This window comes from Neorhizobium petrolearium (assembly GCF_017873175.1).
Classification (GTDB): domain Bacteria; phylum Pseudomonadota; class Alphaproteobacteria; order Rhizobiales; family Rhizobiaceae; genus Neorhizobium; species Neorhizobium petrolearium.
This window is the reverse complement of the sequence record NZ_JAGGJW010000010.1, coordinates 56,204-170,606: the sequence shown is the minus strand read 5'-3', so window position 1 is coordinate 170,606 and position 114,403 is coordinate 56,204. Positions and strand designations below refer to the sequence as shown.

General features: G+C 60.6%; 104 protein-coding genes and 4 pseudogenes (2 of these 108 cut by a window edge). 55 read left to right on the top strand and 53 right to left on the bottom strand.

Features of this window, described 5'->3' with window-relative positions; genetic code table 11:
• Both J2046_RS19845 and J2046_RS19840 read left to right on the top strand, forming a co-directional pair.
• Positions 1 to 311: the final stretch of a TRAP transporter large permease gene (locus J2046_RS19845; protein ID WP_210054811.1), read on the top strand. The gene continues 1,003 nt to the left of window position 1, outside the view; the window shows 311 of its 1,314 coding nt (coding positions 1,004-1,314); its start codon lies off the left edge, out of view; it ends in the stop codon at positions 309 to 311.
• 7 nt (positions 312 to 318) lie between these two features.
• The gene (locus tag J2046_RS19840) at positions 319 to 873 is read left to right on the top strand and encodes an NADPH-dependent FMN reductase (protein ID WP_233470117.1); all 555 of its coding nucleotides are present in this window, start codon (positions 319 to 321) and stop codon (positions 871 to 873) included.
• 303 nt (positions 874 to 1,176) lie between these two features.
• Here J2046_RS19840 and J2046_RS19835 read toward each other — a convergent pair whose 3' ends face one another.
• The 5 genes from J2046_RS19835 to J2046_RS19815 all read right to left on the bottom strand — a co-directional run bounded on the left by J2046_RS19835 (position 1,177) and on the right by J2046_RS19815 (position 6,335).
• Positions 1,177 to 1,929 carry a TSUP family transporter gene (locus J2046_RS19835; protein WP_210055040.1) on the bottom strand — a complete coding sequence of 251 codons (753 nt, stop codon included), beginning with the start codon at positions 1,927 to 1,929 and terminating at the stop codon, positions 1,177 to 1,179.
• On the bottom strand, positions 1,929 to 3,083 hold the full coding sequence (locus J2046_RS19830) for a mandelate racemase/muconate lactonizing enzyme family protein (protein WP_210054809.1): 1,155 nt from the start codon (positions 3,081 to 3,083) through the stop codon (positions 1,929 to 1,931). Before J2046_RS19830 ends, J2046_RS19835 begins: the two co-directional genes overlap by 1 nt.
• Positions 3,084 to 3,101: 18 nt before the next feature.
• The gene (locus J2046_RS19825; RefSeq protein ID WP_210054806.1) at positions 3,102 to 3,836 is read right to left on the bottom strand and encodes an SDR family NAD(P)-dependent oxidoreductase; all 735 of its coding nucleotides are present in this window, start codon (positions 3,834 to 3,836) and stop codon (positions 3,102 to 3,104) included.
• 270 nt (positions 3,837 to 4,106) lie between these two features.
• Complete coding sequence (locus J2046_RS19820; RefSeq protein WP_210054805.1) at positions 4,107 to 5,330, bottom strand: hypothetical protein; 1,224 nt, start codon at positions 5,328 to 5,330, stop codon at positions 4,107 to 4,109.
• Between the two features lie 9 nt (positions 5,331 to 5,339).
• Positions 5,340 to 6,335 (bottom strand): ABC transporter substrate-binding protein, encoded by a 996-nt coding sequence (locus tag J2046_RS19815; RefSeq protein WP_210054803.1) that lies wholly within the window; start codon positions 6,333 to 6,335, stop codon positions 5,340 to 5,342.
• A gap of 439 nt (positions 6,336 to 6,774) precedes the next feature.
• Between J2046_RS19815 and J2046_RS19810 the strand changes: the two genes are divergently transcribed.
• A complete protein-coding gene (locus J2046_RS19810) occupies positions 6,775 to 7,677 on the top strand; it encodes a glycoside hydrolase family protein (RefSeq protein WP_210054801.1) in 903 nt (300 codons plus the stop codon).
• A 183-nt stretch (positions 7,678 to 7,860) separates the two neighbouring features.
• Here the strand turns inward: J2046_RS19810 and J2046_RS19805 are convergent, their stop codons facing one another.
• Positions 7,861 to 8,808 carry a LysR family transcriptional regulator gene (locus J2046_RS19805; protein ID WP_210054799.1) on the bottom strand — a complete coding sequence of 316 codons (948 nt, stop codon included), beginning with the start codon at positions 8,806 to 8,808 and terminating at the stop codon, positions 7,861 to 7,863.
• Positions 8,809 to 8,912: 104 nt separating this feature from the next.
• On the opposite strand from J2046_RS19805, the gene J2046_RS19800 reads away from it, so the two are divergent.
• From J2046_RS19800 to J2046_RS19770, 7 genes are all read left to right on the top strand, one after another.
• The gene (locus tag J2046_RS19800; RefSeq protein ID WP_210054797.1) at positions 8,913 to 9,353 is read left to right on the top strand and encodes a tripartite tricarboxylate transporter TctB family protein; all 441 of its coding nucleotides are present in this window, start codon (positions 8,913 to 8,915) and stop codon (positions 9,351 to 9,353) included.
• 7 nt (positions 9,354 to 9,360) lie between these two features.
• On the top strand, positions 9,361 to 10,872 hold the full coding sequence (locus J2046_RS19795; protein WP_210054795.1) for a tripartite tricarboxylate transporter permease: 1,512 nt from the start codon (positions 9,361 to 9,363) through the stop codon (positions 10,870 to 10,872).
• 25 nt (positions 10,873 to 10,897) lie between these two features.
• Positions 10,898 to 11,887 (top strand): Bug family tripartite tricarboxylate transporter substrate binding protein, encoded by a 990-nt coding sequence (locus tag J2046_RS19790; RefSeq protein WP_210054793.1) that lies wholly within the window; start codon positions 10,898 to 10,900, stop codon positions 11,885 to 11,887.
• Between the two features lie 87 nt (positions 11,888 to 11,974).
• Complete coding sequence (locus J2046_RS19785; protein WP_210054791.1) at positions 11,975 to 13,177, top strand: CaiB/BaiF CoA transferase family protein; 1,203 nt, start codon at positions 11,975 to 11,977, stop codon at positions 13,175 to 13,177.
• Between the two features lie 109 nt (positions 13,178 to 13,286).
• Entirely contained in the window at positions 13,287 to 13,742 is a 456-nt protein-coding gene (locus J2046_RS19780; RefSeq protein WP_210054789.1) for a MaoC family dehydratase, read from the top strand.
• Positions 13,743 to 14,678, top strand: a complete 936-nt coding sequence (locus J2046_RS19775; RefSeq protein ID WP_210054787.1) for an SDR family NAD(P)-dependent oxidoreductase — start codon at positions 13,743 to 13,745, stop codon at positions 14,676 to 14,678.
• A gap of 2 nt (positions 14,679 to 14,680) precedes the next feature.
• The gene (locus J2046_RS19770; RefSeq protein ID WP_210054785.1) at positions 14,681 to 15,877 is read left to right on the top strand and encodes an acetyl-CoA C-acyltransferase; all 1,197 of its coding nucleotides are present in this window, start codon (positions 14,681 to 14,683) and stop codon (positions 15,875 to 15,877) included.
• A 131-nt stretch (positions 15,878 to 16,008) separates the two neighbouring features.
• Here J2046_RS19770 and J2046_RS19765 read toward each other — a convergent pair whose 3' ends face one another.
• The 3 genes and pseudogenes from J2046_RS19765 to J2046_RS19755 form a co-directional block, all read right to left on the bottom strand.
• The gene (locus J2046_RS19765; RefSeq protein WP_210054783.1) at positions 16,009 to 18,126 is read right to left on the bottom strand and encodes a carboxy terminal-processing peptidase; all 2,118 of its coding nucleotides are present in this window, start codon (positions 18,124 to 18,126) and stop codon (positions 16,009 to 16,011) included.
• Between the two features lie 207 nt (positions 18,127 to 18,333).
• Positions 18,334 to 18,510 (bottom strand): annotated as a pseudogene (locus J2046_RS19760) (flavin-dependent oxidoreductase); the annotation flags it as partial.
• Positions 18,511 to 19,305: 795 nt separating this feature from the next.
• On the bottom strand, positions 19,306 to 19,995 hold the full coding sequence (locus tag J2046_RS19755; RefSeq protein ID WP_037146334.1) for a FadR/GntR family transcriptional regulator: 690 nt from the start codon (positions 19,993 to 19,995) through the stop codon (positions 19,306 to 19,308).
• A 241-nt stretch (positions 19,996 to 20,236) separates the two neighbouring features.
• On the opposite strand from J2046_RS19755, the gene J2046_RS19750 reads away from it, so the two are divergent.
• Genes J2046_RS19750 through J2046_RS19725 form a run of 6 tightly spaced genes read left to right on the top strand, consistent with a single transcriptional unit; the run spans position 20,237 to position 27,283 of the window.
• Entirely contained in the window at positions 20,237 to 21,301 is a 1,065-nt protein-coding gene (locus J2046_RS19750) for an ABC transporter substrate-binding protein (RefSeq protein WP_210054779.1), read from the top strand.
• Positions 21,302 to 21,357: 56 nt separating this feature from the next.
• Entirely contained in the window at positions 21,358 to 22,767 is a 1,410-nt protein-coding gene (locus J2046_RS19745) for a BPL-N domain-containing protein (protein WP_210054777.1), read from the top strand.
• Positions 22,754 to 23,839 (top strand): ABC transporter ATP-binding protein, encoded by a 1,086-nt coding sequence (locus tag J2046_RS19740; protein WP_233470116.1) that lies wholly within the window; start codon positions 22,754 to 22,756, stop codon positions 23,837 to 23,839. Before J2046_RS19745 ends, J2046_RS19740 begins: the two co-directional genes overlap by 14 nt.
• Positions 23,836 to 24,699, top strand: a complete 864-nt coding sequence (locus J2046_RS19735) for an ABC transporter permease (RefSeq protein ID WP_210054773.1) — start codon at positions 23,836 to 23,838, stop codon at positions 24,697 to 24,699. Before J2046_RS19740 ends, J2046_RS19735 begins: the two co-directional genes overlap by 4 nt.
• A 3-nt stretch (positions 24,700 to 24,702) precedes the next feature.
• Positions 24,703 to 25,485 carry an ABC transporter permease gene (locus J2046_RS19730; protein WP_210054771.1) on the top strand — a complete coding sequence of 261 codons (783 nt, stop codon included), beginning with the start codon at positions 24,703 to 24,705 and terminating at the stop codon, positions 25,483 to 25,485.
• A gap of 10 nt (positions 25,486 to 25,495) precedes the next feature.
• Entirely contained in the window at positions 25,496 to 27,283 is a 1,788-nt protein-coding gene (locus J2046_RS19725) for a gamma-glutamyltransferase family protein (RefSeq protein ID WP_210054769.1), read from the top strand.
• Between the two features lie 105 nt (positions 27,284 to 27,388).
• Here J2046_RS19725 and J2046_RS19720 read toward each other — a convergent pair whose 3' ends face one another.
• Genes J2046_RS19720 through J2046_RS19695 form a run of 6 tightly spaced genes read right to left on the bottom strand, consistent with a single transcriptional unit; the run spans position 27,389 to position 34,786 of the window.
• A complete protein-coding gene (locus tag J2046_RS19720) occupies positions 27,389 to 28,282 on the bottom strand; it encodes an ABC transporter permease (RefSeq protein ID WP_411828519.1) in 894 nt (297 codons plus the stop codon).
• Positions 28,283 to 28,284: 2 nt separating this feature from the next.
• Positions 28,285 to 29,226 (bottom strand): ABC transporter permease, encoded by a 942-nt coding sequence (locus J2046_RS19715; RefSeq protein WP_037146321.1) that lies wholly within the window; start codon positions 29,224 to 29,226, stop codon positions 28,285 to 28,287.
• A 3-nt stretch (positions 29,227 to 29,229) separates the two neighbouring features.
• Positions 29,230 to 30,336 carry an ABC transporter ATP-binding protein gene (locus J2046_RS19710; RefSeq protein ID WP_210054767.1) on the bottom strand — a complete coding sequence of 369 codons (1,107 nt, stop codon included), beginning with the start codon at positions 30,334 to 30,336 and terminating at the stop codon, positions 29,230 to 29,232.
• Complete coding sequence (locus J2046_RS19705) at positions 30,333 to 31,373, bottom strand: ABC transporter ATP-binding protein (RefSeq protein ID WP_081952687.1); 1,041 nt, start codon at positions 31,371 to 31,373, stop codon at positions 30,333 to 30,335. The genes J2046_RS19710 and J2046_RS19705 overlap by 4 nt, the downstream gene beginning before the upstream one ends.
• A gap of 25 nt (positions 31,374 to 31,398) precedes the next feature.
• Entirely contained in the window at positions 31,399 to 32,916 is a 1,518-nt protein-coding gene (locus J2046_RS19700; RefSeq protein WP_210054765.1) for an ABC transporter substrate-binding protein, read from the bottom strand.
• A 37-nt stretch (positions 32,917 to 32,953) separates the two neighbouring features.
• Positions 32,954 to 34,786: a gamma-glutamyltransferase family protein gene (locus J2046_RS19695; protein WP_210054763.1), complete on the bottom strand. Its 1,833-nt coding sequence runs from the start codon at positions 34,784 to 34,786 to the stop codon at positions 32,954 to 32,956.
• 252 nt (positions 34,787 to 35,038) lie between these two features.
• Between J2046_RS19695 and J2046_RS19690 the strand changes: the two genes are divergently transcribed.
• Together J2046_RS19690 and J2046_RS19685 are read left to right on the top strand one after the other, a co-directional pair.
• Positions 35,039 to 35,731 carry a GntR family transcriptional regulator gene (locus tag J2046_RS19690; RefSeq protein ID WP_210054761.1) on the top strand — a complete coding sequence of 231 codons (693 nt, stop codon included), beginning with the start codon at positions 35,039 to 35,041 and terminating at the stop codon, positions 35,729 to 35,731.
• A gap of 13 nt (positions 35,732 to 35,744) precedes the next feature.
• The gene (locus J2046_RS19685) at positions 35,745 to 36,131 is read left to right on the top strand and encodes a YybH family protein (RefSeq protein WP_210054759.1); all 387 of its coding nucleotides are present in this window, start codon (positions 35,745 to 35,747) and stop codon (positions 36,129 to 36,131) included.
• 257 nt (positions 36,132 to 36,388) lie between these two features.
• On the opposite strand, the gene J2046_RS33895 is transcribed toward J2046_RS19685, so the two are convergent.
• Positions 36,389 to 36,754 carry a tripartite tricarboxylate transporter permease gene (locus J2046_RS33895; protein ID WP_325169770.1) on the bottom strand — a complete coding sequence of 122 codons (366 nt, stop codon included), beginning with the start codon at positions 36,752 to 36,754 and terminating at the stop codon, positions 36,389 to 36,391.
• Positions 36,755 to 36,773: 19 nt separating this feature from the next.
• Positions 36,774 to 37,094 (bottom strand): annotated as a pseudogene (locus J2046_RS34355) (sulfatase-like hydrolase/transferase); the annotation flags it as partial.
• Between the two features lie 59 nt (positions 37,095 to 37,153).
• Between J2046_RS34355 and J2046_RS19675 the strand changes: the two are divergent.
• The gene (locus J2046_RS19675; RefSeq protein ID WP_210054755.1) at positions 37,154 to 38,152 is read left to right on the top strand and encodes a LysR family transcriptional regulator; all 999 of its coding nucleotides are present in this window, start codon (positions 37,154 to 37,156) and stop codon (positions 38,150 to 38,152) included.
• Here J2046_RS19675 and J2046_RS19670 read toward each other — a convergent pair.
• The 12 genes from J2046_RS19670 to J2046_RS19615 form a co-directional block, all read right to left on the bottom strand.
• Positions 38,068 to 39,210: a PLP-dependent cysteine synthase family protein gene (locus J2046_RS19670; protein WP_210054753.1), complete on the bottom strand. Its 1,143-nt coding sequence runs from the start codon at positions 39,208 to 39,210 to the stop codon at positions 38,068 to 38,070. The genes J2046_RS19675 and J2046_RS19670 overlap by 85 nt on opposite strands.
• Before the next feature lie 62 nt (positions 39,211 to 39,272).
• Positions 39,273 to 40,790 carry a class I adenylate-forming enzyme family protein gene (locus J2046_RS19665; protein ID WP_210054751.1) on the bottom strand — a complete coding sequence of 506 codons (1,518 nt, stop codon included), beginning with the start codon at positions 40,788 to 40,790 and terminating at the stop codon, positions 39,273 to 39,275.
• A complete protein-coding gene (locus J2046_RS19660) occupies positions 40,787 to 41,569 on the bottom strand; it encodes a VOC family protein (RefSeq protein WP_210054749.1) in 783 nt (260 codons plus the stop codon). Before J2046_RS19660 ends, J2046_RS19665 begins: the two co-directional genes overlap by 4 nt.
• A 10-nt stretch (positions 41,570 to 41,579) precedes the next feature.
• A complete protein-coding gene (locus J2046_RS19655; protein WP_210054747.1) occupies positions 41,580 to 41,987 on the bottom strand; it encodes a PaaI family thioesterase in 408 nt (135 codons plus the stop codon).
• Between the two features lie 13 nt (positions 41,988 to 42,000).
• On the bottom strand, positions 42,001 to 43,017 hold the full coding sequence (locus J2046_RS19650; protein WP_233470109.1) for a zinc-binding dehydrogenase: 1,017 nt from the start codon (positions 43,015 to 43,017) through the stop codon (positions 42,001 to 42,003).
• A 183-nt stretch (positions 43,018 to 43,200) separates the two neighbouring features.
• Positions 43,201 to 43,944, bottom strand: a complete 744-nt coding sequence (locus J2046_RS19645; RefSeq protein WP_325169769.1) for a GntR family transcriptional regulator — start codon at positions 43,942 to 43,944, stop codon at positions 43,201 to 43,203.
• Between the two features lie 54 nt (positions 43,945 to 43,998).
• The gene (locus J2046_RS19640; protein WP_325169772.1) at positions 43,999 to 44,277 is read right to left on the bottom strand and encodes a flavoprotein; all 279 of its coding nucleotides are present in this window, start codon (positions 44,275 to 44,277) and stop codon (positions 43,999 to 44,001) included.
• 118 nt (positions 44,278 to 44,395) lie between these two features.
• Positions 44,396 to 45,229 carry an ABC transporter ATP-binding protein gene (locus tag J2046_RS19635; protein ID WP_210054743.1) on the bottom strand — a complete coding sequence of 278 codons (834 nt, stop codon included), beginning with the start codon at positions 45,227 to 45,229 and terminating at the stop codon, positions 44,396 to 44,398.
• Positions 45,220 to 45,804: an ABC transporter permease gene (locus J2046_RS19630; RefSeq protein ID WP_210054741.1), complete on the bottom strand. Its 585-nt coding sequence runs from the start codon at positions 45,802 to 45,804 to the stop codon at positions 45,220 to 45,222. The genes J2046_RS19635 and J2046_RS19630 overlap by 10 nt, the downstream gene beginning before the upstream one ends.
• Before the next feature lie 227 nt (positions 45,805 to 46,031).
• Positions 46,032 to 46,994: an ABC transporter substrate-binding protein gene (locus J2046_RS19625; protein ID WP_210054739.1), complete on the bottom strand. Its 963-nt coding sequence runs from the start codon at positions 46,992 to 46,994 to the stop codon at positions 46,032 to 46,034.
• 142 nt (positions 46,995 to 47,136) lie between these two features.
• Positions 47,137 to 48,735, bottom strand: coding sequence for a UbiD family decarboxylase (locus J2046_RS19620; protein WP_210054737.1), 1,599 nt, complete (start codon positions 48,733 to 48,735; stop codon positions 47,137 to 47,139).
• 656 nt (positions 48,736 to 49,391) lie between these two features.
• Positions 49,392 to 50,384 (bottom strand): Bug family tripartite tricarboxylate transporter substrate binding protein, encoded by a 993-nt coding sequence (locus J2046_RS19615; protein WP_210054735.1) that lies wholly within the window; start codon positions 50,382 to 50,384, stop codon positions 49,392 to 49,394.
• A gap of 330 nt (positions 50,385 to 50,714) precedes the next feature.
• Between J2046_RS19615 and J2046_RS19610 the strand changes: the two genes are divergently transcribed.
• From J2046_RS19610 to J2046_RS19600, 3 genes are all read left to right on the top strand, one after another.
• On the top strand, positions 50,715 to 52,190 hold the full coding sequence (locus J2046_RS19610; protein WP_210054733.1) for a UbiD family decarboxylase: 1,476 nt from the start codon (positions 50,715 to 50,717) through the stop codon (positions 52,188 to 52,190).
• 44 nt (positions 52,191 to 52,234) lie between these two features.
• The gene (locus J2046_RS19605) at positions 52,235 to 53,254 is read left to right on the top strand and encodes a Bug family tripartite tricarboxylate transporter substrate binding protein (RefSeq protein ID WP_210054731.1); all 1,020 of its coding nucleotides are present in this window, start codon (positions 52,235 to 52,237) and stop codon (positions 53,252 to 53,254) included.
• A 91-nt stretch (positions 53,255 to 53,345) separates the two neighbouring features.
• A complete protein-coding gene (locus J2046_RS19600; RefSeq protein ID WP_210054729.1) occupies positions 53,346 to 55,370 on the top strand; it encodes a tripartite tricarboxylate transporter permease in 2,025 nt (674 codons plus the stop codon).
• Between the two features lie 104 nt (positions 55,371 to 55,474).
• Here the strand turns inward: J2046_RS19600 and J2046_RS19595 are convergent, their stop codons facing one another.
• The gene (locus J2046_RS19595) at positions 55,475 to 56,263 is read right to left on the bottom strand and encodes an IclR family transcriptional regulator (RefSeq protein ID WP_210054727.1); all 789 of its coding nucleotides are present in this window, start codon (positions 56,261 to 56,263) and stop codon (positions 55,475 to 55,477) included.
• A 95-nt stretch (positions 56,264 to 56,358) separates the two neighbouring features.
• Here J2046_RS19595 and J2046_RS19590 point away from each other — a divergent pair, with 95 nt between their 5' ends.
• The 6 genes and pseudogenes from J2046_RS19590 to J2046_RS19565 form a co-directional block, all read left to right on the top strand.
• A complete protein-coding gene (locus tag J2046_RS19590) occupies positions 56,359 to 57,903 on the top strand; it encodes a UbiD family decarboxylase (RefSeq protein WP_210054725.1) in 1,545 nt (514 codons plus the stop codon).
• Positions 57,904 to 57,918: 15 nt separating this feature from the next.
• Entirely contained in the window at positions 57,919 to 60,279 is a 2,361-nt protein-coding gene (locus tag J2046_RS19585) for a xanthine dehydrogenase family protein molybdopterin-binding subunit (protein WP_210054724.1), read from the top strand.
• The gene (locus tag J2046_RS19580; protein WP_210054722.1) at positions 60,276 to 61,034 is read left to right on the top strand and encodes an enoyl-CoA hydratase/isomerase family protein; all 759 of its coding nucleotides are present in this window, start codon (positions 60,276 to 60,278) and stop codon (positions 61,032 to 61,034) included. The genes J2046_RS19585 and J2046_RS19580 overlap by 4 nt, the downstream gene beginning before the upstream one ends.
• Before the next feature lie 42 nt (positions 61,035 to 61,076).
• The gene (locus J2046_RS19575) at positions 61,077 to 62,303 is read left to right on the top strand and encodes an FAD-dependent monooxygenase (RefSeq protein WP_210054720.1); all 1,227 of its coding nucleotides are present in this window, start codon (positions 61,077 to 61,079) and stop codon (positions 62,301 to 62,303) included.
• Positions 62,300 to 63,076 (top strand): IclR family transcriptional regulator, encoded by a 777-nt coding sequence (locus J2046_RS19570; RefSeq protein WP_210054718.1) that lies wholly within the window; start codon positions 62,300 to 62,302, stop codon positions 63,074 to 63,076. Before J2046_RS19575 ends, J2046_RS19570 begins: the two co-directional genes overlap by 4 nt.
• A gap of 526 nt (positions 63,077 to 63,602) precedes the next feature.
• Positions 63,603 to 64,055: pseudogene (locus J2046_RS19565) on the top strand (DDE-type integrase/transposase/recombinase); the annotation flags it as partial.
• A 367-nt stretch (positions 64,056 to 64,422) separates the two neighbouring features.
• On the opposite strand, the gene J2046_RS19560 reads toward J2046_RS19565, so the two are convergent.
• Positions 64,423 to 65,904, bottom strand: a complete 1,482-nt coding sequence (locus J2046_RS19560; protein ID WP_210054716.1) for an FAD-dependent oxidoreductase — start codon at positions 65,902 to 65,904, stop codon at positions 64,423 to 64,425.
• Positions 65,905 to 66,044: 140 nt separating this feature from the next.
• On the opposite strand from J2046_RS19560, the gene leuC reads away from it, so the two are divergent.
• From leuC to J2046_RS19470, 18 genes are all read left to right on the top strand, one after another.
• Complete coding sequence (leuC, locus tag J2046_RS19555; RefSeq protein ID WP_325169768.1) at positions 66,045 to 67,481, top strand: 3-isopropylmalate dehydratase large subunit; 1,437 nt, start codon at positions 66,045 to 66,047, stop codon at positions 67,479 to 67,481.
• 13 nt (positions 67,482 to 67,494) lie between these two features.
• On the top strand, positions 67,495 to 68,130 hold the full coding sequence (gene leuD / locus J2046_RS19550; RefSeq protein ID WP_210054714.1) for a 3-isopropylmalate dehydratase small subunit: 636 nt from the start codon (positions 67,495 to 67,497) through the stop codon (positions 68,128 to 68,130).
• Positions 68,131 to 68,132: 2 nt separating this feature from the next.
• Positions 68,133 to 69,104, top strand: coding sequence for an oxidoreductase (locus tag J2046_RS19545; RefSeq protein WP_210054712.1), 972 nt, complete (start codon positions 68,133 to 68,135; stop codon positions 69,102 to 69,104).
• Between the two features lie 84 nt (positions 69,105 to 69,188).
• Positions 69,189 to 70,034, top strand: coding sequence for a GntR family transcriptional regulator (locus J2046_RS19540; RefSeq protein WP_210054710.1), 846 nt, complete (start codon positions 69,189 to 69,191; stop codon positions 70,032 to 70,034).
• Complete coding sequence (locus tag J2046_RS19535) at positions 70,031 to 71,254, top strand: ABC transporter substrate-binding protein (protein WP_037144985.1); 1,224 nt, start codon at positions 70,031 to 70,033, stop codon at positions 71,252 to 71,254. Before J2046_RS19540 ends, J2046_RS19535 begins: the two co-directional genes overlap by 4 nt.
• Positions 71,255 to 71,330: 76 nt before the next feature.
• Positions 71,331 to 72,203 (top strand): branched-chain amino acid ABC transporter permease, encoded by an 873-nt coding sequence (locus J2046_RS19530; protein WP_210054708.1) that lies wholly within the window; start codon positions 71,331 to 71,333, stop codon positions 72,201 to 72,203.
• On the top strand, positions 72,200 to 73,168 hold the full coding sequence (locus J2046_RS19525; RefSeq protein WP_210054706.1) for a branched-chain amino acid ABC transporter permease: 969 nt from the start codon (positions 72,200 to 72,202) through the stop codon (positions 73,166 to 73,168). The genes J2046_RS19530 and J2046_RS19525 overlap by 4 nt, the downstream gene beginning before the upstream one ends.
• Positions 73,168 to 73,929 (top strand): ABC transporter ATP-binding protein, encoded by a 762-nt coding sequence (locus tag J2046_RS19520; protein WP_210054704.1) that lies wholly within the window; start codon positions 73,168 to 73,170, stop codon positions 73,927 to 73,929. Before J2046_RS19525 ends, J2046_RS19520 begins: the two co-directional genes overlap by 1 nt.
• Positions 73,922 to 74,620, top strand: coding sequence for an ABC transporter ATP-binding protein (locus J2046_RS19515; RefSeq protein WP_037144968.1), 699 nt, complete (start codon positions 73,922 to 73,924; stop codon positions 74,618 to 74,620). Before J2046_RS19520 ends, J2046_RS19515 begins: the two co-directional genes overlap by 8 nt.
• A gap of 28 nt (positions 74,621 to 74,648) precedes the next feature.
• Complete coding sequence (locus J2046_RS19510) at positions 74,649 to 76,079, top strand: MmgE/PrpD family protein (RefSeq protein ID WP_210054702.1); 1,431 nt, start codon at positions 74,649 to 74,651, stop codon at positions 76,077 to 76,079.
• Position 76,080: 1 nt separating this feature from the next.
• On the top strand, positions 76,081 to 76,980 hold the full coding sequence (locus J2046_RS19505) for an isocitrate lyase/PEP mutase family protein (protein ID WP_210054700.1): 900 nt from the start codon (positions 76,081 to 76,083) through the stop codon (positions 76,978 to 76,980).
• A complete protein-coding gene (locus J2046_RS19500; RefSeq protein WP_210054698.1) occupies positions 76,977 to 78,716 on the top strand; it encodes a hydantoinase B/oxoprolinase family protein in 1,740 nt (579 codons plus the stop codon). The genes J2046_RS19505 and J2046_RS19500 overlap by 4 nt, the downstream gene beginning before the upstream one ends.
• Entirely contained in the window at positions 78,713 to 80,788 is a 2,076-nt protein-coding gene (locus J2046_RS19495) for a hydantoinase/oxoprolinase family protein (RefSeq protein ID WP_210054696.1), read from the top strand. Before J2046_RS19500 ends, J2046_RS19495 begins: the two co-directional genes overlap by 4 nt.
• On the top strand, positions 80,785 to 81,393 hold the full coding sequence (locus J2046_RS19490; RefSeq protein ID WP_037144930.1) for a cysteine hydrolase family protein: 609 nt from the start codon (positions 80,785 to 80,787) through the stop codon (positions 81,391 to 81,393). Before J2046_RS19495 ends, J2046_RS19490 begins: the two co-directional genes overlap by 4 nt.
• Before the next feature lie 21 nt (positions 81,394 to 81,414).
• Positions 81,415 to 81,906: a tautomerase family protein gene (locus tag J2046_RS19485; RefSeq protein WP_210054694.1), complete on the top strand. Its 492-nt coding sequence runs from the start codon at positions 81,415 to 81,417 to the stop codon at positions 81,904 to 81,906.
• Positions 81,903 to 83,303 carry an FAD-dependent oxidoreductase gene (locus tag J2046_RS19480; protein ID WP_210054692.1) on the top strand — a complete coding sequence of 467 codons (1,401 nt, stop codon included), beginning with the start codon at positions 81,903 to 81,905 and terminating at the stop codon, positions 83,301 to 83,303. The genes J2046_RS19485 and J2046_RS19480 overlap by 4 nt, the downstream gene beginning before the upstream one ends.
• 2 nt (positions 83,304 to 83,305) lie before the next feature.
• Entirely contained in the window at positions 83,306 to 84,064 is a 759-nt protein-coding gene (locus tag J2046_RS19475) for an aspartate/glutamate racemase family protein (RefSeq protein ID WP_037145899.1), read from the top strand.
• An 11-nt stretch (positions 84,065 to 84,075) separates the two neighbouring features.
• A complete protein-coding gene (locus J2046_RS19470; protein ID WP_210054690.1) occupies positions 84,076 to 84,732 on the top strand; it encodes an aspartate/glutamate racemase family protein in 657 nt (218 codons plus the stop codon).
• Here the strand turns inward: J2046_RS19470 and J2046_RS19465 are convergent.
• The 3 genes from J2046_RS19465 to J2046_RS19455 all read right to left on the bottom strand — a co-directional run bounded on the left by J2046_RS19465 (position 84,729) and on the right by J2046_RS19455 (position 86,614).
• Positions 84,729 to 85,352 carry an IS6 family transposase gene (locus J2046_RS19465; protein ID WP_459213536.1) on the bottom strand — a complete coding sequence of 208 codons (624 nt, stop codon included), beginning with the start codon at positions 85,350 to 85,352 and terminating at the stop codon, positions 84,729 to 84,731. The genes J2046_RS19470 and J2046_RS19465 overlap by 4 nt on opposite strands.
• Positions 85,353 to 85,571: 219 nt before the next feature.
• Positions 85,572 to 85,700, bottom strand: a complete 129-nt coding sequence (locus J2046_RS19460; RefSeq protein WP_411828518.1) for a hypothetical protein — start codon at positions 85,698 to 85,700, stop codon at positions 85,572 to 85,574.
• Between the two features lie 44 nt (positions 85,701 to 85,744).
• On the bottom strand, positions 85,745 to 86,614 hold the full coding sequence (locus J2046_RS19455; RefSeq protein WP_210054688.1) for a helix-turn-helix domain-containing protein: 870 nt from the start codon (positions 86,612 to 86,614) through the stop codon (positions 85,745 to 85,747).
• A gap of 111 nt (positions 86,615 to 86,725) precedes the next feature.
• Between J2046_RS19455 and J2046_RS19450 the strand changes: the two genes are divergently transcribed.
• The 3 genes from J2046_RS19450 to J2046_RS19440 are packed head-to-tail and all read left to right on the top strand — an operon-like array spanning position 86,726 to position 89,374.
• Positions 86,726 to 87,748 (top strand): ABC transporter substrate-binding protein, encoded by a 1,023-nt coding sequence (locus tag J2046_RS19450; RefSeq protein ID WP_210054686.1) that lies wholly within the window; start codon positions 86,726 to 86,728, stop codon positions 87,746 to 87,748.
• Between the two features lie 40 nt (positions 87,749 to 87,788).
• Entirely contained in the window at positions 87,789 to 88,604 is an 816-nt protein-coding gene (locus J2046_RS19445) for an ABC transporter ATP-binding protein (protein WP_210054684.1), read from the top strand.
• A complete protein-coding gene (locus J2046_RS19440) occupies positions 88,601 to 89,374 on the top strand; it encodes an ABC transporter permease (protein ID WP_210054683.1) in 774 nt (257 codons plus the stop codon). The genes J2046_RS19445 and J2046_RS19440 overlap by 4 nt, the downstream gene beginning before the upstream one ends.
• 387 nt (positions 89,375 to 89,761) lie before the next feature.
• Here J2046_RS19440 and J2046_RS19435 read toward each other — a convergent pair whose 3' ends face one another.
• From J2046_RS19435 to J2046_RS19405, 7 genes are all read right to left on the bottom strand, one after another.
• A complete protein-coding gene (locus J2046_RS19435) occupies positions 89,762 to 90,940 on the bottom strand; it encodes a phosphopentomutase (protein WP_210054681.1) in 1,179 nt (392 codons plus the stop codon).
• Between the two features lie 10 nt (positions 90,941 to 90,950).
• Positions 90,951 to 91,694 carry an ABC transporter permease gene (locus J2046_RS19430; RefSeq protein WP_210054679.1) on the bottom strand — a complete coding sequence of 248 codons (744 nt, stop codon included), beginning with the start codon at positions 91,692 to 91,694 and terminating at the stop codon, positions 90,951 to 90,953.
• Between the two features lie 2 nt (positions 91,695 to 91,696).
• The gene (locus tag J2046_RS19425; RefSeq protein WP_210054677.1) at positions 91,697 to 92,701 is read right to left on the bottom strand and encodes an ABC transporter substrate-binding protein; all 1,005 of its coding nucleotides are present in this window, start codon (positions 92,699 to 92,701) and stop codon (positions 91,697 to 91,699) included.
• Positions 92,698 to 93,495: a nucleoside phosphorylase gene (locus J2046_RS19420; protein ID WP_210054675.1), complete on the bottom strand. Its 798-nt coding sequence runs from the start codon at positions 93,493 to 93,495 to the stop codon at positions 92,698 to 92,700. The genes J2046_RS19425 and J2046_RS19420 overlap by 4 nt, the downstream gene beginning before the upstream one ends.
• Positions 93,492 to 94,256, bottom strand: coding sequence for an ABC transporter permease (locus tag J2046_RS19415; protein WP_210054673.1), 765 nt, complete (start codon positions 94,254 to 94,256; stop codon positions 93,492 to 93,494). Before J2046_RS19415 ends, J2046_RS19420 begins: the two co-directional genes overlap by 4 nt.
• Positions 94,256 to 95,011: an ABC transporter ATP-binding protein gene (locus J2046_RS19410; RefSeq protein ID WP_233470107.1), complete on the bottom strand. Its 756-nt coding sequence runs from the start codon at positions 95,009 to 95,011 to the stop codon at positions 94,256 to 94,258. Before J2046_RS19410 ends, J2046_RS19415 begins: the two co-directional genes overlap by 1 nt.
• Positions 95,012 to 95,214: 203 nt before the next feature.
• The gene (locus tag J2046_RS19405; protein WP_325169767.1) at positions 95,215 to 96,102 is read right to left on the bottom strand and encodes a helix-turn-helix domain-containing protein; all 888 of its coding nucleotides are present in this window, start codon (positions 96,100 to 96,102) and stop codon (positions 95,215 to 95,217) included.
• A gap of 345 nt (positions 96,103 to 96,447) precedes the next feature.
• Here J2046_RS19405 and J2046_RS19400 point away from each other — a divergent pair, with 345 nt between their 5' ends.
• The 3 genes from J2046_RS19400 to J2046_RS19390 are packed head-to-tail and all read left to right on the top strand — an operon-like array spanning position 96,448 to position 99,904.
• The gene (locus tag J2046_RS19400; protein ID WP_210054666.1) at positions 96,448 to 97,296 is read left to right on the top strand and encodes a dihydroorotate dehydrogenase electron transfer subunit; all 849 of its coding nucleotides are present in this window, start codon (positions 96,448 to 96,450) and stop codon (positions 97,294 to 97,296) included.
• On the top strand, positions 97,296 to 98,231 hold the full coding sequence (locus J2046_RS19395) for a dihydroorotate dehydrogenase (RefSeq protein ID WP_210054664.1): 936 nt from the start codon (positions 97,296 to 97,298) through the stop codon (positions 98,229 to 98,231). The genes J2046_RS19400 and J2046_RS19395 overlap by 1 nt, the downstream gene beginning before the upstream one ends.
• Positions 98,231 to 99,904, top strand: a complete 1,674-nt coding sequence (locus J2046_RS19390; RefSeq protein ID WP_210054662.1) for a hydantoinase/carbamoylase family amidase — start codon at positions 98,231 to 98,233, stop codon at positions 99,902 to 99,904. Before J2046_RS19395 ends, J2046_RS19390 begins: the two co-directional genes overlap by 1 nt.
• A gap of 192 nt (positions 99,905 to 100,096) precedes the next feature.
• Here J2046_RS19390 and J2046_RS19385 read toward each other — a convergent pair whose 3' ends face one another.
• The 5 genes from J2046_RS19385 to dctP (J2046_RS19365) form a co-directional block, all read right to left on the bottom strand.
• The gene (locus J2046_RS19385) at positions 100,097 to 100,480 is read right to left on the bottom strand and encodes a hypothetical protein (protein WP_210054660.1); all 384 of its coding nucleotides are present in this window, start codon (positions 100,478 to 100,480) and stop codon (positions 100,097 to 100,099) included.
• 73 nt (positions 100,481 to 100,553) lie between these two features.
• A complete protein-coding gene (locus J2046_RS19380) occupies positions 100,554 to 101,003 on the bottom strand; it encodes a type II 3-dehydroquinate dehydratase (protein ID WP_210054658.1) in 450 nt (149 codons plus the stop codon).
• Positions 101,004 to 101,014: 11 nt separating this feature from the next.
• Entirely contained in the window at positions 101,015 to 102,316 is a 1,302-nt protein-coding gene (locus J2046_RS19375) for a TRAP transporter large permease (protein ID WP_210054656.1), read from the bottom strand.
• Positions 102,317 to 102,330: 14 nt separating this feature from the next.
• Positions 102,331 to 102,831 (bottom strand): TRAP transporter small permease, encoded by a 501-nt coding sequence (locus J2046_RS19370; protein ID WP_325169766.1) that lies wholly within the window; start codon positions 102,829 to 102,831, stop codon positions 102,331 to 102,333.
• Positions 102,832 to 102,919: 88 nt separating this feature from the next.
• Positions 102,920 to 103,909 (bottom strand): TRAP transporter substrate-binding protein DctP, encoded by a 990-nt coding sequence (dctP, locus tag J2046_RS19365; RefSeq protein WP_210054654.1) that lies wholly within the window; start codon positions 103,907 to 103,909, stop codon positions 102,920 to 102,922.
• Between the two features lie 209 nt (positions 103,910 to 104,118).
• On the opposite strand from dctP (J2046_RS19365), the gene J2046_RS19360 reads away from it, so the two are divergent.
• Positions 104,119 to 104,793: a GntR family transcriptional regulator gene (locus J2046_RS19360; RefSeq protein WP_210054652.1), complete on the top strand. Its 675-nt coding sequence runs from the start codon at positions 104,119 to 104,121 to the stop codon at positions 104,791 to 104,793.
• A gap of 19 nt (positions 104,794 to 104,812) precedes the next feature.
• Here the strand turns inward: J2046_RS19360 and dctP (J2046_RS19355) are convergent, their stop codons facing one another.
• The 4 genes from dctP (J2046_RS19355) to J2046_RS19340 are packed head-to-tail and all read right to left on the bottom strand — an operon-like array spanning position 104,813 to position 109,489.
• Positions 104,813 to 105,799 carry a TRAP transporter substrate-binding protein DctP gene (gene dctP, locus J2046_RS19355; protein ID WP_233470106.1) on the bottom strand — a complete coding sequence of 329 codons (987 nt, stop codon included), beginning with the start codon at positions 105,797 to 105,799 and terminating at the stop codon, positions 104,813 to 104,815.
• Positions 105,800 to 105,828: 29 nt separating this feature from the next.
• Positions 105,829 to 106,722, bottom strand: coding sequence for an SMP-30/gluconolactonase/LRE family protein (locus tag J2046_RS19350; RefSeq protein WP_210054650.1), 894 nt, complete (start codon positions 106,720 to 106,722; stop codon positions 105,829 to 105,831).
• Complete coding sequence (locus J2046_RS19345) at positions 106,719 to 108,608, bottom strand: bifunctional sugar phosphate isomerase/epimerase/4-hydroxyphenylpyruvate dioxygenase family protein (RefSeq protein ID WP_210054648.1); 1,890 nt, start codon at positions 108,606 to 108,608, stop codon at positions 106,719 to 106,721. The genes J2046_RS19350 and J2046_RS19345 overlap by 4 nt, the downstream gene beginning before the upstream one ends.
• The gene (locus tag J2046_RS19340) at positions 108,605 to 109,489 is read right to left on the bottom strand and encodes a shikimate dehydrogenase (RefSeq protein ID WP_210054646.1); all 885 of its coding nucleotides are present in this window, start codon (positions 109,487 to 109,489) and stop codon (positions 108,605 to 108,607) included. The genes J2046_RS19345 and J2046_RS19340 overlap by 4 nt, the downstream gene beginning before the upstream one ends.
• Positions 109,490 to 109,706: 217 nt before the next feature.
• On the opposite strand from J2046_RS19340, the gene J2046_RS19335 reads away from it, so the two are divergent.
• Positions 109,707 to 110,351, top strand: coding sequence for a TetR/AcrR family transcriptional regulator (locus tag J2046_RS19335; RefSeq protein ID WP_210055028.1), 645 nt, complete (start codon positions 109,707 to 109,709; stop codon positions 110,349 to 110,351).
• Positions 110,352 to 110,378: 27 nt separating this feature from the next.
• On the opposite strand, the pseudogene J2046_RS19330 reads toward J2046_RS19335, so the two are convergent.
• Both J2046_RS19330 and J2046_RS19325 read right to left on the bottom strand, forming a co-directional pair.
• Positions 110,379 to 111,085: pseudogene (locus J2046_RS19330) on the bottom strand (ISKra4 family transposase); the annotation flags it as partial.
• Between the two features lie 80 nt (positions 111,086 to 111,165).
• On the bottom strand, positions 111,166 to 112,404 hold the full coding sequence (locus J2046_RS19325) for an aminotransferase class III-fold pyridoxal phosphate-dependent enzyme (protein ID WP_210054643.1): 1,239 nt from the start codon (positions 112,402 to 112,404) through the stop codon (positions 111,166 to 111,168).
• 319 nt (positions 112,405 to 112,723) lie between these two features.
• Here J2046_RS19325 and J2046_RS19320 point away from each other — a divergent pair, with 319 nt between their 5' ends.
• Complete coding sequence (locus tag J2046_RS19320) at positions 112,724 to 113,437, top strand: GntR family transcriptional regulator (protein ID WP_411828516.1); 714 nt, start codon at positions 112,724 to 112,726, stop codon at positions 113,435 to 113,437.
• 23 nt (positions 113,438 to 113,460) lie between these two features.
• Here the strand turns inward: J2046_RS19320 and J2046_RS19315 are convergent, their stop codons facing one another.
• A protein-coding gene (locus tag J2046_RS19315) for a transketolase family protein (protein ID WP_210054639.1) crosses the window boundary here: on the bottom strand, positions 113,461 to 114,403 show its 3' portion. It continues 59 nt past the right edge of the window; the window shows 943 of its 1,002 coding nt (coding positions 60-1,002); the start codon falls outside the window, past its right edge; its stop codon occupies positions 113,461 to 113,463.

Here is a 114,403-nt window from a genome sequence, read left to right as displayed (position 1 = left end):
CTGCGCTGGGCTGCCTGATCGATTCCATTTCGATCATGCTGATCCTCCTTCCGATAGCGTTGCCGATCGCCAATGCGGCCGGTTTCGACCTCATCTGGTTTGGCGTGCTGACGGTCGTGACTGTCGAGGTGGGTCTCCTCACGCCGCCCTTCGGGCTATCTGTCTATGTCATAAAGTCGGCCATGGATGAGCCCGATCTGAGAGTGGGCGAGATATTCCGCGGCGCATTGCCATTCGTCCTGGCCATGTTCGTGTCAATCGCCCTGATCGTAGCCTTCCCGCCGATCGCGACATGGCTCGCCCGTCTATGAAAGTAGAATGCCGATGATCGAACTTCTCTTCATTCCAGGAAGCCTGAGGCAGGCTTCATCGTCGCGCGCCACAGTAAGGGCGTTGATCAAGCGCGTGGAAGACAGCGCGACCTGCGTGACCGCCGATCCGGGACTGCTGCCGCACTACAACGCGGACATCCTCGACGATCCGGCGGTCAAGGCTTTCATCGATCAGATAGCGCATGCCAATGGGCTGGTCTTCGTGACACCCGAATACAATTACAGCGTTCCGGGCGTTCTAAAGAACGCAATCGACTGGGCCTCGCGCCCGGCGATGAAATCCGTCTTCAAGGATAAGCACTGCTTCGTCATGAGCGTCTCCGGCGGCGCACTCGGCGGTGTGCGCGCCCAAGGGCACCTGAAATATTCGCTCAACGGGATGCTCGCGAAGGTCTTCGCCTGCCCGGAAATCGTCGTTCCCATGGCCAACGATAAGGTCGAAAATGGGCTCCTGACTGATGAACGCATCCTCACTTTCGCCGAAGAACAACTGCGGGCGTTCATGACCACGCTGAGCGAGTCTGTCCCGGACATCCGATAGGCTTCTGCCGCGCCGCCTTCTCATATTGCATGAGGTTGGCTGTACCCACCACAGACTTCAGCTAGGGTCAGGACTCATTGATCCAGAAGATGATTCTCGCTGCGATGCAGATTGCAGAGAAGAAGGTGTAGCGCATCGGTCGGACCTGGTTGCGATACGACAACGCTTGAGCGTTGCAAACAGGTTCTCGACCCGCTGGCGGCAGAGGTCGATCCTTTTCGAGGAGACGCGCTGACTCCCGCTCTTGAGCCGATACGAACCGACAATACAAGTCGCCTGTGGGTGCCGCTTCATTCTGGTCTGTTAAGCCGTGAGTACCGGTACGACGAGCGACAGCCCAGACATCAACAGCAGTACGAAGGCCAACCGACGCAGGGCGGCGGGCGCCAGGCGCGGTGGCCAGCGACGCGCGGAATAGGTGGCGATCAGCACGCCCGGCAGGCCGGCCATCGCCCAGACCACCGCATGTGATGGCAGTTCTCCGGATGCCATCACCAGCACGAGGCGGAACATGGCGTTGATCGCAAATACCGCCACCAGTGTCTCGCGGATCATGCTGTGCGGCAGTGGTTGCCGGTACAGATGATAGACCAGCGGCGGCCCGGCTGTCGAAAACAGGCCTCCCATAATGCCGCCGAGCGCGCCGAAAAACACGAAACTCGGATTGGACGACAGGCGTTCGCGCGGGCTTGGCCGGAAAATCAGTTGCAGGCTGGAAACGATGATGACGAGGCCGAGGACCAGCCGCAGGGCAGCCAGCGACGACGAGGCGAGCAGATCCAGAAGCATGTAACCGACAAGGATCAGCGGGATGGCGCCGACAAGCGAAAGAAGAAACGGTCCCCGGGCGATCTCCCACCATCCTTTCAGCAAAACCATCAGCGCATTGGCAAGGGTTAGCAGACTGACGATGATGGCAGCTTCGGGCAAAGGGATGAGCCCGGTCAGAGCCACCGCCCCCATCAGCAGCAGGCCAAAGGCAAAGCCGGTCAGCGTCTGCATATAGGCGGCGACGAAAGACAAAAGCACGAAAAGGGCGATGCCGCCGGACGGCATCACGACCGCTCTTCTGCAACAAGGCGCATCGTCTGGAAGGATGCCAACCGTTGCAGATCGGGCTCGACACCAAGCCCCTCGCCTTCCGGCAAATCGACCCAGCCTTGCCGTACGACCGGCCAGCGCGGCACGATCGCGTCGCGCAGTAGATTGGGATTGATGTCGACCTCTAGCATTCCGTCGCCGCCGGCAGCCGCCAGAATATGGGCCGAGGCGACAAGACCGATGCCTGCCCCAAGAAAGTGCGGGCAATAACGCCGCCCGGCTGCGCGAGCGGCCTGTGCAACGGCAAAGCAGCCGCTCGGACCGCCCCATTTCGCCGCATCGGGCTGGATCACCGAAAGGCTGCCGGATGAGATGGCAGACTGGAATGCCGGTTCGCCGATCAGGTTTTCGCCACCTGCCAAGGGGGTCGACGTCAGTCCCGCAAGGTCTGCCCAGACCACATCATCGGAATCCACCCGCACCGGCTCTTCCATCCAGCCAAGGCCGAGATTGTCGGTTGCCCGGAGAAAGGCTCGGCCCTGCTCGGCCGAAAAGCCCTGGTTGGCGTCCGCATGCAGCGTCTCACCGGGACGAAGATCAGCATGCAGGCGGCGCAGGAGGTCGAGATCGCGGTCGAAATCGAACCCGACCTTCACCTTGAAATCGCGATAACCGGCAGAGCGGGCCTCCGCCACCATGCGCTCCGCGTCGAATATGTGAATGCCGCTGGCATAGGCGCGGACCTGATGGGCGGCCATACCACTCATCGCCTTTGCCAGAGATGAGCCGGCGCGGCGCGCCGTCAGGTCCCAATAAGCCATGTCGAAACCGGCAATCACCTGCGCATAGGGGCCGAACTCACCGGTCTGCAATACAAGGATTTCGGTGGCGGCGGTCAATTCCCTCCATAGGTCTTTTGGGGACGGCAGAGATCGCCAGAGAATGCGCGGAGCAATATCGCTGACAAGCAGGCGCGCCCGGTGTTCGGCACCGCAGGCCGGCCAGTTGCACCAGATCTCTCCCCAGCCGACGGTGCCGCGATCGTCCTCCAGGCGCACGAACACTGCCGGCCGATCGAGCATAGTGCCGAATGAAGTGGAAACCGGTTTTTCCAGCGGCAAACGGAAAACCAGGGCTTCGGCCGAAATGATCTTTATTTCATCCTGCACGCGGACACTCTCCCTTCGTCATCCCGCCAGAAAACCGCCGTCGATCGCATAGACGGTGCCTGTCGCGTATTCGGAGGCAGGCATGCAGAGGAAGGCGACCACTCCGGCCACGTCCTGCGGCTTCCCCCAGCGTTTCAGAGCCGTTCGGCCGGCGATCCGCTCGTGATGCGCCGCGTCCTTGCGGCCCTCGGCATTGATGGCCGTCTCGATATAACCGGGTGCTACGGCGTTGACGCGGATGCCTGCCTCGGCCCAGGCGAGCGCCAGCGCCTTGGTCAGCATCACGACGCCGCCCTTGCTGGCGCAATAGGCGGGAATGCGCGGCAGCGCAGCGAAGGCATTCATCGAGGCGATATTGACAATCGATCCCTTCGAGGCCTCGAGATGCGGCTTGAACGCCATGCAGATGCGGAATGTGCCGGTTAGGTTGACGTTGAGAACCTTCTGGAACATCTCGATCTTGAACTCTTCGTCGCGCGCAAGGATGCCGGCGCAATTGACCACGGCATCAACTCTCTCGAAACCACCGGCAAATGCACTGACCGCCTCGTCCGAAGTAACGTCTAGAATCGCGACCGCAATCCCGCCGATGCCGTTGAGCCGGCATCGATCGACGGCAGGCTGATCATGGCCGGTCACCGTCACCGCCGCACCACGGGCATGAAACAGTTCGGCGATGGCCGAGCCGATGTCGCCCGCCCCACCGATGACGACAGCGTGAAAGCCAGGTGGAAAACTGAACGGGTCCTGCATCATCCTCGCCTCGAACTTTTTATTGGTTTATCGAGTTTCGCTTGGGCGCGCGATCGGCTCGCAGCGCCCAACTGGTCTAATCTCAGGCTGCGGTGTAGCTCTGGGCGAAATCGCCTTCGCTCTTGATGACGTGAAAGGCCGGCGCCGATGCCTTCCACCTGGAAGCCTTTGCTGCCGTCAGGCGGCTGAGGCTGTCCAGAACGGCGACGCCTTCCTGCGCCAGCGACTTGCCGACGGCCTCGGTGTTGGGGAAATGCGAGCGGATCGAGTTCAGCCAGATCGTCCGGCCGGCGCAACCGCCATCTCTATCAGCCGGCGGTGCCCTTCAACCACGGAAGCCAGGAGGTCGGGGGTAACCTCATCCGAAACGTCCAATCGGGTATGGCAACTGCGGTTCACACCAAGGCAGGCAAAGGCTTTGTCGTAGCCGCGTTCGACGATAGTGGACAATTCTCCTACTTCAGAGAGGATCGGTTGAGGGTCATCTAAGCCCGCCAAACCGGAAAAAGCAGCCCTTGCCTGCACGGCGAGACTCGGAGTCGTCATACATATTCTGTTTGGATCAGCGGTATCCAATCGTCGCCCGCCCCGGATCGTCGTATAGGCTCTAGAAACCAATCCGGCACCGATATGTGCCCACATATCGGTTACCCCTGCCGATGGCGCGAGATCCAGCGCCGAATGTGTCCCCGCAAAGCGAAGCTCATGCGCACCGCTGTTCAGCAGAAACAGCGAATGGTCCGGAAACGCCTTCGGCAGCCAAGCCGCCAGCCACAGAAATGTCGCTGTTCCGGTGCCCCTCTCAACCGAGCAGGTGAAGAAGCCGGAACGCGGCGTCGACATCGCAATCCAGCGAACCCCACGATGTCTCCTTGCCATCAGCGTAGGGCTGTCTCCAACCCGGTTTTCTCCGGTCAAATACAATCGGACTGTGAGGTTCGCAGATGCCATGCCGGCATAAGCCGCCAGGTCGGACGGACGTCCGATGGCGACGGGAATCGGGATGAACGGCTTGTCGGCATAGGAATTCAGCCCGACGATTTCTCCCGTCGGGCCGAACGGCAAAATGACGACCGCTAGTGCTCCAGCCTCCGCCACTGCCGTCAGCAAGGGAGCTGCAACCGACGTCCAGATTGCGGCATGTCGGGCATAAGGCAGTAAAATGATGGCGATGCGGCCCTGGGCGGCGGCGGCATCCGACACTGAATGCACCAATGCCAGCGGGGCAGCAATACCTTCGTCGGTCGTAGGCACGACAACAGGCTGCGGGAACAGCTCCAGAGCGCAATTCGATCCAACCACCTCGCAGCGGCAAGGCTGAAAGAGCGGAACAGGAATCCGCAACCTTTCAACCTCATAACCCAATCTCTCCAACTCACGCGTAATCCATTCCGCGGTCGCGAGATCGCCCGCGCCGCCTGCCGCCTTTTCTCCAAAGCCGGCATGAATCAACAAATCGCGCCAGAGACACTCGGGATTTATCATGCTGGTCACTGGATCCGGTCACTTATAAATTTCGGTCGCGCGCTGCAGCATTTGCGTCCGCACCTTGGAGTCCTCTTGTGTACCCAGCAGAGGCGCCTTCAGAAAATCCCTGACATTTTCCGGATACTGGTCTTCGAGCCCCTTGACTGTCGGGCGCCGGGCAGAGCCCGCATAGATCAGTTGTGCCTTGTCAGAGAGGAAAAAGTTCAACAGCACGCGCGCAGCATTCGGATGTAGCGTTCCCTTCACAACGGCAGCGTCAAAATTCCCGTAGACAAGCCCCTCCTCCGGCAGGATCACTTCGAGCGGCAACCCCTTGTTCAACAGGGCATCGGGCAGAATAAAGGGGATATAGACGGGGTACTCACCCCGCGCGACGCGACGTGGACTGTCGCGTATCTCACGCGTGAAGACCGGCCGATTTTCGGAAAGACGTTTTTGATAATCCTCCCCAAACTTCTCGTATGTGACCGCGAAGAAAAGCCCGCCGCCACCTACGGCACGAAAATCATCCGCGAGAATTTTCCCCTTCCAGCTCGGATCCGTCAGATCTGCCCATCTTTTCGGGCGTTTGTCCTTCGGAACGGATGCGTTAACGACAATCCCCATGCTTTGCGAGAACACCGGGAGCCTCAGTTCATTTCCCGCAAATTCGGGCGATAGGCGTGCAGCATTTGGAATATCTCCGTGAGGTTGAAGGACGCCCATGGTCTCCAGCGTCACGGAGCCGCCGCTGAAGGACACGTCCGCCGCAGCCCGATTGGTAGCGAGTTCGAGGCGGAGCCTTTCGAAAAGCTCGCTCCCACGTAATTCCAGCTTCTGGACCTCAACACCGTATTCGTCACTGAAGGCGGACAGAATCCGGTCAAGTTGCGGAACGCCGACCTGCGACGTGTAAAGCGTTACCTGACCTTCCTGTTTCGCGGCCTTTACGACGTCATCCCAGCTTTGCTCCGCCCAAGCCGACGAGCTTAAGCCTATCATTGCAAGGCCGGCCAGCACGCAGGCACGCATAGGCCCGAATATCATTCTCCTCTCCTCCTCTGGATATCTGCCAATCGAAAGCGTGATGTTTGCCGATCGGTTTGCGCGATATTAGATTTGTCTCATTGGACTGCGCTACCATTCCTCTCCCGGCAACCCCCGTTCAATGGAAGCCGCCTCAAAGCTTAGACAAAAGAGAGGCGGCGAAAAGCCCTCAATGCGCCTATAGAGCTTTCGCGAATCGAGACAGATCGAAATTGTCCGGCTTGCTTGATTCGCTGTTTACGCGACCGTGTGCAGGTCAGCCGAGTTGTCCAGAAAACTCTTTTCTCGGATTGCGAAAGGACTTGCCGCGCTTGACCATATTTACCTGCCGCATCAGGCATCCGATCATTGCTTTTGATTTCGACGTGCAAGCCCATCGCGAAGGGTTCTCGGAATATCGGCGATAGCAGACGCGAAGCGGAGAATGACCATTATGGAGTTAACAGCAATCCGTCTCCTGGATCGGCCGATTATCCGGCCGGGAATGTGCCAACGGATGGGGACGAATATCAACGGGCCGAGCATCATCCGAGTGCCTGATTGGGTCAAGAATGCGCTCGGCACTTTCTATCTCTATTTCGCCCATCACCGTGGCGACTATATTCGATTGGCCTATGCCGACGCCGTAACAGGTCCCTGGAGCGTTTATGAACCAGGCGTACTCCCTCTGGCCGACTCCGGCTTCAGCCACCATATTGCCTCGCCGGAGGTGATCGTGGACCATGCCGCGAAGCAGATCCGCATGTTTTTCCACGGCGGCGATGAAATCAAACATCAGTTTACGCGCCTTGCAATATCGGCCGACGGCTTGCATTTCACCGCACGTCGAGAAGACCTGATGAACCCCTATGCCCGCTTGTTTCGGTACAGGGATTGGGTTTACGCCATCACGATGCCCGGCCAGTTCTATCGATCTGCGGACGGGATCAAAGGCTTTATCCCTGGACCACGACTTTTCTCTGCCGACATGCGTCATACCGCCGTCTGGGTAGAAGGTCACTGGCTCCATGTGATTTATAGCAATCGCGGCGATGCTCCGGAATCGCTTCTCTACTCCAGAATTGACCTCTCCGCCGACTGGATGGAATGGCGGGAGGAGGCACCCGAAATCCTTCTCGCACCGGAAAGAGAATATGAAGGCGTGAACCTGCCGATCGAACCTTCAACCATAGGACCGGCGGAAGGACCGGTTCGCCAACTGCGGGATCCGGCTGTATTTCAGGCCGACGGCAAGCTCTATCTCATCTATTCTGTCGCAGGGGAAAGCGGTCTGGCGCTTGCCGAAATCAACTCTCGGAAGTTTTCAGCGCGCGCTCAAAGGTCTTGAAAAGGATCGATCCCGCACCCTTACGGTTCCGAACTAAGTTGGATAGCAATCCTGGCTCCGGGAGAGGAAGTAACGGAAATCAGCCCTCGAACGCGAGGTGAGGCCAAATAGCCTATGCCTTTCCGAGCTACATGCGAACCGCCAACCGAATTACGCGAGACAAGATGCTGACGCGGAGTAGGTTCAAAGCTCTCCGTTGTTTCCCACCGCGCGTCGCATCGCCGCGCGTAAAAGACAGATTTCAGGCAGCTCTTCGGTCTCCTTCAGTGTCAGAAAATGTGTGAGTATAGGGCTAAGTTCAAGTTCCTTCACATCAAGCGGAAGAATGTCGACGGCGCCGCGGACGGTGCGAAAGGCGATCCGCGGAATGCAGATAAGGACGTCGATCTGGGTGGCCATGGAAATAAACGCGCTTGGGTCGCCGATCATCTCGATCTTGGGTTCGGGTGGAGGAAGCCCCAGATTGCGGAATGCGCTATCGAATGACGTTCGATTGCTCGTCTCCGGCGTCGTTAGCGCCCATGGCCAGTCTAGAAGTTCACGTGCCTTGATGTCTCGGCGCCCTGCAAGAGGATGCTTGCGCGAACAGGCCAAGGTCAGGTCGGTGCCGGTCAATGGTGTCGCTCGCAGAAGCGGCAGTGTCCCAGCCGGCACCAGATCCCATTCAATACGTCCCACATAGCAGTCGAACGATCCGTCGAGCAGCCCCTGCATCATGGCGGAAACCACGCCCGCGACGATCTGGATCCTCGTGTCGCTCTCGATGAGCCGCAATTCGTGCATGGCCCGCGGCAAGAGATCGTAGCTGAGGGTCGGGTTGGTGCCGATGCGGACCAGGGCCGGCGGCACCGTTCTCAGCTCGCTCGCGAGATGTTCGAAGGTCGCAAGACCGGCGCGGGCGCGCTGCAAGGCGTGCCGACCCGCGGCAGTCAGCGAAGCACCTCGCGCCGAGCGGGCCACAAGGGGCACGCCGAACGCGACCTCGAGATCCTTCACCATCTGCGAGATGGCCGGCTGGGTCAGATTCAATTGGTCCGCCACCTCGCGAAGCGAGCCGCTCCGGTCGACCATCTCAAGGAGCCGAAGGTGTCTCAGCCGAAGCCGGTCGAGGTAGAGAGAAGAAGGAGTCATAAGCTAGAATTATCACTTCCAAGAATCTTTTGAATTCTTTTTTGATCCGGTTTCTGTTTGCATCATTCACGGAGGAGCCGCCTACGTGGGCGGGAGGAGGAAATATGAAACGTGTCGATATCTGGTCGGGCGCAGCCGTCTGTGTCCTGGCCCTATTCATCATGTTCGTCGTGATCCCGTGGCAAATCGACGATGTGAAGGAGGGCTATGTCGCTCCGCGTCTCGTGCCGCAGATCAGCATGGCATTCATCGTGCTGCTCTCGGCCTTGCAGGTCTTCACCGCAGCACGCGGGGAGATGCAAGAATCGGCCACCCTGGTCACCCGAGCGGAACTGGCGGCCCTGCTGAAGCTATCCGCAATCTTCGCGCTTTCGCTGATCCTTTACCTGTACCTGTCCCCGCTGGCCGCCGCGGTCAGTCTCCTCGCGGGATCCCTGCTGGCCCTCGGGGAACGTCGCCCCGTGCTGATCGCCGGAATAACCGGTGTCCCGATCTTTATCGTGTGGCTCGTCTTCTACCGCCTGCTCGGCACAGCGATCGTTTGAGGTTGCCATGGATTATCTCGTCGCAGGCTTCGGAAACATTCTGAATTTTCACACGCTGCTGTGGATCGTGATCGGCGTCACCCTCGGTTACGTCGTGGGCGCAATGCCCGGGCTGGGCAAGGGAACAGCGGTCGCCGTCTCCATTCCGCTGACCTTTTACCTGGAGCCCGTCTCGGCGATCGCGATGCTCATCGGCATCGCCAAGGGCAGCGGCGCGGGAAGTGCGGTTTCGGCGATCCTGATCAACACGCCGGGGGAACCCTCTTCCGCGCCGACCGCTCAGGACGGCTACCCCCTCGCTCGCCAAGGCAAAGCGCAGAAGGCCCTCAAGATGGGGTTATACGCGTCCGTCATCGGCGATTTCGTCTCGACCCTCATTCTCATCGGGTTGGCCGCGCCGCTCGCTTCCTACGCCCTGCTGATTGGTCCTGTCGAATTGTGCGCGATTCTTCTCTTTTCGCTCACCTTCATCGGAGGCCTCTCGGGCAACTCGATGATCAAGGGAATGGTCGCCGGCGCCTTCGGCGTCTTCTTTGCCACCGTCGGCATCGAGGCTGAGACCTTCGTACCCCGCTTCACCTTCGGACTGCTGGAGCTTGATGAAGGCATCTCGCTTGTCCCGATGGCGATTGGCATGCTGGCCGTGGCAGAGATGGTCAATCAGGCAGGCAACCTGGCCCACCTCGATTCGCAGGCCGCCGTGATGTTGAACGGGACGACCGCGGATGACCGCCGGGTAACCGGGGCCGAATGGCGCCGCTGCCTGCCGGTCATCGCGCAGGGATCGCTGATCGGCTCGATCGTCGGCATCCTTCCGGGCCTGGGCGCGAGCGTCGGCTCCTTCCTGTCCTACGGAGCGGCGGTGCGGACCTCGAAGACGCCGAAATTGTTCGGCACGGGCATGATCGAGGGCGTCGCCGCGGCGGAGAGCGCCGACAATGCGGTTGTTCCGGCGAGCCTCATTCCGCTCTTCGCGCTCGGCATCCCCGGAAGCGTCATCGCGGCGATCCTGATCTCGGCGCTCATCATGCACGGCCTGACGCCCGGTCCCCTGATGTTCAAGCAGCAGCCACAGATGGTCGGCGATCTCTACGCCGCTCTGCTCTGCGCCAGCCTCGTCATGCTCGTCGTCGGCACGCTCGGCCAGCGCATCTTCGCGAAGGTCATCTACCTGCCGAACCGCCTGATCATTCCGGTCGTGCTCTTCCTGTGTTGCCTCGGCGCCTACATGGAGACGAGTTCGGTTTTCTCGATCTACGTCATGCTGTTCTTCGCGGCGGTCGGCTATCTCATGCGCAAGCTGGACTACTCGTTCATCACGTTTTTGATCGGCTTCGTCATCGGACCGAAACTGGAACTCACATTCCGCCAGTCGATCCAGATCCTGGACGCGAAGGTATCCAATCTCGGACATCACCCCATCTCCATCGTCTTCATCCTGTTGACCGGCATCACGGTCGTGCTCATCGCACGCAGCCACCGCGCCAGTCGCCTTCTTGAAGCGAGCGAGACCAACTAACAGACGATTCAATGGGAGGAGCATAATGAACCAGGGATTTCCACTGAGCGGCGCGTCGACGCGGCGCTCCATTCTCGCCGCGGGGGCCGCCTTCGCGATCGGCATCACGGCATTCCTGCCGAGCCTCGCGCAGGCGGATGACTACCCGTCGAAGCCGATCACGCTCTACATCGGTTACGGCCCGGGCGGCCAGACGGACGTGGTGGGGCGTGGAGTGGCCAAGGTGCTGGCCGACCAACTCGGCGTTCCGATCAACGTCGTCAACAAGCCCGGCGCCGGCGGTGCGTTGGCGGCCAGCCAGTTGAAGAAGGAAGCGCCGGACGGATACACGGCCATGTTCCACACGAACAGCGTGGTGGACGCGGATCCATTCATGTCGGCGCGCATCAATTTCAAGCCCGACGACTTCGATTACGCGGGAATGGTCACGGCCTTCCAGCAGGGCCTGGCGGCGCCGAAGGACGCGCCCTACGATTCGATCCAGGAGTACGTGGCCTGGGCGAAGAAGAATCCCGGTTCCGTTTTCGGGTCCCTCAGCCCCCTGTCCAAGATGTATATCGACCAGATCGCCAAGCGCGAGGGTCTCGATGTGAACGTCATGCCGCTCGCCAGCGGCAGCGAGATGATCAATGCCCTGCTCGGCAAGCAGGCCGCGCTCGTCCTGTCGGGCGGCATACACTACCGCTATCCCGAGGAGACCAAGACGATCGTGGCGACAACCACGTTCCGCCACGTCTCCGCTCCGGATGTCGGGACGATCGACGAAGCCGGCTACGGCCTCGGCATCGATGCGCGGACGACGCTCATCCTGCCGAAAGGCACGCCGCGGGACATCCTCGGAAAACTGAGCACGGCACTCAAGGCGACGGAGACCGACGAGGAATTCAAGGCGATCGTCTCCGCCGCCGACATTCCGATCATGTACATGGATCTCGATCAGGCGGCGGCCGAAATCGCCAAGAACTATGCCAAGAACAAAGCCATCTTCGAGAAGGCCGGCATAGTGCCGCAATAGCACCCGGCGGTCGCCGAACCTTCCGGCGTGCCGATCACATGGCCCGCCGACCACTCCATTCATTCAAGCTGCGACAGCGAGGACGACATGTTCGAACCGCTCACGGGCGTTCGCGTCATTGATCTCAGCCAGGTCCTGGCCGGGCCGTATGCGACCTACCTACTCGCCCTCATGGGGGCCGAGGTCCTCAAGATCGAAAAACCCGGTGAAGGCGACTGGACCCGTGTCGGCGGATCCGTTCCCGATCTGTCGGAACGCAAGATGGCGCCGAATTTCCTGACCCAGAATTCGGCCAAGAAATCGGTGGCGATCAACCTGAAGGTGCCCGACGGCGTCGCGGTCCTCAAGAAGCTCATCGCCGGCGCCGACGTCTTCGTCGAAAACTTCAAGCCGGGCGTGGCTGATCGGCTCGGCCTAGGCTTCCAGGAGCTTCGCGCGATAAACCCCCGCCTCGTTTATTGCTCCATATCCGCCTATGGCCAGACCGGCCCGCTCAGCTCTCGGCCCGCGTACGATCACGTCATCCAGGGCATGTCCGGAATCATGAAAACCACCGGCAGGCCCGGCGACGGGCCGACCAAGGTCGGCGCGCCATATGTAGACTACGCCACCGGGATGAATGCCGCGATGGCCGTGCTGGCCGGATTGCTGGAAGCACGGCGTACCGGCTCGGCGGTCCAAGTTGACGTCGCTATGCTGGACACCGCGCTGATGCTGATGGCCTCGCTGATGACCATGCATCTGTCGACAGGGTGGCAACCGTCTCAGAACGGCAACGAGGCCTGGAGTGCCAGCCCCTCGTCCGGCGCCTTCGAGACAGCCGACGGCTTGCTGATGCTCGCGGCCAACCACGACACCCAGTTTCGGAACCTGTGTCGGGGGATCGACCGCGCCGACCTGCTTGAAGATCCGCGATGGAAATCGGCGGAGGAGCGGGCGACGAACGCCGGTTCGCTGCGGCAGACTCTGCTCGAGATATTCCGTACCCGCACCGCGGCGGAGTGGGAGGTGGTACTGGAAGAAGTGGCCGTTCCCGCCGCGCGCGTACGCGGGCTGGAGGAGATCCTGCACGAGGAGCAGGTGCGAGCGAGGGGCATCATCTCCGAAATCAAGGTCGCAGGTTTCGACGGCACGGTGCACGTCCCCAATCTTAGCTTCCTCGCAAACGGTTCGAGCTGCCCGCCGAAGACTGGACCCTCGACGCTCGGCTGCGACACCGAAGAGGTTCTTCTCTCTGCCGGTCTCGGCCAGGCCGAACTGAGCGCGTTGCGCCGCGCGAATGCGATCTAGCATGGAAGATCCTTCTTTCATGGCCGCATCGGCTCAGCGCGCATCAAGCGTCGGACCACAGCCCGCGCCGCAGGCGGCGGACGGGAAATCGAAGGCGGAAGGAACACGAATGTATACGCGGGCTGCTCTTGAGAGGTGCATCGGACAGTCGGTCGGACAGTCGCGGTGGTTCACCATCCACCAGCACAGGATCAATGCCTTCGCCAATGTGACCGAGGACCATCAGTTTATCCACATCGACGCGGAAAAGGCGGCGAGCGGCCCTTTCGGCGCGACCATTGCGCACGGCTTCCTGACCCTTTCGCTGCTCTCCGCCATGCTCTTCGACGGTGGCCCCCAGATCGAGGGCGAGGTGATGGGCGTGAATTACGGGATGAACAAGGTGCGCTTCCTTTCGCCGGTTCGCGTCGGCAGCCGCGTGCGTGGGAATTTCACGCTGCACGACGTCCAGACCAGGGAGAACGCGCTCGACACCATCCTCGACGTGACCGTCGAGATCGAGGGGCAGACGAAACCGGCGCTGGTGGTCGAATGGATCACACGCCACTATTTCGGAGAGACATAAATGAAAGAAATTCGCTTTGACGGCCGGACGGCCATCGTCACGGGTGCCGGCACGGGTCTCGGCCGCAGCCACGCGCTTGGTCTCGCGGCGCGCGGCGCGAACGTGGTGGTGAACGATCTGGGGGTCGCGACGGACGGCACAATCGAGGGATCGCAAGCCGCCCGCGCCGTGGTGGAGGAAATCCGCGCCGGCGGCGGAAACGCAATCTCAAGCGGCGCGAACGTGACGGATTTCGATCAGGTGCAAGCCATGGTCGCGGAGGCGATCGCCGCCTTTGGCGCGGTAGACATCCTGGTGAACAATGCCGGGATCCTGCGGGACAAAACCTTCGCGAAGATGGACATGGATGATTTCCGCACGGTCGTCGACGTTCACCTGATCGGTAGCGCCAACTGCACCAAGGCGGTCTGGAACCACATGATCGAGCGCGAATACGGCCGCATCGTCATGACCACCTCCACCTCGGGTCTCTACGGAAACTTCGGTCAGTCGAACTACGGCTCCGCCAAGGCGGGCGTCTTCGGGCTGATGAATGTGCTCGCCCAGGAAGGTGCGCGCAAGAACATCCGCGTCAATACGCTTGCGCCGACCGCAGCGACACGGATGACCGAAGGCCTGTTGAGCCAGGACGTGCTGGAGCTGCTCGGCCCCGAGACGATCACGCCCGGTCTCCTGGCGCTGGTCTGCGAGGATGCCCCCACGAAAATGATCCTTGGCGCGGGCGCCGGATGCTTCGCGGAGATCCGGATCTACGAGACACAGGGCATCGCTCTCACTGGCGAGCAGCTGAGCCCGGAAGGGGTCATGGCGTCGCTGGCCGCGATCCGCAGCCCCGAGGATCAGGACGTCATGGAAAACGCCTTCTCCCAAACCCGGAAATACGCCCGCATGGCTGCTGCCGCGCGAGGTTTGCCACTCCCCTGGAACGAGGCCTGAAAATGCGCAGCGCGGTAATCGTATCGACGGCTCGAACCCCCATCGGCAAGGCCTATCGCGGCGCGTTCAACAACACCTCCCCACAGGAGCTGATCGCGCATGCGATCCGCCACGCCCTTCAAAGAGCCACAGTGGAGCCCGCCGAGATCGACGACTGCGTGATCGGTTCGGCCATGCAGCAGGGCTATGGGGACTACAACATCGGTCGACAAGCTGCCATGCGCGCGGGTCTGCCCGCCTCGGTCGCTGGCATGGCGATCGACCGGCAATGCGCGTCCGGCATGATGGCCATCGCCACTGCAGCGAAGCAGATCGTCGTCGACGGGATGGCCGTTGTCATCGGCGGGGGCGTCGAGAGCATCAGCCTTGTCCAGACCCCGGACCTGCGCCGAGACAGGGACAAATGGATACTGCAACATAGACCGTCGCTCTACATGTCCATGCTGGAAACCGCCGAGATTGTCGCCAGCCGCTACGGTGTCTCCCGCGAGGACCAAGACGCCTACGCGCTGCAATCGCAGCAGCGCACAGCAAAAGCCCAGGCTGCAGGGTTCTTCGAAGACGAGATCGTCGCGATGAGCGCCACCAAGCAGGTTGTCGATCCTGAAAGCGGGCAAACGTCGCAGACTCAAGTGATGCTCGACCGCGACGAGGGAAATCGTCCCGCGACCACGATGGAGGATCTCGCCCGCCTTGGTCCAGTGTTTTCGGGAGGGCAGCAGGTTACAGAGGGCTGTTCGATCACGGCCGGCAACGCAAGCCAGCTTTCGGACGGAGGCTCCGCCGCCGTGCTGATGGAGGAAGCCGAGGCCCATCGTCGCGGCCTGCGTCCACTCGGTCGATATGTTGGCATGGCCGTGGCCGGCTGCGAGCCCAACGAAATGGGCATCGGGCCGATCCACGCCGTGCCCAAGCTGCTGAAGGCAAACGGTCTTAGGATAGATGACATCGATCTCTGGGAGCTCAACGAAGCCTTTGCCTGCCAGGTCCTTGCAAGCGCGCGGGCGCTAGACGTCCCCGACGATCGCCTCAACGTCAATGGCGGGGCAATCTCGATCGGGCATCCCTATGGCATGTCGGGGGCGAGAATGGTCGGGCACGCGCTGATCGAAGGACGCCGACAGGGCTCGAAATACGTCGTCTGCACCATGTGCGTGGGCGGAGGAATGGGCGCCGCCGGCTTATTCGAGGTCTTGTAACGGCGTGCGTCGGATTCTCCCGCATCACATGAGGGAACAGCCCCGGGCAAGGCCACAGGCTTCGTCGAGGCGGAGACTGTGCGCATGCCAGGCAGCGTGCAGGATCGTCATTGGAGAGGGATCGGAAGCCACTATTCTCCCACGGCGTTTTTCGACCGTCTTGTGATGGGCTTCACCGCTCTCTCCAACAAATCCGCCGCATCGGCAACGATGGCCGCGGCCTCGTTCCGCAAAACATCCTTCGCGTTCTTACGGGCGCTCTCGATGGCAATATCAGCAGTCAAGCTTCGCTCATCTGCTTGCAAGCCGTCATCGTCGCCACGAACCATCCCGGCATTTGTTTGCTCGCGCGCCTTGCTGCGCGTCGCCAGCACGGCCATTTCCTTGCGGCGTACTAGTTCATTGAGAGAAATGGTACGTTTTTCGCGCTGGGCCTTAAGCTCTGCAATGTCTTCGGCGAACCGCTGGAAGTCCGGCTCGTTTTTCACCCGCGCATCATGGCGGCTCTGCAATTGCGGCAACAACCCCGCCATATTGCCCGCAACCTTGTGTTTCGCAGGTTTGATCTGCGTCCAGGGCAGTGCATTGTCATAACTTGCTTCGCCAAATGTCCTGGGATCGAAAAGCCCGGGCAGACTTATATCTGGGGTGACGCCACGCAGCTGCGTCGTCCCGCCATTCACCCGAAAAAACTGGGCAACAGTCAATTTCAGCTCGCCGAATTTCGGCTCCCCATTTCGAGCGACCTGATCAAGACTGACCACGGTTTGTACGCTACCCTTGCCGAAACTGGGCTCGCCGATAATCACGCCGCGACCGTAATCCTGTATTGCTGCAGCAAAGATCTCGGAAGCGGACGCCGAGCCACGATTGATCAATACGCCTACGGGACCTGCCCAAACAGGCGCAGGCAGATCATCGCTTTCCACTTTGATTTTGCCTTCGGCGTTACGTTGCTGAACCACCGGGCCTTTCCCGACGAACAGGCCCGTCAGATTTATCGCCTCGGCCAACGAACCTCCGCCGTTACCGCGTAGATCGATGAGAACGCCATCGATGTTTTCCTTCTTCAGTTCACCGAGAAGTTTAGCGACGTCACGACTTGCCCCTTTATAGTCCTTGTCGCCGTTTTGCCGCGCTTCGAAGTCCTCATAAAACGCCGGAAGGGTAATCACTCCAATTCTGCGCGTGGTTCCGCTGTCTTTGACCGGAAGGATGGTCTTCTTTGCGGCCTGCTTTTCAAGGCTGACTTTGTCTCGCACCAGACTAACAAGGCGATGGCTCCCGCTTTCTCCGGCGTTCGCCGGTAAGATCTCCAATCTGACAACAGAGTCTTCTGTCCCGCGTATCATTTGGACGACTTCGTCAAGGCGGGTGCCTACTACCTCCTTTACCGCGCCATCATCGCCTTGTCCGACACCGATGATGCGATCACCGACCGCCAGCTTACCGGACAGTTGCGCCGGCCCCCCTGGTACAAGCTCACGGATCGTGGTGTAGCCGTCGCGTTCCTGCAAGACAGCACCGATCCCGACGAGCGAAAGCTTCATCGAGATGTCGAATTCAGCTGAAGCGGCGGCACCAAAATAATCCGTATGCGGGTCAACGGAGTTTGTGTAGGCGTCCATGAACGACTGAAAGACATCGTCGCTCTTGGACGAATACACGCGCTCGATAATATTTTTAAAGCGCCTGTCGAGCGTATCGCGAATTGCCGCGTCGGCCTTGCCTGCCAGCTTTAAGCGGAGCCAGTCGTTTTTTACGCGCTTGCGCCACAGTTCGTTGCTTTCCGCCTCCGACTGCGCCCAGGGAGCCTCGTCGCGCAACATGGAATAGTCTTCCTGAAGGCTGAAATCGAAGCCCTGCTTGAGCAGGCTCCGTGCATAGGTCATGCGATCTACAAGCCTTTGCGAATAGACGTTAAAAATCGAAAATGGAATCTTGAGGTCTTCGCGGAGAATGGCGTCATCGACCTTTGTGCTTTCAGCCATGAATTTGTCGATGTCAGCCTGCAGGAACAACATCCGGTCCGCATCCAGGGACTTGATGAACCGGTTCATGATTGTCGCTGACAAGGCATCGTTCAGCAGTACAGGCCTATAAGCATATCGCGTCAGGAATTGCGCGCTCACATGGGCAGCTTGCTCCTGCCGTTTTAGCGGCTCCAGAATCGGAGGCGCGGGTTCCAGGGAATATGCGGGTGACGCAATCGAAAGGATTAATCCCAGGAGACCAAATTGTATGCGCATTCAGCGTTATTCCCTTCTGCGGTGGCAAGCTCATTCTGCTCAATGCTGCTCAACGATGATAGCATTTTGGCAGATTAACGAATGTGCTGCTTTTTTATCTGTCGCAGCTGTACTACCGGACGCGACGCTTCAACGAACATCGGCGGTTCACTCCAAAACCAGCTCAGTTCTGCGCGAAAATCACAAATTGGTGATCGCCACCTTGACCAGGGCATCCTCAAGGCCGAGCCGGCACATCTCGCGTGAGGCATGCGGCAGGAGGGTGATCCCTACGCCCAGCGCCTTCAATTCCGGGCTGCTTCGTAAACGCGCGATGCCCTCTTCATGAAGCATGAGCGCAAGCGTCAACCCGCCAATGCCTCCACCTACAATCGTCACTTCCATGGTCTGCTCCCATCTCCCATGCGAGAATAGCTGGCACCTCCCGCCGGATGCCGCCGGAAGACACTCGAAACTGGTTCGGGGTTTTGGGCAAAGCTTCGCCACCACAGGAAGTGCCTGCCGTGGTCAGTCCTAAAGCTATTGCAATCCTCCCGATCATCGCCATCAACAGAACTCGAAGAAGCGCCGGTTCATTTGATGTCCGATGTATGACCATCGTTAGAGCTGTTCTTGACGAATGACAAATAGTTAGATTCTTTGAAGTCATCGCGAAAACAGATCACTGAAAAGGTGATGCGCCAGTGACCGACGTCGTCGCGATTTCATAGTTCCCGGCTGCCTTGAGCCGTTCCCTTAACCCCATATCGACCCAGGGAGCGGCGCCGAAGCGACACCTTTGACGATCTTAAGATCGCCGCTAAACTGGGTTGAGGTCGGTACGCGTGACGAGGAACCATTATATGCCCTGCGCCTGGGCGCAGGTTTGATTTTCGGGACGTTTACTCACGATCCGACAACTCGAATTGTGAAGGTCCGACGCGCCTTTCGATGACGTTAGCAGGACCGTTGAGAAGCGTTGCTAGGATCATCAGCACGAAGAAGGCACGAACATCATCGCCCTGTCGAATGGTTGGCGGAATCGATGATGATCCCACCGTGGGTGGAAATCGCCGTGAAAAGTGTGCCCTCGCGGCCATCAAGAAATGTGAAATTGAACATTGCTTGCCAGGACGGGCTATCAAGTCCGGGCCGGGCGCGCTGGAAACGGCAGTGCCTGGGGCTAGGAGCTTCTTGTCTTCAGAGACTTTCCACGATCGACTGGCTGATCCGCACGCCCGCAGTCGCGATATGATCACGCATGGCGTCCTCAGCTGCCTGCGGATCCCTCGCCGCAATCGAGGCAACGATGGCGTTATGTTGACGGACCATCTCCTCGCTCACTCCGTGGGTGAAAACACGCGTCCGCGAATTCACCCAATGCTGTTCCTTACGCACGGAATTGATGAGGCGGAATACGCCCCAGAACATCGTATTGCGAACGCTTTCCGCAATCTTGGTATGGAAGGCGCTGTCCCATCGTTCGTATTCCCGTGGCGTTGCAGCTTGCGCCGCCCTGCGGACGAAAAGCTTCATCTGGTCGATGTCTTTCGGCGTCGCGCGCGTCGCGGCAAAACGGGCCAGCACCGGCTCGATCTCCAGTCTGACCTCAATGATGTCATGGGGGCTGGTCCGGTTGGTGAGCGATTTGAGGCTCGTGGACTTTGGCCCTACCTCTCGAACAAACGTTCCAAGCCCCTGCTTTCTGAAAAGCAGCCCCTCCCCTTCGAGTTCATTCAATGCCTCTCGGACGGCACGCCGCCCTACACCGAACCGATCGCTCAGTTCGCGCTCCGGCAGAAGCCGCTCCTCCCTAATGAACCGTTCGTCCGTGGCCTCGATTGCTGCACGTAGCGTATCGAGCAGATTTTGCTTGTTTCTCGTCGACACGATTATTCCTCATATTCGCGGCCACAACATGAACCATTGCGAACCATTTATCAAGATGTGCACTGCGCCATTTTTTTAGGCAGACTAATCAATTTGATTCATTATATGGCATAATTGCGGGAAATTAGCTTGACTATGCCCATCGAATGACAAGAAAATAAGACCCGATCGCAGCAGCAGACGTAAAAGGCTCTGTGTATTTATGGAACCAATTTGAAATGGTTCATATAAGGGGAACAAAATGGACAGACGTAATTTTATGAAACTCGCGGCCTCAGCCGCGCTTGCCTCTCCAGCCATCGGCTCGGCGCGCCTCGCCTTCGCACAATCGAAACCCGAGTCACTTGCAATGATGACCTGGGGCGGTCTGTGGGGCGATGGCATGGCCAAAAATGTCGATACGCCCTTTGCGAAAAAGACCGGCGTCAAGATCGTGCAGGATCGTGGATCCAGCCCCGTCGAGCGCATCACCAAGCTGAAGATCAGCCTCGGCAACCAGGTCTACGATCTCGTTCAGCTCCATGATGGTGTCGTCCCGCTGGCGGAGGCTCAGGGCGTTCTGGAAGAACTGGATCCGAACTCTCAGAATTTGCCTTTTCTTGCCGCCGTGCCTGACCGCTTCAAGCGCAAGGGTTGGGTGGCGATGATCTACTCCGCCCTCGGGATTGCCTACAACCCGAACCTGGTCAAAAAGCCTCCCACCAGCTTTGCGGATCTGTGGAACGAGGACTATCGGGGACAGATCGTCCTGCCGGAAATCACCCATTCGATCGGCCCCTACATCATCCCGATCGGCGCAATGGCAGCCGGCAAGGACGCCAGGGACGGCGAAGCCGGCTTCGACATGCTGGGCAAGATGGCCGCTCTCGATCCGATCTGGGCCAAAGATACGGACACCATCATGAGCGCGCTGGTCAACGAGGAAGCGGCCGTCGGCCTGCTTTACAAGTCGCAGACCTATACGGTGCGACAGCAGGGTGGAAAGGTCGAATGGGTCTTTCCGAAGGAAGGAGCGATCTCCTACCTCTCCGGAACCGGCATTGCCAAGAATACCAAAAACAAGGTGCTGGCCGAGCAGTACGTGAACATGACGATCGACCCATCGACGCAAGGGTGGGTCGCCCAGGTGTTCAACTACGGCGGCACGCATCCCGACACGCTGGCCAAGCTGCCCGTGGAACTGCAGGAGAGAGTTCAGTTCTCGCCGGAAGAGACGGCGCGTATCGTCGACCTAGATCAGGAATTCATGTCCGCCAACCGCGGCCAATGGACCGACCGCTGGAACCGCGTCGTTTCGGGCGGTTGAAGACAATGGACGGCGGCCTTATGGCCGCCGCACCAAATGGCAGGAATCCCAATCTCATGACGATTTTCAAGCTGGCTGACCGCGGAGCGTTCACCGGCATTCCTCTGACGTTCCTCAATCGATGCCGCGCATATCAATTCCCCGCGGCCGACGGTGCCGAAGGATTCGTGGTCGACGGGCAACTCGCTGAAGCCGCTGCGAGACTTGGCCTGACCGGCGAAGCTGCCGAAGGTCTGCCTGAGACAAGTGCGCCTCCGCGCATCGCAATCTACGCGGGCGAGGCCGTCGGCTATCCCTACTGGGCCTATTATGCCCATTCCCTGCTCAGCCTGGGGCTGACCTTCTCGCCAATCGACGGCCGGCAGATCGTGGCCGGGGCGCTTTCGGATTACGATCTGCTCGTCATGCCGGGCGGCTTCGCTACCTGGGGCCTGGATCGCGCCGAAAACCTCGCCGGCATCGACGCGGCAATCCACGCTTTCATCTCCGCGGGCGGCGCGTTCATGGGTTCCTGCGGCGGCGGCTTCTATGCCTCGGACGGGCGGCCGGGCTGGCTGCGCGCGATCGACGCGACCCCGAATTATACGCAGGAGTATCTTTCAACCGGAGCCGCGGTGCTGGGCATTTCGGTCAGCGACCCGGTTCTTGGACGCGGCCTGCCGGAGGCGATCGAACTGCCATACTATCACGGACCGGTATATTCGAATTCGGTTCGGGCTGCAGTCTCGCTCGGACACTTCCGCAATTTCATTTCTGAAAGCCGGCTGTTCATCGACAACCCGCTTGCACCGTCACTCTTCGATCGCGAGATGAAAAACACGCCCGCCGTTCTTTCCGCCAATCTCGGACGCGGCAAGGTGATCATCTTTTCGCCGCACCCGGAAATGGGCGAGTTCCTGCGTAAGGGCATCGTGCTTGAAGCCTACGTTCGGCGGTTTCTTCCCATTCGCGGCTTCAAGGTCATGGACGAGACGCTACGCTTCTTCATGAAGGAAGACTGCGCGGGTTTCAGACTGATCTATAATGCGCTTGTCTATCTCGGTTTGTTCGAAAGGCGAGGCGATGGCGCCATCTCTGAAATGAAGAAGGTCTCGCCGCACGAACTCCTGCAGCTGCTCAACGAATTGGACGCGGCCATGATCGCCTCGTTTGTCAGGCTGGAGGCCCTGGCGTGCTCCGAGACCGAGGCAATGCACCACCTCCTCTCCGCCGAATTCGAAAGGCTGAAGCAGGAATGGCAAGACGTGCTGGCGGGCATCCGGACTGAATGTGCCGCAGGCCTCGTCGACATCCGGCTGGTCGATGGCCTTGTCGGCGTCCTGCAGGCATCCCTCCCCTCGCTCGAAGCCCCGTCGAAGCCTACCGAAACCCTGGTGTTGACCGAAATGCCGATCAGGCTCTGCGCCGCAGGACTGCGTATCATGCGGTGCGACAATGCCCTGGAGACATCCCATGAAAACCGATAGCACCACCTCGGTCGGCGCATCCGATGTACGCTTCGTCTCGGTCGAAAAGTCGTTTGAAACCGCGACCGCTCTGCACTCCCTGGACCTCGAGATCGAGCGTGGGACGCTGTTTGCGCTGCTCGGGCCGAGCGGATGCGGCAAGACAACAACCCTTCGCCTCATCGCCGGTTTCGAGCAGCCGACCAGGGGACAGGTATATATTCGCGGAAAGGATGTGACGGGCATACCGGCCTACAAGCGAAGCTTCGGCATGGTCTTTCAGAATTTCGCGCTTTTCCCGCATCTGAGCGTCACCGAAAACGTGGCATTCGGTCTGCAGATGCGCGGCATCGGAAAGGATGTCATCCGCCAGAAGGTTGCCGCCGTTCTCGACCTCGTGGCACTTGGAAAGTTTGCGGACCGCTACCCGCGCCAGCTTTCCGGCGGCCAGCAACAACGCGTCGCGCTTGCTCGTGCCGTCGTGTTCGAGCCGGACGTACTGCTGCTCGATGAACCCCTGAGCGCGCTGGACAAGATGCTTCGCGAGCAGATGCAGGTGGAAATCCGCCAGTTGCAGCACCGCCTCGGCATGACCACGGTCTTCGTCACCCACGATCAGGAAGAGGCGCTGACCATGTCCGACCGGGTGGCGGTGATGAACCACGGCCGCATCCAGCAGGCTGGCACACCGAAAGACATTTACGACCGGCCGCGCACCGAATTCGTCGCAACTTTTCTCGGCGCGAGCAACATTCTCGAAGGACATGTGCGGGGCCGCGAAGGAGATCGTGCTGTCGTGGACGTCGCCGGTAATCTCATTCAGGTTTCCGGCACGCCCGTCAGCAAGGGGAAGCTGCGCTTCGCCTTGCGGCCGGAGAAGATCGTGCTCGATCCGCAAAGCGGCATTCGGGCGGTGGTGAAGGACGTCATCTATCGAGGCGCCCAGACCTTCCTTTACCTCGACATGGGAGGAATAGCCCTCAACGCGGTACTGCAGAACACCGCCGCGACGCCAGCCGATATAGAGACCGGCACCTCCGTGGGGCTGTCATGGGAAACGGCAAGCGCCGTCGCACTGGAGGATCCGACATGAACAGGGTCCTTCCCGCATCATCTCTGCTCTACGCTGTCGCCTTGCCACCGTTGGTGATCCTCGGCCTGTTTTTCGTTGTGCCGCTTTGCTACCTGCTGTTCGTCAGCTTCATGACGAACTCGGGAACGTCGCTCTTTGATCTCGAGCCGACGCTGATCAACTATGCCGAAATCTTCACCGACTCCTTCTACCTGCTGATCATCCGGCGGACATTGCTGTCTACGGCCATCGTCCTCGCCCTCTGCCTGCTGATCGGCTATCCCGTCGCTTTCTATGCAGCCCGGCTGTCCGCCCGAGGGCGCATGATCATGCTGATGGTGATGATGGTACCGCTGATGGTCAGTAACGTGGTCCGGGCCTATGGCTGGGTCGCTATCCTGGGACGGCGCGGTTTGGTCAGCAGCACGCTGACAGGCGTTGGCCTCATCGAACGGCCGGTGCAATATCTCTATTCCTTCGAGGCGGTAACGCTCGGACTGCTGACGATCCTTCTGCCCTTCATGATCGTCTCGCTCACCAACTCGCTGACCACCATAGACACGCGATATACCGAAGCCGCCTATTCGCTCGGCGCCAGCCCGTGGCGTGCTTTCCTGCGCGTTACCCTGCCGCTTTCCAGCCCAGGCATCGCATCCGGCCTTATGCTTGTCACCTTCCTGACGCTGAGCGCCTACGTGACCATCGCGCTCCTCGGCGGGCCACGCTACAAGCTGCTGGTAAGCTTGGTATTCGACAGCGTCACCACCTTCCGGTGGCCCCGCGCTGCGGCTCTCTCTTTTGCGCTGCTGATCATCGCCCTGATTATTGCGGTCATCATTCAGCTCGTCGTTCGACCTAATCGCGTACAGGGGAAGGGCTGAACCATGGGAGCCGTCTTCCTCCGCCTTATCGTCGGCATCGCGCTTACCCTGATCATGGGGCCGATCCTTGTCGTGCTGATCGTGTCGTTCAGCTCGGGCGATGCGCTTGTCTTTCCGCCACCCGGCTTCTCGCTGCGCTGGTTCGTCGAATTCTTCGGAATAGCCGAAATGCGCAACGCCTTCATGCTCAGCATCGTTCTGGCGCTCACCTCGGCCTGTGCTTCCGCCCTGCTCGGACTTCTGGGTGCCATCTATGTCTCTCGCAACCGGAACGGCCTTTCGACCTTCCTTCAGATGCTCATCATGGCGCCGCTGGTGTTTCCGGCGCTTATCCTCGGGCTTGCGCTGTTGCTGCTCTACAAAACGGTCAACATGAGCGTGTTGCCGGGCCTTTTCATCGCGCATGTGGTCGTCTGCCTGCCTTACGCCTTCCGAGCCGTGCTGACCTCGCTGCAAAGCTTCGACACAACACTGGAAGAAGCAGGCCAGAGTCTGGGCGCCGGGCCGGTGCGTTCATTCATGCTGATCACCCTACCGATCATCTGGCCAGGAGTTCTCTCTGGCTGGCTGTTCGCCTTCGTCGTCTCCTTCGGGGAACTGAACACCGCGCTGTTCCTGACGGGGCCGGGCATCGTGACACTGCCGATCGAAATATTCAGCTACCTGCAATTCCAGGGCAACCAACTCGTCGTCGCCGCGGCCTCGGCATTGCAAGTCCTCATCATCCTCTTCGTGCTTGTGCTGGCCGAACGGTTGGTCGGCGCCAAGCAACTCGTCCAGAGATAGGCAGTCGGATATGGCACCCTTTATCACACGCCCCGAACTCAGCGGCACTTTTGGCGCGGTCAGTTCCACCCATTGGCTGGGTACGTCCGTCGGCATGTCGGTGCTGGAGCGCGGCGGCAATGCGTTCGACGCGGCTGCCGCCTGCGGCTTTACCCTTCAGATCGTCGAACCGCATCTGAACGGGCCCGGCGGTGAAGTCCCGATCATCCTCAAGAGCGCGGGCGAGGACGAACCGGTCGTCATCTGCGGTCAGGGCGTGTCTCCAGCTCTGGCCAGCCTGGAGGCTTTCCGCTCGCTCGGCCTCGACATGGTGCCCGGCACGGGACTTCTGCCGGCCGTCGTTCCCGGCGCCTTCGATGCCTGGATGCTATTGCTGCGCGATTACGGCACTCTGCCGCTCGAAGATATCTTCTCCTATGCCATCGATTACGCGGAAAACGGCTTCCCGCTGCTGCCGCGGGCGATCGCGTCGATCATTCCGGTCGAGGATCTGTTCCGCAACGAATGGCCGACCTCGGCCGAGGTCTGGCTGCCGCATGACCGAGTACCGAAACCCGCCGCCCTGATGCGCACACCGGCCATCGCCGCGACATACCGGCGCATTCTCGACGAGGCAAGGGCAGCGGGCGGTGATCGTATTGACCAAATCGAAGCCGCGAGAACGGCTTTTTATCGCGGCTTCGTCGCGGAAGCTATCGACCGCTTCTACCGGTCGGCGGAACTGTTCGACACGACGGGCCGCCGCAATGGTGGTCTGCTTCGCGGCGATGACCTTGCCCGCTGGTCGGCGACGAAGGAAAGGACCGTGTCCCGCGATTTTCATGGGTTGACGGTCCATAAGACCGGCCCGTGGGGACAAGGACCGGTCTTCCTGCAGCAGCTAGCACTGCTGTCGCAGCTCGACATCGGCAGTCTCGACCCATACGGCGCCGACTTCATCCACACGGTCGTCGAAAGCGCCAAACTCTGCTTTGCCGATCGCGAGGCGTTTTACGGCGATCCGAACAGTTCAGACATCCCGGTTCAAACCCTGCTTTCCGATGACTACGCCCGGGAGCGGGCCAAACTGGTTGGTTCCGAGGCTTCGCAGCGGCTGGCCGCCAGCCATCTTTCCGGGGCGGCGGAAAGGCTGGAGCGGATCGCAGCCCGCGCCGGCAGCAAGGTTCCGCAGGGGCCGGGCGGCGGCGAGGTCACGTTCGCCGCTGTGCCCGAGATCGAGGGCGACACCGTCCATCTCGATATCGTCGACCGTTTCGGCAACATGGTCTCGGCGACACCGAGCGGCGGCTGGCTGCAGAGCTCGCCCGTCGTGCCAGGGCTTGGCTTTCCGATCTCCACTCGAGCCCAGATGTTCTGGCTGGATGACGGCCTACCTTCGACGCTGCGGCCCGGAACCCGCCCCCGCACCACCCTCACCCCCACATTGGTGACCAGAGACGGAGAAGGTTTCCTTGCGATCGGGACACCGGGCGGCGACCAGCAGGATCAATGGCCGTTGACGGTATTCCTGCGGCATGTCCTGCACGGACACGGCCTGCAACGCGCGATCGACGCTCCCATGTTCCACAGCAAGCACTGGCCGGGATCCTTCTATCCACGCGAATACGAACTCGGCCGTCTTCTCATCGAAGACCGGTATGACGCGTCTGTTCTTGATACGCTGCGCGAGCGAGGCCACAAGCTCTCCGTCCAAGAGAGCTGGGCTCTCGGCCGCGTCTGTGCCGTCGAAAGACGAAACGGTCTGCTCTACGGCGCGGCGACGCCTCGCCACGCCCAGAGCTACGCGATCGTACGCTGACCGATCGTCCTATCGGGCACCGTCCCCATTCCATATCCTGCTTGTCCATGCGACCCTTCAGCGGATAGACATCGATGTTTCTGGAATGAAGATGTTGAGAGTCCTCTATCGAGACCGCGGGTCCAACGCGTCGCGCAGACCGTCGCCCAGAAGGTTGAACGACAGCACGGTCATGAAAATCGCCATGCCGGGCCAGAGCGCCATCCAGGGCGCATTGCTGAGGAAGCGTTGCGCCGAGTTCAGCATCGAACCCCAGGACGGGGCCGGCGGCTGGAGGCCGAGGCCTAGGAAGGACATACTGGCTTCTGCGATGATCGCGGATGCGATCGTCAGTGTCGCCTGCACCATCAACTGCGGCAGGATGTTCGGCAGGATGTGGCGCACTGCAATGCGCCATTGCGGATTGCCCACGGCGCTCGCAGCCTCGATATATTCCTCCGCCTTGATCGACAGAACCTGACCGCGGGTCAGGCGGATGAAGAGCGGCGTGGCGGTGATGCCGATTGCAAGCATGGCATTCGTCAGGCTCGGGCCGAGGAAGGCCGCGAAGGCGATCGCCAGGATCAGGAACGGGCAGGCGAGCATGGCGTCGGTAAAACGGCTGATGAAACCGTCAATGATGCCGCCGAGGAAACCGGCGGCAAGGCCGAGCGGAACGCCGATTGCCATCGCGATCGCAACCGAGGTAAGGCCGGCCATCAGCGAGGCGCGCGCGCCCCAGATGATGCGCGAAAGCATGTCGCGGCCGGCTTCGTCCGTGCCGAACCAATGCGCCATGGACGGGGCTTTGCGGACCAGTGTCCAGCTCTGGGCAGCCGGATCGTATGGGGCCAGCAACGGCGCGAAGACGGCGACGAACACCATGAGCAGCACGACCGCGAGGCCAAGAAGCGCGCTCTTTCGTTTCGACAGCCGCCGCCACAGGCGGCCGCGGAAGAAGTGCGTGACGGGGTTTCCCCTGGGAGTGGCAACAGATTTGGTTTCCGAGATCGTCGGCACGGTCAGCTTCTCAGTCTTGGGTTGACGAGGATGTATCCGATATCAGCCAGAAGGTTGAGGATGATGTAGAACAGCGAAGTCACGAGCACGACGCCCTGCACCACGGGATAGTCGCGGGTGAAGACCGCATCGACGATCAGCTTGCCGAAGCCGGGGATCGTAAAAATCTGTTCGGTCAGCACCGCGCCGGAGAGCAGCGCGCCGAATTCCAGCGCGCCGAGCGTGATGATCGGCGTCAGCGCATTGCGCATCGCATGTTTGAACACGACGACCCATTCGCTGAGGCCCTTAGCGCGGGCGGTGCGGACGTAATCGCTTTCCAGCGCCTGCAGCATGGCACCACGGGTGTGGCGCATGATGACGCCAGCGATACCGGTGCCCAGCACGAAGGCCGGCATGATCGTTGTCGACAGGTTCATTTTCAGATCTTCCCAGGGGCTGACGAAGCCCGACGCCGGCAGCCAGCCGAGGTTTACCGAGAAGAACATGATGAGCATGATGCCGAGCCAGAAGTTTGGCAGCGAAATACCGGCGAGCGACACGACGTTGGTCGCATAGTCGACCGGCGTGTTCTGGCGAAGCGCCGAAATGACGCCGCCGGCAATGCCGAGTACGAGCGCCACGATGATGCCCATGACGGCAAGCTGCAGGGTAACCGGCAGCTTCAGCAGGATCAGTTCGAGGACCGGACGGTTGTGGCGCATGGATTCGCCAAGATCGCCGACGAATACGCCCTTTACCCAGTAGAGATATTGAACGATCAACGGCTGATCGAGATGGTACTGGGCGCGGATGGCGGCAAGCGTTGCCTCATCCGGATTCTCGCCGGCCAGCACCAGCGCCGGGTCGCCCGGCAGAAGATGCTGCAGCGAAAAGATGATCAGCGACAGCAAAACGACGGTCGGGATAAGCTGCAGAAGGCGGCGTGCGAGAAGCGATGACATGGTTTAGCCTCCTGTCACGGTCTGGGCCGGCCGCTTGGCCATGGCTTCAAACGCCGCGAACAGTTCTTCGAGCTTAGGATTGCGCGGCTCGCGGGCGACTTCAGCGGCATCCTGCGCCGGTAGTTCGCGCCAGAAGGCGCAGGCATTCGCATGGCCGTTCGGCTCCACGTCGAGCTTCATGCTGACGGTCTTGCATTCCGGCCGCACGTACGGACAGCGGGTATGCAGGCGGCAACCTTCCGGCGGCGAAAGCGGGCTCGGTAAGTCGCCACGCAGGCGGGCGGCCTTTGCGCGCTGGTGACTCGGCGGAGCGGCGACTGGAATGGCCGACAGCAGAGCCCGCGTATAGGGATGGCGGGGCACCGCGAAGATTTCGTCGGCGGTGCCCATCTCGACGACATTGCCGAGATACATGACGGCGACACGGTCGGCGATGTGCTTCACGACGCCCAGATCGTGCGAGATGAAGACGAAGGCGAGGCCGAGGCGCTTCTGCAGGTCCTTCAGGAGGTTGAGCACCTGCGCCTGGATCGAGACGTCGAGAGCGGAAACCGCTTCGTCGCAGATGATCGCCTTCGGCTCGGAAGCAAGCGCTCGTGCAATGACCACACGCTGGCGCTGGCCACCGGAGAATTCGTGCGGATAACGGCTTGCCTGTTCCGGGCGAAGGCCGACCATTTCGAGGAGTTCGGCGACGCGCCTGGCGCGTTGGCCCGCTGGAACGATATTGTGCAGCATCAGCGGTTCGGCGATCGTTTGAGCGATCGTCATGCGCGGATTGAGCGACGCATAGGGGTCCTGGAAGATCAGCTGGACATGCCGCCGCTGTTTACGCATCGCCGCATGGCTGAGATTGGTGACATTCTGGCCATCGATGAAAACTTCACCGGCGCTCGGTCTAATCAGCCGCATCAGCAGGCGGCCGAGCGTGGACTTGCCGCAGCCGGATTCGCCGACGATCGCGAGCGTTTCGCCCGGCATCAGCCTCAGGGTGACATCTTCGACGGCGCCGACTGATGCCAGCGGGCGGCCGAACACGGTGCGCTTGACCACGAATTTCCGGCCGAGCCCGCGGGCTTCGATAATGGGAGTTGTGGTAGTCTGGGTCATGGGACGAGGTCCTGCATGGGCGCACGCCAGCAGCGGCTGAAATGACCGGCGGAGACTTCGATCAGTTCGGGCATTTCAGCGCATTTTTCGATGCGGAACGGACAGCGCGACTGGAAGCGACAGCCTGACGGCGGATTGGCCATGTCCGGCACCGTGCCGGTTATGGCGACGAGTTGTTCGCGCTTCTCATCGAGACGCGGCAGCGAGCCGAGCAGACCGACTGTGTAAGGGTGCTGCGGGAAGGTAAACAGTTCCTCGACGGAACACTGTTCAACCACTTGGCCCGCATACATGACGATCACGTCGTCGCAGGATTCTGCGACCACGCCGAGATCGTGGGTGATGAGGATGATGGCCGTGCCGGTCTCCTGCTGCAGTTCGCGCATCAGTTCCAGCACCTGCGCCTGGATCGTCACATCCAGCGCGGTGGTCGGTTCGTCGGCGATCAGCAGTTCCGGATCGCAGGCAAGCGCCATGGCGATCATCACGCGCTGGCGCATGCCGCCGGAAAGATTGTGCGGATATTGGTGGTAACGGGTCTCGGGCGAGGGGATGCGCACCAACTTCAGCATGGCGATGGCGCGTTCGGTCGCTTCCTTCTTCGACATCTGCCGGTGCCGCAGAATGACTTCGTTGATCTGTTCACCAACCGTATAGGACGGATTGAGCGAGGTCATCGGCTCCTGGAAGATCATCGCCAGCCGGTTGCCGCGAAGGCTGCGCATGCCGCTCTTCGTTTCCTCGAGCAATTGCCGTCCGTCGAAATTGACGCTGCCGGAAATGCGGGCACTGTGTTCGGGCAGAAGCCGCATGATGGCAAGCGAGGTAACGCTCTTACCGCTACCCGACTCACCGACGATCGCGAGGGTGCGGCCCTTCCCGACCGAAAAGCTGACTCCGTCCACGGCGGTGACCGTACGCATATCGCCCTCAAAGACGACGCGCAGGTTATTGACGTCCAGCACCGACGCACGTGCGTCGTCAGCCCGAACGGATCGGGCTGACTGGTTTTCAAGTGTATGTTGAGACGTGCTCATCGAAGCTTTTGTGTCAGCTTGGGTATTATTTACGGCTGACGCCAGCCAGACGGATGATGCCATCCGGAGCGGGCTTCATGCCAACGATGTTGGAGTTGTGGGCGAAGATCCACTGCGAGTGGTACAGGTAGACGATCGGCAGGTCCTTTTGGAGGATTGCGACGGCCTTGCTGTATTCGGCCTTGCGAGCTTCCACGTCGCCGATCGAACGAGCCTTTTCGAGCGTCGCGTCGAGTTCCTTGTTGCAGTAATGCGCATCGTTGGTCGGCGCACCGCAGGAGAGCATCGGAGTGATGTTCAGGTCAGGGTCGACACGACCGCTCCAGCCGACGAGGTGGGACTGAAACTTGCCCTGGCGGGCGATGTCGAGCAGCGTCATCAGCTCGGTCGGCTTGATCGAAACATTGATGCCGATTTCCTGAACCATGGCCTGGATCAGAGTCGCGACCTGCTGGCGCTCGGCGTCGGTCGGAACGAGGAGTTCGAGATCGACGGACGTCACGCCGGCTTCCGCCATCTTCCTCTTGGCGGCTTCGATGTCACGGGCCGGAACCGGGAACTTCTTGTCGTAGAAGGGACTCGACGGAGGGAACGGCTGGTTGCCGATCGATGCCTGGCCGTCGAAGACGACATTGCTGATCGCTTCGCGGTCGATTGCGAGGCTGAAGGCTTCGCGGATTGCGGCCTTCTTGCCGGCATCGAGGTTTGCGCCTTCTCCGCCGATACTGAAAGTGATGCCATAGTAGCCGAGGCCGACGACCGGATCGACGGCCAGCGCCTTGTCCTTCTTGACGGCTTCGACGTCCGTTGCCGCGAGACGCTCGATCAGGTCAAGCTGGCCGGAACGCAGGTTCAGCAGACGGACGTTGGAATCCGGCATGCCGCGATAGATCAGGCGGTCGAAGCTATACTTCTCGGCGTTGTAATATTGCGGGAACTTTTCAAGGACGATGCGGTCCTGAACGACGCGCTCGACGAACTTGTACGGGCCGGAGCAGACGGGAGCATCGGTGAACTTCTCGCCGAGCTTTTCACCTGCCGTCGGGCTGATGATCATGCCGGCGCGGTCGCTGAGGGCCGCGAGCAGCGGAACGGACGGCGACTTCAGATTGATCTGAACCGTGGTCGGGTCTACGACGTCAACCGTGTTGATCGCGCTGATTTCCGGCTTGCGGCGAGAGAATTTTGCGTTGAGGGCCCGCTCGAGATTGTACTTGATCGCGGCGGCATCGACCTTGGTGCCGTCATGGAAAACGGCGTCGTCACGAAGCTTCAGGGTCAGCGTCTTGCTGTCGGCGCTCCATTCCCAGCTTACGGCAAGCATCGGGATGATCTTGCCGTTTTCATCGATATCGACGATCTTATCGCAAAGCGACTGAAGAACGTGGCGACCGACGAAGCTCCAGTTGGTCGACGGATCCAGCGTATCCGGATCGTCCTGCAGGCCGATCTTCAGAACGGATTGGGCAGCGGCAGGTGCCGTGGCGGAGGCCAGGCCGCCAAGCGCCAGGCCGGCTACGAGTGCGAGGTAAAGTGGTTTCATCGAATTCCCTCTCTTGTTTAGAACTCTTTGTTTCGGCCTAGCGTGCGACCGCGTAACCCTGGACGCCGCGCGGGTTGGAACCAGCCTTGATCAGCTGAACGTCGCCATCCATTTCCCGTGCGACGGCTGCAAGACGGCCCTCGGACCAGGCATCGGCAACGGTAATCCTGTGACCACGGGCCGCGAGATCTTCGCGCACTGCCTCCGGGAAGCGGGATTCCAGCGTGATCGCGCCATGACTGATCTCACGCGGCCAGAACGAAGACGGCAGGTGGTCGGTGTGGAAGGACGGCGCGTCGATCGCCTCCTGCAGGTTCATGCCGTGATGGATATGGTACATCAGCATAATGAGCTGCCACTGGTCCTGCTGGTCGCCTCCCGGCGTACCGAAGGCCATGTAGGGCTGGCCGTTGCGGAAGACGGTGGACGGGGTTAGCGTTGTGCGCGGACGCTTCGACGGCATGAGTGACGAATTTAGACCTTCTTCGAGCCAGAACATCTGGCCGCGGGTGGTGAGGCTGAAGCCGAGGCCCGGGATGACCGGGCTCGACTGGAACCATCCACCGGAAGGCGTTGCTGAAACCATATTCCCCCAGCGGTCGACGGCGCTGACCTGCACCGTATCGCCGCGCTGTGCGCCCTCTAATGTGAGCGCCGGTTCGCCATACCTGTCGTTCGGCAGCTTGGGTTCACGGGCGACTGTCGGCTCTCCGCCGCCAAGGCCGGGTTGATGAATCGTGCCGACTGTGCGCAGCGGCGGCATATTGGGATTGCGGCCGTCCGGCGTACCGGGGCGCACTTCCATCGAGGCCGTGTTGGTGATCAGAGCCCGGCGGGTATCGGCATAGTCGGAAGACAAGAGCGCCCCCATCGGCACGTCGGTACTGTCGCCATACCAGGAATCGCGGTCAGCCATCGCAAGCTTGGTGGTCTCGACGACGAGATGCACGAAATCGGCACTCATCGGGTCGAGATCGGCGATATCCGTGCCCTTGAGGATGTTCAGCATCTGCAGAAGAACCGGGCCCTGCGACCACGGCCCGCACTTGAAGACCTCGCAATCGCCATAGGTGGTGGAAACCGGCTTTTCGATCAGCGGCTTGTAATCGGCCATGTCCTGGGCTGTGATCAGACCCTTGTGGCGACGGCCGGACACATCCCAGACTTCTTCCGTTGCGCAGAATTCCTCAATCCGTTCGGCGACCGGGCCGCGATACCAGAAATCAAGCGCAGCATCGATCCGCGCTTCGCGAGTCTTGGCCGATTTCGTCTGGTCGATGATCTTCTGGTAGAGGTCTGCAATCAGTGGATTGCGGAAAAGCTTGCCGGATTGCGGCGCCACACCGCCAGGCAGGTAAACTTCCGCCGAGCTCGGCCAATGCGTTTCGAACAGCTGGCGCATGGAGGTGATCGTGTTGGCAATACGCGGCACCAGCGGATGGCCGGTCCGTGCATAATAGATCGCCGGGGCCAGCACGTCTTCCAGTTCAGCCGTGCCGTAGTCGCGCAACAGGGTCAGCCATGCGCCGAATGCGCCCGGTACGCAGGCCGCAAGCAGCCCGGTTCCCGGAATAATATCGAGGCCAAGTTCCTTGAAGTACTTCATCGTGGCCTTGGACGGGGAAGGCCCCTGACCGGAAATCACAGTCGGGGCCGTTGCGCCGGCAGGTGTGACAATGATCGGCACTTCGCCCGCAGGGCCGTTGAGATGGGGTTCGACAACCTGAAGGACAAAGCCGGTCGCAACCGCGGCGTCAAAGGCCGTATGGCCTTTTTCCAGCATGGACATACCGACCGTTGAGGCGAGCCAGTGGGTCGACGACACTGCTCCGAACGTGCCCCTGAGTTCCGGTCGTGTTGTGAAGGTCATAGCAATTCCCCGGCCAGCCGCGTGCGCCCCATCTTTCAGCCTCTTCGCAGAGGTTACCGGCGGGACCGCATGTTGGTGCTGGATTATATACAAGTCTCAATGTTAAGTGCCGCATCGCATGCGACAGCCCCTCTCTGTGGACATACTGTATATTTATTGCCGACATTGCAAGCAGATTGTGTAATATGTTGCCGATTGGGCGATCAAAACGATACAAGCAGACAACCCGAAATGGGCAAAGGGGAATGCCTGATGCTGGAAACTCCGGCTAACGCCAAGAAAAGTCGAAGTGATTTCGTTGCAGAACAGCTGGAGGAAGCCGTGATCAATGGCGATATTCCGGCGGGATCACGTCTCGATGAAACATCGATCGCGGCGCAGTTCGGCGTTTCGCGGACGCCAGTTCGCGAGGCATTGCACATTCTTTGCGGCCGTGGTCTTGCCGAACGTGAGCCTTACAAGGGCGTCGTCGTCATCCAGATTTCGGCGCAGCGTATCGACGAGATGTTCGAAGCGATGGCGGAACTCGAGGCAACTTGTGGCCGGCTTTCCTCACACCGGATGACGATGAGCGAGCGGGCGGAACTCGAAAGCATGCATCGGGAGATGAATGCGTTGGCCGACGAGGGCGATCACGAGGCCTATAACGAGATCAACACACGGTTTCACAGCCTGCTCTTCCAGGGCAGCCACAACAGCGATCTCATCTCGGCCGCGCAGACCCTGAGGCTGAAGCTTGCGCCTTTCCGCAAATATCAGCTGAAGGACAAGGGTCGCCTCAAGCGTTCCTGCCGCGAGCATCAGCAGATCGTTGACGCCATTCTCGATCAGGACCCGAAAGCCGCAGAAAACGCGTTGCGCCGCCACCTCGTTTCCGCGGCCCAGGAAGTCCTTCTCAAGCGCCAGCGACAGGAAGACGAAGCCGCCGCCAAAAGTCATCTTTGAAGAAAGCATATCGATGTCCGATACGATCGAAAAAGACGCCATTCGCAATGTCATCGCAGAGATGCAGGCCGCCTGGAACTGTGGGGATTTCCACGGATACATGGCTGGGTTCGCAAATCCTGATGTGATCTTCGTCTCGCGAGGCAAGATCCAGAAGGACTGGCAGGCAACGCTGGACCACTATATCGAAGATTATGGCGGGTCCCCCGGCTCACAGGGCGAGCTTGCCTTCTCCAATATCCGGATCGAAATGCTGGCACCGGATGCCGCGCAGCTGATCAGCGATTACAAGCTGGTACGCGCCGTCGGGAACCAGTCCGGCGTGAACACCCGCCTAATGCGCAAGCGCGACGGCAAATGGATTATCGCACTTAACCACGTCTCAAACACTGAACGGTAGGGCTGCGCCTTCCAGATGAATAGCAATGCACCAAACCACAATGTTCTACTTTTATCGAGCGAAGCGCTGCTGAAATGAACCTTGCCGCTTCTAGTCCTTGGGTTGCGAATCCCAAGTATTTCGGCCGCATTGATCAATCGAACACCGCGCACCTGATTGGGGCGGTCGCTTAAATCGGGCACGTCATGCGGCGACGCGTTCCAACGATATCGCTCGGGTCGTAATCCTATCTCTAATCATCAATGACGCCTTACGCTCTAGTTTTCTTCCGCAAAGATTTCTTCCCGCCTCCGGCGCACGACCGAAAGTGCCGGCGCCATCGGCAATAGTACCGCAACGAGCAACATCGCGGCACTGATCGGGCGCTCGATCAGCGCCATCGCATTGCCGCGCGACAACAGCAGCGCGCGACGGAGATGCTCCTCCATCATCGGTCCGAGGATGAAACCGAGCAGCATGGGCGCAGGCTCGCATCGCAATTTTGCAAAGCAATAGCCGGCCACTCCGAAGATGATCAGCATCCATACGTCGAACATCGAATTGGAGAAGCTGAAGACGCCGATGCAGGTGATGACGACGATCGCCGGGAAAAGCAGATGATAGGAGAACGTCAGGAGCTTCACCCAGAGCCCTACCGATCGCCTGGGTCTGGTATCCGTTGCTGCCGAAGGTCGCGGCAAGTGTCGGCAGGTCGGAAGGCATCCGCAACGACGGCTGAAACACGCGGTCGGCGTGCCGGCGCGGGCTCGTACCTGTCATGATCGAGCGTCTGGCCGGAATGCAGATGGGGCATTCCGAATAGGCCCGCGAAAACCGTGTGCCGATCGAGGCAAGATGATCGAGCGTCGGCGTCTCAATAACGGGGTGACCCGCACAGCCGAGCAGATTGCCCGGCCACTGATCGACGGTCACGAAGAGGACATTGGGCCGAACTGGTCCGCCCTCTGGATGAGTAGGTTTCATGATATTTCGATACCTGCTAGTCCTTCGTCGCGCCGGAGGATTCGACGAGCTGTTTCATCTTGTCGTTTTCTGTGGCCGAGCGATTGCGAATAACCCAGTCGGCGCTCAGCCAGCAGATATCCAAGCTCGAGCAGGAGCTTGGTGTGCAACTGTTCGATCGCACGCGCCGTCGCGTATCCCTGACCGATGCCGGCCGCAGCCTGCGTGAGGAAGGCAGCATTGCACTCAAACAACTGACCCTTGCGGTCGACATGGCAAAGCGGGCCGCGCAGGGCCATGTGGGTCGATTGACGATCGGCTTTGCGGATGCCGCTGCACTCAATGTACCGCCCACCCTCACTTCGGAATTTGCGCGCCGCTATCCCGGCGTCAATCTGATCCTCCACGAGATGATTTCCGCCGAACAGGTGGAGGCCTTGCGAGCTGGCCAGATACAGATCGGATTGCTGCGCCCTGTCTTCGACAACGAAGATTTCGAAACCGCTCTTCTGCTGCGCGAGCCATATGTGGTTGCCATTTCGGAGATCCATAGATTGGCAACGTCGGAGGTGATCAGGCTCACCGAGCTGGCCGACCAGGGCCTCATCACGACGCACCGGATCAAAGCCCGTTATGTACATGGAAACTTCCAGCCATACCTCAAGAGGGCAGGAATCCATCTAAAGGTCGTCCAGGAAGTCAACGAGTTACGTGCCATCCTCGGTCTTGTCGCCGGTGGACTCGGGATTGCTCTGTTTCCTCAATCTATCACAAGACTTCATCTGGAAGGAGTGGTCTATAGGCCGCTCCACCCTAACGATACGCCTATGGCGGAGATGCTGATCGCCAAACGTGCCGATGACCGGGCCGCGACCGTTATGCGCTTCATGGACATGGCGAAGAAGTCCTATCGGCCGGGCCGATGTCGCGATCATGTTGCGGGCAAACGTCGGCACCCGATACGAAGGGTAGAGCCCTTCGGCGGAAAAGACCGTCATTGTGGATATCCATCCTGTTCTTTGTCGGATATCTCGTTCCATTCGCCCGTATCGAGAAAGTGCTCCAGCATGTCGCGATAGGGCCCTATCCGAATGCCGTTGTGCTTCAGCCATTCCGGATCGTAATAGGTGGATGTGTACCGATCGCCGTTATCGCAGATCAAAGACACTATGGAGCCGGATCGCCCTTCCCTCATCATGCGGTTTGCAAGCCAGCATACGCCGAAGAAGTTGGTTCCCGTCGACCCGCCGACACGGCGAAACAGACGTTCAGACAGGACGTACATGGCGGCAATCGATGCGGCATCGTCGACCTTTATCATGTGGTCGACGACACTCGGGATGAAGGATGGCTCCACGCGCGGGCGCCCGATACCTTCTATCCGCGATGGCTTACTGCATGTCGCTTCGGGATTGCCGCAGCTGTAGGCTTCATAAAAGGCGGAATTCTCCACGTCCACCACGCAGAGTCGGGTCGATAGATTCCGGTAGCGCAAATATCTGCCGATCGTCGCCGAGGTGCCGCCGGTGCCGGCGCTCATCACCACCCATTCTGGCTCCGGATACGCTTCCTCCTTCATCTGCTCGAAGATCGACTCGGCGATGTTGTTGTTGCCGCGCCAGTCCGTCGCCCGTTCAGCATAAGTGAATTGATCGAGATAATAACCGCCCGTTTCCCCGGCGATCTGCATCGCAGCGCCATAAACCGCGCCTGCATCCTCCACGAAATGGCAACGTCCGCCCATGCGTTCGATTGCATCGATCTTCTGCCGGCTGGTCGAATGCGGCATGACGGCGATGAACGGCAGGCGAAGAAGATTGGCGAAATAGGCTTCGCTGACCGCCGTCGAGCCGGATGAGGCCTCGACCAGAGTCGTGCCCTGGCGAATCTTACCGTTACATATGCCGTAGAGAAAAAGCGAACGCGCCAGACGATGCTTCAGGCTGCCCGTGGGATGCGTCGATTCGTCTTTCAGGTAGATCGCGATATCCGCGAACCCGGTGACGACCGGTTTGACGAGGTGCGTATCGGATGAACGGCGGCCATCTCCTTGCAGGATGCTGATCGCCTGCCGGCACCAGTCCCGCTCCCTGTCGACAAGCAAGCCCGCAGTTAGAGGACAAGAAGCAATCGTCATCGTCGTGAGTTCTCCTGTCCTATGCTGTAAAGTTGCTTCGCCATTCGATGTCAGGCGCCTGCTTAGCTGGCTGCCGAGGAAATGCCGGAGGCTTCGTCGGCGGCCATTCTGTCCTGAACGATCTGGGCGACGGCCTTGCGATCGATCTTATTCGTTGCGGCCAGTGGCAACCGGTCGACGAACCAAATGCGACGCGGATGCTGGTAAGCCGGTGCATTGGCAAGCACATATTGTTTCAATAGTAGCTCCAACTCGCGGGACGGTTCCCGCGCCACCACCAGCGCCACCGGCTTCGTACCCTTGATATCGTCGTCGATGGGAACAACGCACGCCTGGATTATGTCGGGATGCGCTTCCAGAACCCCTTCCACCTCGCTCGGAAAAATGTTCTCCCCACCAGAGACGAACATGTCGTCGACCCGCCCGATGAAATAGAAGAATCCGTCGTCGTCCGCCTGGAAGACGTCACCCGTGTCGTAGAAGCCGTCTTCGGTGATCGCCGTCGCCGGACGATTGAGATAACCCAGCATCATTCCCGGGCTGCGTATCTGGAGGGTGCCCCGCCGCGGTGCACCCTCTCCGACGAGGCGGACCTGTACCTGCGGATGGGGATAGCCCACTGAGCCGACGGGCGTCTCGAGGCCTTCCGGATGGGCAATGAAGACGACCGGCCCGCCTTCGGTCGTGCCATAGGCGTTTATGATACGGGCGTTCGGCAACACACGACGGGTCCGGCTGACGAGCTTTTCGTTGAGAGGCGCGGAGCCCATGCGAATGGTCTTTACACAGGAGAGATCGACACGTTCCAGCATGGCGGCTTCCCGTAGCATCATGGCAATCATTGGCGGAACGGCCGTAAGCCATGTGCAGCGGTGGCGGTCCAGGGCTTCGATGTACGCAGCGGCCTGGAAAGACGGCAGAAGGATCGCCGTCGATCCGCTGGCACACACCAGCAGCGATAGCGCGAGAGCATTCATATGATAGATAGGCGCGGCAATCAGGACGCGTTCATCGCGCAGTCCGTATTCCTCGATGCGGGTCTCGACCACCCAGCGATGCGCGGCATGTGACAGGAGCACGCCTTTCGGCCGGCCCGTCGAACCCGATGTGTAGAGGATCATAGCAACTTCGTCGGCATCCGGACTGATTACCTGGAACGGTCCCTCGTCCAGAAGCTCGTCCTCTTCCAGCAATACGACACGCAACTCGTCTTGTTCGGCGGAGAGCTTTGCCAGGCACGGCCGGTCGCATACCAAAAGCTTTATGGCGCTGTCGGCCAGAATATAGCTGATCGTCGCCGGAGGGAACTTGTAGTTAATCGGAACCGGAATGACGCCGGCTCGCATCGCCCCAAGAACGAGGGCGATATAGCGCGGGCTGTTGGCGGCAAGAATGCCGATTCTTTCGCCGCGGTTGATTTCCGCCGCCTGCAATCCTCGTGCAAAGGCCGAAGCCACCGCATCCATCCTGCCGGCGGTGAAGATGATTTCGGTACCGGAGAAATCATGGCCGATGATCAGCGGCTTTTCGCGATCCATCGTGGGGTCGATAATCAATCCCAGATTTTCAACCGGTATCATGCGACGCTCCTGCATTCGAATGTTAGCTGCAACGAGGGGATTCCGAGCACGGCCAGGCCACCCTCTTCCCGCCATGTGATTTCGGGCAATCCTGATGCGCGGTTGCGAATGTCGTCGAGCTCGCCGAAAAGCAGGCCCACCGATGCGAACCGTGACGCAGGACCGGCGACGAGATCGATTGCGCAACCATCGGCAACGAAGCGGTAACCGTTGTCGATGCGGGCTGCCGACGTATCGCATACGACCTCATACCTTATCGCTTCCGCCTCGGGATCCGGGCTCTCGACCGTCAGCGTGGTGAACCCCTGGAAACCATTGGGATGGCCGAACCATTCCTGACGCCAGACATAGTCCGGCGTGAGATGCTCGCAGAAATAAACCCGGCCAGCCGGAAACGCTGCAGCGGGAAGCCGGACGGTTCGAAACCGCGCTTCCACGCTGTTCGCTCCGATCCTGACCGGCCGCGAAAAAGCAACCGGCTTCGACGGATCGAGGCCCTTGGCACGCAAATCCCGAAAGGTCGTTTCGGCGTCGCCGCTGTTGAAGACGAGGCCGTTCAGTCCGAGCGGGCTCTCAAGCACATCCGCTCTCTGGAGACCTGTGGGCGGAACGCCCACAAGCTCGAGATAGGGACCCCGTGTCATCATCAGGTGATTGATGGAACCGAGCGTGTGATAGCCGCGCGGTGTCAGGCTGAAGCCCAGTGCTTCGAAGAGAGCGGCGGCGGCATCCATGCCCGTCAGCGTATTGACGACGATATGGTCGAGCGCCGCAGTCATGGCCGACGGCTCACTTTGCTGCGGGCATCATGTAGACGCCGCGGCCGCTGGCCAGTAAGCGGCCCTCGCTGTCTAAGATCTGTGCTTCCGAGACCGAAACGGTCTTGCCCGTCTTGATCACCTTGCCGACGCAGCGCAGATCTCCCTGCATTGCGGCTCTGTGATAATCGACGCGCAGATCGACCGTCGGCACGCCCTTGCCGGTCTCGGATACCAGCGCCCAGTCGGCAGTCAAATCGATCAGCGTGGCAAGTATTCCGCCGTGCGTATAGCCGACGGCCGCATTCACGACCCATTCCGGCCGCCACGTCGCCTGCAGTTCGATCCCGCCTTCGGTCACGGACAGGACCTTGAGGCCGAGCCATTGGTGAAATGGTCCCTTCAGCAGAAGGGTTTCGACGTCTTCCTTGTTCAACATCCCGGTTCCTCAATTAGGGGGTTACGATAATCTTGCCCATGACCGAGCGGTCCTGGATCATCTTGAGACCTGTCGCCGCCTCGCTGAGGGGCAGTACCTTGTCGATGGCGGGTTTCAGATGCCCCGACTGGATGAGATCCATGAGAGCCGAAAGATTGTCGTCGTAGAAGCTGTTGGAGCCGGTGATGTTCAGCTCGAAGCTCCAGATGTAGCGCAGATCTTCCTTCGGATCGAAACCGGCCGTTGCACCGCAGACAAGCAGCCGGCCGCCGCGCTTCAGGCATTTTAGAGAGGGTACCCAGGTGTCGCCGCCGGTGAAGTTGATCACGACATCGACACCGCCTTCATAGGTCCTGCGCTGCGGTTTGCCGAATTTTTCGATGGCCCACTTCGAGAAATCCGTTTCGCGGTAATTCACCACGTGATCAGCGCCCATCTCCCTGAGGCGCTCCATCTTGTCGGCGCTGCCGGCGCAGGCAATGACTTCCGCGCCAAGATGCTTGGCGAGCATGACGCAGCCGGTGCCGACACCGCCGCTGGCACCGAGAATGAGGACCCGATCACCCGCCTTGACGGTGTTGTGCGTGACCAACATGCGATGTGCCGTGCCGTACGCGACCGGCAGCGAGGCCGCGTCTTCGAAGCTAACACCCAAAGGCATCGCGATCAGCTGCTCGGCAGAGACCAGGCAATATTCGGCCATGCCACCGTCGAGCATTTCTCCCATCAATCCCTTTTTCTTGTTGAGCGGATTGACAAGCACACGATCGCCGACCTTCCAGTCGGCCACGCCTACTCCCACCTCGGTGATCTCACCGGCCATATCGAGCCCGATGACGACGGGCAACGGAACCTTGATCCCAGGCATTCCCTGAACCGTAAAGACGTCATGGTAATTGAACGACGAGGCGCGCACGCGGATAACGACATGCCCCTCCACCACCGCGGGGATCGGCTTGTCCTCGACCACCTCCAAATTCTCGATGCCGCCATGCTGGTTCAGTACCAGCGCCTTCATGGTCCTCGTCATATTCGTCCTTTCTGAGAAGCGTCAATTGTCGGGATAAAGCTCCGCCTGTCCGCGCCATGCGTGCGCAGAGCCTTGTCGATTGATCGAGCCGCAGACAGCTACGTCGCCGCCGGAAGGAGGCGATCAGCGCAGTCTGAGACAGACTTGTCCGATATGGATCAGAGAAATGCCATCATTCTGGTATCATCGCGGCCCCTCTGAAACGAAAGGCGCGAGATTCTGCAGTGCGAAATTTGGCGCATCCCTTAACGTGCTGATGACCTTTTGAATCGTCATGTCACGGAACACCTCGACATGCTGACGCGAAATCCGCTCAGCGGTGTCCGCATCACCGGCGGCAAGCGACTCGATAATCTGCTGATGGTCGTCTTCGATATTCGGACGCACGCCCTGAATGCCGAAACCGAGCGCAACCAGCCGCGACATCTCGTCATGGAGGTTGCCGAGAATGCGGTAAAGCCGGTCGTTACCGGCGGCCTGGACGATGGCCATGTGAAAGCTGCGATTGGCCTCAAGGAAGAAATCGATCTGGTTTCCGATATCCGCTGAACTGCGAACGCGGCACGCCGCCTCCAGCCGCTCCAGCCTCGCCCTGTTGACCTTGCCCGTGGCGCAGCGCGCCGCAAAAGGCTCCAATTGCAGACGAAGTGAAAATACGTCGTCCACGTCCTTCAGCGTGATCGGCGAGATGCGGTAGCCCTGGCGCGGGATCGACGACACCAGCCCCTCATGCGTCAAACGCTGCAGCGCTACGCGGCAGCTCGCCTTACCGATGTCAAACCGCTGCATCACCTCGGGCTCACTCAAAAGCGATCCCGGCATCATACGACACGAAACGATTTCCTTGCGAAGGACCTCATAGGCGCTATCGGCCTTCTTCGTTCCTTCCATGATTGACACATTACCCTCGTCGATCTTCTTCGTCACGTCCCAGCCTCCATTTTGTGAGCATCCTACAATAGTTTTATGAGCAGTTCAACGTCATCCATCGGTATTTTTATCTATTCTCCAGGCCGGCGACGCATCTTCGCCCTTCCAGCGTTTAGTGCCGGCAAAACCGACATCGAACAGATCGAGAGCACGGCCAATCGTCTGGTCGACAATGTCGAGGATGGACGATGGGTTATGATAGAAAGCCGGCAACGGCGACATGATAGTCGCGGCGCTCGCCGTCGCCCTGGCCACAAGATCGATGTATCCTGCGTGCAGAGGAGTCTCGCGCAGGAGCAACACGAGCCTGCCGCGCGCTTTAAACCAGATATCAGCAGAGGACGGGAGCGCTGCACCACCTCCTCACGGTAGGTGTCGAGTGCGAAGGCAACGAGGCCGTTTTCCTTCTCCGCCGCTTCGCCGGTGCCGATTGATGTCATTTCGCGCTTCACGACGGCAGGGCCAAGTCAGCCCAGATGGCTTCAGTCAGCATCGTGAAAGCCGGATCGCTGCGCATAGCCCGCATATGGCGAGGTCGTGGCAGATCGACCTTATAGTCAGCGACGATTCGAGCCGGACGTGCGCTGAAGACGACGACCCTGTCCGCAAGCGCCACCGCTTCCTCAATGTCGTGGGTAACGAAAATAATCGCCCGCCTTTCCGCTTCCCAAACACTAAGCAGCTCCTTGCCCATGGCAATCTTGGTCTGGTAGTCGAGCGCGCCGAAGGGCTCGTCCATCAGCATCAGAGAAGGCTGATAAGCCAGCAGCCTGCCCAGCGAGACACGCTGCCGCATGCCGCCGGAAAGCTGGTTCGGCCAAGCGTTTTCGAAACCGTCGAGCCGCAGCAATTTGACCAGCCTGCCGATCCGTTCCTCGTGTTCTTCCGCCGGCATGCCTCCAAGCTCCGCACCGACGCGTATGTTGCCGGCAACCGTGCGCCAGGGAAGCAGTGCATCCTTCTGAAACATGAAGCCCACACCGGGCGGCGGCGACGACACCGGAACACCATCCACAGCCACGTGGCCGCCGGACGGTTTCAGCAGACCGCAAAGCGCGCGCAGGATCGTCGACTTCCCCGAGCCGCTGGGGCCGACGACGGCCACAAACTCGCCTTCGGAAACAGTCATTGAAATGCCGGAGATCACATCCAGGGTGGACATGTCGGGTAGACGAAACGAAATCTGCAAATCTCGCAGCTCGGCCCTCACACGTCCGGCAGGCTCAGAGCCGGCCTTTGCAGGTGCCGAAACGGCTCTTTTTTCCGTTGTCATCACCGCCATCTGACGATCTTCCTTTCCATGAAACCAATCAGGTAGTTGGCGAGCATCGCCAGAACCATGAGCACGATAAGGCCGCTGAATACACCTGTCGTATCGAGCTGACCGCCGGAGCTTTCGACATACCAGCCAAGTCCGCGGTTGGAGCCGATCAATTCACCGACTACAGCGCCGATCAGCGCAAGACCGACGCCGATACGGAACGACGCAAGGATCCAAGGCACGATGGCAGGCAACAGGACCGTCCAGACCACGTAAAACCGGCCGGCACGCATGGATGTCATGAGGTCGAGTTGGTCCTTGTCGATCGTCCTGATTCCCTCCATCACGTTGAGGATGAAGATGAACAGAACCATGGTGAAGGACATCATGATCTTCGAGAAAAGCCCGATGCCGAACCACAGGATGAAGAGCGGCGCCAGCGCCACCCGCGGCAGGCCATAAAGGCCCATGATGACGGGATCGAGCAAACGCGCCAAGCGCGGTGCACGCGCAAGACCGATGCCGATAGGAACCCCCACGACCGCTGCGAACAGAAGGCCAGCCCCGGCCTCCTGAAGCGTCGTGGACGTGTGCATCCAGAGGTCTCCGCTAATCGCGAGCTGCCAAAGCCGCTGGGCGATCAGACTGGGGCGGCTGCCCCAGAATGGATTGTACAAATAATAGGATGCAAGCTCCCAAAGAACGAGAAGGAAAAGGATTAGAGCAACCTGTCCGGGAAGGGGCGACGAAATCCGGCTGCCCCGACCGGCCTTCGTCGGCTCGGATGCGTCGTTTGTCCTGGTGAAAACCATGGCAATTCGCCTTACTGGAGATTCTTCACAACAAGGTCGTCGTACGCAGTCACTTTCGCATCAGCGTTCGCGGCCCGCAACATACCGTCAAGAACAGTGTAGCTCTCCTGCGACAAAACTCCGTCCTTGGAAACGGCACCCGTCGCTACGTCGTTGACTATCTGCTTGATGATCGCTTCGTCCCTGACCGCCGGGTAAAGCTCCTTGAGGGCACCGGTGAGAATGGTCGGGTCCTTCTGGATATCCGCCAGTGCGGTCTTGACTGCGTGCACGACCTTGGCGGCGGTTTCCGGATTCTCCTTGAGCCAACCGTCGGTGACGATCAACCCGTTTGTCGGGTAGGCAAGGGTACGGAAATCCTCGACGATCTTGAAGTCCTTGCTTTCTCCAAGAGTGATCTGGATATCCGGGGTAGTGAACATGCCGGCAGCAACGACGCCCGCCTTGATGGCAGCCTGCTGCGCGCCGGCGCGACCGACGGCGATGAGCTGGAAATCCTTGTCCGGATCAAGACCGAGCTTATGGATGGCATAGCGCATCGTCGTATCGGTGAGACTTCCAGCAGAGGTGATACCGATCTTCTGCCCTTTCAGGTCCGCAAGGCTCTTGGCCGTCGAATCGGCGCTGGTCAGCAGGGCGTAGCTGTGATGGTCCAGTAGCGACACGAGCACCTTGCCGCCGAGACCTTGTTCCTGGAGCCTGACCGCATGCTCGGCCGCGCAGATGCACATATCGATGCTGCCAGAGGCGAGGGCCTGAACAGCCGGACCACCGCCCTTGAAATCAAAGCGCTCGTAGGAAAGGCCCTCAGCCTTCAGCAGACCTTTCTGGTCGGCGATGATGATTGGCAGCGAACCTGCGGAGGTCTGGGCAGCGCCGATTTTCAGCGTTTTTTCCTGCGCCGAAGCGGATCCGAGCATCCCGCCCAGAACTATCAATGCACCTGCAATTACGGAGGATTTCAATATTGACATGTCGCTGTTCCCTTCACGAGTTTAGGTCGCTGTTTTTGTGCATGCTGATCAAGTTACGTTCGAATAGCCGGGCTGCAGGACTCCGGCGACTATCGCCGGAACCGTCGAATGATCATCACTGCTGGAACTGTCTACTTTGTCTTCAGCCCGGCGGCTGAACGGCAAATCGCGAGGCTTTCTCGCACATGCGACCACGTGCATCCTGCCAGAGGAGATCCTCCGCGTGCAGATGACCGAGCGCACGTGCGACCGTTTCGAAGTTGTATCGAGACAGGGATTCCGCAATGTCCGTATAGTAGCGCGGTTCGTCGCGGATCATCCGCAGGATTTCGTCTGCGACAAAGCCGACGTCAACATCGCCGGCAGTCACACCGGACGGATCCTGCTTTCCATCGAGATAGTCATTGAGAAGCGCAGTATCCGCATACGCATAAGCGATACGCTCAAACCTCTCCTTCGGAATTCCTTCCGAGATCGTCGCGTCGATGCCGAGCTTCGCAGTTGTCGGCACGACGCCAGGCGGCGTCACCGGCAAGCTGGGATCCAGCGGCTTTCCGCGCGCGCCGCTAATCACCACAATATCCTTGTCCGCCTGAACACGGGTCGCGATCGCCCATTCCACATCAATGGGATTGAATACGTCAATGTCGTCATCCACGACCACCACATGCTTGAGATCAAGAACCGAAAGTGCGGCAAGCAATGCATTCTTACCCTCGCCTGCCTGCTTGTGGATCGAGATGACAGCATGCCAGAAGGCACATCCGCCCAAGGTGACATTGATGTCCTTGACCGCGACACCGGCCGTCTTCAGTGCTTGGCGTATCTGGGTGTAGCGCGTCGGCGCAGCAAGCCAGGTGTTTTCCCAAGGCATATGCAGCGCGTAATACATCGCGTCCTTGCGCATGCAGACCGCCTTGATGCGGACGATCGGATTCCAGTGCAGCCCTCCCATCAGGCGGGTAAATTCGCCGAAACGTCCCTCGGGATAGACCCAGCCCGTCGGCAGAATTTCAGCCTCGATGACAATCTCGGCATCGGCGATATATGGCACATCGATCGTCTTGCATTGGCCCAGTTCCACCGCGTGCCCGCGTATTCCGCCTGCGATCGCCATTTCGTCAACACCGAGTGGCGCACGAAAACCAGAGCCCATGATCTCATAGGGGTGCGTTCCAATGGAAATCGAGATCGGGCACGGTCGTCCCGCTTCATAGGCTCGCTGCGCGAAGAGGCGCATATTGTTCGGCGTGACGATATCGATGCCCGTAAGGTTTTTCTCCTTTACGATGAAGCGATAGATGCCCGAATTCAGGCCGAACTCTAGGTCACGCGCCATCACGACGCCTGCAGTGATCATCGGGCCGCCGTCATAAATCGAGCTCATCGGTATCGGCAGCTTGTAAAGATCGACGTCGTCGCCCTCGGTGACTATTTCATGCGCGGGAGACGTCTCTACCATTTTCGGAGGGATCGGATTGTCGATGCCACGCTTCAGCTTCGCTTCTATTTCCGGATAGGTTTCGCAGCCCATCGACATGATCGCGCGCTTTTGAGAACGGATGATGCCGGACACCACCGGCATCTCATAGCCGATGACGTTGTGAAACATCAGCGCCTTGTCAGACTGATCGACCAGTGTCGCAATATGCCGAATATCCACCGGCTGGTGGAGATCGACCAACTCGCCTTCCCTTCGCAAGCGTTCGATAAACGAACGAAACGACTCCTGATAGTGCATCGCCTTGCATTCCCCTGATTCGAACACGGTCCATCCGTCTGCGTCCGGCGTCGGACACAGCGACATGGTTTAATTTTGATCGGCAACGACGCCGAGGCCAATCAGCATCGGCTTCAGCAATAGTCGTAGGAAGCCTACAACTGCATTCTGAAATGTTCAAGAAGAAAAATAAAAAATGTGCACGAATTTCCGCTGCACATTTTTTGATCGGCCCGCAGGAACATTGACGGCAACGCCCCAAAACCGGACATCGATGGTGGTGTAGGTTAATGCGACCCGATTCAGATTCCGGGTATTCTACTTGGATCGCGTATGAGTCGGCATCAGGCCCCCGCCGATCTACATTCCGCATCTCAGGTATAGATGGCGGTAAGGTTGGTGTGTTTCACAGAGTGCCAGGAATATATCGCCCCGCTTTTTCAGCCGCCTAGCCACACGGTCGAGTTAGACCGTATTCCAGTGCACGACCGCACTGACGATGAGTTGATGCTGTAGGCTCGAACTGCCTTCGTTAGAGCGCATCACGCTCCCGATACTCGCGCAGACGAAAGGCGTGTCGGCAGGGGCCTCGCGGTGCAGTTGCCATAGAATGTCTAGTATTGCAGCGCAAGCTTGAGACGAAGCCCGAGGATGGTTCTCCGGCTTCGCCTTTCCTATCATTGCTGCGGGATATTGGCGACCTTCACCAGGTCAGCCCAGGCGGCGATTTCCTTCTTGAGGAAGGCCTGGCCCTGTTCCGGCGTACTGATATAGACAGCGCCGCCCTGTTCCTCGACGAACTTCTTCACATCATCGCGCTTCAGGAGTTCGTTGAAATAGCCGTTCAGCTTGTTGACGATGGGTTTCGGCGTGGCGGCCGGCACCATGGTGACGAACCAGCCGACCTGATCCATTGGGAAGCCGGACTCAGTCATCGTGGGCACATCCGGTATTGCCGGCAGGCGCTCGGCGGAGCTGACCGCCAGGATGCGGTAGCGCTTTTCGCGATACTGGCCGAGCGAAAAGATCGGGTCCTGCGAGGCGAAGGCCACGGCACCGCTCATAATGTCGTTCATCGAGTCGGCGCTGCTCTTGTAGGCCACTTCCACCGTTTCAAGGCCAGCCATCTTGACGTAGGTCGCGCCGAGAACCTTGCCGGAAGTGTTGTTGACGGCGTAGCTTGCGTTTGAACCTTCCTTTTTCAGCAGCTCGGTCAGTTCCTTCATATTCTGAATCGGGCTCGAAATCGGCACGTTGATCATGAAGGGCTGCTTGTTGATCGTCGAGACTACCGCAAGGTCCTTGTCAGCATTGAAGGGTGGGCTCTTGAACATGTGCATGTTGCCGGCGAGCGAGCTGCCGGTGTGGAAGAAGATCGTATAGCCGTCCGGCTTGGCGCGGACGACATACTGGCCGGCAATGTTGCCGCCGGCTCCCGGTTTGTTCTCCACGATGACGGTGGAGCCCGTCAGCTTGGCAAACTGGTCGGCGAAATAGCGCACGACGATATCGGCGCCGCTGCCGGCCTGGAATGCGCAGATGAAGCTGACTGTCTGCTTTTTCGGATAATCGGCAGCAGCGTCCTGTGCCGAAGCCGGAGACCAGGCGGCGCCCGCAATGCCAAGCGCGATGCCTGCTGCAAGCATGGATCTGCGAGTGATAGTTTTCATCAAAATCCTCCCAATATTTCCCGCTGCCCAAGCGGCGTGTCGGTATCGCCATAAGGGCAGTGATTGTCCATTGTATAATTAAATTTAATTATGGCAATCTTCCTCGGCCACGGGAGCTTTCGTTTTTTATGCGTTTTTATCAGGCATCCTGCGATGCATTTACGTTCTCTACGCCCCTTTCACCATCTGCGAAGGGTGCATGCAGACTTGTCTCAAATGCCAGCGAATAGGAAATTGCTGAATTCAATTCTAAAGTATATTGTCAGGCGAGCACGAATTGGATATTGCTGAATCTCATACAGTCGTCATTGAACTCGGGGAGGGAGTTTTATGAACCAGCCGTATGACGTCCGCACGCATGAAGCGCGGCGGCATGAAGATCTTCGCGACATTATCGAGCATGCCGACGCCAGCGGTCAGCTGGTGCATGTCGATGGCGCGGACTGGAACCTTGAGGCCGGGGTTATCGCCGAGATCGTCGCCCATTCGACGGCCGGCAAGGCGCCCGCCATTCTCTTCGACAATTTTCCCGGCTACGCGCCCGGCATGCGGGTCGTCTCGGGCATTCACAATTCCACGCGGCGGCTTGCCTACACGCTCGGCCTTCCCTCGACCGACAGCCAGATGGAGCTGGTGAAGTCCTACCGCGAGCGGATGAAGTCCGAGTTCAAGTTCATGCCACCTGTCGAGGTGAGCACCGGGCCGATCCTCGAAAATGTCGATCGCGACGACGACGTCGACATCTTCAAGTTCCCGGTCCCGTTCATCCACGAAATGGATGGCGGCCGTTATATCGGCACCTATGACATGGTGATCATGAAGGACCCGGATAACGGCTGGGTCAACGGCGGAACCTACCGCGTTCAGGTTCACGACAAGAAAACGGTCGGCATCTGGATGTCGCCCAGCAAGCACGGCCGGATGATCCAGGAGAAATATTTCGCCCGCGGCGAGCCGTGCCCGGTCCTTATCTGCTGCGGCCTCGATCCGCTGCTCTTCCTGGCGGCAAGCCATGAGATCAAGATGGGCGTCAGCGAGTTCGCCTATGCCGGCGGCCAGCGCGGCCGGCCGTTCGAGGTCATTGCGAGCGAACTGCATGGCCTGCCGATCCCCTCCTATGCGGAGGTGGTGCTGGAGGGCGAAATCGTTCCGAATACCAATCACCGCGAAGGACCGTTCGGCGAATTCACCGGCTATTATGCGAGCGGCACGCATGACTTGCCGGAAACCCGTATCCGGCGTGTCTATCACCGCAACAATCCGATCCTCACCATGGCCTCGCCGATGCGGCCGCCGACCGATGTGTCTTTCGCCAAGTGCATCGTGCAGTCGGCGATGATCTGGGAAGAGATCGAAAATGCCGGCCTGCCTGGTGTGCAGGGTGTCTGGTGTCATGAGGCGGGTGCAATCCGCATGTTCGTGGTCGTGTCGATCAAGCAGATGCATGCGGGCCATGCGGCGCGGGCGGGTTTCCTCGCCGCCAATTGCCACTCAGGCAATTATGCCGGCCGATGGGTCGTGGTGGTCGACGACGATATCGATCCCACCAACCTTGCCGACGTCATCTGGGCGATGGCGACGCGTTGCGAGCCAGCCGAGGAGATCGAGTTCATCAAGCGCGCCTGGAGCACGCCACTCGATCCGATGCTGCGCAAGCCGCCATGGCAGAACAGCCGCGCCATCGTCGATGCGTGCCGCCCCTGGGGATGGCGCAACGAATTTCCGGAGGTCGCTTCGGCGAGCCGGGAGTTGCGGGAGAAGGTTGCAGCAAAATGGGCGGGCAAGCTGGCGCCGCGCCAGGGTTGAATTCAACCCTGGCAATAGCCGGTACTGGGAGAGAGGACAAACGGATGAGGAAAATCGCTGCATTCGCGGCGGCGCTTCTCGTGGGCGGGATGGCCACCGGAAGCGCTAAGGCGGAAGACGTCAAGGAATTCTATTCGAGCAATACCCTCACGCTGATTACGGCCGGCGGCGCTGCCGGTCCCTACAATATTCTGGCCCGCACCATCGAGCCATATCTGAAGAAATACCTGCCCGGAAATCCGAACATCATCGTGCAGGCCATGGCGGGTGCCGGCGGTCTGACGGCGGCCAACTATCTCTACGCCAAGGCCCCGAAGGACGGTTCGGTGATCGGCATCACGCTGCCGACGCTTGCCCTCAATCAGGTCTTCAAGGTTGATGGCGTCGCCTATGACGTGAATAAGTTCAACTTTCTGCTCAGCGTACAGCAGGAGCCGATCGTCGTCGGCGTCAGCGCCAAGTCCGGTTTCACCGACTGGAAGCAGATTGTGGAAAAGAAAGCCGTACTTGGCTCCACGGGGCTTACGTCGAATACCTCGATCGTGCCGAAGCTGATGAACAAGTTCATCGGCACGCAGTTTGGCGTCGTGACGGGTTATCAGGGCGCCGGCAATATCGAGCTCGCGGTCGAACGCGGCGAAGTGGACGGCATGGCGGCGAACTGGAGCGGCCTGAAGTCAAGTCAGCCACAATGGTTGAAGGAAGGCTCCTTCAAAGTTCTCGTACAGTCGGGACTGTTGCCCGAGGCCGACCTGCCGAACGTTCCGACGCTGATCGATATCGCGCCCAAGGACAAGCGCCCGGTTTTTGAGTTCTACGGGCTGTCCAATGCACTCGGCCGCGTTTTCGTGGCGCCTCCGGGCGTTCCGGAAGAGCGCGTCAAGGCACTGCGCGAGGCGCTTCTCGCCGTCACTAAGGACCCGGAATTCATCAAGCTCGCCGGCGAACGGGATATCGACCCGCATGCGGTGGAGCATGAAGACCTCGAAAAGCTCGCGGCCAATACCGTGAACTACGATCCGGCGGTCGTCGCCATCGTCCGCGAGGCGATCGGCGCGGAGTAACCGACGCCGGTTCTCATCGTTCGATCCAAACTGACGAAGGCGCAATCTAATCGCGCCTCCGGCCGATCGCGTGCCACAGGGGAGGCAGGTTGTGGAAGCAGCGGATTTCAGCACTCTGGGCGCGGCCGGGCACGCGCTTCTGGTGGTCTTCGACCCGGCCCGGTTCGTCTTTCTGGTGATTGGCGTGCTGTTCGGCTTGTTCCTGGGCGTCATCCCGGGGCTTGGTGGCATTCTGGGTCTTTCACTGCTCCTTCCGTTCACGTTCACGATGGATCCGTTCGCGGCCATTGCGATCATGCTCGGGCTGCTTGCGGCGACATCCTGTTCCGACTCCATTCCGTCCGTCCTGATCGGCGTGCCCGGCACGGTTGGTGCGGCGGCGACTATTCTTGACGGCCATCCGCTGGCCAAGCAGGGCAAGGCCGGCGAGGCGCTGGGCGCCTCCTTCTTTTCCTCCATGTCGGGCGGCGTCATCGGTGCGCTGTGCCTTGCGGTCAGCATTCCGATCATGCGGCCGCTGGTGCTGGCGGTCGGAACGCCGGAGCTTCTCGCTATCTGCGTGCTAGGCCTTTCGCTTGTCGCGGTGCTGAGCAGCGGCATGCTGCTCAAGGGCCTTGCGGCAGCAGCGCTCGGCATCCTGATCTCGACCATTGGCATGGATGCCAATACCGGCGTCATGCGCTGGACCTTCGGCAATCTTTATCTCTGGGACGGTATCGAAGTGGTGCTCGTGGCGCTTGGCCTTTTCGCGCTGCCGGAATTGGCCGATCTCTTTGCGAGCGGCGCAAAACAGATCGCCCAGGAAGGCACCAAGGCGACGCGCTTTTCGCAGATCGAGGGCGCCAAGCAGGTTCTTCGCAACAAATGGCTGCTGATCCGCAGCAGCTTGATCGGCGTTTCCCTGTCGTCCGTGCCCGGCATAGGTGCCGCCGTCATCGACTGGATCGCCTATGCGCATGCCAAGCGCACGGTGAAGAACGCCGACTTCGGCAATGGCGACGTGCGCGGCATCATCGCCGCCGAAAGTGCCAACAGCGCCAAGGACGGCGGCCACATGGTGCCGACCATCGCTTTCGGTGTGCCGGGCGGACCGCCGATGGCGCTGATCCTCGGCGCCTTTCTGGTCCACAACATCACGCCCGGACCGGAAATGCTGTCGACGCGGCTCGATATCACCTATTCGCTGGTCTGGACCATCGCGCTTGCCAACGTCATCGGTACGGCGCTCTGCTTCCTCTTCGCCAACCAGTTCGCCAAGCTCGCCATGGTGCGGGTCGGCATCATCATTCCGCTCATCCTGTCCATCATCTTCATCGGCGCCTATCAGAGCAATCAGGAGTGGGGTGACTTCTATACGCTCGCGGTCTTCGGCGTGATCGGCTGGGTGATGAAGCGTTCCGGCTGGCCGCGTCCACCGCTTATCCTCGGCTTCGTGCTCGGCGCGCTGATCGAGAACTACATGTTCATCTCGTTCGAGCGTTATGGCATCGGCTGGATCTTCCGTCCCTTCGTGCTAATCGTGATTACCGTATCCGTGGCCGGCATTCTCTGGGCGGGCTGGTCGGCGATAAAGACGGCGATGGCGAACCGGAGCGAGCGGGCGGCGGTCTCCTTCAGCATGCCGAAGGCGAAGAACCTCTTCACCATTTTGGCGCTCCTCGTCTTCGTGGCGGCGCTGATCGGTTCCACGAGCTGGCCGGTTCGCTCGCAGCTCATTCCGCAGATCATCTGCTGGACGGGCGCCATCTGCTGCGCGTTGCAGCTCTTCATGGAGTTGAGGGGCGGCGCGGTGCAGGCTGCCGGGAACGGTGGCATGGCGCATGGCGGCGAGACGAGTGCGCCGGGTTTCTGTCGCCGGACGCGGACCTATGTGATGTGGTGCACAGGGCTATTGGCGGGGATCGCGCTGATCGGATTGCTGCCGGCCGTCCTCGTCTTCCAGATCGCCTTCATGCGACTGGTCGGCAAGGAGCGCTGGGGGCTCATTCTGCCCGTCTCCATCGGTTATGCGATTTTCATGTACATGCTGTTCCAGCACATCGTGCACGTCCATTGGCCGCAATCGGTGATCGGCGATCTCATGCCCCGGCTCCGTTCAGCCACCCGAATCCTTTGAAAAAGAAAGCCACGGCCTGATGGACCGTGGCTCTCTCCCGTATGACGCCGGCATTTTGCCGATAGTGAATTCTATTCAGTGAGCTCTCTATGCGCATCCGCCGCTCAGGCAGTTTCCAAGACCGCAGCTCCGAGTTCGGTGCTGATCTCCCGGGCCGCTGCGCGGATGCCAGAGGCGATCGGACCCTCGGGGCTAAGATCGATCGCTTCGCTGAGACCATGGGCGGAAACCGCGGCGCAGATGCGGTTCTCGTTGTCGAAGATCGGCGCGGAAACGCCGAAGAAGCCCGTATGAAGCTGGCCGTTCGTCACCGCGATCTGCTGACTGCGGACCGCGTTCAGCGTCTTGCTCGTCCATTCGAGAAAGTCCGGCGACAGGCTGGCTTCGGAAGAGGCGATGCTCTTCCATTCCTTTTCCGGCAGATAGGCCATGAAGATGCGGCCAGTCGCCGTCTGCAGCACCGGAAGCACGTGGCCGACACGCACCGAGGCAGGTACAGGCAGGCGGCCGTCGACCCGGTATATGATTGTTGGGCCGCGATTGGACCAGACCGCCAGACTAACCGAAATGCCGTAGATTTCGAGGAAACGTTCCAGATGGCGCCGGGAGACTTCAACTACATCGAGCTGGTTGATCGCCGCGATGCCAAGCCGGATCGCCGCGGGGCCAAGCCCGTAACGGGCCGTCACCGGGTCCTGGACCACCAGACCGAGCCGCGTGAAGCTCACGAGATAAAGGTGCGCCTTGCTGGGAATCATGTCCGCCGCCGCCGCCAGCGTCTTCAGCGGCATCTTGGCGGGCGCCTGGGCCAGGACCTGGATCAGGGAAAAGCCCACTTCCACGGATTGGATGCCGCGGCGGTCGTCCGTTTCCTTTTTCTTCAATTCACTCATGACCAGCCTTTGACATTGACGACGTCCAATTCTTCAGAATAGTACAACAAAGTTCATTAATTTCAAATATCGCCGAAGGTCGAGTGGAGGATTGAATGTCGAGCGGTCTCAAAAAGGGTGATAGCAATTTCGCGCTGCAGGCTTTTCTGGATCGCCTGAAGGCGGCCGGCGAGCTTGAGGTGGAGGACGGCCGCACCGAGCTTCTCGACGTCGCGCACCGGCTCGACGGCAATTCCAGGGCGGTGCTGTTCAACGACGTCTGCAATGAGGGCATTCCTCTGGTCGGAAATGTCGCCGCGACCCGCGAACGGCTGGCGATCGCTTTCGATACGACCGTGCCGAACCTTCTCGCGGAAGTCCTTCGCCGGCTTAGCAAAACGCCCACCTTCAGGCAAGTTTCCCGCGATGAAGCGCCGGTGCAGGAAGTTGTGAAGCTCGGCAAGGACGCCGATTTCACCAAGCTTCCGGTGCATCTGCAGCATGAGATGGATGGCTCGCTTTATATCTCCGCCGCTGTCGATGTCGTGAAGGATGCGCGCACGGGGTTGACCAATGTCGGCATGCGCCGGCTGATGCTGCGCGGGCGCCATGATGCCGGCGTCGATCTCGTGGCGCCGAGTGACCTCAAGGCGATCTACGAGTATGAGGCGCAGCAGGGCAAGCCGCTGCCGATTGCCTTCGTGGTCGGATCGCATCCGATCGATCAGGTGGCCGCGACCATGCGCATTCCGGTCGATGAAGTCGGCCTCATTGCCACGCTGCGCGACGAGGCGCTGCCGCTCGTGAAATGCGTCACCAACGACCTCATGGTGCCGGCGGACGCGGAATTCATCCTGGAAGGTTATCTGAGTGCCGAGGGTCATGTGGAACCGGAAGGGCCATATGGCGAATTCCTCGGTTACTACGGCGGCGTGAAGATGAACCCGGTCTTCCACCTGACCGCCATCACCCACCGCGCCAAGCCGGTCTTCCAGACCTCGACCATTGCCGGCCGCCAGCTTGCGATCACCGATGCGGCGCAGCTCATTGCGTTGCGCACCGAAGTGACCGTCTGGCGGGCTCTGCAGAATGCCATCCGCGAGCCGCTCTGCGTCTATGCGACCACATCCTCCGGCGGCATGTTCAACGTGCGCATCTCCATGCGCCAGCGCGTGCCGGGCGAGGCACGCAATGCGATCGCCGCCGCTTTCGGTTCGCTCGCCAACGTCAAGCACATCTTCGTCTTCGATCCGGATATCGACATCTTCTCCGACCAGCAGACCGATTGGGCCTTTGCGACGCGCTTCCAGGCGGATCGCGATCTGATCGTCGGTTCCGGTTATCGCGCCCTGCCGCTCGATCCCTCGCTGGCCGGGGCCCATCTGGGTTCGAAAGCGGGTTTCGATTGCACCATGCCGATCGAGGTGGCCCGTTCCATCGAAGGCCGCATCCCGAGCCCGCCGGCTCTCGAAGGCCCGCGTTTCGCTTCGCTGGAAGCGGCGCTCCTCGATGGCCCGAAAACCTTCAACGCGCTGATGACCGCCACCGGTTCGCGTGACGGTCGCGAAATTCTCGAAGCCTTCGACGATTTCCGGGCCGCGGGGCGGCTGAGCCGGACCAGGGATGGCGCCTGGACACTTGACGCCAAGGCTGCCGGTTGAGCGGGGTGTAAAGGCATGTCGATGGAACCGCCCGCCAGCAGACGCCCTTTCATCGGCCGACCGATGCCGCGGTTCGAGGACCGGCGGCTGGTCACCGGCAACGGGCGCTACACGGATGATTTCCGGCTCGAAAACGAGTGCCATGCGGTGTTCCTGCGCAGTCCCTATCCGTCGGCGAAGATCGTCTCGATCGATCCGTCGGCGGCGTTGGAATATCCAGGTGTTCTGGGCGTCTTCACCGGCGAGGACTATGTCGCGGCGGGCGGCAAGCCGATCAACCATCTCGCCGACCCGGCCGATGCGCGCGACCACACGAAGCGTGCCTTCCGGCACAACCCGGACAACATTTCCTTCGATATCCACCAGCTTCCGCTGCCGCTCGACCGCGTGCGCTATGTCGGTGAGCCGGTGGTCATGGTGGTCGCCGAAAGTGCGGCCATCGCCCAGGATGCGTCTGAACTGGTGATGATCGAATACGAGGAGCTTCCCTTCGTCATCGATGCACGGGAAGCCCTTGAGCCGGGCGCCCACCTGCTGGAACCGGAGATCCCAGGGAATTTGGCCGTTCGGGCGACATTCGGCGATAAGGAGAAGACGAAGGCGGCGCTTGAGGGCTCGGCGCTGGTCATCGAAAAGATCTTTGTCAATCAGCGCATTGCCAATGCGCAGATGGAGCCGCGTTCGGCCATGGTGCGCTACGATGCGAAGACCGGCCGATATCACATGATCGCCGGCAGCCAGGGTGCCATCCGTCATCGTGACACGATGGCCGCATGTCTCGGTATTACCAAGGATGAGATTGAGGTTATCTGCCCGGATACAGGCGGCGGTTTCGGCCCTCGCACCAATCTTTCGCCGGAACAACCAATGCTGGCGATCGCGGCAAAGCAGCTCGGCCGGCCGGTGCGCTGGACGAGCACCCGCACCGAATCTTTCATGTCCGACTATCAGGCGCGCGACATGGTGCATCACGTGCGGATGGGGTTTACGAAAGACGGGCGAATCACCGGTTACGCAGTGGAAATGACCGGCAATGTCGGCGCCTACACAGTCGCCTACGTGCCGATGGCGAACAGCTATCGCGTGCTGACAACGGTCTATGACGTGCCCTTTGCCTCGGTTGAGATCCGTGGCGCGATGACCAATACCGTGCCGACCGCGCCTTTCCGCGGCGCCGGCCGGCCGGAAGCACATTTTGCGATCGAACGGCTGATAGATATCGCCGCCTTCAGGCTCGGTATCCACCGGCTGGAAATCCGCCGCCGCAACCTCGTCCGTAAGGATCAACTGCCCTATACCTCCGCCATGGGCCTGACCTATGACAGCGGCGATTTTGCCGCCAACATGGACAGGGCGTTGGAAGCCGCCGACTGGCAAGGTTTCGAGGCGCGCCGCGCGGAATCCCGCTCGCGTGGCAAGTGGCGTGGCATCGGTTTTTCCAACTATGTGGAATCGCCGGTCGGCATCCCACATGAGCGGATTGACATGTCGGTGAGGCCACGGGAGCGGCGCATCGACGTGGTTACTGGTACGCAATCGACCGGCCAGGGGCACGAGACGACCTTCGCCCAAGTGGTGGCGGACCTCCTGCATGTGGAGCCGCAACAGGTACGGCTGATTTCCGGTGATACGCGGATCGTGCAATCCGGCGGCGGGTCTCATTCCGACCGTTCCATGCGGCTCGGCGGTATGCTGCTTGTCGAGAATTCGAAGAAGCTCGTGGCGCAGATCAAGCAGATCGTCGCCGACTATCACCAGACGACGGTGGACAACGTTTTCGAGAAGGATGGGCTCTGGCGGGTCAGCGACAGCAACGAGGCGCTGACGATCTTCGAGGTGGCGGAAATTGCCGAAGAGGTGGGCACCGTGCTTGCCTCGACGGCAAGTTTCACGGGCCGCATGCCGGCCTATCCGACGGGCGCCGCGGTCTGCGAACTCGAAATCGACATGGAGACCTTTGCCGCTCGGATCTTGCGCTACACCTCGATCGATGACGCCGGCCAGCCGATCAATCCGCTGATCCTCGACGGGCAGGTGCATGGCGGCATCGTGCAGGGCACCGGCCAGGCGCTGGTCGAGCAGGTGATCCACGACAAGGCAAGCGGGCAGCTGATTTCCGCGACCTTCCTGGATTACGCCATGCCGCACTCGGATCAGTATCCGAGCTTCTCTGTCGCGCTGGTCGAGGACCCGACAAGCGGCAATCCGCTGCGCGTGAAGGGCGGCGGCGAAAGTGGCATCACGCCGTCGCTTGCCACGACGATCAACGCCGTCGTCGATGCGCTTTCGGATTTCGGCATCGAACATATCGACATGCCGGCGACGCCGGCACGCATCTGGTCCGCCGTCCAATCCAAACGGGAGAGTTCGCGATGAGCTCCGTATCCAGCACAGCCACCGGAAATGTGTCGAGCACCCTGGCCCCTGACGGCTGCCTCGAAATCGTCATTGGCAATCCGGCCGAGGCCAATCTGCTGACCTTTGCGATGACCTCGACCTTTCTGGCGGCCATCTCCGACCTGCCGGAGGGCACGAAATTCGTGCTGATCCGCGGCAACGGAGCGGATTTCTGCGCCGGCCGCACCTCGCCCATGCCCGACCCGTCGACCAAGCCGACGGCGCGCACGATCCGCGAGCGCGTCGCCGATCCGGTGCTGGATTTTTACGAGGCGTTGCGGTCCGTGCCTGTGCCGGTCATCGCGGCGGTTTCCGGCCGCGCCTTCGGCGTCGGCTGCGCGCTGGCGGGGTTGGCGGATATCGTGATTGCCGACGAGACGGCGAAATTCGTCGTGCCTGAGCTGGAGCGGGATATTCCGCCGCTTCTCGTCATGACCGGGCTTGCCGATCGGATCGGCCGCGCGGCGCTCGCTCGCCTCGTCCTATCGCGCGAGGCGTTTTCCGCTACGGCGGCCGAAAAGCTCGGCCTCGTTTCGGAAACCTGTGCCGCCGGCGAACTTGATGCGCGGATCGCCTTCTACCGGCATAAGCTTTCCGCCAATTCGGCGGTCACGCTTTCTGCCGTGAAGGCGTTCCTCAATCTTTCGCCGGAAATGAGCTTTGCCGCAAGGCGGGCCTATGCGGCGGACAGTATTGCGACGGCGGTCTCGGCCCGCTTTGGCCAATCGGCCTGATCGGCATCCAAGAACATCGAATTTACAGGGGAGTAGGATTTCATGGCGGATCGGGCAAAGGTGATCATCGGCGGCGCCGGCATCGGGGGCCTCATTGCGGCGCTTGCGCTGATAGAACGCGGTTTCGAGGTCGAAATCCATGAACAGGCGCCGGAACTGAAGGAAATCGGTGCGGGCCTGCAGCTTGCGGCCAATTCCACCCGGCTGATCATCGATGTAGGTCTTGGGCGCGAACTTGCCGACATCTCCTGGGAGCCGCAGGGCAAGGAAATCCGCCTGTGGAGCACCGGCCGCGTCTGGACTCTCTTCGATCTCGCGCAGGAATCCGTTGACCGATTCGGCGCCCCCTATTACATGGTTCATCGCGCCGATCTGCACCAGATGCTGGTGGATGCGGTGAACAAGCGGGCGCCGGGCGCCATCCGCCTGTCGTCGCGGATCATCGACTTCACTGAGGACGACAGGGGCGTGCATGTGGTCAATGCTGACGGCCGGCGCTTTTCCGGTGATCTCCTCATCGGCGCGGACGGCGTCCATTCCGCCGTTCGCGGAAAAATCTTCGGTGCGGCCAAGCCTGAATATACCGGCCTAATGGTCTGGCGCGGCATCATCCCCACGAAGAAACTGCCGGAACATCTGCTGCGGCAGGTCGGCACCAATTGGGTCGGGCCGAACCGGCATGTGATCCAGTATATGGTTCGCCGCGGCGAGCTGATGAATTTCGTCGGCGTCGTAGAGCGCGGCGACTGGACGGTGGAATCCTGGACGGCGGCAGGCAGTCATGCGGAATGCCACGCGGACTTCGAGGGCTGGCACGAAGACGTGCATACGATGATTGAGAATATCGAAGTGCCCTACAAGTGGGCGCTGATCGGCCGCGCGCCGATGCAAGCCTGGTCCGAGGGCCGGACGACGCTGCTTGGCGATGCCTGCCATCCGACGCTGCCTTTCCTGGCGCAGGGTGCCGGCATGGCGATCGAGGACGGCGTGGTGCTTGCCCGTTGCCTAGATGCCTTCTGGCCGGATTACGAAACGGCGCTCTTGCGTTACGAGGCGCTCCGCCTGGAGCGCACCTCGCGGGTGGTCACCGGCTCGCTCGAAAACGGACGGCGCTTCCATAATCCCGAAATGGCGAATAAGGAAACAGCGGAAGCTTATGTAACGCGCGAATGGCGGGGCGATCGTGTTAATGCACGTTATAACTGGCTATTCGAATATGATGCGAGCTCCGTTCCCTTGAACGAAAAATCTGTCGCGGAGATTTCATGAATGTAGAAGACAGCGCTGAGACCGATCGCGAACAGGGGTTCGTGCAGACCATCACGGTCGGGTACCGGTTGGTTCAGGCGCTGGAACAGGGTGGCCGGGGGCAGACGCTGAAGGCTGTCGCGGCGGCGGCGGACATGCCATCCTGGAAAGCCTATCCCTACCTCGTCAGCTTGGCGCGCATGGGGATCGTCGTCCAGAATCCCGATACGCTATGCTACGGGCTCGGCCCCGGCGCGGCCATGCTAGGACTTTCTGCCATTTCCCAGGCAGATGTCCTCTCGCTTGCACCAGAAAAGATGCAGATACTGCAGGATCAGGTGCAGTTGCCGGTCTATCTCTCGGTGCTCGGCAATCTTGGCCCGACCATCGTGCGCAAGTTCGACTGGGATTCGCAGCTTCTGGTGACGATGAAGCTGGGGCATGTGTTACCACTCATGTCGTCGGGCACGGGCGCAATCTTTTTAAGCTATCTCCCGCTGCATCAATTGACCGGTATCATCCGGCAGGAAACGGGAAGAGATCCGGATCTTGCGGCGATTGAGGAGATTGTCACCCGGACGCGACGCGACGGGGTGGCGGTGTCCGAACGGGCGTTCGACCTCGCTTTCTGCTCCGTTTCAGCCGGCATCTTCGATCACGAGGAACATCTGGTTGCGGCAATCACCATTCTCGGCATGAACGGCCGCACCGATCTTTCGCTGGAGAGCAGAGCGGCAGAGCTGGTGCTCGATACGACCAGGGACCTCTCCCGAACACTTGGATCGTCTACCTAGATGTTTGATCCTGGGCGGCGTTTCAAGCAATGATACTAGCAGGCCCGAGACCTTCGCCCGAACTTAATTAAATCGCCGACTTTCGAAACAGCTGAACCGATTCATCCGGCAACTGATCGGCGCGCCGGACCGAAAGTCTGATGGTAGACGCGTCATTCGGATCCGGTGCCAATCGCGGCGAGGCGCGACCCAGCAGGAAGAAGACAAGATCCCCTGCCCGGCTTCAAACTCGTTGCCGTCAATGACGAGCTTGAAGAGGCTCGAAACCATGGCAAGGATCTGTTGTTTTCTCCTCAAGGATAGCGTTGGCGACCGTCTCCATGCGAACGGCCGAGATCTTGCGGCGCAAAATACTTTTTCGGGATGAACCTGGTCATGTCGACGACATGCCGGCAATTTCTCCCAATCGATCAACATTATTCAGGAGACGCTGGCGAACACTGCAGCCGCGCTCGGCAAGACCATCAGTGATGCGATGTTGGAAGTGTTTGATGGCCTGATAGGTGAGTAGCGTGGGTAGAGCGACAAGCGGGCCTTGGGGACGGGGCGTCCTCTGGCTCTGCCCACGCGTCCCAATGAGCGCTGGAGCCTGGACTTCGTCAGCGATGCCGTCGCAGACGGTCGCCGCTTCCGTGTGCTGGCGGTCGTTGACGACTTCACCCGCGAATGCCTATGCCTGGTCACCGACACATCCCTGTCGGGCACTCGGCTTGTCCGCGAGTTGGATAGCCTTGTCGCCAGACGGAGAAAGCCTAAGACGATTGTCTCGGACAACGGTACCGAGATGACCTCGATGGCAATACTTAGGTGGTGCCAGCAGACTCGTGTCGAATGGCACTACATCGCCCCCGGCAAGCCGATGCAAAACGGCTTCGTCGAAAGCTTCAACGGCAGCTTCCGCGACGCGTGCCTCAACGAGACGCTGTTCTCGTCACTGGTTCAGGCCCGCCCTGCCATCACCGCATGGAAGGAGGATTACATCCCCAGCGAATTTGCAATGAAATGGCAATGGAAAAACAGGCCGCATAAGGCCAGATTGGAAACCAAAGATTCTCCCGAAAACTGGGGGGATATTGGGTCTCAGGTCAGTTCGGAAATATTCACATCGACTGTTTCAGATACACTTGCCCAGATCGCAATAGCAGGCGCCTCGGTCAGGTTGAAAAAGATAAAGGTCTTGAAGGGAATCGAACCAGCGACGCCTTACCAGAGGGGTTAAGTGCTTGATAGGACGGGCTTTGGGGAATAACGCCGATTTATGAGACTTGGTTGGGTGTAAAATGTGTACCGGCGCTATATCTCATCGCCGGTCGGTAATGGTGACATAACGCTTGCCTGAATCACACTTACAGCCTTTCGCTTGTGTGGCCCTCGGTCAAGGTCGAACGGTCAGTCGCGGATGAGAGTGACTGCTGTTCGGCGATTAATCCGCTCGTAACGGCGGCAGCGGCTTGCCGGCCAGCGATGAGGCCAAGTCCGATCGCCGTCAACAGTCCGTTTCCGGACAGATAACCGGACGCCTCATTGCCCGAAACGCCGCAAGCAGCGCCGCCTGCGGCATAAAGATTGGGCATCGGCCTGCCACTTTCACCGATAACGCGCGCAGACGTATCGACGACGAGGCCACCTTGCGTATGGAATAGGGCCCCGGTAACCTTCACGGCGCAATAGGGAGGCTGGAGTTCCGGCATATCTCTGAAGGAACGGCCGAAGGGGTCCGAGGCGCGGCCTCTCGCGTAGGACCGAACATTTTCGAAGTTCGCCACAAACACGTCGGCCGGCACGTTCATCAGAGTAGCAAGCGCCGGAATGGTATCCGCCGTCAGGACAGCGCCCATGCCTTCCGCGCGGCGAAAATCCTCGAACTGTCGGGTGATCCCTGCGATACGACTGTCGAACACCGACCAGGCGATCTGTTCGGGCTGGCGCAGCACCTCGGCTGCCTGTTCCGAATAGCCCTTCGCCTCGTTGCTGAAGCGCTCGCCCTCGACATTCACCTGAAAACCGCCTTCGGTGATAGTTGCCCAAGAGATCAGGAAGCCGGCGGGATGTGCGACCGAACCGTGGCCCTGATGGCCATTCAGATGCCGGCTCTTTGCGCCAAGCGCTTCCCCCCAGATCAACGCATCACCCTGATTGCCGGGATGCCCGAAATACAGTGCATCGGCCAGTGGCTTGATGTGCTTTGCCACCAGCTCCTTGTTGCCGCCATAACCGTTGCACGCAAGCACGAGGGTGTCGCAGCCGACCTCTTCGGAACTGCCGCCCGGACGCTCGAAATGCAGGCCAAACACCCTGCTCTCCTTATCGGCGAAAAGCTCCGTGACATGAGCGTTACAGAGAACCGGAATCCCTGCATTCTCGACGGCTTCGCGTAGCGCATCGATCAGTTCCTCGCCGGAACGCGTTGGCAAACCATGCATGCGCCGCGCCGAATGACCAGGATAGGAGAAATCCGCAACGACCGAGAATTTCAGCCCGTATGTATCCGCTAGCCATTCCAGCGCCGGCCCTGTCGTGCGGGTGACAAGATCGACAATCTCGGCATCCGGTTCGTCATGCGCCTTCTTCATCACGTCGCGCGCAAAACTGTCTGCATCGTCGGAGATGCCAGCTTCGGCCTGCCATCGGGTCGCAGCGGCCGGCACCAGGCCAGCGGAAAGGGCGGTAGAACCGCGCGGCAGAGGATCGCGTTCGAGGACCAGAACCTCGGCACCTGCTTCATGCGCGGCAAGCGCGGCCACCATGCCAGCCGCACCTCCGCCGATGATCACTACCGGCACGGAATAATCGAACTCCCGGCTCTCTATCCGCGTCACCTTGGCCATTCTCGTCTCTCCGTTCCCGCATTGCAGACAGCTATCTGTCATTTTTGGAGGACAATAATCTGTATTATTTTTAAAACAACATTTGATTTTCGCGATCGCCCGTGCCTAGATTTGGAAAAAGGGAACGGAAGGAGGGCATCGTGCCAGGCATCGATGCTGGAGGCGGCAAAACGCTTTTCGACAAGGTTTTCGACGCGCATGTGGTCGTCAGGCGCGAGGACGGCCAATGTCTTCTGTGGATCGACCGGCACTTCCTGCATGAAGGCTCGTTCCACGCGTTCAACAAGCTGAAGGACCGTGATGCGGAGGTCACTCGTCCGGACCTGACCTTCGGCATCGAGGACCATTATGTCCCAACCCGCACTCGGGATCTAAGCAAGATCGATCCGGCTATCCGGGGCATGATCGAGCAGCTGCGCGGCAATAGCGAACGCCATGGGTTGCGCCTCTTCGATCTCGACGACCCCGGACAGGGCATCGTGCATGTTGTCGGCCCGGAACAGGGGCTTACCTTGCCAGGCCTCACCATGGTCTGCGGCGATAGCCACACCGCTACCCACGGCGCTTTCGGGGCCATCGCCTTCGGCATCGGCGCTTCGGAAGTCGCGCATGTGCTGATGACACAAACACTCTGGCAGAAGAAGCCGAAGCGGATGCGCGTGACCGTCGATGGCACGTTGGCGCCGGGTGTCACGGCCAAGGATATCGCACTGTCGATCATCGCCAAGATCGGCGCGGACGGCGCGGCCGGTCATGCGATCGAATATGCTGGCTCGGCGATCCGTGGTCTTTCCATGGAAGGCCGATTGACGCTCTGCAATCTTTCCATCGAGGCCGGTGGCCGTTGCGGTATGGTCGCCCCCGACCAGACGACCGTCGACTATCTTCGCGGCCGGCCATTTGCACCACAGGGCGAGGCTTTCGAGGCCGCTGCGAAGGATTGGCTGGCGTTGGCCAGCGATCCGGATGCCGTTTTCGACCGCGAAGTCCTGTTTGATGCCACCGAGATCGCCCCCGTCGTCACTTGGGGCATCACGCCGGAAGATGCATCGCCTATTACCGCAACCGTGCCGGACCCGGAACAGATTGCCGATCCTGCCCGCGCCGCTCAGGTTCGCGATGCGCTGGATTACATGGACATCAGGCCCGGCCAGAGCCTCACTGATATTCGTATCGACCGGGTTTTCATCGGCTCCTGCACCAACAGCCGCATCGAGGATATCCGCGCAGCCGCCGCAATTCTCGCCGGCCGCAAAGCCAAGGTACCGGGCCTTGTTTCGCCGGGTTCGATGCTGGTGAAGAAGCAAGCCGAAGAAGAAGGATTGGACCGCATTATCCGCGACGCCGGCCTGGAATGGGTTGATGCGGGCTGTTCCATGTGCGTGGGCATGAATGGCGATCTCGTGCCGCCGGGCGAACGCTGCGCCTCCACCACCAACCGCAATTTCCGCGGCCGGCAGGGGCCGGGCTCGCGCACGCACCTCATGTCACCGGCCATGGTCGCGGCTGCCGCAGTCACCGGTCACCTGACAGACATGCGCCAGTTGATGCGCGAACCGGTTTCGGCCGGAAACTGAGGGGGGGAGCGCCATGAAGCCGTTCAAGACTCTGGATGCCATCGCCTGCCCCCTGCCCCAATCGAATGTCGATACCGACCAGTTGATCCCGGCCCGTTTCATGAAACGCTCGCGCGCCGATGGCTATGGCGGCTTCCTGCTCTATGACCTGCGTTTCGACGAGAACGGCGAGCCGAAGACCGATTGCCCGCTCAACGATACCATTCGTCAAGGAGCGCAGATCCTAGTCAGCCGCCGCAATTTTGGCAGCGGTTCCTCCCGCGAAGCTGCCGTTTATGCGCTGGTGGATTATGGGGTCAGCTGCGTCATCGCCCCGTCCTACGGTGACATCTTCGCCTCCAACGCGGTCAATAACGGTCTTCTGCCAGCGGTGATCAGCGAAGAGGATTGCGAGGCGCTGCTGGCCGGCCTGCAGGATGGTGCCGACACGGCGACCGTCGATCTCGAAGCGCTGACGATCCGTTGTGCCAATCTCGTCGTGCCTTTTACCGTCGATCCGGTCTGGCGCACCAAGCTCCTGAACGGCTGGGACGATATCGACCTGACCCGCAGCCATTCCGAAGCAATCGCCGCCTTTGCCGCCGCGGACCGCGAGAGGCGACCCTGGATGCAGCCGAACCGGCCGACCACCGCGAAACCGGAGGCCTGATCGTGACGCTCGCCTTCTCGCCCGGTCGCATCGGTTCCCTGACATTGGCAAATCGCATCGTCATGCCGCCGATGCAGCGGTACGAAGGCACGGCGGAAGGCTTCGCGACCGGTTATCACGTCAACCATTATGCGCGCCGCGCCCGCGGCGGTGTCGGCCTGGTCATCCTGGAATCGACGGCGATTTCGCCGGAGGGCCGGCTGATGGGCGACGATATCGGCATTTTCTCCGAAGCCCACGCGCTTGCTCTTTCAAGGATCGCAGCGGCGGTAAAGGCGGAGGGCGCCTCGGCGCTGGTGCAACTCAGCCATGGCGGTCGCAAGTCCCGGCCCTATGGCGGCGGGCCGCTGCTGGCACCGAGCGCGGTCGCCTATGACGAGCGCTACGGCATGCCGCAGGCGATGACGGAAGCCGACATCGAAAAGCTGATCGCCGACTTTCGCATCGCCGCACGTCGAGCCATCGACAGCGGCTTTGCAGGTGTCGAGTTGCATGCCGCACACGGCTATCTTCTACACCAGTTCCTGTCGCCGCTCAGCAATCGCCGTGACGACGAATACGGCGGAGATGAAGACCGCCGCGCTGTACTGCCTGCCCGCATCATCCGTGCCGTCCGGGACGAACTCGGGCCGCAACCGGTCGTCACCATGCGCATCAGCGCCAGCGACAATGCAGACAGTGGCCTGACGCCCGAGATGGCGGCACGGGCGCTGTCTTACCTTGCCGGCCACGGGCTCGATGCCGTGCATGTTTCCGCCGGCGGCCTTGTGCCACCGGCTGCGCAGACAATGCCACTGGTCGAATCCCTCGCCTGCGCCGAGATCATCCGCAGCGCTCTTTCCATTCCGGTGATCGCTGTGGGAGGCATCAACAACCTAGCCGACGTCGAGGCCATCCTGTCGACCGGCAAGGCCGATTTCGTCGCGATCGGCCGGCCCCTACTAATATATCCGGATCTCAGCCGCATTCTTTAATGAAGACGATTGACACGGCATCAAATCTGTATTCTCAATAAGACAACTAAATGTCTTATAAAAAAGACAATCGGGAACGCTACAATGTCTTCGACCATGGAACCTCTGAAGGCGAGACGACTCTACCTCTTGCTGCGGGAACAAATCCTGCGCGGAGAAGTGGCGCTCGACGAGCGCCTGCCGAGCGAGCCGGCGCTGGCGCAGGAACATGGTGTTTCACGCGTCACCGTGCGGCGCGCGCTCGACAAGCTCGCCAGCGACGGCATGATCGAACGGCGGCCAGGGTCCGGCACCTTCGTCAGCGGGGGCAAGACCAGCATGCCGGTCGTCGCAGACTTCTCGAACGTGCTAACCCACCTCGTCGAAATGGGCCGCAAGACGGGCGTACGGCTGATTTCGTTTGCCTATGTCAACGCGACGCCGGCTATGGCGGAAGAGCTACGGCTCGATCCCGGCGAACGGCTGCAGCGGTCCGTTCGTGTCCGCCTCATCGATGGCCAGCCGTTTTCCTATCTCGTCACCCACGTGCCGGAGCGGATCGGCATGTCCTATTCGGAAGCCGATCTCGCCTCGACGCCACTGCTGGAACTGCTGGAACGCTCCGGCCTCGTCGCCGAGCGGGCGACACAGGTGATCGGCGCGACGCTGGCCGGGCCGGAAGCGGCCGGCGCGCTTGACCTCGATATCGGCGCGGCACTTCTGTCGATGACGCGTGTCGTCTTCGAGCCTTCCGGCCGCGGCATCGAGCACCTTCAGGCGCTCTACCGGCCGGATCGCTACTCTTTCCATATGGATCTCGAACGCACCGGAGCCGATGGCGCCCGGCGCTGGACACCTGCCGATGCCGTGCGCGCATCGGAACAGAACAACGAAAACAAGAAGAATACCCGCACGAAGCGGCCGCCCCCTCAGAGGAGAACAAAACCATGAAATTTATCGATACGACATTGAACCGCAGAACAGCCCTGAAGGGTGGCGCAGCCGCCCTCGCAACCATGGCAGCCCCGGCAATCGTCCGTGGTGCCGAACCCTCACCGATAAAGGTCGGCATTCTGCAGCCGGTCACCGGTGCATTGGCTCAGGATGGTGAATACGGCCGCATGGGCGCCGAACTCGCCATCGAGGACATCAACAAGGCCGGCGGTATCAAGTCGCTCGGCGGCGCCAAGATCGAAATGGTCTTCGGTGATGCGCGCTCCACGCCGGAAGCCGGCACGCAGGAAGTCGAGCGCATGCAGGAAGCCGGCGTTTCGGCGATAATCGGCGGTTTCGCCAGCCCGATCTGCCTTGCCGGTTCGCAGGCTGCTGCTCGCTACGACCTGCCCTATATCGTCGATGTCGGCGTGACCGATCAGATCATCCAGCGCGGCCTGAAGAACACGTTCCGCTTCGCACCGGGCTTCTCGCTTTGCACGGGCGCCGCGATCCAGAACCTCGTCAAGATCAACGAGGCTTCCGGCAAGGCAGCCAAGACCGTCGCCCTCGTGCACGAAGACGGCCTGTTCGGCTCGGGTCTCGCCAAGCTGATGGCTGCCGAACTGCCGAAATACGGTTTCGAAATCCTCGAACTGATCGCTGTTCCGACCCCTTCGCGCGATCTTTCCAACGTCGTCCTGCGCCTGCGTTCGCTCAACCCCGATCTCGTCATCCCGAGCACCTATTATGGTGAGACCGTGCTTCTGGCCCGCACCATGCAACAGCAGCGCGTTCGCCCGAAGGGAGTCTACAGCGTGCTGAACGGCGCGGCCTCCAACCGCCGCTTCGTCAAGGAGTTCCCGGAAGCAGCCGAAAACGTCATGGACTGCAACCACTGGCACGACCCGCGCAACGAAAAGGCCGTCGCACTGCAGAAGCGTGTGGAAGCCGCCGGCAAGATCTACAACTACAACGTCCCGCTCAACTATTCATGCGTCGGCCTCCTTGCCGATGCGATCGAGCGTGCCGCTTCGGGCGACCGCAAGAAGATCATCGAGGCACTCGGCACCTCGACCTTTGCCGGCCACCTGATGCCTTACGGCGCAACCAAGTTCGAAAACGGCCAGAACATGGGCGCAGCTCCGGTTTCGACCCAGGTTCAGGGCGGTGACATCAAGGTCGTCTTCCCGGAAACCTTCGCGAACGCCAAGCCGAAGTTCCCGGCCAACGGCTGATCGCCATCCAGTCGATGCCCGGGCCTGCCGTTACGCGGGCGCGGGCGATTGCCGGCCGAATGACGCGGGATAGAGCATGTTTTCTCCTACCATCATCATCGAAGCGATGATCAACGGGCTTTTGACCGGCGCGATCTATGCGCTGGTCGCCCTTGGTCTGACACTGGTCTACGGTGTGCTTCACATCATCAATTTTGCGCATGGAGCAACGCTCGCGGCTGCCATGTTCGCCGTCTGGGGCCTGAATGCCGCTTTCGGAATCGATACATACTGGACGATCCCGATCGTCACGCCTGCATTCTTCGTTCTTGGTTATGTGGTGCAGCGCTTCGTTATCGGCCCGGCAGCGCATGGTGACGATGGCAATATCCTGCTCATCACGCTTGGCATTTCCATCCTGATCGAAAACGCGTTGCTGGCCGGATTTGGCTCGGATACCCGCTCGATCCCCTCGGATTTCTCGTTTGCGATCGTCGAGGCCGGCCCGTTTCTACTGTCGAGTGCCCGCCTCGTCGGTGCAGCCGGTTCGCTGGTGGTGGCAATCCTGTTCTGGCTGCTGATGAGCCGCACGGACACCGGCAAGGCAATCCGCGCCGTGGCGCGTGAAAAGCTCGGCGCCAATCTCGTCGGCATCAATGTAGGGCATATCTACGCCATCACCTTCGGATTGGGCTGCGCGGCGCTCGCCGTTGCGGCAAGCCTGCTGATGCCGACCTTCTACGTTAATCCGCGCATCGGCGGCGCTTTCGTCAACATCGCCTTCACCGTCGTGGTACTCGGCGGCATGGGCTCCATTCCAGGCGCCATGGCCGGCGGCCTGATCATCGGCATGGTGGAGAGTCTGAGCGGCTTGCTGCTCGGGGAAAGCCTCGGTCAGATCGGCATCTTCATCATCTTCATTCTGGTCCTGCTCCTGCGTCCGACCGGCCTGTTCGGAGCCAAAGCATGATCGGACGCGGTTATCTTCCCATCATCCTGGTCACCCTGCTTATCGCGGCAACCCCGCTGGTGATCTCGTCGAATTCGTTCTTCAACTTCACCGTTCTGGTACTGATTATCGCGCTTGCCGCGCAGGGCTGGAACCTGCTCGGCGGCATCGGCGGACAGACCTCCTTCGGTCATTCGATGTTCTTTGGCATCGGCGCTTATACCGCCTCGATGCTCCAGACTCATCTCGGCGTGAATGCCTGGCTCTCGCTGGTCGCAGCGATTGCCGCCGGCGCGCTGGCTGGCCTGATCGTCGGTTTCCTTAGTTTCCGTGCAGGCCTTCGCGGATCATATTTCGCACTGGTGACGCTCGCATTCGCAGAACTGCTGCGCGTGCTCGCCAATGCCTCGGAACTGACGGGTGGAGCGGCCGGCCTGCTGCTGAAGCTCGATCCGGGCTTCGCCAACATGCAGTTCTCCAGCCGCCCGACCTTCATGCTGCTGGCGCTCGCCTTCGTGTTCGCCAGTCTCGTCATCACACAGAAGATCGTCAATTCCCGCTTCGGCGCACATCTCGTCGCCGTACGCGAGAACGAGGACGCGGCCAAGGCGCTCGGCGTCGATGTGCTGACCGTCAAACTGAAGGCCATCAGCCTTTCCGGCGCCATGACGGCGGCGGCCGGCGTGCTCTACGTCCAATATTTTCTTTATATCGACGCCGGTATCGCCTTCGGTATCTGGATTTCGATCGAGGCGTTGCTTGCACCGATGGTCGGCGGCCGCGGGATGGTGCTTGGGCCTCTGATTGGCGCCTTCACGCTGCACGGCCTTGGCGAAATCACCAAGAGCTTTGCGGGCCGCGTACCCGGCATAGACCTGATCGTCTTCGCCATCGTGCTGATCGTCGTGATTGCCTTTGCCTCCAGCGGTATCCTCGGCCTTCTCAAGAAACTGGCCGACCGCTTTTCCTCGAAGGAAGGTGCGTGATGCTTAAGGTTGAGAACGCCACCATGCGTTTCGGCGGCCTCATCGCCGTCAACAATGCCTCGCTGGACGTCAGAGAAGGCTCGATCACCGGTCTGATCGGCCCGAACGGCGCCGGCAAGACCACCCTGTTTGCCATCATCGCCGGCTTCCTGAAGCCGACGGAAGGCGCGATCTCGCTTTACGGCAAGGACATCACCACCGAGCAGCCCCACAGGCGCGCCATCTCCGGTATTGCCCGCACATTCCAGATCGTGCAGCCCTTTGCGGGTCTCAACGTGCATGAAAACATCACTGTTGGCGCTTATCTTCGGCATGCAAAGCCTTCCGATGCCGTCGAAAAAGCCCGTGAAGTCGCCCGCCAGGTCGGCCTCGAAAAGGACCTGGAAAAATCCGCCGCGAGCCTGACGGTAGCCGGTCGTAAGCGGCTGGAGTTGGCGCGTGCGCTCGCCACCGAACCGAAGATCCTGCTGCTTGATGAAGTGCTCGCGGGTCTCAACCCTTCGGAAATCCGCGACATCATCCCGGTCATCCGCACGATCCGTAATAGCGGTGTCACCATCCTGATGATCGAACACGTGATGCAGGCGGTGATGAACCTGTGCGAACATGTCTACGTGCTGGCCCAGGGCAAGATGATCGCGGAGGGCACGCCGACGGTGGTCTGCAACGACCAAGCCGTGATCGAGGCCTACCTTGGCAAGGGTTCCGCAGAGCGGATTGCACGCCAGAGCGCAGAGAATACGGGAGGCCCAAATGCTTGAAGTCAAAGGCCTTCGCGCCGGCTATGGCGCCGTCGAGGTGCTGCGCGGCATCGACATTTCCGTCAGCAAAGGTGAGATCGTTGCGGTCCTAGGTGCCAACGGCGTCGGCAAGACGACGCTGAACAAGGCGCTGTCTGGCGTCCTGCCGGTAACGGCAGGACGCATTGTCTTCGACGGTGTCCCCCTCAGTGGCTCGTCGACGGCTGCAGTTGATGCGGGCCTGATCCATGTGCCGGAAGGCCGCAAGATCTTCCCAAACATGACCGTGCTCGAAAATATCGAGCTCGGCAGCTATCGCCGCGGCAAGAAGAACCGCACCCGCAATCTGGAAAACGTCTTCGCCACCTTCCCGCGCCTCAAGGAGCGCACGGGCCAGGCAGCCGGCACGCTTTCCGGAGGCGAGCAGCAGATGCTGGCAATCGGTCGCGGCATGATGGCCGAACCGAAACTTCTGATCCTCGACGAACCCTCGCTCGGCCTTTCGCCACTGCTGGTCGAGGAGATGTTCAACCTCGTGCGCCGGCTGAACCAGGACGGCCTGCCGGTCATGCTGGTGGAGCAGAACGTCGTTCAGTCGCTGGAGATCGCCTCACGCGCCTACATCGTCGAGAACGGCACGATCACAATGTCCGGCACGGCGGCGGAAATTTCCGCCAATCCGGAACTGAAGCGGGCCTATCTCGGGCTTTAGCCCGGGTTAGAATGAGGAGGACACGATCATGACCATCGTTACCCGAAACATCATTACCCCGGGCATCGTTCCCGCATCCGTGCTTCTGGCCGAACCCCGGCCTGACTGGCTGACTCGATGGGGCCGTTTCGGCGTGACGCTGGGCTTCGACAAGCTCCAGCCGGAACTGGTCGCCCAGACAAAACTTGTTCTGCTCGATTGCATCGGCGCCATGGCATCCGGCATGCAGGAGCCGGAACTGCTGAAACTCGCAGGACGCCTCGCCAAACGCGGTCGCGGCGACGTAGCGGCTGTCGGTGCCGGCATTTCGCTGCGCGGCGACGATGCGGCTTTCATCAACGGTACAGCCGGCACCGCACTGGAGCTGGATGAAGGCAACTCGTTCGCACGCGGCCATCCCGGCATACACGTTCTGCCGGCGGCATTGTCGACCGCGCTTGCCGGTGGCAAGAGCGGCAGGGATTTCATGACCGCCTTCATCCTCGGTTACGAAGTGGGCGCGCGGGCGGGGGCTGCCTGCCGCCTGCGCCCCACCGTTCATCCGCATGGAACATGGGGAACGATCGGCGCGGCTTTTGCGACCGCGCTGCTTGACGGAGCCGACGAGGAAGCTCTGATCGAGACGGTCAATGTTTCCGCGACACTCAGCGTCGGCGCCAGCCTGCGCGCAATGTTGGAAGGCGCTACCGTGCGCAACAGCTTCTGCGGTTTTTCCAACCGCAACGGCATGATGGCCTGGGATATGGTCGCTTCCGGCTTCAAGGGTGAGATCGACTCTGTCTGCACCGTTTATAGCGGCATTCTCGCCGAGGGTTTCAAGCCGGAAATGATGGCGGATGAACTCGGTAGTCGTTACGAGATCCAGCGCAACTATTTCAAGCGCCACGCCGCCTGCCGCTTTACCCATGGTTCGCTCGATGTCGTCCGGTCGCTGATCACGGCCCACGGCAGGATCGCGCCTGAAGACATCGCTTCGATCGAGGTCGAGACCTATGCCTACGCGGCACAGCTAGACAGTCTCGAACCCTCCAACATGCTGGCGGCAAAGTTCTCGCTGCCGTTCGCGATCGCCACGACGATCATCAACGGCGAAGCCTCCGTGCCGGCTTTCCGCCAAGCCTCTGTCGACAACGAGACGATCCGCGCGCTGGCCCGCAAGGTCTCGGTCCGCGAAAAACTGGAATACACCGCCATGCTGCCGGACAAACGCCCGGCGCACCTGACCATCCGCCTCACCGACGGCCGCGTGCTGGCTGCGGAGACCATGACCAATCGCGGCGATGCGGTCGATCCCTACACCCCGGATGAGGTCCGCGCGAAGTTCTTCGAGCTTGCCGTACCGGTCTGGGGCAAGGCCCATGCCGATCGCATTCTGAATGCCATTGAAACGATCGAAACGGCGCCGGACCTGACAGGCCTCAACAGCCTGCTTGCCCAGCCTGCGATCAAGGAAGCCTGAAATGACCTTGAAAACTCTCCTGTCCCGGCCCGGCCCGATCGTGGCCCCTGGGATCTACGACGCCCTGACGAGTTCCATCGCAACCGATGCCGGCTTTGATGCGCTTTATCTCTCCGGCGCGGCGATCGCCTACACCAGGCTGGGTCGTCCGGACATCGGCCTCGTCTCGATGACGGAAGTCGCCGATGTGATCGAACTCGTGCGCCACCGTGTCGAGACGCCGGTCATCGTCGATGCCGACAATGGTTACGGCAATGCGCTGAATGTCCTGCGGACCGTCAAGACCTTCGAACGGGCTGGCGCCAGTGCCATCCAGCTTGAAGACCAGACGCTGCCGAAGCGTTGCGGCCATCTTCAGGACAAATCGCTGATCTCGGCATCCGAAATGGCCGGCAAGATCAAGGCGGCCGTTGATGCCCGGACAACGGAAGAAACCCTGATTATCGCCCGCACGGATGCCGTCGCCGTCGAAGGCTTCGAAGCGGCGATCGAACGCGCTTCGCATTATGCCGATGCCGGCGCAGACGTGCTGTTCGTCGAAGCCCCCCGCTCGCAGCAGCAGTTGGAAGCCGTCTGCAAGGCACTCGGCCACCGTTTGCCGCTGCTCGCCAACATGGTGGAAGGCGGCAATACGCCGATGATGACAGCAGGCGAACTCGGCGAACTCGGCTTCAAGATCGTCATCTTCCCAGGCGGCATCGTACGGGCCATCGCCCGCACCGCACAGGATTACTATCATTCGCTCCAGGCCAATGGCAGCAATGAGCCCTTCCGCGACCGGATGTTCCAGTTCAACGACCTGAATGAACTGATCGGAACGCCGGAAATGCTTCAAGCCGGGCGCGAGTACGAAACCTTCGTTCCACCGAAGGGCGCCTCCAAGAAGGGCAATGCAGCATGACCACGAAAACGCTCGATCCCGTAACACTCGCCATCCTCAATGGACGGCTGGAACAGATCGCCGACGAGATGGACGCGACGCTCTATCGCTCCGCGTTCAACCCTATCATCGCCGAAGCGCGCGACGCCTGCCACGGTCTCTACCACGCGGAAACCGGCGCGACGCTCGTTCAGGGCACGCGAGGTCTGCCGATTTTCGTGGGCGCCATGGCCTTTGCGGTGAAAGCGGTCATCGAGAAGGTGGCCCGAGATGGCAATCTTTCGCCGGGCGATACTTTCCTCTTCAACGATCCCTATGCCGGCGGTACACATCTGAACGACTTCCGGCTCGTGAGGCCGGTTTTCCGCGAGGACAAGCTCTATTGCTGGATCGCCTCGGTCGGCCACTGGCTGGATATCGGCGGCAATGTGCCAGGAGGCTTCAACGCCAAGGCAACGGAAAGTTTCCAGGAAGGCGTGCGCATCCCGGTCGTCAAGCTCTTCACCAAGGGCGTCATCAACAACGACATTGTCGAGATCCTTTCTGCCAATTCGCGAGTGCCGCTATCCAACTACGGCGACCTGAACGGTCAGCTGAACGCGCTCGACCTTGGCGAACGAAGGCTCGACGAGCTACTGGACAGCTATGGCAACGACACGGTGGAGGCAGCGTTCGAGGCCTTTTCGAACCGTGCCGAAGCAATGATGCGCGAGGAAATCCGCGCCCTGCCGGATGGCACATATGTCTTCGAAGACTATCTCGACAATGACGGGATCACGCCGGACAAACTCACCATCGCGCTCGACCTGACGATCAGGGGCGATGAGATGGTGCTGGACTTCTCCCGCTCCTCCGGCCCCTGCGCCGGACCGCTCAACATCGCCTATTCGACGGCGGCCGCCTGCTGCTACGTGGCGCTGAAGCATGTCTTCACCAGCGTGCCGGCCAATGCCGGCTGCCTGCGGCCGATCGAGTTCGTCATTCCGGAAACCACGCTGCTTGGCGTCAAGCCGCCGAAGCCGGTCGGCGGGTATACGGAAACCATCCTGCGCGTCATCGGCGTCGTGTTCGGCGCGCTTGCGCAGGCCGATCCCGCCCGCGCCACAGCTGGCCCGTTCGGCACGATCAATGCGCTTTCCATCGCCGGTTACCGCGATGACGGTTCGCGTTACGTGATGTTCTCCTTCTTCGGTGGCGGCCTTGGCGGCAATCCCGAAAGCGACGGCTTGAACCACGCCAACAACCCGATCTCCATGGCGACCATTCCGCCGGCAGAAATCATGGAAGCCTCCTATCCGGTGCTCTTCACCCAATGGGCGCTGCGGCCGGATTCGGCCGGTGCCGGTTGTCACCGCGGCGGTGTCGGCGCGATCTACGAGGTCGAGGCCATGACCGACGCGGATGTCTTCCTGCTCGGCGAACGCGGCGTCTACGCGCCCTTCGGCGTCGCCGGCGGCGGGGAAGCGGCGCTCAACCGCTTCACCTGGCAGGCTGATGACGGCGAACACTCGCCACCGCTTGCCTCCAAGGTCGCGGATGTCCGCATCAAGCCCGGCCAGCGCGTGCGCATCGAAGCCCCCGGCGGCGGCGGTTTCGGCAATCCGAAGACGCGGCCTGCCGAAAAGGTGGCCCGCGACGTCCGCCTCGGCTTCGTCAGCCGTGAAGCAGCCCGCGAGATCTACGGCGTCGAAACCGATGCCGCAGGCAATATCGATATGACTGCGACGATGAAACTGCGTGAAGGAGCTGCCGCATGAACACCAACGTAAAGACGGGCGGCGCCTCCGTCGTCGGCGTCGATGTCGGCGGTACGTTCACCGACCTCTTTTTCCACGACGCTGCGACCGGCCGTTTCCGGACCGCCAAGGTTTCCTCCAACCGCGGCGATGAGGCGATCGGCTTCCTCGAAGGCCTGAAGACTTTCGGCTCGATCGCTGAACTCGGCTCTATCGTGCACGGCACGACGGTTGGTACCAATGCACTTCTGGAGCGCAAGGGCGCCTGCACTGCGCTCATCACTACGACCGGTTTCCGCGACGTTTTGGAAATGCGACGCCGCGACCGGCTGAATACCTGGGGTCTATGGGGCGACTTCGTACCCGTGATCGAACGGGACCTGCGTTTCGAAGTGAACGAACGTATTCTGGCGGATGGTACCGTTCGCAAAACGCTCGATCCGGAAGAAGTCAAGGCCGCCGCCCGCCGTGCGCTCGCTGCGGGTGCCGAGGCGCTCGCCATTGTTTTCATCAACGCCTATGCCAACCCGGCCAACGAACTCGTGGCGCTGGACGCCGCCCAATCGGTCTGGCCGAACGAGAACGTCGCGTGCTCTTCACAGATCCTGCCCGAGATCCGCGAATTCGAACGCACCTCCACTACGGCGCTTAATGCCTATCTGCAGCCAGTCGTCGGCGGGTATCTTCGCAAGCTGACGGATGCGCTGAAAAGCGAAGCCTTTAGCGGACGATTCCACATCGTCCAGTCGAACGGTGGCGTCATGTCGACGGAGACAGCACGTCGCCTGCCGGTGCGCACAGCCCTGTCCGGTCCCGCGGCCGGCGTCATCGCTGCGGCGGCAATCTCCAAGGCGGCTGGTTTCCCGAACATCATCACCGGCGATCTCGGCGGCACGTCCTTCGACGTTTCGCTGGTCGTCGAGGGCGAGACCTCCCTTGCTGCCCAGACAACGATCGACTTCGGCCTCGTCATCCGCACGCCGATGATCGAAATCACCACGATCGGCGCCGGCGGCGGTTCGATCGCCCATGTGGATGCTGGCGGACTGTTGCAGGTCGGGCCGGAAAGCGCCGGCTCGCGCCCCGGCCCGGTCGCTTATGGGCAGGGCAATACGCGCCCGACGCTGACCGACGCCAATATCGTGCTCGGCCGCATCAATGCCGACCGCCCAATCGGCGGCAAGCTCGCGCGTCTCGACGTCGAAGCCGCCAAGAAGGCCATCGAGGAACATGTGGCCAAGCCTACCGGCCTCGGTGTGATGGAATCCGCCGAAGCGATCGTAAAGATCGCCGACGGGCGGATGGCCGGCGCCATCCGCCTCGTTTCCATCGAACGCGGCCATGATCCGGCGAAATTCGTTGCCGTACCGTTCGGCGGCGGCGGCGCACTCCATGCCGGCTCATTGATAAAGGATGTCGGCCTGCAGGCCGCACTCGTGCCGCGTTTTCCGGGCGTCACCTCGGCGCTCGGCTGCGTCATAGCCGACATTCGCCACGACCAGGTGCAGACCGTCAACCTGACGGTCGCGGCACTCGACACCGAAGTCCTCGACAAGCGTATGGTGGCGGAGGCGGAAGCCGCCCGTCAGATCGTTGAGGAAGCCGGCCTGCAGATAGAGCGTATCGATGTCATTTTCGAACTCGACATGCACTATGTCGGCCAGACTCACACGGTTTCCGTGCCGCTGCCGGTGACGGTCGAAAATGGCTCGACAGGCGTAACCCGCGAGATTGTCCAGGCCGCATTCGATGCGGCATATCAGTCATCATTCAGCCGGCTGCTACCGGGCCTCCAGGCCAAAATCGTCAACCTGCGAACCTCGGCGATCGGTCGCCGGCCGCATTTCAGCCTCGGGGCACTGGCTCCGGAACCGGGTACGACCGTGGAACAGGCGAAGCGCGGCAACCGCCCCGTCTGGTTCGATGGCGGTTGGCATGACACGGCGATCTATGCCCGCCTCGCACTGCCGGTTGGCGCGGTGATCCAAGGACCGGCCATCCTCGAACAGCCGGACGCGACCGTATTGGTCGATCCAGACCTTATGGCTCGCGTCGACGACTTCGGCAACGTGATCATGGAGCGGAAGGGATGAGCAAGTCCGCCATTCCGGTTGAGAAAACTGGTCTGATCATCGTCGATCTCACCAACGATTTCCTGGCCCCGAATGGGGCTTATGGGCGCGCCGGCCAAGGCGCACAGGAGATCGCAGCCCTTCCGGAAAGGATCAAGCCGCTGGTCGACCTCCTGCGCGCCAAAGGCGGTTGGGTGATCTCGGCACAGTTCACGCTAGTGCCGGCCAAAGGCGGCGAGCCGATTATCTCGCCGCATCTGAAGGAACTGCGCCCCTTCCTCGGCAAGGGTGACTTCGCGCCCGGAAGCTGGGGCAACAGCCTGGTCGACACGCTGGCGCCGGCCGATCTGGTGGTGGAGAAAGTTGCATATTCCTCCTTCTACATGACGCGACTCGAATGGGTTTTGAAGAAATGCGGCATCGAGCGCCTGCTTGTCGGCGGCATCGTCACCAATGGTGGCGTCGCTTCCACGGTCCGCGACGCGCATGTCCGGGATTTCGACACGACCGTGCTTTCCGACGGCTGCGCCGCCTTTTCGCAAGCCACCCATAACGTCGCGATCGAGGCGCTGAAACCAGTCGCCCGCGTCGCCACCATTGCCGAAATCTGCGCCGAGCTCGGCTGAGCCAAACAATCGGAGGATATCATGCCCGTTATCGAGACCACGCTGATCGAAGGATATGACGCGGAGACGAAAGCGCGTCTGATGAAGGGCATGGCGCGCGTGGTGCGCTCTGTGATCGCGGCGGTGCCGGAAGGCACGATCACCGTCATCCGTGAAGTAAGCCCGAGCTCCTATGCCCGCGGCGGTATTCCGCGAGTGCCTGGTCCGCCACTCCCGCCGGCAACGGATTTCGTCGCCGACTTTGCGAAGGCGCTCGCAAGTGGCGATGCGGCGAAGGCGTCCGCATTTCTCACGCCAGAATTTACCGCCACGGATACCAAAGGTGCCACGATCAATCTCGCCGGGCTGATGAACGCCGCAGCCGGTCGGGTCTATGTTCGCTTCGACGAATCCGTCAACGACGAGAACGTGCTGGTGTTTGCCGAAGGTAGGGCCGGTTCCGCCCGCTTCATCGAACGCTTCACCATTTCCGGAAAGCTGATTTCCGGATACATAATCTGGACCACCGCATGAACAGCGCAGGTGACAAGGCCGACATCGTCATCATAGGCGCTGGCGCAGCCGGCCTTTGCGCCGCGCTTGCCGCCTGTGAAGCTGGTCTTTCCGTCATTGTGCTGGAGCGCGACACGGAGCCGGCTGGCAACACGGCGATGACACTCGGCATGCTTCCGGGCGCCGGCACGCGTTTCCAGCGCGAGAAGGGCATCAAGGATACGCCCCAGCTTTTCCTCGCCGACATCATGAAGAAGGCCAAGGGCAAGACCGACGAGCATCTTGCCCGTGCCGTTGCACAAGCTTCCGGTCCCGCCGTCGAATGGCTGCATGACCGGCACGGCGTGCATTTTGAACTGCTGGACGACATTCTTTATCCAGGGCATGCGCGCCATCGTTATCACGTCCCGAAAAGCCGAACCGGCGTCGAGATGGAGGCCAATCTTCTCAGGGCCGCGCAGGCTGCCGGTGCGCAGATCGTCACGGGCGCATTGGTACAGCAGCTGTTGTCGGCGGAAAACGGCCGAGTGGAGGCGGTCGGCTATAGCCTCAACGGTAAAGACAAGGTGATGGGTGCTGGCGCGGTCGTGTTGGCAACGGGCGGTTATGGCGCGGATGCCTCCATCGTCGCGCGACACATTCCCAGCATGGCGGATGCGGTTTTTTGCGGCCATCACGGCTCGACGGGCGACGCGCTGCGCTGGGGCGAAAAACTCGGCGCGGCCACAGCCGATCTTGGCGGCTATCAGGGTCATTGCGTGGCCGACGGTCCCGACCTGCCCGTCACTTGGGCATTGGTCATCCGCGGCGGTTTCCAGGTGAATTCGACCGGCAGGCGTTTTTCCAACGAGATGAGCGGTTATTCCGAGCAGGCCTCCGAAGTGCTGAGCCAGCCCGACGGCACCGCTTGGACGATCTACGACAAACGCTGCGAAGAGCCGGCGCTGACGTTTCAGGATTATCGCCGCGTGCTGGAAAGCGGTTCGGTCGTAACGGCGGATAGCATCGGCGAGCTCGCCGACAAGATCGATGTTCCACACGAAGCACTGCAGGCGAGTTTTGACCAGGTCTCCGCGGCGATCGGCGGCCTTTCGGCTGATCCGTTCGGCCGGGAGTTTACCGACTTGATGCCGCTCGAAGCGCCTTTTCTGGCGGTTCGGGTCCGAGGAGCGCTGTTTCACACCCAGGGCGGCCTGATGGTCGATGCATCAGCGCGCGTGCTGCGGTCGGATGGTTCGGCGCTACCCAATCTCTTTGCCGCCGGCGGCGCGGCACGTGGTCTCTCCGGCCCGGCTTCTTACGGTTATCTCGGCGGCAACGGCCTGCTGACGGCCGTTGTTCTTGGGCGTTTCGCCGGAGAAGGCGCCGCGGCGCTGCTGGGGCAGCGCAAGACAAACGAAATGATGTGGAGGATCTGAGTTTGGCCAAGGTTCTAGTGATCGTCCCCTTTCCGATGGACGAGGACAATCTTTCAAAGCGTAAGGCACAACTCGACGCGGTCAGGCTTGGCGAGGGCATCGAGTTCGATTTCAAGCCGGTGCGCATCGCGCCGGTCAATTATGTCAGCCAGCAGGATTCGGTGCTCGCCGATGTCGGTATTCTGGAAGCCGGACTGCAGGCACAGGCTGAGGGTTACGACGCGGTTTGCATTGATACGATGAGCGATTCCGGCATGTCGGCGCTGCGTTCGGTGCTCGATATTCCGGTCATCGGCCCAGGCCGCCATTCCATGCTGCTGGCACTAACGCTTGGCGAAAAGTTCTCGATCCTCGCCATGTGGGATCGCTGGCGGCATCTCTATACGAAGACGCTCGCCGAGCTCGGTCTGCAGCACAAATGCGCCTCGCTACGTTCCGCCGGACTGCAACCGAATAACCAGAGCCTGCTCGCTGGCAAGGAAGACGAATTCTTCCCGGCGCTTTACGAAGCGGCGATGCGCTGCATCGAGGAGGACGGCGCCGATGTGATTATCCTCGGCTCGACCACGATGCACGAGGCACATGCCTATCTCGCCGAGCGCCTGCCTGTACCGATCATCAATCCGGGTCCATTGACCTATCGGCTTGCCGATGCAGCGATCAAACTGAAGCTCGCACATAGTCGCGTTTCCTACCCCTCCCCTTCGCAGATCGCAACCAAACGCCTGGCCGAAATGGGCAAGATTGCAGCCGGACTTTGAGGAGGACCAAAATGACCCGCATTCTTCTACTGTCGCCCGCCGACCTCGACCTAGCCGATGAGGTCATCGTTACCGGCGTCACCGATTCCGACACCGAAACCGTCCATCGCCGTGTCATCTATCCCTCCTGCCCGCCGATCGGCGCGCATGACTGGGCGCTTGCCGACCTCGCCATCATGGCCGCCGGACAGGACGCACAGGCTGAAGGCTTCGACGCAGTCTGCCTCGCCGATTTTGGAGATTACGGCGCCAACGCACTTCGTTCGCTGCTGGATATTCCGGTCGTCACCGCCGGCCGTGCGTCCATGCTGCATGCGCTTACGCTTGGCGCTCATTTCAGCGTGCTCACTGGAGAACGGGATTATGTCCGCGTAAAGAAACTCGTGCACGAATATGCGCTCGACTCGCAGTGCGCCGGCATTCATCTGTTGAGGCCCGAGGCCGAGGTCCTGGATGTGGTCGGTAAGGCCGAAGTGCTGGTGATCGCCGGGGGAACGCAAAAGTCCGGATTTGATGCGCCTAATATCCCGATCGTCGATCCTGTTTCGCTGGCAGTGAAAATCGCTGAAAGCCTCGTTAGCCTTTGCCTTTCCCACAGCCGCCACGCCTATCCCGTGCCGCAGATGCGTAAGGCGGCATTGATCAAGGCTATCTCCCACCAAAGTTAAGGCAGCGATCGAAAAGATCGAAGAGCATGTGAATGACGGGTGATGTCAGGTTGTTTGATTGAAGCCGGGCGAAGGGCTTGCCGTTGAACTGAGGCAGCTGCACCGGTTACGGCCTTCGACTGCGCCATTGCACGGATACGATGAATGTGGGTGGCGAGGGCGGTGTGCTTCTGGTGGGACGGGACAAAGTGATTTCTGATTGCCGAAAAGACCGCGATGAATCGTTGCAATCCGCCGGCGGATCGGAAGCCTTTCATCACCCGTTCTCGCTTTCGCAGCGGCAGGTGTGAATTTTCCGTGCGATTGTTCAAGCCTTTATGCGATCGATGTTTGACTGAAGGCATCACATCCCGCTTTACCGCTCCATATGAGCGCAGCTTGTCGGTAATGATCCGCTTCGGCGTGAGGCCTTGCTTCTTCAGCCGCCTGACCAGCAATCGCCTGGCAGCCGTCGTGTCACGACGAGCCTGTACGATTTCATCGAGAACATATCCGTGCTGGTCGACAGCTCGCCAAAGCCAGTGTTTCTGGCCACCTATGGAAATCACCATCTCGTCCAGGTAACCAGGTGTCCTTTCGCGACGGCTTCTTTCTTCGCAACTGCTTTGCGCAGGCAGCACCGAACTTACTGCTCCATCGCCGGATCGTTTCATAGGAGACGACGATGCCGCGCTCCAGAAGCATTTCCTCGACCAGCCGCAGGCTCAGAGGAAACCGAAAATAAAGCCACACGGCATGGCAATGATCTGCGGTGGAAAACGATGATTTTTGTAGCTGACGATCGACGGGTTCATGGCGCCGGCTTAGCCTTCAACCCTTAAGTCGCCAGTAACGTGACATCACCCGATGACGGGATCGGTGTCGTGGCCCAACGCCCGAAGGGCCGCCCCGCAGCTCGCAAGTATTCCCGGTTGGGAATCGATCAAAGCTCCGTCGAGATCCAGCAGTTTCGTATCGTGCGATACCATGTTGGTAACTTCCTGTCGCATCCGTCGTTCAGGCAACCCAACCGTTATTTTTTCATGAGGTCTATAAGCAGGCTTGCCGCATCATCTCCCTTGGCGGCCTTTTCCCACATCGACTGCGCTATATCCTCGTACAGTCTGACGCCTTCGACAGACATGGTGAAAGTCCCAACGCCGACGCGGACGTTTGGCTGCTCGCCGAGCCGGAACGGGCTGACGGCGACGAGCGAACGCTGAGGCTGCCTGAATATCTGGAAGTTCGTCGCAGGCACCACGCCGGTGATGATGCCGATCTGGACACCGATCGGCGGTTTGCGAACCAGGCTCAGTATATGGTCGACTTCTGTGCGCGCCATGAGCCGCCTTCTCTCCCGCTCTTCCTCCGATAGATCGTCGCGCAAAACAAGGCCGTTCGCCACGAACCGCCTGAGCTCAGGCATCGCGATGAGGTTGACCAGCAACGGACGTCTTCGTTGATAATGCTCCCTGCGTTCGCGCAGGATTTCCAGAAGTTTGCCGATGGCCATATCGGTCGCCTCATCGTCGCTTCGGTTATCGCTCAAGGCCACCGCCAACATCGCGTCGTAGTTTTCGGAAGTCAGCAGATAGGAGAGCGGCCCGAAAAAGCCGATAATCTGGTCGCTTTCGCCTTCGATCTGTCGCATCCTTTCGAAAAAAGCCACGGCCGTGTCGACATATTCGATTCCCACGCCCAGCAAATTGGGCAGTGACGCATCCAGCAGGCGGCTGATTCGAACAAGCGTCTCAATTTTGAGAATTTCTCCTCGCTCAGCCCGGTAAAGAGCCGCGCGCGACATGGAGAGCTGATCCGCGACGGCCTCCGGCGAAAGGTTTCGCCCGAGCCTGTAAGCCCTCAATCTCGCCCCGACATCCCGAAGCGCGTCAGTTTCCAGCATGGTCGCGGCCTCTTCCCCCGTGAACAGTATCTTATATGGCACATCTTTTCTAGACAGTGTCTAATTTTTGAGATACGCGGTATATCAAGATCAAAAAATAGGGAACTTACAGTGCGAAATTTCAAAAACCTTTTTTCGGCCGTCATCGCGTTTGCGGCCTTTGCCATGCCTGTGGCAGCGCAGCAGCTCACTCCGGTGAAATTCTCACTGGACTGGACGCTTCAGGGCAATCACGCGATATGGGGCCTGGCACTAAAAAACAGGGATTTCGAGGCCAATGGTCTGAAGGTCACCATGGACCGCGGCTACGGCTCCGGTGATACCATCGTCAAGGTCGCCGCCGGCGCCTACGACATCGGCTTTACAGACATCAATTCCCTGATAAAGTTCAACGCGGAAAACCCGGATCGCGGCCTTATCGCTTTCTATCAAGTGTTCGACAAGACCCCCAATTCGATCATCGCCCTTGCGAAGTCAGGTATAAAGACGCCCGCCGATCTCGCCGGCAAGAAGCTAGGCGCTCCCGAGGCGGATTCGAGCCGCCTGATGTTCAGCGCGTTCGCAAAGGCAAATAAGATAGATCCGTCTTCGATCAACTGGACCTCGATGGCGCCAAACCTCCGTGAGACCATGCTGGCGCAAGGCCAAGTGGACGCGATTTCGGGATTCTCCTCGACATCGGTGTTCAATCTCATTTCCGCCGGCGTTCCGGAGAAGGACATCGTCGTTCTCGGCTACGCGGACAACGGCCTCGATCTTTACGGAAGCGCACTGGTGGCGAAGCCGGACTACATCGCCAAGCATCCGGATGTCATCAAGGGGTTCGTCAAGGCTTCCATCGCAGGCACTATCGCCTTGCTCAAGGATCCGGCGGCGGGCATGCGGGCAATGAAGGAAATCGAGCCGCTATACGATGTGAAGCTGGAAGCCGCCCGCCTGAAGTTTTTGATGGATCGAGGCGTCCTGAAGTCGCCGTCGTTCGAGCAGAATGGGTTGGGATACGTCGATCCCGCCCGTATGGCGCTTACGATCCAGACCAATGCCGATGCATTCAAGATTACCGCACCGGCAGCCAACAAGATCTACACAACCGAGTACCTCCCTGCCGCCGGCGAGCGGATGCCGCCGAAGTAAGCTGTATAGAGCGTTCCCCTCAGCAGCCACGGAAGCATGGATGAAAAACCTCGTTGAGTTGATCGACGTCAGCCTCTCCTATGGGAAAACACTGGCGGTCTCTAACCTGGCAATGAAAGTACCGGAAGGTTCCTTTGCCGCTGTCGTCGGCCCGTCCGGCTGCGGAAAATCATCTTTGATGAAGCTGGTGACGGGCTTGATGCCCGCCACTGGCGGTTCGGTCGTCGTGGACGGTCATGAGATATCAGGTCCCGTGAACATCGTTGGAATGGCCTTCCAGAATCCGAATCTACTACCCTGGCGCACAACACTCGAAAATGTGATGTTGCCGCTCGAAGTCGTGCGACCGGAGCGGCATCAACTCCGAGCCAGAAAGCAGGAGTTCAGGGATCGCGCCATGGAACTCCTGCGGATCGTGGGTCTCGATGCCTTTGCCGACCATTATCCATGGCAATTGTCGGGAGGCATGCAGCAGCGTGCATCGCTGTGCCGCTCGCTTATCCACCAGCCGCGCCTACTCATGCTTGACGAACCCTTCGGCGCCCTTGACGCTTTCACGCGGGAAGAGCTTTGGGATGTTCTTCAGACGATCTGGATGAAGCAGCGCTTTACAGCAATTCTCGTCACGCATGACCTGAGAGAGGCGCTCTACCTCGCCGACGAAGTGCATGTTATGTCGAACAGGCCCGGCCGGGTGGTCCGCACCGTCGGCACGGTTCAATTCAGCAGACCTCGGGGGGAGCGGACCTTCCTCGAACCCGCCTTCAATGAAAGCGTCATGGATCTGCGCTCCGATATTCGCTCCCAGCGCATGCCGATTGACGTCAAACCCTCGGCGCCAGGAGAAAAGGCATGAACAACGCGTTGGAACGATCCGGGCCTGTCCTTCTGTCGGTTGCCCTTCTGCTTGTCTGGGAACTGTCGTGCAAGACTTTCGAGGTCCCGCCCTTCGTCCTGCCCTCGCCGTCGCTGATTGCCGAAGCGCTGGCGGAGAATTTCTACATCATATGGTTTCACTCCAGCCAGACGCTGCTGACGACCGTCATCGGCTTTGCATTCGCCGTCGCATTCGGCGCGCTTCTGGGAATTGCGGTCGGATCTTCGCGGGTGGCCTATACCAGCCTTTATCCCCTGCTTGTCGCCTTTAATTCCATTCCGAAAGTGGCGATTGTACCGATCCTCGTGGTGTGGTTCGGCATTGGGTCCGTCCCGGCAGTGATAACGGCCTTCATGCTGAGTTTCTTTCCGATAGCGGTCAACGTCGCCACCGGTCTGGCGACCATCGAACCCGACCTCAGGGATGTCCTGCGATCTCTTGGCGCAAGCCAGCTGGATATCGTCCGCAAGGTCGGGATACCGCGTTCGATGCCCTATCTTTTCGCATCCTTGAAAATCTCGATAACCCTCGCCTTTGTCGGGTCCGTGATATCCGAAACTCTGGCGTCGAACCGCGGCATCGGCACCCTGATGACCCAGGCATCCGCCAACTTCCGCATCCCGCTGGTTTTCGCAGGTCTTGTGGTTATCGCGGTGATGGGCGTCGTCATGTACATGATCTTCGCGGTAATCGAGAAACGCATGACAGGCTGGGCTACGCGCGGCGCAACATTCGGGATTGGTGGCTGATCGCTGCAAGACCTTTGCCGCCGGGTTGGATGCGTTGGTCGTCCGACAAAGGCGTGTTTTGTCTCCTGCCGCGCGAGAGATCGGATTCGAGCACAATTTCTTTTTGATCGAGGCGGCTTCGGCAGAGATCGGAATCGCTGTGACGGCCTGAGCCTATGTCCAATCGGAAATCGAAACGGGAAGGCTGGTGGCGCCCTGGGGATTTACTCCGTTACGATCCCGGTTCCACTTTATTCGGCCGAGCCGTGTCGACAATGCCGCCGCCCGTGAGGTCGGAAGTTGGCTGATGACGCAAGGACGGAGGGATCGCGCGCCTTCGGAGGCGATTTTCCAGAGCGGTTCATGATGACATCGAAGGCCTATGGTCCGATCCTGTCCGGCGATGCCTTACCGGCAGCTCAGATGCAAGGCAGTCAACTGCGCGACAGCAGTAAAAGGAACGATTCCCAGTTTCCGCGCCGTCACGCGGGGTCCGGTTACCAGCACTGGCACGCGCTCGCGGGTGTGGTCCGTACCCGGCCAGGTCGGATCGTTGCCGTGGTCCGCAGTGATAATCAGCAGGTCGTCCGGGCGCAGGCGCGCTGTCAGTTCCGGCAGGCGCGCGTCGAAAGCTTCGAGTGCGCGGGCATAGCCGGCGACATTCCTGCGATGTCCCCAGAGGCTGTCGAATTCGATGAAATTGGCGAAGATCAGATCACCCGGCCTGGCCTTATCGGTGAAGGCCAGCACATGGTCGAAGAGCGCCATGTCGTCGCCGCCTTTGGAAACATCAGAAATGCTCTTCATGGCGAAGATATCACCGATCTTGCCGACGGCATGGACTGCGCCGCCCGACGCCGCCACGCGGTCGCAGATCGTCCCGTCCGGCGGGGCGATGGCGAAATCCTTTCGGTTGGTGGTGCGGACGAAATCGCCCGGCGCCTCGCCGACAAAGGGCCGTGCGATGATGCGGCCGACATTCAGCGGGTGGAAGATGTCGGCGGCGATGCGGCAAAGATCAAGCAGCCGCTCCAGGCCGAAATGCCCCTCATGGGCAGCGATCTGCACGACGCTGTCGGCCGAGGTGTAGACGATCGGCTTGCCGGTCGCGATATGCTCGAGGCCGAATTGATCGATGATCTCCGTGCCGGAAGCATGGCAATTGGCAAGCGTCCCGGGAAGGCCGGATCGGGAGATCAGTTCAGCCATCAGATCGACAGGAAAGGCAGGAACCGTTCGCGGAAAATAATGCCAGTCGCGCGCAACCGGTACGCCGGCGAGTTCCCAATGCCCGGACTGGGTATCCTTGCCGGCGGAAATTTCCTCAGCCGCGCCCCACCATCCGCCAGGCACTGCCGAAAGGCCGGGGGCAGCTTTACCGGAGGCGAGTGTGATCGCGGCGCCGAGCCCCATGGCATTCAGGTTCGGAACCTTCAACGGACCGCTCCTGCCCTCTTCCGCTCGACCGGCGGCACAGGCTTCGGCGATATGCAGCAGCGTGTTGGATCCCTCGTCGCCGTAATGCACCGCGTCGGGTGCACCGCCGCAGCCGACGGAATCGAGAACGCAGAGGAAAACGCGTGCCATTGATCCGAACTCAGGAAAGCTGGAAACGGCCGAGCGAACGGCGACGGATCAGCTCGATGAGTTCGTAGAAGCCCCAACCGATCAAGGACAAAAGCATGACCATGCCGATGACGACCGCCGTGTCGCTGTTCTCTTGGCCGGAGGACAGAAGGTAGCCGATGCCTTCGTTGGCACCGATCAGTTCGCCGATGACGGCAGCAGTCATGGCAAGCGTCGTGGCCACCGCCATGCCGGCGAGCACGGATGGCAGTGCAGAAGGCAGTTCGATGTGCCGGAAGCGCTGCCAGGGATTGAGCTTCAGTACCGCCGCGAGATCACGGAAGCTGCCTTCCCCATAGCGCAAGCCCGTCACCATGCCCGCCATGACGGGGAAGAAGGTGACGATCGCGATCAGCACGATCTTCGGAGCCGGGCCGATGCCGAGCCAGAGGAGAAGAAGGGGTGCGATCGCGATCTTTGGCGCGGTCTGGAGAAGCAGGATGAGCGGCGTGGCAAAGCGTTCGATACGCGGGAAGCGCGCGAAAACGACGCCGGCCAAAATGCCGGCGGCTGTCCCGATGACGAAGCCCGCGATGATCTCCGAGAGCGTTACCCAGATATGCCGGGCGAGCTTGGCATTCTCGAAGAGGAAATAGACACGATCGAACACATCTGTGGGTCCCGGCAAGAGAAAAGCCGGAACGTCGAAGATGACGACGATCGCAGTCCACAGGACGAGGGTCGCGATCAGACCCGCTATGCCACGCAGTATCATGCTTACTTACCGATGGTGGACGGATCGACAACGAAGTCGGCAGCCTTCGGCGCATCGTCGATGACTTTGTACTGCGCCAGAATGTCGGCATTCTTCTGCCAGGCAGCGAGATCTGCCGCACCAAGGCCCTTTTCCTTGGTCAGAGGGCTCTGCCAGACGGACGGAACGAATGTCTGCTCGAAAGCGGTCGTCAGGATGCCCTTCTGGTCCTTCGGCCAGGTGGGCGCGTACTTTTCGAGTGCTATGTCCAGAGCGTCACCGACATGGCCGTCGATCACCCATTGATAGGACTGGCTGATGGCGGTGGTGAAGCGTTTCACGAGATCCGGATTTTCGGAGAGCTTCTTGTCGCTGGTGACGACGACGTTGCCGAAGGACGGCAGGAAGTCGTTCGACAGGATCATCGTGACCTTGGTGCCGTCGGCCTCAAGATTGTACTTGCGCAGTTCGGAGAAGACGATCGCATCGACCTGGCCGGACTGCAGCGACTGGACGATGGCGCCAGTGGCGACCACTTCGACGGAGACGTCGTCGATCGTCAAACCGGCTTGCTGCAGGCCCACCTGGAGCTGCAGGTAGTTGGGGCTGGCGAGACTGGTGACGGCGACCTTCTTGCCCTTCAGGTCCTTGTAGGACTCGATACCGCTGGTTTCCTTCGCAAGCAGGGCGCCGATGCCCCGCTGATAGGCGGTGTGCACAACCTTGACTGGCAGACCATTGGCAGCGGCGGCGACCACGGCATCGCCGTTCGGGAAGCCGAAGTCGACATTGCCCGCGGCAATGTTGGTCAGGATGTCTGCGGCAGCGGCGTAGATGAACTCCACTTCGATGCCGTTCTTCTCGAAAATACCCTTTTCGACGCCGGCATAAAGCGGCGCGTAGAAAGGCACGGCGGCGCCATCGATCTGCATCACCACCTTGTCAGCGGCTTCGGCGGTCATGGCAAAGAGCGGCGAGGTGAGCAAAGCGACGAGGCTCGCTGCGGTCGTCACGCGAAACTGGATCATGGTTGGCTCCTGAGTTCCCATTCAGTGGAGGAAAAAGCCCTTCCTGCGATGCGCAGAAGGTTTCGCTGGGTTGTCTCATAGTCATCGAGCCAGTCGTCGGTGGCGCGATTTCCATGGACACCAAGTAGGCAGCCGGTTTCAAGGCCGATCGCCCCGCCGACGGTCAAAATGATTTCGCTTTCCATCTCGATGCCGATGGCGCCCTCAGCCTGAAAGCGATCGATGAAATTGCCGGAAAGGTCCTGCCCATCACCCTGGGGACGGTAGCGGCGGTCCTGACCAAAATAATAGCTGTCCGTCGAGGCGACCATGCCGGGGCGGCAGGCAAGCCCGAGTTCGGCGGCCGCCTTCACAAGACCTGTGACAACACGGGGGAAGGCCTTCGCTTCCCCGCCAACGGCGCGATAGGTGCGCGCGGTGCCCGTATCGCCGATCGCCCTGTCGACGGCGACGAAGGAGCCGGTTGCATATTCGGCCACGAGCGAAGACATGCCGCCGATCCGCACCACACGCCTGGCGCCGAGCATGGCAAGCTCGACCAGCGCGATCTCCGTCGAAGGACCGCCGATGCCGGTCGAGCATATCGTCAGGCGCTGGCCTTCATAGATACCGGTGATGACCGCGAATTCGCGCTTGCGGCCGAAATCGGTCACGTCTTCCAGCATGTCGGCAAGCAGTCGCACACGATCCGGGTCGCCCGGTGTAAGCACATTTTCGGCGATGTCGCCCGGGCCGCAGGGCAGATGCGGCGGCCGGCCGTTCTTCCAGGGAAAGGCGGCGCTCGTCTTGGTCATTTCTTCGCGCCCTTCCAGGACAGTAGCCGATTTTCCAGCATGGTCAGCATGACATGCAGGAGAAGCCCCAACACGACCGTCATCAGCACGGCGGCAAAGAGAAGCGGCGTCTTGTACGTCGCCGACGCGAAGGTCATCAGGTAGCCGAGGCCGAACTTGCCGGACATCCATTCGGCGAGAACCGCGCCGACCAGCGCCTGCACCGCGCCGATTTTCAGGCCAACGAAGATCTCCGGCATGGCCGACGGCAATTCGATCTGGCGAAACCGCTGGAAGGTGCCGAGACTCAGCAGCTTGGCGAGATCCTTCATCTTCGGATCGAGCGAGCGGAAACCGGAAACCGCGCCAATGAAGACCGGAAAGAAGACCAGCGAGAAGATCAGGATGATCTTCGACAGGATGCCGAAGCCGAACCAGACGACGAAGAGAGGCGCCAGCGCAATCTTCGGCGCGGTCTGCAGGATGACCAGCGGGCCGTCCAGCCAGACGGCGAGTTTCGGAAAGCGCGTCATGAGATAAGCGAGAGCAATCCCCGCAACGCAGCCGAAAACGAGGCCGAGGACGATATTCTGCAGCGTGAAGCCAAGATGCACCCAGAGTTCACCGGTCACCGCGATGCCGACCAGCGCGTTCCAGGTGCGCAGCGGCGACGGCAGGAGATAGGTCGGCATTTCCATAGGCCCGGTCGCAAACCACCAGGCGGCCAGAAGCACGATGAGTGCCAGCGCGTAATCGACCCAGGCAGCGAGGCGCTTGGCCATCAATGCGCCTCCCCGCCGGAAATACGAAGATCGCGGCGAAGCTGGGCGACCAGCGCGTGATAGGCCGGATCGAGTTTGGTTTTCTCGCCGCGCGGACGGGCCAGATCAACGTCGTGGATGCATTTCAATTTGCCGGGCCGTGCGGTCATCACCATCACCCGGTCGGCGAGATAGGCTGCTTCGTCGACGCTGTGGGTCACGAGCAGGATCGTCTTGCCGGTCGACTGCCAGATGCGCAACAGCTCGTCGTTCAACGTATCGCGGGTCATAAGATCGACCGCCGAGAAAGGTTCGTCCATCAAAAGGATCGGCGGATCGTCGGACAGCGAGCGGGCGATCGCGGCGCGCTGGCGCATGCCACCCGACAATTGCCGCGGCAAGGCCTTCTCGAAGCCTGCCAGCCCGACCATTTTGATGAGGTCGAGCGCGATCTTGTCGCCCTGGGCGCGGCCCACACCGGCTGTATCGAGCGGGAAGCGGACATTCTCGATGATCGTCTTCCAAGGCAGCAGCACCGGCTCCTGGAAAACGAAGCCGACAGGGCGCTTGCGGCCAGCCGTATCGAGGGTGATCGTACCGCCGCTCGCCTGGTCGAGGCCGGAGATCAGGCGCAGCAGGGTGGACTTGCCGCAGCCGGAAGGGCCGACGATCGAGATGAATTCACCAGGCTTGATGGTGATGCTGACCGGCTCCAACGCCGTCACTGTGCCGTGGTCCGAGACGAATGTCTTGTGAACACCCACGATGTCAATCATCCGCTCCGATTGCGCCACCAAAAACTCCCATGCCTAGCAGCCGGGCGCCAACAGCTTTTCGGAGGATCAAATATCCTCTTGCGTCATTGGCCCGCCCGGGAAAGAAACCAAGCTTTCACAAAACTTTCACCGACGCAACCAAAATCTCAAAGATGAGATTTGTATCAAAATCGCAGCAATCACCTGAAATATGAGAACGGTCCTCAGGCCGCAGCCTGACGGTGAAGAATGTTCTTCTCGACGAAGTCGGCGGCCTGATCACCCTTGAGGCTGCGCCGCCAGAGCTGATCGGTCATGCTGCCATAAAGCTGCACGGCTTCCGCCGCGCCCGTAATCGTCGCGACCCCGACACGGATATTGGCAAAGGCGCCGAGCCGGAACGGGCTGACAGCAACCTGCGCCTTGTCAGCCCGCTTGAATACCTGGAAGCTCGCGCCCGGCATGGAATCGATCACCACACCGATCTGCACACCGATCGGCTGCTCGCGCAGCATGCGAACGATATTGTGGATTTCGTCATGGGCTGCCGCCTGCCGTTCGGCCAGATTGATGCCCGGCGGATTATGGGCGCCGATGAAGCCAACGCGCCCGAAATCTTCCAGTTCCGCCGCCGAGACAAGGCTGACGATATTGGGGCTTCGGCGGCGGAAAGTCTCCTTGCGGGTCTTGAGGATATCCATCAGCGCGCCGATTTCGCGGATTGCCGCCTTCCGGTCGCCGACATCCTGCGGAATGCTTTCATCCAGCACTTTCGGCAGCAGTTCGTCATAGCGATCGGTTGTAAGCAGGTAGGAGATCGGTCCGAACATCACCGTGATCTGATCGACATCTTCTTCCATCTGGCGCATGCGCTCAAAGAAACTGATCGCCGAAGCGATGTATTCCACTCCAACGCCCAGCAGCGTCGGCAGCGAGACGCCAAGCAGGTCGGCGATCTTGCCAAGGGTGTCGACCTTCGGCGGTTTGCCGGATTCATATCGGTAAATTGCGGCTCGCGACACGCCGGCCTTGGCCGCAAGCTCTTCCGGGGTAAGACCGGCCCCCATACGGAAAGCGCGAAGGCGACGACCGACATCCTCTGTGGAACTCACGAAGTCCAAGGCGATTCCTTCCGTCATATTATTGTTAAATCTTCGACTCTCTATACAAAAAATGGACAATTCGCAATGAAGGTAATTTTCATGCGAAAAATCTCATTTTTGAGAATCGTCTTGACAGCTTTCGCATTTCCAAATTAGGCTCTGTTTTTGAACGCAGGGAGCACCCTATGACGTCCGACCGCCTTTCCGCCCGACGCTGACCATAAGCGACCGGCCGCGCGCGACGAGCGGGATCTGAACTCAGCTCTCCGTCGCCCCCCCCTCACACAATAGACATGCCCTCGACCGGCGGCCAGATCTGCCGAGGGGCCTATTTTTCTCAGTTCGGAAGCTCTCATGTCAGCCAGTCTTTGTGCCGTCCCCGATTCCATTTCTGCCGGCGTTTCGCGGCAGCCTTCGATCCACGAGGTCGAGGCCCGGGTGAAAATCCATGAATGGGTGAACGGCCAATATCGCCTGCTCGTGCTTGCAGCACCGGCTGCTGTACTCGATTGCGCACCGGGCCGGTTCTTCCATCTTCTTTGCCCACAGACGGACCGCTTCAAGCCCTATTTGCGCCGGCCGATGAGCATCTATTCCTATGATCGGATGAAAGGAGAGCTTTCCTTTCTCTATAAGGTCGCAGGCACCGGCACCGGCGCGATGGCCGAACTGAAACCTGGCGAAAGCCTGAACATTGTCGGCCCGCTCGGGCAGGGCTTCGAAATCCGGCCCGAATGGCGCCGACCGCTGCTCGTCGCCCGCGGCGTCGGGCTTGCTACGCTCGCCCCGCTCGCCCGGGAATTTGCGAACCTCGGTCGGCCGCTGACGGCGGTCTGCAGTGCCCGTTCGCCGGATCTTTTGATGTCGACCGACCTCTTCCGCTCCTGCGGCGCCGAAGTCATTGCCGTCACCGATACAGACGGCAATTCCAGCGTCGAAAACCTGACCGCATTGATCGAAGGACTGATCCGCAGCCGTGGCATCGATGCCTTCTTCACCTGCGGCTCGGCCCGGCTGATGCGCATGCTGCAGGAGATCGGCGCCCGGCACGGGATCGGCGGACAGGTGGCGCTCGAACAGCACATGGCCTGCGGCATCGGCATGTGCCAGGCTTGCGTGCGGCCCTTCCGGAGCGAGAGTAGCGCGGTCAACCTGCGCGTCTGCCGCGAAGGCCCAGTCTTCGATCTGCAGGAGGTGCTGTGATGGGCGACCTTACCACCAGGATCGGCGCGCTGACGCTGACGAACCCGATCATGCCGGCCTCCGGCACGTTTTCCGAGGAACTAGCGGAAGTTTTCGACCTCGACTGCCTCGGCGCGCATGTGACGAAAACGATCACCCGGGCAAAGCGCCCCGGCAATCCCGTGCCACGCGTCTGCGAGATAGGCGGTGCGATGCTGAACTCGATCGGCATCCCGAGCAAGGGCGCCGAATGGTTCCTGAAGAACATCGTGCCCTTCTATGCGGATTACGAGGCGCCGCTGGTGATCAGCATTTCCGCCAATACGGCGGACGAATTCGCCCGCTTTGCCGAGGAAGTCAGCGTGCCGGGCGTGGCCGCGATCGAGGTCAATATCTCCTGCCCCAATATCGAGGACGACGGCAAGGCGTTCGCCATGCGGCCCGGCCCGACCGGCGACGTCATCCGCAAGATGCGCTCCGCCACCGATCTGCCGCTCTGGGCAAAGCTTTCGCCCAATACCGGCGAAGTCGTGGAGGTAGCGCAGGCTGCAGAAGCAACTGGCGCAGATGCGCTCGTCACCGCCAACACCATGCTCGCCATGGCGATCGACAGCCGCACCGGCCGCGTCCGGCTCGGCAATGTCATGGGCGGGCTTTCCGGACCGCCGCTGAAGCCGATCGCACTGCGCATGACCTATCAGTGTGCCCGCGCCGTCGCCATTCCGGTGATCGGCTGCGGCGGTATCTCGACCGTCGACGACGTGCTCGAATACCTAATCGCCGGTGCCCGCGCCGTGCAGGTCGGCACCGCCACCTTCATCAGCCCCACCACCATGCCATGCCTTGTCCGTGAGCTCGAACAGGAAGTCGAAAGACGCGGCCTTCCTTCCGTCGACGCCCTGATCGGCACGGTCGACATCGCCGACGAAGCCATCACCCTTGCGGAGTACGCATAATGAACGCCGCCGTTCTCGAAAGGCCCATCTGCTTCGATATCGCCGATACGGCAACCCGGCTGTTCGCGGAGATCGCAGCGCGCACCGCCGATGCAGAAGGCGTGAGCCGCCCGGCCTTTTCCGAAATCGAGACGGAGACGCTGAATTTCCTGGTCGAGTTCGCCCGTTCCGAGAGCCTCTTCACGCAATGGGACGCCGGCCGCAATGTCGTCTTCTCGCTGCCCGAACATACAAGCGCCGAACGTTATATCCTGATCGGCTCGCATGTTGACAGCGTGCCGCGTGGCGGCAATTTCGACGGACTGGCCGGCGTGCTGGCCGGCCTGCTCTGCCTCGTCCGCGCCCGGCGCGAAGGCACCCGTTTTCCCGAACCGGTAAAAGTCATCGCTATGCGGGGCGAGGAAAGCGCCTGGTTCGGCCCCTGTTATATCGCGTCCAAAGCCTTGCTCGGCGTGCTGTCGGAAACCGAACTTTCTGCACGCCACAAGAAGGACGGCCGCACGCTCGATGAACATATGGAGGCAGTGGGCATAGACATGATGCCCGTCCGCTCCGGTAAACCGCTTCTCGACCGGACAGCGGTGAAGGCCTATGTAGAAGTGCATATCGAACAGGGTCCGGTGCTGATCGAGCGCAATCTGCCGGCGGCGATCGTTTCCGGCATCCGCGGCAATTTCCGATACAAGAAGATCTCCTGCTTCGGCGAGGCTGGACATTCGGGTGCGGTTCCCCTCGCCTACCGGCATGACCCGGTGCTGGCCATGGCGGAATTGCTCAACGTGCTCGATGCGGCTTGGCACGATTTCGTGGCAAAGGGACGCGATCTCGTCGTTACCAGCGGCATGGTCTCCACTGACCAGCAGAAACACGCGCTTTCTCGCATCCCCGACAGCGTCGAGTTCAGCCTCGACATCCGCAGCCAGGACCGCGACATGCTGGAAACGATGCATGCGCTGGTGCTGAAGCATGTGGTCCGCATCGAGAAGGAACGTGCCGTGCGCTTCGACCTCGGGCAGGCTCTTTGGACTAGTCCGGCCCTCTGCGACACGGGGCTCATCGAGCAGCTTGCCCATGCATCACGCGCAATCGGCACGCAGCCGGCGTTGATCCCCTCCGGCGGCGGACATGATGCAGCGGTGTTTTCCGATGCGGGCATTCCATCCGGCATGATCTTCATCCGCAACCGCAACGGCTCGCACAACCCGCAGGAAGCGATGGAGATCGACGATTTCGCGATTGCTACCTTCATTCTGAATCAGTTCCTGATCAATTTGCCCCCCTCCTCCTGCAAGGCCACGGTTGACAGCCAGACAGCAAAGGATAATGGCCCTATGTTCACCAAGATCACAGACATCATCCGCCAAAAAGGCAATGCCGTAAAAGCCTATCAGGCGGCTGCTGTAGCCGCGCGCGAAGCAGCGGTCGCCGACCCCGTGCGGGCGGTCGGGTACTTCATGCTGGCTCATTCCGCTCAGGCTTTTGCGGACCGCCACTATGGAGAAGCAGCCCACGCAGCGCTATTCGATGAAGAACTCAGCCGGCTTCAACAGATTGCTATGAACCTAGAAGAAGCATTCAATCACAAAGATACGTCCGAATGGCTCAAAGTCACCTCTGCCTTGGCAAGTCACCTGTGCAGCGAGCAGACTAATGCCGAAGAGTTAGGGTCTTGAAGGGAATCGAACCGGAGACCTTGTTGTTACAAATTTCTTCTGTAACAGATTCGTTGACGAGCCAAGAACTTAGCTTAGCTGGAATGACGAATTGCGGGGGCACAGCGGAAAATCCGCCTTCCCATCACGGCTATCGGCTCTGGCTTGATCAACACATATGCTGGCCAGGAAAGACTAAGTGAAGGGCCAGTTTCACGGCCAAGTGCGGCTATCCCGGCATGGTGCTAGCCCCAACCAGTCATAATATTCGGATGGAGCATCATGACGCTGCATGTATGCACGAAGGCCGGCATAAAGATGCGCCTCTACCTCCAAGTTTCGGACCGGTTGCTTCTGATCCGGATCACTGTCCATGTCATAGAGACGGAAGCCAAGATCTTGGAAGGGCCGAGATGTACGCTCGGCCCCCGATAAGGCCCTTATCTGCATCACCGGCACGTCTCGGGTGAAATCGAAGGGCGGCGACATCTTCGCTGTCTTCAGTTCTTCGATGGAAAAAGGTGCGTTCAAATGCTGCGGCATCAGCCTGTATTCGTATATGCCCTCTGCCTTTAGGTCGGGCGGATAGTGCATCATCACATAACGTCCGTCCGTCACGCCGACCGGACCGGCAAAGCGGAAGATCCGCCGCCGAAGCGGCAGGGAACTGTTAACGCTTCTGCTCGGCAAGCAGGTCTTCAATGGCGCGTATGGCGACGGGATAGCCCCGCGCGCCAAGGCCAGCCATGACCGCCGTCGCCGTCATCGAGACGTAGGAGTGATGATAGATCGACTCCCGGCGATGGACATTGGAGATGTGGAACTCGATGATCGGCCCCTTGAACATCTTCAGCGCGTCAAGCAGGGCGAGCGAGGTGAAGGTGAAGGCCGCCGGGTTGATGATGATGGCCGCACCTTCGTCGATCGCCTCATGCACGAGATCGATCAGCTTTTCCTCGCTATTGGTCTGGGAAAAGACCACCGGCCGGTCGCCGGCGGCCTCGCGGCACAGGGCCTCGACCTCGGCCAGAGTCGTCGTGCCGTAAATTTCGGGTTCGCGCTTACCCAGCCGGTTGAGGTTGGGTCCGTTCAGCACGTAGATCGGTTTCTTGTCGGTCATGTTATGCAATCCTAGCCCTGATATCCGAGCAGGCGCGGTAACCACAGCACCAGGTCGGGAACGAATGTGATAATAACGAGCGAGACGATCATCCAGAGGATGAAGGGGGTGGCGTCGCGCACGATGGCCCGCATCGGTGCGCCGGAGATCTTCGCGACGATGAACAGCAGCAGCCCGTAGGGTGGCGTCACTAGACCCAGCATGATGTTGACGACGACAACGACGCCGAAGTGGACGAGATCGATGCCGAGCGCCTGCGCCGTCGGAATGAAGACCGGCACGATGATCAGCAGGATGGCCGTGCCTTCGAGAACGCAGCCAAACAGCAGCAGCACGACGTTGACGAAGATCAGGAAACCGATCGGCCCGAGATCCCAGCCCATCATCACCAGCCGCAGCTTGTCGGGAATGTTCTCGAGCGTCACGACATAGTTGAAGACGAGCGAGCCGGCGATCAGCATGCCGATGGTCGTCGTCGTCTTGGCGCTTTTCGAAAGTGCTTCGTAAAAGCGCGCAGGAGAGATGCTGCGATAGATCACCGTCGACACCAGCAATGCATAGCCGGCGGCAATCGCGGCGGCCTCGGTCGGCGTGGTGATGCCGCTATAGATGCAGCCGAGCAGGATCACCGGCATCATCAGCGCCGGCAGGGCCTGCCATGTGATCTTCGGCACCTCGCGCAGCGCGACCGCCTCTTCCACCGGGAAATTGCGTCGGCTGGCGGTGATGAAGATCTGCAGCGCCTGCAAAGAGGCCATCAACAGGCCCGGTAGCATGCCCGCGAGGAAGAGATAGCCGATCGAGGCATCCGAAACGAGCGCGTAAATCACCATCGGGATCGATGGCGGAATGATCGGCCCGATGACGGAGGTGACAGCGGTCAGCGCGGCGGCGAAGCTCGAAGGATAGCGGCCGTTCTTCGTCATCATCGCATGCATCAGCCCGCCGGTGCCGGCGGCGTCGGCGATCGCCGATCCGGACATGCCGGCGAAGATGATGCTCTGGACAACGTTGACGAGCGCCAGACCGCCCCGGAAGCGCCCGACGATGAGGTTGCAGAAACTCAGCAGCCGCTCGGTCATCGAGCCGATATTCATGAATTCGGCGGCCAGCACGAACAGCGGCACGGCAAGAATGACGTAGTTCGAATACATGCCGTTGAGGAACTGCTCGGCGACCGTGCCGAGATCGAGCCCTGCCATCCAGAGATAGAGGATCGAGCCGACCATCATCGACAGGCCGATCGGCATGCCGACAAGGGCCAGGACGGTGATGAGGACAAGCGAGGCGGAGAAGGGGCTGATGGAGCTCACGGAACCGGTCCTGTTCAGTGGATGTCGTCATCGTCGACCGGCGCGGACCGAAGGGCCTGCACGCCGAGCCAGACGTAACGGATGATCATCGCCACGGCGAAAACCACGTAGATCGAATAGAGATGGTCGAAACGGATCTTCATGTAGGCGGTGCTCTCGACCTTCATGAAGCTGACGTAGTCGATGACGCCGGGCAGCGAGATGCCGAACAAGGTGACAAGCGCGAGCGACGACACGATCTGCATGGCCCGCCGCACCCGGCCCGTCGCGCCCGCCCACAGCAGGTCGAAGCGGATTTCATCGATCTCGCGGATGACGAAGGCCGAACCGAACAGCACGATCCACATCCACAAGACCACGCTCAGTTCGTTGGTCCACCCAACAGAGAGATTGAGGGCATAGCGGAAGAGGATCTGCAGCAGGAAGGCCACGAACATCGCCAGCAGCATCAGCGCCAGCAGGTTCTCGGCGCGGCGTCTGAGCCAACCGCCGATGAATCGCAATTTGTCCGTCACGAATTCCTCCCGATAAGAAAGTCCGGCGCGCGACGCGCCGGACACACCGCATCTCTTGTGTGGATAGCTGAATCAGCTCGAGGCCTGATCAGATCGCGGCGACCTTTTCCAGGACGCCCGCCGGCCAGGATTTCGCCAGATCGGACCCCAGGTACTTGTCCTGGGCGAACTTGCGGAATGCATCGATATCGGGTGCGTAGATATCGAGCCCGGCCGCCTTGAACTCCTCGACCAACGACTGTTCCTGGGCGAGGTGCTGCTCCTGGCTCCAGGCCATGGCCTTGTCGGCCGCCTGCTGGAAGGCCTTCTGCGTGTCCGCATCCATGGCTTTCCAGACCTCCGAAGAGACCGTGAGCAGGTCATAGCCGACGAGATGGGACGTCATCACGATCTGCGACATGACTTCGTAGAACTTCATGTTCTTGACGTTGGGAAGCGGATTGTCCTGCCCGTCGATCGCGCCGGTCTGTAGCCCGGTATAGACTTCCGCATAGGCCAACGGCACCGGGTTGGCGCCGAGCGCCTCGCCGAGGAACTGCCACGCGTCGCCGCCGGGCATGCGCAGCTTGATGCCCGCCATGTCGGCCGGCGTATTGATCTTCTTGCTCGGCTTCAGCCCAACCTGGCGCGCGCCGAAATAAGTCGGGCCGAGAATATGGATGCCGAGCTTGCCCTCGGCCATCTGCTTGAATTCAGCCCCGAGATCGCTGGCGAAGAAGGCCGTCAGATGTGCGGCATCGCGGAACAGATAGGCCGAGGTCAGTACCGACCATTCCGGGATCTGCTTGGAAATGTCCTGCGGCGCGATATTGCCCATCTGCAGGTTGCCGCGCTGAAGCGCTACGAGTTCCGTCCCTTGCTTGAACAGCGTGCCGCCGTAGTAAGGCTGGACATTGAAGGAACCGCTGACGGCTTCCGCGAACATCTTGATCATGTTTGCGCGGATATCCTGCTCGGAGAACACCGCGGAGAACTTCAGTTCCGTCTTGTCCTGCGCCAGGGACGGCAGGGCGAGCGCGCCACCGGCCAGCGCCGCACTAGCGCCAAGGAAATGGCGCCGGGTCAGTTCGAATGTCATGGATTTATCCTCCTCTGCGGTCGTTACCGCGCCTTGCGGATCGACCTTCCCTCATTCCCTCGGCCATCCTCCAGATTTGCCGATACACAAATTGTACTAAATGGTTCATTTAAGTCAATCGATAGCAGACAGATCACCATATATTTTTGCTTCTATCTGGCATTTTTATTTTCATCCGATATCCTGCAAACCCAAAAAGGGAATGCTGGATGACCGTCTCCGCCGCTCCGCCGACCGAAACCACGGGCGAGAATGCCCACAGGCGCATTCGCGCCGACATCATCTCCGGCGCGCTCCCCCCGGGATCCCGACTGAAGATCGAGCAGGTGCGCGAGCGATACGCCGTGAGCGCCTCGACCTTGCGCGAGATCCTTAATCACCTCGCGGCCGAAACTCTGGTCGTCGCCGAGGGTCAGCGCGGCTTCATCGTCAGCCCCGCCACCCGCGCCGAACTCCTTGAGCTTGCCGATCTGCGCATCCTGCTCGAAGGCCATGCCTTGCGGACCTCCTTCGCCGAGGGTGACCTAGACTGGGAGGCCCGTCTCGTCGCCGCCCATCACAAGCTCGCCGCCATCGAGCGTGGCCTGCTGCAGGGCGAAAGCGTGCGCACCGTCGACTGGGTCCGCTACGACTGGGAATTCCATCTGGCGCTCGTCTCGGCCTGCCGGTCCGCCAGCCTAATGGCGATGCTTTCCACGGTCTTCGACCGCTTCCTGCGATATCACCTTCTGGCGGAGAGCTTTCGTGGACAGGCCGTCGCCGACGACCACCGCAAGCTCTTCGAACTTGCCCTGAAGCGCGACGTCTCCAGGGCCCAGGCGATCCTCGCGGAACATGTCCACAACGGAACCAGCCATGTGCTGAGAAGCGGCCGTTTCAGCTGATCCGGCCGCCCCTCGAACCTCAGAGGGCGTTGATCCGCTCCAGCATGCCCGCCGGCCAGGAACTAGACAGCGATGACGCCAGATATTCCTTCTGCGCATGGGCGCGGAAGGCGTCGACATCCGGCACATAGACGTCGAGCCCCTGCTGCTTGAAGAAGTCGACGAGTTCGGCTTCCTGCTTTTCGTATTCCGCCGTGCTCCAGGCGAAGGCCTTCTTCGCCAGGTCCCGCATGCGCGACTGCTCGTCCGCCGACAGACCATTGAAGACCTTCGCGTTGATCAGCAGCAGACCGAAACCGACATTGTGGCCGGTCAGCACGATCTGGTTCGTCACTTCGTAGAACTTCATGATCTTGTCGTTGGGCAAGGGATTGTCCTGCCCATCGATCGCGCCGGTCTGCAGGCCGGTATAGACCTCGGCATAGTCCATCGCTACCGGGTTGGCGCCGAGCGACTTGCCCAGGAACTGCCAGCTTTCGCCACCGGGCATGCGCAGCTTGACGCCCGCGAGGTCCTCCGGGTTCATTACCTTGTTCTTGCCGCGCAAATTGAGTTGGCGACGACCGTAATAGGCGGGAGCGAGGATTTCGACATTGAGCTTTTCGCGCGCGCTCTTGCGGAATTCGGCGCCAATCTCGCTGTCGAAAATGCGCGATAGGTGCGCGGAATCCCGGACGACATAGGCCGCGCCAAGAATGTCGAATTCGGGTGCCTGCTTGGCGAAATCGGACGGCGGCAGAAGGGCCATGTCGAGATTACCGCGCTGGACGGCAACGAGTTCCGTTCCCTGACGGAACAGAGTCGAGTTGAAGAAGGGCGTGAACTCGTAGTCGGCGCCGAGTTCCTTCGCGAAGATGTTGAGCAGCGCCTGCGAACGCGGCGCATCCTCGGTCGTCACATCCGCGAACCGCAGCTTGGTCGCCGCCAGGGCCATCCGCGGCAGGCCGATCATTGCCGCCGCCATCGCCGAGCCCGCGAGCAACTGGCGTCTTGTCATGTCTCTCATGGATTTTTCCTCCTCAAATCCTCTTTTGATCAAATGCCGAACCGGTTCTCAGGCAGTCCCTGGGCCAACCCCTCGACGGCGAACACCGCTCCAGCCAACGGCTCCTTGTCCCGCTGTTCGACCGACAAGAACTTCGCGGCGGTCGTGATGTAGAGCGTCCCATAGTCGGGGCCCCCGAAGCAGACGCAGGTCGGGTTCGTGGTCGGCAGCGGCACAACGGTGTCGATGCTCCCGTCCGGCGCGTAGCGCACCACGCGACCGCCCGCGAAGAAGGCCGTCCACAAGCCGCCATCGGCGTCGAAACACGCCCCGTCCGGCCGATCGCCGGTCGCCGAATAGTCGGCGAAGACACGGCGCCCACTGATCTCGCCGTCCTCGGGATCCATGTCGAAAACATAGCTGATGTAGCGACGCGTATCGGTGAAATGGAAACGGCGGCCATCCGGCGAAAACGCGATACCGTTGCTGACGATCACGTCGCCAAACAGCTTTTCCACGCCGCCCGTTGCATCAACGCGGTACAATCCGCCGTTCGGCCGGTGCAGTTCGTTGTCCATCGTGCCGATCCACAGGCGGCCCCAGCGGTCGACTCGACCGTCGTTGAGACGATTGTCGACGCCTCGCTCAACGGTGACGAAGGGCTGAAGCCTGCCGTCTTCGGCGCGCAGCAGCAGATCGAGATCGCGAGCGAGAAGATGACCGCCCGATTTCGTTAGCACCTGGCTTCCGACATAGGTCGCCTCCGGAAAGTCCTGGATGTCGTGACGACCGGTGGCCGTGTCGAGGCTCTGCAGTTTCGGCTTTTCGATGTCGAGCCACCACAGTTTGTTGCTGCGTTCGCACCACAGCGGCGTTTCGCCAAGCTGGTCGCTCGTCCGCACCACGCATTCGACGCGGCGGGAATCGATTGTATTGATGGTCATTGCTGAGGCATGCCTTCCGGTCTGATCAGTTTCTTCAGCGCGGCGATGCGGAAGATGGCGTTTGGAGCGCCATAGCCCCGGTATGCCCGACGCTGGACGATCTCGAAGAAGAAACCTTCGCCATAGGTCTCGCTATAGAGCTGGAAATATTCCCCATGCTCGTCGCGGTCATAGAGAATGTTCTCGCGCCGCAACCGGTCGGCGAGGTCCGGGGCCAGCCCGAACCGCGCCTCCACGTCGCCGTAATAGTTCGGCGAGATCTGCAATCGCCGGAAGCCGTTTTCCTCGAGCGCGGCGGCGGTCGCGAAGATGTCATCGGTCTCGAAGGCGATATGCTGGATCGCGGAACCGAATTTCTCGGCGATGAAATGGCCCGCCAGCGTGCGCCGGTTTTCCGCGCCATTCATGGTGAGGCGGAAACTGCCGCTATCGTTCTCGATCACCTGGCTGCGCACAACGCCGGCGGGGTCGATGATGTCCACCATCGGCGACTTATGGGTCGCGAAGATGGAGGTATAGAACAGGATCCAAGTGAGCATCTCGTCGTAGCCCACGGTCTGCGCGAGGTGGTCGATCCGCCCGAGGCCGGCATCGCGCACGCCGGTTTCTTCCTCCACGGGGACGAAGTCGATCTCGGCGAAACGGCCGAGATCGCTCTTGCCGTCGAGCAGATAGATGAGCCCGCCGCCGACGCCGCGGATGGCCGGAATGTCGAGCTCGCCGGCCGCCACCGCCTGGCTGAAGGGCTCCGCATTGAGCGCGACCGCGCGCGACAGCGCGGCCTGGGCGTCGTCAACCGCCAACGCCACCGCATAGGCCGACGTTCCGTGGATCGCCTGGGTCGCGCTGGCGAAGCCGGCGTCCTCGGTATTGACCAGCAGCCGGATCGCCCCCTGCTGATAGACGTTTACCTTCTTGCTGCGATGGACAGCGGTCTTCTTGAAGCCCATTGTCTTCAGCAGGTCCACCAGGCCGGCGGCATCATCCTCGTCGGTGGCGAATTCGATGAACCCCACCTCTCCGATCACCGCCCGGTCGGGCATGGGCGGCACGGTCAGTCCCGTCGCCTTTTCGCGGCGCGCTACCTGGTCGCCCAGATAGATCAGCGAACGATGGCCGTCGGCCGCGATCTCGCGCGTCGAGCCGCCCCGGAACTGGTCGTTGAAGATCTCGAGCGACAGATAGCCGTCATAGCCCGTATCGGCGACGGCGGCGGCGAATTCGGCGACCCGAAGGTCGCCCTCACCCGGCATGTTGCGGAAATGACGGCTCCAGTAGAGCAGGTCCATGTCGATCAGTGGCGCATCCGCCAGCTGAACGATGAAGATCTTGTCCTTCGGAATGGAGCGGATCGAATTCGTGTCGATCTTGCGCGACAGCGTGTGGAAGCTGTCGAGGATCAGGCCGATCGAGGGATGATCGGCACGCCGCACGATCTCCCAGGCGTCGCGATGATCGCTGATATGCCGCCCCCAGGCCAGCGCCTCATAGCCGACCCGCAGGCCACGTTTCGCCGCCCGCTCGCCCAGTTCGCGGAAATCGGCCGCCGCCCGGTCTATCCCACCGAGCGACACGCCGGAAACGTTGGAGCAGACAAGCAGAAGGTCGGCGCCCAGTTCCTGCATCACATCGAACTTGCGTTCCGCGCGGTCGAAGGTACGGGCTCGGAATTCTTCCGGCATGCCTTCGAAATCGCGAAACGGCTGGAACAGCGTGATCTCCATCCCGAGATCGCGCACCATGCGCCCGACATCACGCGGACTGCCGTCGAAGGCCAGGAAGTCGTTCTCAAAAATCTCGACACCGTCGAAACCGGCCCGGGCGATCGCCTCCAGCTTGTCCGGAAGCTCGCCGCTGATGGATACCGTGGCGATCGAGGTCTTCATTCGGCCGCCCTCACCACTCCTTCGCCCGCCGTCAGCGAGCGGAAATGCGCGAGCATGCGATCGGCGTCGGGCTCAAGGCCGGTGAAGAGCCGGAACGCACCGACAGCCTGGAACACTGCCATGCCACCGCCATTGAGCACCTTGCAGCCCTTGCGGCGTGACGTCGCCAGAAGCTCCGTCTCCAGCGGGAAATAGACGATTTCCGACACCCAGAGGTCCGGCCGCAGCAGCTTTTCGGGCAAAGGCAGACCCGGATGCTTGGCCATGCCGGTCGGCGTCGCGTGGATCAGGCCGCTGGCACCGGGCATGACATCGGTCACCTCCAGACCACCATCGACCACGGCCTCGGGAAAGAGATCCCGCATAATGCCGGCCAGTTGCCGCGCCCGCTCCGTATCACGGTCGACGATCGACAGACGGGCGGCGCCGAGTGTCAGGATCGCGAAGGCGGTCGCGGCTCCGGCGCCGCCGGCGCCAAGCTGCACGACCTTCGAAAGATCGGCATCCGGCAGGCCACGACGAAAACCTTCCGCGAAACCCCACCAGTCGGTGTTGTGGCCATGGCGCTTGCCGTCCTTCAGCACGACGGTGTTGACCGCGCCGAGCTTCATGGCCTCAGGCGACAGGGTATCGAGCAGCGGGATGACCTGCTGCTTGCACGGATGGGTGATGTTGAGGCCGCACAGGCCGCGCGCTTCGGACCGCGCAAGCAGGTCGGCCAGCCGGTCGGCGCCGCCCTCGATCTCGTTGAGGTCGATGATCGCATAGTCATAACCGACGCCGAGGTTGCGACCTTCGGTCATGTGCATGGCCGGCGTAAGCGACTGCTGAATGCCCGAGCCGATCAGGCCGGCCTTGAAACTGGATGGTGTGGACTGCATCTCGCGGCGACACGGTATCGGCTGGGGCAAACTCCTCACCCGCAGGACACCCAGTCTCCTCCCTGGTGTGCTTCGACGCTTTATCCAATAATGTACTAACTAGTTCGTGTCAATATTGTCGCCGCCGCTCGGTTGAAACGGGAAGACGTTGTGCTCTATGAAACGATCGGGAAGCGTCGGCGCCATAACGACCGCGCGACAGGAGAACATGTCTGCCATGGCCAACGAGCCGCGCCTTTCACGCAAGAACGACCCGGAGAAGACGCGACAGGACATTCTGACCGTTGCAACCGAGGAATTCACGACGCATGGCCTGGCGGGCGGCCGCGTCGACGCGATCGCGGCGAAGACGCGTACTTCCAAGCGCATGATCTACTATTATTTCGGCTCGAAGGAGGCGCTCTACCTCGCGGTACTCGAGCGCGCCTATCGCAAGATCCGCTCGCTCGAGGCCGATCTCGAACTGTCGAACATGCCGCCGGAACTCGCCCTGCGCACGCTGATCGGCACCACCTTCGACCATGACGAGGCCAATCCGGACTTCGTCAGGCTCGTCAGCATCGAGAACATTCACCAGGCCGCCCACATGCAGCGATCGAGCGAGATCCGCGAGCTCAACATCCCGATCATCAATACGCTGGCCGACATCCTCGAGCGCGGACGCGACGACGGCAGTTTCCGCCGCGACGTCGACCCCATCGACCTGCACATGCTGATCAGTGCCTTCTGCTTCTTCCGTGTCTCCAACCGCTACACTTTCGGCACAATTTTCCGCCGCGACCTGTCCTCACCGGAACTCTACAATCGTCACAAGACGATGGTCGCGGATGCGGTTCTGGATTACCTGAAGGCGCAGCCCTGACGGAGAGCAGGAAAAAGCGTGGGGCATTCAGGCGGCTGCGGCTTGAGTTGAAGTCTGGTCATCATTTGCCGAAAGGCCCGGATACCATGTTTCGAATTGGCCGCGGAGCGCGCCATCAAGGGTTCGGGTGCGGATCTGTAGGAGCATGCGGGCGCCGCGTCGCGACCATTGCATCTGCTGCTTCTTGGTGAAGCGCTTGGCAATCACGACATTGACGGCGGACTCCACGAACGACGTGGCGATGCGCTCGTCGTTGCGATAGCGTTCGCTATAATTCGGAATCGCATGGGCGTTGCGCTCGACATAGGTGGCGAATTCCGCGACCGCTTAAGAGAACGCCTTCAGGTTGGGATAGCTGCAGTCTTCTTCGAGCCCATAGAGGTCATCCGCCAGGTCCTGGCTCCACAACGGGCCGGCGCGGGAATTGCCATGCCAGAGGTACCGCTTATCCGCAGCAGATTGCGGGCAATCCGATCACCGGCTTCCTGGTCGTGATGGATGAGACCTTTGGCATATTGACCAAGCACCATCAGACGCATGGCGATATGAAGCCAGTCCAGATGATGCTCGGCATAGGGTGCCATCTCGGCCGCCAGGTTGCGGAGTCTGGTGTCGATCGGCAGCACGCCCCTGAGCAGGTCGACGGTCATGCTATAGGAGACGAGCGAGGCCCATTTGCTTTCAAGATAAAGCAACTCGGGCGCGATGTGGCTGGCCAACAGTGAGGTCAATGGGCGGCCAGAAACTCCTTGCCTTAATCGAGCGAAAGGCCGTTTGAAGGGTTCAGATCACATTGCTGCCTTGTCACTACAACTCAGGCGGGAACATTTAATCCTGCCACCGCCGCGAAACCATGTTCGGCAGCTTCTAGCGCCATTGCGATATCCGCTTCCGTGTGCGCCGCGCAGAGGAACATGTTATGCTTTGGATGGAAATAGACGCCTTTCGAAAGTGTGGCATTGCAGAATGCCGATCCCTTAGAAAAGTCCGCATCTCCATCGAAAAGCACGGTCGGCATCTGTGCCGGGCCTGTCTGGCGAATGGAAACCCCGAACTGCCGCGAACGGGTTTCGAGTCCGTCGCGCAGCATCTGTCCGAGCCGGGCGATACGCTCCGGCACGCCGTCGCGCTTCACGACCTTGAGTGTCGCCACGGCGGCGGCCATCGCCACCGCCCCCGCCCAGAACGAGCCGGTCACGAAAACCTGCGACGCCGCCTTACGCAGCCAATCGCTGCCGGTCACGGCCGACAGGGCATAACCATTGGCGATCGCCTTGCTCCAGGCCGCGAGATCGGGACGCACGCCCATCGGCTCCCAACTGCCGGCCGCGTGGAGGCGGAAGCCGGCGCGCACCTCGTCGATGATTAAGGCAGCCCCCTTGGCGTCCGCCAGACGGCGCGCGGCCTTGGCGAATTCCTGCGTCGGCAGTTCCTGGTCGAAGCCGAGGTCGTGCCGATAGGCGGAGACCACGATCGCCGCGAGATCGTCACCCGCTTCCCCGACAGCCGCCTCCAGCGTCTCGACGTCGTTGTAGACGTAATAAAGCAGATGGGCCCGATCTTCCGCCGTGACGCCGAGCAACGACGGTGAGCACCACGGAACCGCCCCGTGATAGGCGCCCTTCGCCACCAGGATCTTGCGCCTGCCGGTCGCAGCCCGCGCGATGGTGACGCATGTCGTCGTGGCGTCCGTGCCGTTCTTCTGGAACAGGGTCCAGTCGGCATGGGCGATGGTATCGACGACCAGCTCGGCGAGTTCGACCATGACCTCGGCCGGGCCGTTCAGGCAGTCGCCCATACGCCGCTGGCGCTCGGCCGCTTCCTCCACTTCCGGATGGTGATGCCCCAGAAGGTTTGGCCCCCAACTGCACATGAAATCGACATAACGATTGCCGTCGACGTCCCAGAGAATGCCGCCCTCGCCGCGGCTGAAAAACTGCGGATAGGCCTCCGGCAGTTTCGCGGCATGCAGATGGCCCCACATTCCGCTCGGTACGACTTTTTCAGCGCGCGCGCGCAACGCAGCATCCTGCGCTCTCACTAATGCCGACATGGCGAATTCTCCTTATTCTTTTTTGATATATCATATATTGACATATCAAAGGCAAGCGAAAACATGGCGTTCTGCACATGAAAATCGGTTCCGCGGCAGGCATTTGCCACCGGCGAAGCAGCCGAACCGTGGGTTGAGAATTTCTGGGGCGGGTCGCTGGTGTACTGTTGAACTGCAGCCGAAAGTCGCGCATATCTGTGATTTAGCAGCATAGATCGATGCTTGGCTTTTGCGCGGGATGACGGGATGCTATATTATATATTTTGCAGCCTTCGTTTCGTGAAGGAGAGCACACATTCGAGGATAGGAAATGCCTGACATGGACCAATCGCCCAGCGTCAGCGGCGTGGGGCCGGTCGCCCGCGACAGCCTTACGGAGCTTGTTTACGACAATCTGCGCCAGGCTCTGATGGAAGGCCGTTTCTGGCCGGGGCACCGTTTCAAGATTCGCGAACTTGCGGCGACGATGAACGTATCGGAAACGCCCATCCGCGAGGCGCTGATGCAGTTGGTGCGCGGCCGGGCGCTGGAAATGCAGGCGGGCCGGTCGATCATCGTATCGCATATGACCGCCAAGCAATATATCGAGCTGCGCACGGTACGCCTGTTTCTCGAAGGCCTTGCTGCCGAGCACGCGACGACGCGCGTGTCGGAGGCCGATATCGATCGCATGGAGGCAATCCACGAGGAACTGATCAGCGCCGAGCAGCAGCAACGCTGGTCGGATGCCGTGCGCGCCAACTGGCAGTTCCACCGGAGCCTCTACGAGGGCTCGGAACTGCCGGAAGTTCTGGCTATCCTCGACGACATCTGGATGCGTAACGGGCCGTTGCTGAACTTCCACTATCCCAATGCGCCGCCGACCTATCCGAACGAGCACCAGCATCTTGCCGTGCTGAAATACCTGCGCCAGCGCCGGCCCGACAAGGTGCGCGAATCGATCCAGGCCGACATGATGGAAGGCGGCCAGAACCTCGTGCGCCTGCTCGAAAAAACCGGCGGTACGCGATACATGACGCCGCCGAATGTCTGATCCGGTCGCGCCGGCGCGCGTTCTCATACTGCCGCGCCCCGTGCCGCCTGCTGGAAGGCATTCGCCAAGGCCTCCGCGGACAAACCGTATTTTTCAAAGAGATACGGCGTCGTCCCGCCTTCGGCGAAAGTGTCGCGCACGCCGACACGGCGGAATTTCACATGGACATCCCGCTCCAGGAAGAGTTCCGCCACCGCGCTGCCCAGTCCGCCGACGATCGAATGGTTTTCCGCCGTCACCACTACCGGCACCCGGCGCGCCAGGTCGGCAAGCGCCGGATCGAGCGGCTTGATCGTTGCCATGTCGACGACCGACACGGCCTTGCCGTCCTCGTTCCGCAACCGCTCGGCGGCTTGCAGCGCGATCTCCACCATCATGCCGCATGCGACGATCAGGCCGTCCCCTCCCTGCTGCAGCACGCGCATCCGGCCGATCCGGAAATCGGCGCTGGCTTCGGACGGCTTTTCCGTGCCGTCGGCCCGCTTGAGACGCAGATAGACCGGGCCGTCGTATTCGGCGATGGCGGCGACGGCGGCCCGCACCTGTGCCGGACCGCTCGGCTCGATCACCGTCATGTTCGGCAGGGCACGCATCAACGCGATATCGTCGATCGCCTGATGGGAGACGCCGAGCATCGTCGTCAGCCCGGGAATGACGCCGACGATCTTCACGTTGGCTCGCGGATAGGCGACCTGCATCGCCACCTGATCGTAGCATCGGCGCGTAACGAAAACGCAGAAACTGTGTACGAAAGGCATCTCGCCGGAACGGGCAAGACCACCGGCAATGCCGATCATGTTGGCCTCGGCGATGCCGACCTGATGGAACCGTCCCGGCAGATGGTCGCGGAAGGGATCCGTCTCGGTCGAAAGCGTCAGATCCGCGGTCAGGCAGACGATGCGATCGTCACGCCGCGCGGCTTCCAGAAGCGCCTCGCCATAGTGCTTGACAGCACCGGCCGCGGCG

What these genes read in the sequence shown, in the direction of transcription:
- J2046_RS19695 (WP_210054763.1), bottom strand. Translation starts at nt 34,786, where the DNA reads ATGACCTTCACAACACGACCGGAACTCAGGGGCACGTTCGGAGCAGTG.
- J2046_RS19435 (WP_210054681.1), bottom strand. Translation starts at nt 90,940, where the DNA reads ATGGCACGCGTTTTCCTCTGCGTTCTCGATTCCGTCGGCTGCGGCGGT.
- J2046_RS19750 (WP_210054779.1), top strand. Translation starts at nt 20,237, where the DNA reads ATGGACAGACGTAATTTTATGAAACTCGCGGCCTCAGCCGCGCTTGCC.
- J2046_RS19415 (WP_210054673.1), bottom strand. Translation starts at nt 94,256, where the DNA reads ATGGCCAAGCGCCTCGCTGCCTGGGTCGATTACGCGCTGGCACTCATC.
- J2046_RS19575 (WP_210054720.1), top strand. Translation starts at nt 61,077, where the DNA reads ATGGCGGATCGGGCAAAGGTGATCATCGGCGGCGCCGGCATCGGGGGC.
- leuD (WP_210054714.1), top strand. Translation starts at nt 67,495, where the DNA reads ATGAAGCCGTTCAAGACTCTGGATGCCATCGCCTGCCCCCTGCCCCAA.
- J2046_RS19360 (WP_210054652.1), top strand. Translation starts at nt 104,119, where the DNA reads ATGACCGTCTCCGCCGCTCCGCCGACCGAAACCACGGGCGAGAATGCC.
- J2046_RS19805 (WP_210054799.1), bottom strand. Translation starts at nt 8,808, where the DNA reads ATGACTCCTTCTTCTCTCTACCTCGACCGGCTTCGGCTGAGACACCTT.
- J2046_RS19510 (WP_210054702.1), top strand. Translation starts at nt 74,649, where the DNA reads ATGACCATCGTTACCCGAAACATCATTACCCCGGGCATCGTTCCCGCA.
- J2046_RS19630 (WP_210054741.1), bottom strand. Translation starts at nt 45,804, where the DNA reads ATGCACACGTCCACGACGCTTCAGGAGGCCGGGGCTGGCCTTCTGTTC.
- J2046_RS19785 (WP_210054791.1), top strand. Translation starts at nt 11,975, where the DNA reads ATGTTCGAACCGCTCACGGGCGTTCGCGTCATTGATCTCAGCCAGGTC.
- J2046_RS19835 (WP_210055040.1), bottom strand. Translation starts at nt 1,929, where the DNA reads ATGCCGTCCGGCGGCATCGCCCTTTTCGTGCTTTTGTCTTTCGTCGCC.
- J2046_RS19840 (WP_233470117.1), top strand. Translation starts at nt 319, where the DNA reads ATGCCGATGATCGAACTTCTCTTCATTCCAGGAAGCCTGAGGCAGGCT.
- J2046_RS19795 (WP_210054795.1), top strand. Translation starts at nt 9,361, where the DNA reads ATGGATTATCTCGTCGCAGGCTTCGGAAACATTCTGAATTTTCACACG.
- J2046_RS19715 (WP_037146321.1), bottom strand. Translation starts at nt 29,226, where the DNA reads ATGTCATCGCTTCTCGCACGCCGCCTTCTGCAGCTTATCCCGACCGTC.
- J2046_RS19420 (WP_210054675.1), bottom strand. Translation starts at nt 93,495, where the DNA reads ATGACCAAGACGAGCGCCGCCTTTCCCTGGAAGAACGGCCGGCCGCCG.
- J2046_RS19615 (WP_210054735.1), bottom strand. Translation starts at nt 50,384, where the DNA reads ATGAAAACTATCACTCGCAGATCCATGCTTGCAGCAGGCATCGCGCTT.
- J2046_RS19525 (WP_210054706.1), top strand. Translation starts at nt 72,200, where the DNA reads ATGATCGGACGCGGTTATCTTCCCATCATCCTGGTCACCCTGCTTATC.
- J2046_RS19700 (WP_210054765.1), bottom strand. Translation starts at nt 32,916, where the DNA reads ATGAAACCACTTTACCTCGCACTCGTAGCCGGCCTGGCGCTTGGCGGC.
- J2046_RS19690 (WP_210054761.1), top strand. Translation starts at nt 35,039, where the DNA reads ATGCTGGAAACTCCGGCTAACGCCAAGAAAAGTCGAAGTGATTTCGTT.
- J2046_RS19425 (WP_210054677.1), bottom strand. Translation starts at nt 92,701, where the DNA reads ATGATCCAGTTTCGCGTGACGACCGCAGCGAGCCTCGTCGCTTTGCTC.
- J2046_RS19665 (WP_210054751.1), bottom strand. Translation starts at nt 40,790, where the DNA reads ATGATACCGGTTGAAAATCTGGGATTGATTATCGACCCCACGATGGAT.
- J2046_RS19495 (WP_210054696.1), top strand. Translation starts at nt 78,713, where the DNA reads ATGAACACCAACGTAAAGACGGGCGGCGCCTCCGTCGTCGGCGTCGAT.
- J2046_RS19430 (WP_210054679.1), bottom strand. Translation starts at nt 91,694, where the DNA reads ATGATACTGCGTGGCATAGCGGGTCTGATCGCGACCCTCGTCCTGTGG.
- J2046_RS19800 (WP_210054797.1), top strand. Translation starts at nt 8,913, where the DNA reads ATGAAACGTGTCGATATCTGGTCGGGCGCAGCCGTCTGTGTCCTGGCC.
- J2046_RS19340 (WP_210054646.1), bottom strand. Translation starts at nt 109,489, where the DNA reads ATGCAGTCCACACCATCCAGTTTCAAGGCCGGCCTGATCGGCTCGGGC.
- J2046_RS19595 (WP_210054727.1), bottom strand. Translation starts at nt 56,263, where the DNA reads ATGAGTGAATTGAAGAAAAAGGAAACGGACGACCGCCGCGGCATCCAA.
- J2046_RS19505 (WP_210054700.1), top strand. Translation starts at nt 76,081, where the DNA reads ATGACCTTGAAAACTCTCCTGTCCCGGCCCGGCCCGATCGTGGCCCCT.
- J2046_RS19585 (WP_210054724.1), top strand. Translation starts at nt 57,919, where the DNA reads ATGTCGATGGAACCGCCCGCCAGCAGACGCCCTTTCATCGGCCGACCG.
- J2046_RS19725 (WP_210054769.1), top strand. Translation starts at nt 25,496, where the DNA reads ATGGCACCCTTTATCACACGCCCCGAACTCAGCGGCACTTTTGGCGCG.
- J2046_RS19815 (WP_210054803.1), bottom strand. Translation starts at nt 6,335, where the DNA reads ATGCGTGCCTGCGTGCTGGCCGGCCTTGCAATGATAGGCTTAAGCTCG.
- J2046_RS19535 (WP_037144985.1), top strand. Translation starts at nt 70,031, where the DNA reads ATGAAATTTATCGATACGACATTGAACCGCAGAACAGCCCTGAAGGGT.
- J2046_RS19620 (WP_210054737.1), bottom strand. Translation starts at nt 48,735, where the DNA reads ATGCACTATCAGGAGTCGTTTCGTTCGTTTATCGAACGCTTGCGAAGG.
- dctP (WP_210054654.1), bottom strand. Translation starts at nt 103,909, where the DNA reads ATGACATTCGAACTGACCCGGCGCCATTTCCTTGGCGCTAGTGCGGCG.
- J2046_RS19625 (WP_210054739.1), bottom strand. Translation starts at nt 46,994, where the DNA reads ATGTCAATATTGAAATCCTCCGTAATTGCAGGTGCATTGATAGTTCTG.
- J2046_RS19705 (WP_081952687.1), bottom strand. Translation starts at nt 31,373, where the DNA reads ATGAGCACGTCTCAACATACACTTGAAAACCAGTCAGCCCGATCCGTT.
- J2046_RS19570 (WP_210054718.1), top strand. Translation starts at nt 62,300, where the DNA reads ATGAATGTAGAAGACAGCGCTGAGACCGATCGCGAACAGGGGTTCGTG.
- J2046_RS19395 (WP_210054664.1), top strand. Translation starts at nt 97,296, where the DNA reads ATGGGCGACCTTACCACCAGGATCGGCGCGCTGACGCTGACGAACCCG.
- J2046_RS19560 (WP_210054716.1), bottom strand. Translation starts at nt 65,904, where the DNA reads ATGGCCAAGGTGACGCGGATAGAGAGCCGGGAGTTCGATTATTCCGTG.
- J2046_RS19780 (WP_210054789.1), top strand. Translation starts at nt 13,287, where the DNA reads ATGTATACGCGGGCTGCTCTTGAGAGGTGCATCGGACAGTCGGTCGGA.
- J2046_RS19710 (WP_210054767.1), bottom strand. Translation starts at nt 30,336, where the DNA reads ATGACCCAGACTACCACAACTCCCATTATCGAAGCCCGCGGGCTCGGC.
- J2046_RS19410 (WP_233470107.1), bottom strand. Translation starts at nt 95,011, where the DNA reads ATGATTGACATCGTGGGTGTTCACAAGACATTCGTCTCGGACCACGGC.
- J2046_RS19530 (WP_210054708.1), top strand. Translation starts at nt 71,331, where the DNA reads ATGTTTTCTCCTACCATCATCATCGAAGCGATGATCAACGGGCTTTTG.
- J2046_RS19350 (WP_210054650.1), bottom strand. Translation starts at nt 106,722, where the DNA reads ATGACCATCAATACAATCGATTCCCGCCGCGTCGAATGCGTGGTGCGG.
- J2046_RS19485 (WP_210054694.1), top strand. Translation starts at nt 81,415, where the DNA reads ATGCCCGTTATCGAGACCACGCTGATCGAAGGATATGACGCGGAGACG.
- J2046_RS19775 (WP_210054787.1), top strand. Translation starts at nt 13,743, where the DNA reads ATGAAAGAAATTCGCTTTGACGGCCGGACGGCCATCGTCACGGGTGCC.
- J2046_RS19660 (WP_210054749.1), bottom strand. Translation starts at nt 41,569, where the DNA reads ATGACTGCGGCGCTCGACCATATCGTCGTCAATACGCTGACGGGCATG.
- J2046_RS19490 (WP_037144930.1), top strand. Translation starts at nt 80,785, where the DNA reads ATGAGCAAGTCCGCCATTCCGGTTGAGAAAACTGGTCTGATCATCGTC.
- J2046_RS19455 (WP_210054688.1), bottom strand. Translation starts at nt 86,614, where the DNA reads ATGCTGGAAACTGACGCGCTTCGGGATGTCGGGGCGAGATTGAGGGCT.
- J2046_RS19730 (WP_210054771.1), top strand. Translation starts at nt 24,703, where the DNA reads ATGGGAGCCGTCTTCCTCCGCCTTATCGTCGGCATCGCGCTTACCCTG.
- J2046_RS19460 (WP_411828518.1), bottom strand. Translation starts at nt 85,700, where the DNA reads ATGGTATCGCACGATACGAAACTGCTGGATCTCGACGGAGCTTTGATC.
- dctP (WP_233470106.1), bottom strand. Translation starts at nt 105,799, where the DNA reads ATGAGAGACATGACAAGACGCCAGTTGCTCGCGGGCTCGGCGATGGCG.
- J2046_RS19320 (WP_411828516.1), top strand. Translation starts at nt 112,724, where the DNA reads ATGGACCAATCGCCCAGCGTCAGCGGCGTGGGGCCGGTCGCCCGCGAC.
- J2046_RS19635 (WP_210054743.1), bottom strand. Translation starts at nt 45,229, where the DNA reads ATGGCGGTGATGACAACGGAAAAAAGAGCCGTTTCGGCACCTGCAAAG.
- J2046_RS19335 (WP_210055028.1), top strand. Translation starts at nt 109,707, where the DNA reads ATGGCCAACGAGCCGCGCCTTTCACGCAAGAACGACCCGGAGAAGACG.
- J2046_RS19500 (WP_210054698.1), top strand. Translation starts at nt 76,977, where the DNA reads ATGACCACGAAAACGCTCGATCCCGTAACACTCGCCATCCTCAATGGA.
- J2046_RS19470 (WP_210054690.1), top strand. Translation starts at nt 84,076, where the DNA reads ATGACCCGCATTCTTCTACTGTCGCCCGCCGACCTCGACCTAGCCGAT.
- J2046_RS19610 (WP_210054733.1), top strand. Translation starts at nt 50,715, where the DNA reads ATGAACCAGCCGTATGACGTCCGCACGCATGAAGCGCGGCGGCATGAA.
- J2046_RS19540 (WP_210054710.1), top strand. Translation starts at nt 69,189, where the DNA reads ATGTCTTCGACCATGGAACCTCTGAAGGCGAGACGACTCTACCTCTTG.
- J2046_RS19520 (WP_210054704.1), top strand. Translation starts at nt 73,168, where the DNA reads ATGCTTAAGGTTGAGAACGCCACCATGCGTTTCGGCGGCCTCATCGCC.
- J2046_RS19655 (WP_210054747.1), bottom strand. Translation starts at nt 41,987, where the DNA reads ATGTTGAACAAGGAAGACGTCGAAACCCTTCTGCTGAAGGGACCATTT.
- J2046_RS19385 (WP_210054660.1), bottom strand. Translation starts at nt 100,480, where the DNA reads ATGATGCACTATCCGCCCGACCTAAAGGCAGAGGGCATATACGAATAC.
- J2046_RS19745 (WP_210054777.1), top strand. Translation starts at nt 21,358, where the DNA reads ATGACGATTTTCAAGCTGGCTGACCGCGGAGCGTTCACCGGCATTCCT.
- J2046_RS19770 (WP_210054785.1), top strand. Translation starts at nt 14,681, where the DNA reads ATGCGCAGCGCGGTAATCGTATCGACGGCTCGAACCCCCATCGGCAAG.
- J2046_RS19740 (WP_233470116.1), top strand. Translation starts at nt 22,754, where the DNA reads ATGAAAACCGATAGCACCACCTCGGTCGGCGCATCCGATGTACGCTTC.
- J2046_RS19580 (WP_210054722.1), top strand. Translation starts at nt 60,276, where the DNA reads ATGAGCTCCGTATCCAGCACAGCCACCGGAAATGTGTCGAGCACCCTG.
- J2046_RS19590 (WP_210054725.1), top strand. Translation starts at nt 56,359, where the DNA reads ATGTCGAGCGGTCTCAAAAAGGGTGATAGCAATTTCGCGCTGCAGGCT.
- J2046_RS19790 (WP_210054793.1), top strand. Translation starts at nt 10,898, where the DNA reads ATGAACCAGGGATTTCCACTGAGCGGCGCGTCGACGCGGCGCTCCATT.
- J2046_RS19390 (WP_210054662.1), top strand. Translation starts at nt 98,231, where the DNA reads ATGAACGCCGCCGTTCTCGAAAGGCCCATCTGCTTCGATATCGCCGAT.
- J2046_RS19515 (WP_037144968.1), top strand. Translation starts at nt 73,922, where the DNA reads ATGCTTGAAGTCAAAGGCCTTCGCGCCGGCTATGGCGCCGTCGAGGTG.
- J2046_RS19650 (WP_233470109.1), bottom strand. Translation starts at nt 43,017, where the DNA reads ATGACGAGGACCATGAAGGCGCTGGTACTGAACCAGCATGGCGGCATC.
- J2046_RS19810 (WP_210054801.1), top strand. Translation starts at nt 6,775, where the DNA reads ATGACCATTATGGAGTTAACAGCAATCCGTCTCCTGGATCGGCCGATT.
- J2046_RS19765 (WP_210054783.1), bottom strand. Translation starts at nt 18,126, where the DNA reads ATGCGCATACAATTTGGTCTCCTGGGATTAATCCTTTCGATTGCGTCA.
- J2046_RS19480 (WP_210054692.1), top strand. Translation starts at nt 81,903, where the DNA reads ATGAACAGCGCAGGTGACAAGGCCGACATCGTCATCATAGGCGCTGGC.
- J2046_RS19380 (WP_210054658.1), bottom strand. Translation starts at nt 101,003, where the DNA reads ATGACCGACAAGAAACCGATCTACGTGCTGAACGGACCCAACCTCAAC.
- J2046_RS19440 (WP_210054683.1), top strand. Translation starts at nt 88,601, where the DNA reads ATGAACAACGCGTTGGAACGATCCGGGCCTGTCCTTCTGTCGGTTGCC.
- J2046_RS19735 (WP_210054773.1), top strand. Translation starts at nt 23,836, where the DNA reads ATGAACAGGGTCCTTCCCGCATCATCTCTGCTCTACGCTGTCGCCTTG.
- J2046_RS19345 (WP_210054648.1), bottom strand. Translation starts at nt 108,608, where the DNA reads ATGAAGACCTCGATCGCCACGGTATCCATCAGCGGCGAGCTTCCGGAC.
- J2046_RS19685 (WP_210054759.1), top strand. Translation starts at nt 35,745, where the DNA reads ATGTCCGATACGATCGAAAAAGACGCCATTCGCAATGTCATCGCAGAG.
- J2046_RS19400 (WP_210054666.1), top strand. Translation starts at nt 96,448, where the DNA reads ATGTCAGCCAGTCTTTGTGCCGTCCCCGATTCCATTTCTGCCGGCGTT.
- J2046_RS19445 (WP_210054684.1), top strand. Translation starts at nt 87,789, where the DNA reads ATGAAAAACCTCGTTGAGTTGATCGACGTCAGCCTCTCCTATGGGAAA.
- J2046_RS19825 (WP_210054806.1), bottom strand. Translation starts at nt 3,836, where the DNA reads ATGCAGGACCCGTTCAGTTTTCCACCTGGCTTTCACGCTGTCGTCATC.
- J2046_RS19325 (WP_210054643.1), bottom strand. Translation starts at nt 112,404, where the DNA reads ATGTCGGCATTAGTGAGAGCGCAGGATGCTGCGTTGCGCGCGCGCGCT.
- J2046_RS19670 (WP_210054753.1), bottom strand. Translation starts at nt 39,210, where the DNA reads ATGACGATTGCTTCTTGTCCTCTAACTGCGGGCTTGCTTGTCGACAGG.
- J2046_RS19605 (WP_210054731.1), top strand. Translation starts at nt 52,235, where the DNA reads ATGAGGAAAATCGCTGCATTCGCGGCGGCGCTTCTCGTGGGCGGGATG.